Below are 115,343 nucleotides of genomic sequence, written 5' to 3'. Positions count from 1 at the left end.
AGTTTGTACGCCAAATGCTAGTAGAGTCGCAGCCAAGTTCTTTTGCTGATTTACTGCAAATATCCGGACTGTCTCACGGCACGGGCGTATGGCTGGGGAACGCACAGGAACTGATTAAGAATAATACCTGCAACATCAAGACTGTAATTGGTTGCCGTGATGATATCATGTTGTTTCTGATTTACAAGGCAGGGATGGACGCAGGTCTGGCCTTTAAAATTACGGAGAGCGTACGTAAAGGTAAGGGGCTTAGTGCCGAATGGATTGAGGAAATGAAAAAATGCAAGGTGCCACAGTGGTACATTGATTCCTGTCTGAAAATCCAGTACATGTTTCCGAAGGCGCATGCTGCAGCCTATGTTATTTCAGCAGTGCGCACAGCGTACTTTAAGCTGTATCATCCGATTGAATATTATGCGACTTACTTTTCAGTACGTGCAGCCGATTTTGATATTGAGCTGTGCTGTCAGGGATATGATGCAATCGCGCGGAAGATTGTCGAAATCGAGCAGCTCGGCTTTCAGGCACCGCCCAAAGAAAAAGGGATGCTTCCGATCCTAGAAATGGCTCTGGAAATGACGGCTCGCGGGTTTAGTTTTAAATCCATTGATTTGTACCGTTCCGAAGCTACACGCTTCAAGGTCGATGGAGATTCACTCATTCCGCCATTCGGAGCTCTTCAGGGAATTGGAGACAATGCAGCACGTAACATCGCAGCCTCCCGTGAACAGGGTGAATTTTTGTCTGTCGAGGATTTTCAACAAAAATCGAAGGCAAGTAAAACCATTGTCGAAATGCTATCCCAGTTGGGATGCTTTCGAGGTCTGCCAGAGAGTAATCAGCTGTCTCTGTTTTAATCCGAACTACAGTAGTCAAGCTCTGGCACTTGTCACATAACTATGGTTATGTTATAATTTTTTTGGTAATCATGGAGATAAAACCGTTGCTAAAAGAGTGGGGAAACCCACTCTTTACTGTTTGATATACAGTTACAACGTGAAAAGGTTATTTTTGGGCACGAAACCGGTACGCCGGTTTATTTGCAGTGAGCCCGAAATGAACATTACATCAAATGAAAATGAAAATGCCGGTGATGGAGAAGCATTGTCCATGGCAATAGGGCGTCTTTTTTTCACCACAGGAAAGTTCACTTTTGGAGGTTATAATCTTTGAGCACACCAAAGATCAAATCAGTAGTAGAAGAAATGGCCCAACCTTACCTCGATGAGCATGGTTTTGAACTGGTCGATGTCGAGTATGTCAAAGAGGGCAGCAATTGGTTTCTTCGCGTTTTTGTAGACAAAGACGGAGGAATTGATCTGGACGACTGCAGTATGATCAGTGAATATCTGGGTCAAAAGTTGGATGAAAATGACCCTGTTTCTACAGCATATTTTCTGGAAGTGTCTTCACCAGGCGCCGAAAGACCGCTGAAAAAAGCGGAGGACGTTACTAAAGCGGTAGGCAAAAACGTATTCGTTACTACATACGAGCCGATCAACGGTCTGAAGGAATTCGAAGGTCGTTTGCTTTCTTTTGAAGATGGGGAACTCACCGTTCAAAGCGGACAAAAGAAGCATGTTATACCTTATGACAAGGTAGCTGGTGCAAGGCTCGCGATCATATTTTAATTCAGATTTGACTGTTGCTGTTTGACATGTACTACATGTTTTTTGCCTCGTGTGCCGACCAGTACGCAGGTGCATCATTTGAAAGGGGGAGCAGTAATCCATGAGTATGGATTTTATTGAAGCAATGAACGAGTTGGAAAGAGAAAAGGGGATCAGCAAGGATGTGCTGTTTGAGGCCATTGAAGCAGCCTTGATTTCCAGTTACAAACGGAATTTCAACACCGCACAAAATGTGCGTGTTGATATGAACCGCAACTCGGGAGTCATTAAGGTATATGCCCGCAAGCTGATCGTTGAGGAGGTATTGGATCCTCGCACCGAGATTTCGTTGCCTGCGGCCCGTGAGATTAACCCGCATTTTCAGTTGGAAGATATCGCTGAAATTGAAGTCACACCACGTGATTTTGGACGGATTGCTGCACAAACTGCGAAGCAGGTCGTGACCCAGCGTATCCGCGAAGCGGAACGGGGACTGATCTACAACAAGTTTGTGGACAAGGAAGAGGATATTGTAACAGGAACTGTACAGCGCCAAGACCCACGTAATATTTATATTGATCTTGGTAAGGTGGAAGCGGTTCTCCCGTTAGGTGAATTGATGCCTAATGAGAAATTTAGCCATCTGGATCGAATTAAGGCTTATATCACCAAGGTAGAAAACACAACCAAAGGACCGCAAATTATGCTGTCCCGATCACATCCGGGTCTGCTTAAGCGTTTGTTCGAACTCGAAGTGCCTGAAATTTTTGATGGTGTTGTAGAGATTCGTTCCGTAGCGCGTGAAGCAGGCTTCCGTTCTAAAATCGCGGTTCATTCCCGTAACGCCGAGGTTGATCCGGTCGGCTCTTGTGTGGGTCCTAGAGGTACACGTGTACAGACCATTGTAAATGAGCTGCGTGGCGAAAAAATTGACATTGTACGTTATTCCGATAATGTTGATGAATACGTGGCTAATGCGCTGAGTCCATCCAAGGTGCTCGAAGTGCAAGTGTTTGAAGAAGAGAAAATGGCGCGTGTTATTGTGCCTGATTATCAGCTTTCTCTTGCTATTGGTATCAAAGGGCAAAATGCCCGTCTTGCTGCTAAGCTTACGGGCTGGAAAATTGATATTAAGAGTGAAACACAGGCGGAGGAAGAACTCGGCAGACCGAGAACATCCACCGATGAAATGCATCAGGATTCCGTTTCTGTAGATTAAGCGGAGTGTAGGGGGGTTAATGCATGAAACAGAGAAAGATACCTTTGCGCAAATGTGTGGCCTGTCATGAAATGATGCCAAAGAAGCAGTTGATCCGTGTCGTCAAAACCCCTGAAGACGAAGTGTTGATTGACTTGACTGGCAAAAAGTCGGGACGCGGCGCTTATTTGTGCGGCAAAGCCGCCTGCTTCAAGCTGGCTCAAAAGAGCAAGGCACTGGATCGAGCATTGAAGCACTCGGTTCATCCTGATATTTATGAGCAGCTAAGTCGTGATTTTGCTGCCGTCGAGGAAGAATTCCTGGCGGCACAAGGCAGCGTGCAGGATGAATAAGGCGCTGTCTGGATTGGGTCTTGCCATGAGAGCTGGCAAGCTGCTAACAGGTGATGAGATCGTTTATAAAGCGATCAGGTCTTCAGAAGCCAAGCTGGTCATTCTTGCGAAAGATGCTTCAATGAATACTCAAAAGAAATTCCGCGACAAATGCGGGACGTACAAAATCCCCTTATTGATAGGATTTGACCGGGAAAGCTTGGGAAGCAGTATCGGCAAACCTGAACGGGTTGTGCTGGCTGTGACGGATCAAGGATTCGCGAAATTGATCAAGAAACATGCGGGGATAATGTCGGAGGTGGAGTATATTGAGTAAACAAGAAAGCAAAGACAAAGTGCGGGTATACGAATACGCCAAATCGTTGAACATGAGCAGCAAAGAAATTATCACCATTCTTAAACGGCTGGATATTCCCGTGAACAACCATATGAGCGTCATGGAACATGATGCCGTAGGTAAAGTGGAAAGTTTTTTTAAGAATATTAAATCCAATGCTGCGGCCAAGCAAGGCGGGGCAGGTACGGCGCAAGTAAGCTCGAATCAGGCCGGTTCAAGCCAGAATAGTAATCATTCAACTGAGCAAACCAAAAATCAACAGGAAAAGCAGGTAAGTATGAATAGGACAAACAACAACCAAAACAGTAACCGAAGTAGCGCTCCAAAAGCGCAAAGCAGTCAGCAGGGCGGTCAAAACCGCAGTCAACAAAGTACTAGCAGACCCACTGGTCAGCAAAGTACACAGAACCGCAGTAATGGTCAACAACAGGGAGGACAACAGCGTCCCGGCGGTAACACAGGTTCGCGTCCTCAAGGTAACCAAAGCACTAACTCACGCCCTCAGGGAAGTAGTCAGGGTGGTACGGCTGTAAGAACATCATCCTCCACAGGTAGCAACAATGCGAACCGTAGTGGTGGCAACCGTACAGGTAGTAACTCCAGCAACGGTGGTAACCGTTCCGGTCAAGGACGTTTTGACGATAACCGTCAAGGCGGCGGACGCGGTGGTAACGGTGGTCGTGGAGGCAATAATCGCGGCGGCAGCAATCGTGGCGGGAAATTTAACAATCGTGGTAAAGGTCAACAACAGGAGCGTCGCGAGAAAATCGACAACACGCCTAAGAAAATTATTGTGCGTGGTGAGATGACTGTAGGCGAAACAGCCAAGCTTCTTCATAAGGATGCGTCAGAAGTCATCAAAAAGCTGATTGTGCTCGGAACAATGGCGACCATCAACCAGGAACTGGATATGGATACCATCCTCTTGCTTGCCGGAGACTTTGGTGTCGAGGTAGAAGTGAAAATTCCTGTCGAAGAAGATCGTTTTGAAACCGTGGAAGAAAATGATGATCCTGCGGATCTCAAAACACGTCCACCGGTTGTAACGATTATGGGTCACGTCGATCACGGTAAAACAACTTTGCTGGATGCCATTCGCTCAACTAATGTAACCGGTGGCGAAGCTGGCGGTATTACACAGCATATTGGTGCATACCAAGTTGAAATTAACAGCAAAAAAATCACTTTCCTGGATACACCGGGTCACGAAGCCTTTACTGCTATGCGTGCACGTGGTGCCCAAGTGACAGATATGACGATTATCGTGGTTGCAGCTGACGACGGTGTTATGCCACAGACGGTCGAAGCTATTAACCATGCGAAGGCGGCAGGTCTGCCCATTATCGTAGCTGTGAACAAGATCGACAAACCGGATGCCAACCCGGATAAAGTGAAGCAAGAACTCACTGAATATGAATTGGTACCTGAAGAGTGGGGCGGCGATACAATTTTCGTCAACGTTTCCGCGAAACAAAGAATGGGTCTGGAAGACCTGCTCGAGATGATTCTGCTCGTAGCTGAAGTGAATGAGTACAAAGCGAACCCGAACAAACGGGCACGTGGTACCATCATCGAGGCAGAACTTGATAAAGGTCGCGGTTCTGTAGCCCGTATCCTCGTTCAGAACGGTACACTGAAAGTCGGCGATGCTTTCGTAGCGGGTAACTGCTTCGGACGTGTGCGTGCCATGGTCAACGATAAAGGTCGTCGTCTTAAGGAAGCAGGTCCTTCCACTCCAGTTGAAATTACTGGTTTGACAGAAGTTCCACTTGCTGGCGATCCATTCATGGTGTTTGAGGATGAGCGCAAAGCTCGTGCTATTGCTGATAGACGTGCGATCACGCAACGCCAATCTGATCTGGGCAGTAATACCCGTGTAACACTGGATGACCTGTTCCAACACATCAAGGATGGCGAAATGAAGGATCTGAACGTCATTATTAAAGGTGACGTACAAGGTTCCGTCGAAGCGTTGAAAGGTTCCTTGAACAAGATTGAAGTCGAAGGTGTGCGTGTTAAAATTCTTCACAGTGGTGCAGGAGCAATCACCGAATCCGATATTATTTTGGCAGCAGCTTCCAATGCTATTGTCATTGGTTTTAATGTTCGTCCGGATAACCAGGCGAAATCTACAGCGGAAGCTGAAAAAGTGGATATTCGTCTACACCGTGTCATTTACAATGTCATTGAAGAAATAGAGCAAGCCATGAAGGGCATGCTGGATCCTGAATATAAAGAAAATGTGATTGGGCATGCTGAAGTACGTAACGTATTCAAAGTTACTAAAGTCGGTACGATCGCTGGTTGTATGGTGACATCCGGTAAAATTACCCGTTCAGCAGAAGCACGCCTGATTCGTGATGGCATCGTCATTTTTGAAGGTAAAATCGACTCACTGAAACGCTTTAAGGACGACGCAAAAGAAGTTGCCCAAGGTTACGAATGCGGTATTACCCTTGATGGCTATAATGATGTTAAGGAACTCGACATTATTGAAGCGTTCGTCATGGAAACAGTGGAGCGCTAACGGCAGAGAGGTGAGCATCCATGGCTAAAATACGTACAGGTCGGGTTGGCGAGCAGATCAAGAAGGAGCTAAGCCAACTCATACAAACTGAATTAAAAGACCCCCGCATCGGTTTTATCACGGTAACGGGTGTCGATCTTACAAATGATTTGTCCCAAGCGAAAATATACTTGAGCGTGCTCGGGGATGAAGAACAAAAAAATTCTTCCCTGAAGGCATTGGACAAAGCGAACGGTTATCTTCGTTCTGAACTCGGCAAACGGATACGGCTGCGCCATATTCCTGAGTTGATTTTCAAAATTGACGAATCTATTGCTTACGGTAGTCGAATTGAAAAACTGCTGAGTGATATCGACAAGGATGAAAAATAAAACTTTTAGTTTGTCTGAAGGAACCATGAACTGAATGTAAAGGAGAAGGCAATGCATACCTATGAACAGGCGCTTCAACAAGCGAAGGAATTTATTCTGGAGCATGATGATTACCTGATCGTATCGCATGTACAGCCGGACGGAGACGCAGTCAGCTCCACCGTAACGGTGGGCTGGCTTCTCTCATGTCTGGGGAAGAAATTTACCATGCTAAATGAGGGACCTATTCCCAAGCGTATGGATTTTTTATGGCATGCCGATGAGATTATGGATATGAGCCAGCAACCGCCAGAACGGAAATACAACCGGATCATTTGTGTAGATTGTGCGGATTACCGTCGTGTTGGTTTGACAGAGCAGTTTTTTACGGAAGATGCCATTATCCTGAATATTGATCATCATCCAACGAATGATGCGTATGGTACAGTTAATGTGATTAAATCGGATGCTGCGGCAACAGCAGAAATTCTTTTTGACCTACTGAAAGAATTCGCAGTAACTTGGGATGTCGAAATAGCTACGGCTTTATATACAGGGTTGCTAACGGATACAGGAGGTTTCCGTTACTCCAACACTTCACCGAAAGTGATGTCTACTGTGTCACAGCTACTTGCTTACGGTGTAGATGGTCCATCTTTATCCGAGAAATTGCTCGAGGAAATGACTTTTCCACAAATGAAGGTGCTGACAAAAGCATTGCAGACGCTCACGATGTCGGAGGATGGAAAAGTTGCTTGGGTCGTAGTATCACCTGACGACATGACGGAATGTGGCGCTGTAAATGAGGACTTGGAAGGCATTGTGAATTATCCAAGAAATATTCGTGGAGTTGAGGTAGGCATTTTCTTTAAGGTTATTAATGATCAAGCGGTCAAGGCCAGCTTGAGGTCGGCAGGAAATGTTGATGTAGCTGCGCTGGCTCAATCATTTGGGGGCGGTGGACATGTACGTGCAGCTGGCTGCCGTCTCGAGGGTAAGCTGGGAGATATCATCGAGACAGTTGTAGGGCGGGTGAAGTCTGAGCTATGAACCCGATAAAGAAGGAACAGGCAACTTGGGAAGGCGTTCTACCTGTCTATAAACCTGCTGGATTTACCTCTCATGATGTGGTGGCCAAGGCTCGCCGTTTATTAGGTATGAAGCGAATCGGACACACTGGAACGCTTGATCCGCAAGTAACTGGTGTTTTGCCTTTGTGTCTGGGACGTGCCACCCGTGTGGTGGAATACATGCAAGAGCGGCCCAAAGAATATCGGGCTACACTGCGATTAGGAATTGCCACGGATACCGAAGACCTAACTGGGAAAATCACGGAAGAGAGTGAACGTCCAGTAGAGGTGACGGAAGTGGAAGTCAAAGCGGTTTTGAAACGTTTTGTTGGTACGATTTCCCAAGTGCCTCCAATGTTCTCCGCGCTAAAAGTGGATGGCAAACGTCTATATGAACTGGCTCGAGAAGGCAAAACCGTGGAACGCAAAAGTCGTGAAGTGAGCATTTACGAGTTGGAAATGACGGGATTCGCGGAGACGGGGGCGTATGTGGATATTTCTTTTCGTGCCTTATGCTCCAAAGGTACTTATATCCGTACACTATGTGTTGATATTGGCCGTGAATTAGGATATCCTTCAACGATGGTTAAGCTGGAGCGAACCATGTCTGCGGGAATTCCTGCGGAACGTTGTCTGACTTTCGAAGAGATAGAGCGTTTCGTAGCGGATGGTAGTCTTGGAGAGCGACTTATTACAACGGATCAGGCGATTGACTATATGCCTGAGCATATAGTGGCTGAAGCCAAGGTAACTGCGGCTCTGCAAGGCCAACGTCTGTCGCTGAATATGATTTCACCACCTGTGACGGACAACCAGCCCTTCCGTTTGTATAAAGAGGATAAAACGTTTTTAGGCATATATGGTCGGGATGAATCAGACGCGATCGCTCCCATTAAAGTTTTTTTACCTTGAATTGTGCTATAATTTTGACGAAGTTAGTCAAATGATGTGAAATGCAGGTGAATTAATAATGATTACCGTATCGTTATCTTATCCATTGAGTGATGAGCTTTTGCAGCAATGGGGACGTCCACAGGTCACGGCGATCGGTCAGTTTGATGGTCTTCATCTGGGACACGCAAGCGTGATACGTAAGGCCGTTGCGCTGGCTCGTGAACAGCAAGTGCCGGTATCTGTCATGACATTTCATCCTCACCCAAAGGAAGTCATGAAAAAAGGCGATTATGAAGGTTATTTAACACCGCTTGCGGACAAGCAGACTATTCTAGCTGATATGGGTGTGGACGTACTTTATATTTTGAGTTTTAACGAAGAATTTTCTAAGGTCAGCCCTGAGGCGTTTATAAGCGATGTGCTGCTTCCATTGCAAATTCGAACAGCGGTAGTAGGCTTTGATTTTCGGTTTGGCCACCGGGGAGCCGGGCATGAGGATACCCTCCGTAAGCTGGGAGGAGAGCTGATGTCTGTACACACCGTATCACCGTTCGAGCTGGATGGGGACAAGGTGAGCAGTTCTGGCATTCGCCGTGCTTTACAGAACGGGGATCTAGCACATGCCTCTCGCTGGTTGGGACGTCCTTATCGTATCCAAGGTACTGTAATGGATGGAGAGAAGCGCGGACGTACGATCGGTTTTCCGACTGCTAATCTCAAACTGGATGATACCTACGTGATTCCGATCAAGGGTGTATACGCTGTACGGGCGCTTGTAGGCGATCGTTGGATAAATGGTGTAATGAATGTAGGGGTTAAGCCTACTTTTCATGAAGGTGTGCTGAATCCGTCGTTTGAGGTACACCTATTTGATTTTAATCAGCAAATTTATGGGAATTCTGTGCTTGTGGAGCTTCACCATTACATCCGCCCTGAACGCAAATTCTCTTCGGTGGATGAGCTGATCAGCCAAATTGGCAATGACGCACAAACGGCTAAAAAGCTGTTAGGCTAATTTATTTACATAAGACAGGCGCTGTGTTATACTGACTTATGTTGTGTAAACAACGATGAACCTTAGCTTGGTTGTCCGCTTTCACCGGCGGCTACGAGGCTAATGGCGATTATAATGAAGGAGGTGAACAGGATGGCATTGACTCAAGAGCGTAAACAGCAATTGATCGAGGAGTACAAAACTCATGAATCCGATACAGGATCACCAGAGGTACAAATCGCTATCCTTACTGAAAACATCGTCAACTTGCAAAGTCACTTTCGTTCGCACAAGAAAGACCATCACTCCCGCCGCGGGTTGTTGAAAATGGTCGGTCAGCGTCGTAAACTTTTGGCTTACCTGAAGAAGACTGATGTTAAACGTTACAGTGCGTTGATCGAGCGTCTCGGACTGCGTCGTTAATTTTCAGACATGTAATGAGAAAAGAAGCCTGGTTGTTCACCGCTTGTCCCTGCTAAGGCGACGGCGGACAGCAGCCGGGTTCTTTTTTGAAATGAGGAATCTTTTTTTGAATTACATATCCTGATTTGTCTGCTAGCTTCTTATGAATAAGCCCTGCGCAGGAAATACTGGATATGTATAGAACTTTTACAATGAAATGAAATGGAGGGATACCATGGAGCAACGCGTAGAAATGCAGCTCGGCGGAAGAAAGCTGGTGCTGGAAACAGGACGTCTTGCGAAACAAGCCAATGCGGCAGTTAAAGTGAGCTACGGAGAAACAGTTGTGCTTTGTACCGTGACCGCTTCCCGTGAACCGAAAGATTTGGACTTTTTTCCCCTGACCGTAAACTATGAGGAAAGATTGTATGCTGTAGGGAAAATTCCTGGCGGATTTATTAAACGTGAAGGACGTCCGAGTCAAAAAGCAATTTTGTCCAGCCGTTTGACAGACCGTCCAATTCGCCCATTGTTCCCGGAAGGTTTCCGGAATGATGTACAGGTGTTGAACCTGGTTATGAGTGTCGATCAGGATTGCGAACCTGAAATTGCAGCAATGATCGGAACCTCGGCAGCACTTAGCATTTCGGATGTACCTTTTAATGGGCCAATCGGTGGAGTCGCTGTAGGACGTGTAGACGGGCAATTTGTGATTAACCCGGATATTGCACAGCAGAATGCAAGCGATCTGTACCTGGTTGTAGCCGGAACGAAAGATGCCATCATGATGGTAGAAGCCGAGGGCAATGAGATTCCAGAGGAAGTTATGCTGGAAGCTATTATGTTCGGTCATGATGAGATTAAGAACATTGTGGCAGTCATTGAACAATTGGTGCAAGTAGCAGGTAAAGAAAAAATGCAGGTTAAACTGCATGCTGTTGATGAAAAAGTGAACAGTGAAGTACGTGCTTATGCAGCTGAACGTTTAATGGAAGCTGTTAAAATTGCAGAAAAACACGCCCGTCAAGAGGCGATTGATGCAGTCAACGAAGAGACAGTTGCCCATTTTGAATCACAATACATAGAGACACCTGAGCTTTTGAGCGACGTGAGCGAAGTTCTCTATGATATCGTCAAGGAAGAAGTACGTCGTCTGATCACGCATGATAAAGTGCGTCCTGATGGTCGTAAGCTTGACGAAATTCGTCCGATTGAAAGCGACACTAGCATTTTGCCGCGTACTCATGGTTCGGGCTTATTTACACGCGGTCAAACGCAAGCACTTAGCATTTGTACACTTGGTGCATTGGGTGATGTACAAATTTTGGACGGTATTGATCTGGAAGAAACAAAACGCTTCATGCATCATTACAATTTCCCGCCATTCAGCGTAGGTGAGGCTCGTCCTTTGCGTGCGCCAGGCCGTCGTGAAATCGGACATGGTGCTCTTGGTGAACGTGCACTTTCCAAAGTAATTCCTTCCGAAACTGAATTTCCATACACCATCCGTTTGGTTTCCGAGGTACTGGAATCAAATGGTTCGACTTCACAAGCTAGTATTTGTGCAAGTACACTGGCTATGATGGATGCAGGTGTACCGATTAAAGCTCCGGTTGCAGGTGTAGCGATGGGATTAATCAAGGATGGAGACCATGTTTCCGTATTGACTGATATCCAAGGGATGGAAGACCACCTGGGCGATATGGACTTTAAAGTTGCTGGTACCGCGGAAGGCGTAACTGCCATTCAAATGGATATTAAAATTAACGGTATTGACCGCCAGATTTTACAGGATGCGCTCAAGCAAGCTAAAGAAGGACGCTTATTCATTCTTAGCAAAATGATGGAAGCGATCCAGAAGCCACGTGAGCAGTTGTCTCAGTATGCTCCAAAAATTATGACGATGCACATTAACCCGGACAAAATCCGTGATGTTATTGGAGCTGGTGGTAAAATCATCAACAAAATCATCGAAGAAACCGGCGTGAAAATCGATATTGAACAAGATGGTCGTGTGTTCATCGCTTCCACAAATCAAGAGATGAATGAAAAAGCACGTTCCATTATTGAGGGTATCGTAAAGGAAGTCGTGGTCGGTGAGATTTACATCGGTACAGTAAAACGGATTGAGAAATTCGGTGCATTTGTTGAAATTTTACCGGGCAAAGATGGTCTGGTTCATATTTCTCAACTGTCTACTGAACGTGTAGCCAAGGTTGAAGATGTAATTGCTATTGGGGATACAATTACGGTGAAAGTAACCGAAATTGATCAACAAGGTCGTGTCAATCTGTCCCGTAAGGCTGTTCTGACTGCAGAAGCACCTGCAAAATCCTAGGTACCTGCATGTTGCAGACTAGAAAGGCAGGAGTAGCTTTTCGTATTAACAGTACAAGGGATTTGAATAGCATTGTTTAAGCTTTTGGAAAGAGGCAGAGCTACGTTTCTGGCTCTTTTTTCATACATATGCACAAGCTGCGCCAAAGTAGGCTTCTAGAGGCTACTGCGTCATAGTTCTTGTCCTCCCCGCATACAATGTGGACAAACGGGCGGGAGGATGAAGGAATCATGAGTAGGGCAAAAAGAGCAGTGTGGGTGGTAGCCAGTTTAGCCATCACACTGGTAATCGGACAGTTTAGCGGGGTTCGTGACTTCGCTAATCAATTACGCAATGGAGACGCTACAGGAGTTGGGGAGCCTAAAGCTGAAACAACGATGGCGATGGCGGCTTTACCCGATAATGCGCTTATGCAGCGACTAAGAACAGAAGCAGCCCGTCAGCGGCGGGAACCAGTTGATGCCAAGATCGACAGGGTATGGAAGGCTATTCCAGGCTATAACGGACTGGAGGTGGATTTGGATGCTACCTATCGCAAAGCGATTGCATCTCCGGATCGACCCATTCAATATGTATATCGGCAATTGGCACCTAAAATACATTTAAATCAGCTTGGTAATGTTCCAATTTACAAGGGGAATCCCGAAAAGCCAATGGTATCCTTCATGATCAATGTAGCATGGGGGAATGAATTTATCCTGCCAATACTGAACACGCTGGATCAGGAAAAGGTCAAGGCTACATTTTTTCTTGATGGAAGTTGGCTGAAAAAAAATCCTGAACTCGCCAAGGAGATTCAAAAAAGAGGACATGAGCTTTCGAATCATGCTTACTCTCATCCGAATATGAGCCGTCTGAGTCGGGCCAGAGCCACACAAGAAATTGAAAAGACACAAGAGCTTCTTCAAGAAACTTTGGGCGTCAAAAATAACTGGTTTGCCCCTCCATCGGGCGATTTTAATCAGCAAACGGTGGATATAGCAGCAGAACGTGGGCTCAAAACAGTGTTGTGGACATTGGACACTGTAGATTGGAAACATCCGTCACCGGAATCGGTGATTAACAAAATCAGTAGTAAGGTTGAATCAGGCACACTGATATTAATGCACCCAACAGATTCCTCAGCGGCTGCTCTCAAAGGCATGATCCATGCCATTCGTAGTAAGGGACTTGTGCTCGGAACTGTCAGTCAGACACTTTCCCCTGATCGACAGCTACCTGCTCTGGTTGAGTGAACGTCTTTTTTCTGTTAGGATTGAACATTATGGCTAAGTATGCAATTCAGTTTAGGAGGGCCAATCGTGGAAAGAATTCAACTCAAAAACGGCCTAAGAGTGGTCATTGAAAAAATTCCAACCGTGCGTTCTGTTTCTTTCGGTATCTGGGTTAAAACCGGCTCCCGAAATGAAACGCCGGACAATAGCGGTATTTCTCATTTTATCGAACACATGCTTTTCAAAGGAACAGAGCGTTTTAACGCTAAGGAAATCGCTGAGCAATTCGATGCCATCGGAGGAAATGTTAATGCTTTCACTTCGAAGGAATATACATGCTATTATGCCAAGGTGTTGGATGAGCATCTACCGATCGCAGTTGATGTGCTGTCTGATATGTTTTTTAATTCCAAACTAGATCAGGAAGAATTGGCAAAAGAGAAGAATGTGATTTTGGAGGAAATCTCCATGTACGAGGATACACCGGATGATATGGTGCATGATCTTGTATCTCGCGCGGCCTATGGTGAACATCCACTGGCTTATCCGATTCTCGGAACCGAAGATCACCTGCTTGCTATGGATAGCTCACATCTCAGCCATTATATGAGGGAGCATTATACAATCGACAATACAGTTATCAGTGTGGCTGGTAATGTTGATGATCGCTTGGTAGAATTGTTGGAGCGACATTTTGGACATTTTGATATTCATGGAACCGTTTCGCCGCTGACAGTACCTGCGTTTAACGGTGAGCTGTTGTATCATGAGAAAGCAACGGAGCAAAATCATATTTGTTTATCCCTGCCTGGATTTGCAACGGGTGACGAACTCCAGTATGCTATGGTTTTGCTGAATAACGCGATCGGCGGCGGCATGAGTTCACGTTTGTTTCAAGAAATTCGGGAAAAGCGTGGACTGGCTTATTCGGTCTATTCCTATCATAGCTCCCATGCGGACAGTGGTATGTTCACGATCTATGCAGGTACGGCTCCTAAGCAAACAAAGGACGTGCTGGATTTGACGCTGGAGCTTTTACGAGATGTGGCTGTCAACGGTTTGGACGCTAATGAGCTTCGTAAAGGTAAGGAGCAATTAAAAGGAAGTTTGATTTTAAGCCTTGAAAGTACAGGTAGCCGGATGAATCGGCTTGGAAAAAATGAATTGATGCTTGGTCAGCATTATACGCTGGATCAAATGATCGAGCATATCGAGCAAGTGACGGCAAATGATGTGAATAAAGTGCTGGATCGGATGTTCTCGGAGCCGTTTGCCCTGTCGATGGTGGGAGCGAGTGATTCAGCGGTAAAGGATATGAGGAGGGACTATTTTGTTAACTTACGTGGAAATTAACAGACTCGCGGGCAATGAAGATATTGAGCTGCCCCGCAAAATGTCAGAGCTTGCATCAGGGTTTGACTTGTATGCAGCAGTACAGGAAAATCTGGTACTGGAACCCGGCAAACGTTGCCTCGTTCCAACTGGATTTGCAATAGCTATGCCAGCGGGATTGGAGGCACAGATCCGTCCGCGAAGTGGACTGGCTCTTAAGCATGGTATTACTTGTCTCAATACACCGGGAACGATTGATGCGGATTATCGTGGGGAGATTAAGGTACTTCTTATTAATTTGGGCGAGGAATCGTTCACGATTACGCGCAATGAGCGAATTGCACAAATGGTATTTCAGGTTGTACCTGAGGTAGAGCTGAAACAAGTAGACCATTTATCTGAAACAGTGCGTGGTGCTGGAGGCTTTGGCCATACAGGACGCTGAGGTTATGGTTGGTTTGCGATATACGAATGTCTATTTTGTAAAATCTTCAAATTTCTTGCTTAAGAGTAAGCATGCAAATAAAGGTCGCCTCATAAAGGGGCGGCTTTTTTTTGTGTTTTTTCACCCCTCTCCGGGCACTCGCATAGACTAAAAGCATATCGTGTCTCGGAAAGGAGTGATCCGGATGCTAACAGGAATACGCGTCGTTGTTTTGGGTGGCGATGCGAGGCAGCTTGAGGTAATCCGCAAATGTGTGGACATGGATGCTACCGTCAGTGTGGTCGGTTTTGACAAGCTTGAAGTACCACTCAAAGGAGTGACACTAGAACCAATGTCTGTCAAGCTGCTGGAATCGTCAGACGCACTGATTTTGCCGGTGGTGGGATGCGATGAGGAAGGCAACGTAAATGCACTTTTTGGAGCACAGAAGCTCCAGTTTCTGAATGAGCATGCTGCTGCTCTTCCACCGCATTGTGTTGTATATACAGGGATGGCGCGGACGTACTTAAAAGAAATTTGTACCAGACATGAGTTAAAGCTGGTAGAGCTGCTGGAGAGAGATGATGTGGCCATATACAACTCTATACCTACGGCCGAAGGCGCACTGATGATGGCCATTCAGCATACCGATTTTACGATTCACGGTGCAGATTGTATGGTTCTAGGCATGGGACGGACTGGATTTACCATGGCAAGGGCACTACAGGGGTTGGGAGCCAGAGTGAAGGTTGGAGTACGGCGGGCAGAGGATGCAGCGAGAGCCGTGGAAATGGGTTGGAAGCCTTTTATGACAAGGGATTTAGCGCAAGAGACAAAGGGAGTTGACTTGATTTTTAATACGATACCCTCTATGATTATCACAGCGCAAATCCTGTCTAAATTGCCATTGAGCACCGTGATTATAGATCTTGCTTCCGCCCCGGGCGGATGTGATTTCCGTTATGCGGAAAAGCGTGGAATCAAGGCTATGCTTGCCCCTGGTCTTCCCGGTATTGTTGCTCCCAAAACTGCTGGTGCCATTATAGCGAATACGCTGGTGCAGTTGTTAATGGAAGATAATCCTGATCGGGGGGATGCACAATGAGTTGGCAAGGGAAAACAGTAGGTTATGCAATTACAGGCTCACATTGCACATTTGAAGAGGTAATGCCTGTTATACAGCGCTTTGTTGATGAGGGTGCGAAGGTCATTCCTATTATATCCAATACAGTACTAACAACGGATACTCGCTTTGGTACTTCGCAAAGTTGGCAAAAACAGTTGAAAGATATAACAGGGAATGATATCATTTCTACAATTGTGGAGGCTGAGCCACTGGGTCCCTCCCAAATACTCGATGTGCTGGTGATTGCACCTTTGACGGGGAATTCAATGAGTAAGTTAGCGAATGCGATGACAGACAGTCCGGTTTTGATGGCTGCCAAGGCGCAATTGCGCAACGGTCGTCCACTTCTTTTAGCCATATCTACTAATGATGGACTGGGTCTAAATGCTGCCAATATCGCCAAATTACTCGTAGCCAAAAATATCTTTTTTGTGCCGTTCGGACAGGACAATCCAGTTAAAAAGCCGAACTCGCTTGTAGCTAACATGGAGTTGATTCCCGAGGCTGCTTATGAAGCATTGCAAGGTAAACAGCTTCAGCCGATGATTGTGGAACGCAAGACCCCATGAAGTACTATAGTTAACTGCTGAGCATCCCTCGCCTAGAAGATGATTCGATATTGTATCGAGTCTAATTTCTTGTTGGCGGTGGATGCTTTCAGAATAAAAAATGGTTTTTTAGTCGAGAAGGGGAGATACACCAGATGAGCAATAGAAAGTTTAATGTAGCTGTCGTTGGAGCAACAGGCGCTGTAGGAGAACAGATCGTAAATCTGCTGGAAAAACGGGATTTTCCTGTGGACAAAATCAAATTTCTTTCTTCGCCTCGTTCTGCCGGCACGTTAATTAGCTTTAAAGGTCAGCAAATTCCAGTAGAGATTGCTACCCCCGACAGCTTTGAAGGAATCGACATTGCTTTGTTTAGTGCAGGTGGAGACGTAAGTAAGGAATTGGCGCCGCATGCTGTTCGTCATGGGGCGGTTTGCATTGACAACACCAATGCATTCCGAATGGATCCGACAGCTCCTCTTGTAGTGCCTGAGGTGAATAGCGACAAAATTGCCGAGCATCAAGGAATTATTGCGAACCCGAACTGCTCCACCATTCAGATGGTAGCTGCTTTGAAACCATTATATGATCAGTATGGCATTTCTCGTATCATAGTATCCACATACCAGGCCGTTTCCGGGGCTGGAAGCCGAGCTATTGATGAATTGAATCGTCAAAGCGCAGCGATTCTTAACGGTGATGAAGTTCAGCCTGATCTGTTACCAGTAGGCTCGTTGCCAGTAAAGCATCAGATTGCTTTCAATGCTATCCCGCAAATCGATAAATTCCAGGACAATGGTTATACACTGGAAGAAATGAAAATGGTACGTGAAACGAAAAAAATACTGGGTGACGAATCTGTGGACGTAACAGCAACGTGTGTACGTATTCCTGTTGTATACGGTCACTCGGAATCTGTATATGTAGAACTTAAAAAAGATTATGATTTAGAAGAAATCCGCAATCTGCTGGCTTCGGCACCGGGAGTAACGCTAGTGGACGATCCTGCTGCTCAGCTTTATCCACTGGCATCCGAAGCTGCTGGAAAACCTGACGTATTTGTGGGGCGTGTACGCCGTGATTTGGGCAATAGCCGTGGATTGAATTTGTGGGTTGTATCCGATAATCTGCTCAAAGGAGCGGCATGGAACGCGGTGCAAATCGCGGAAATTATTGCTGCAAACGCGGAGTAACGTTCCGATATGGGGGAAGAATAATGGGTATTTTGGTGCAAAAATTTGGGGGAACCTCGCTGTCCACACCTGAAGCACGTCAACTTGTGCTGGCACATGTGAAGCGGGAGCTGGAGCAAAATCTTCAATTGGTTGTTGTTGTGTCGGCAATGGGGAGAAAAGGAGAGCCTTATGCCACCGACACGCTGCTGGATTGGGCGGCGTCTAACGGCGACAGTCTTCCGAAGCGCGAGCGGGATTTACTGCTGTGCTGTGGTGAAATCATTTCTGCTGCTACATTATGCAGCCTGATGGAGAAGGAAGGTATTCCTGCTACGGTGCTAACTGGGGCACAGGCGGGCTTTATTACGGATGATCAATACGGCAATGCTCGTATTTTGGATATAAAGCCAGACCGTGTTGTTGAAGAGTTGAACCAAGGCAGAGTTGTCATTGTGACAGGTTTTCAGGGACAAACAGCAGACGGTGATATGACCACCTTGGGTCGGGGCGGCAGCGATACGTCAGCTACTGCTCTGGGTGCTGCTCTACATGCGGATATGGTCGATATTTATACGGATGTGAATGGTATATTAACCGCCGATCCGCGCATTGTGGAAAATGCAAAGCCACTTACACATGTTAGCTATACGGAGATTTGCAATATGGCTCATCAGGGAGCAAAGGTTATCCATCCTCGTGCTGTTGAAATCGCCATGCAGGCTAATATCCCGGTCCGTGTTCGCTCTACCTTCTCTGAAGGAGAAGGTACGTTAGTTACCCACCCGGAAGGCTTTAAAGACGTGCAGGCAGACATCGTAGACCGTTTCGTGACCGGTATTGCGTATGTCGGCAATGTCACTCAGATTAATGTTGAATTAAAGCCGGGTTTGGAGCACTTGCAATTACAAGTATTCAAATCTATGGCTGAACATGGAATCAGCGTTGACTTTATTAACGTAACTCCATCGGGGGCAGTTTATACTGTGTTCGATCATGATGGAAGCAAAGCGGTTGAAGTATTGAACGGTTTGGGTCTAGAACCTAAGATACTGGCCGGGTGTGCTAAAGTTTCTGTCATAGGCGGTGGTATCAACGGGGTACCGGGCATTATGGCGACGATTGTGGAGGCATTGGCAGAATCAGACGTACAGATCCTTCAATCCGCAGATTCCAACACGACGATCTGGGTACTTGTTAAAAAAGAAGATATGGTGCAGGCTGTACGCGCATTGCATAATAAATTTGAACTCCATCAATAGGTGCATTGTCCGTGCTCGGACTTGCAAAAAGGAGGCAGCATGGTGAACTTCGGCAGATTGATTACCGCAATGGTGACACCTTTTGATCAGCAAGGAGAGATTGACTGGACTGCATTGTCCTCGTTGATTGATTACTTAATAGAAGAACAGCACTCAGAGTCACTTGTTGTATCTGGAACAACAGGGGAGTCTCCTACCCTGAGCGATGATGAAAAAATCAAGTTGTTTGCATTTGTTGTAGAAAAAGCAGCTGGACGATGTAAAATTATTGCCGGGACTGGAAGCAACAATACGCGTCACTCTATTCATCTAACCCGTGCCGCGGAGCAGGCAGGAGCAGATGGTGTTCTACTGGTAGTACCATATTATAATAAACCGAATCAGGAAGGGATGTATCAGCATTTCGAAAGTATTGCAAACTCCACATCCCTTCCAGCTATACTGTATAATGTTCCAAGCCGTACTGGAGCGAGTCTAACAGCTGAAACAACGCTGCGTCTTGCACAAATTCCGAACATTGTGGGAACCAAAGAATGTGCATCACTTGCGCAGGTCACACAGATTGCAGCGGCAGCGCCAGAAGGTTTTCTGGTTTATTCCGGGGATGATGCTTCTGGGTTGCCTGCTATGGCTGTAGGTGCTTATGGTATTATCAGCGTAGCGAGTCATGTGGTAGGTGCTGAAATGAAGCAGATGATCGATTCACTTGTAGGAGGACACTCGCAGGAGGCAGCCAAGTTGCATCAGCAGTTGTTCCCGATTTTCAAGGGTTTGTTTGGCTGTCCTCATCCTCTGCCTAATCCGGTGGCAGTAAAATATGCATTGGAATTACGGGGGATTAAGGTAGGTTCGGTTCGGTTGCCACTCATTCCTCCAACTGAGGATGAAGCGGAATTTATTAAGAAATTATTTACCCGCTAAAGAGAAATAGGAATGTAAGCTGTTAATTAATACTAAGGAGTATCCTTGTTAAGGGCAGTCGGTAGGTACAAAACCGATAGGGTTTATTGTCTGACAAGGTTCTCCAGCGTGAAGGGCGTTCTTATAGGACGTCCTTTTTGCTGTGCTTTTAACTATGCATGTAGATAAAATGACAGATACTAATGGTTTCAGACGGCAATGGGAAACCTAGCGTAACGAACAGGATGACTTGTTTTTTCTTATTTTAATCATGTATAATGGGGTCAAGTGACTGGGTGCGGTATTTTTTTGAAAATTAAATAAACAAATCAAGGTACGACGTCCAACTACCATAGGAGGTTTAGATTCATTTGTCTAAAAAAACAAACAACGATAAATTGATGATTTTCGCTTTGGGCGGCGTCGGTGAAATCGGGAAAAATATGTATGTCGTTCAATACGGCAATGACATTGTCGTGGTGGATTCCGGTCTGAAATTCCCGGAAGAGGACATGCTGGGCATTGATATCGTTATTCCTGATATTTCCTACCTTACAGAGAACCGCGACAAAGTAAGAGGCATTGTGCTGACTCATGGTCACGAGGACCATATCGGCGGTTTGCCTTACGTGTTGAAACATTTGAATGTACCAGTATATGGTACCAAATTGACGCTGGGATTGGTGGAAAACAAGCTGAAGGAAGCGAATCTGCTTGGTGAAACCAAACGTATTTTGATCAATGCTGATTCCGAAATCAAGCTGGGTTCCACACTAAAAGCAACTTTCTTCAGAACCAACCATAGTATTCCGGATTCTGTAGGTGTATGTATTGATACTCCTGAAGGCGCTGTTGTTCATACAGGTGACTTCAAATTTGACCATACTCCGGTGAACGGACAATATGCAGATTTGCAGCGTATGGCTGAAATTGGCACACGTGGTGTACTGGCTCTTTTGTCAGACAGTACAAATGCCGAGAAACCGGGCTTTACACCTTCGGAAAAGAGCGTTGGTATTGTCCTGGAAGACATTTTCCGCAAGTCGAGACAGCGTGTGGTCGTAGCCACTTTTGCTTCTAACGTACATCGTATTCAGCAGGTAATTAATGCTGCTGAAGCAACGGGACGTAAAGTAACAGTTATTGGTCGAAGCATGGTTAATGTCGTAGGTATTGCTTCGGACTTGGGCTATTTGGAAATTCCAGATGGAATGCTGATTGAGCCTGAAGAAGTTGGCAAAATGTCAGCGGATCGTGTAGTTATTCTCTGCACAGGCAGTCAGGGTGAACCGATGTCCGCTTTGACAAGAATGGCTCGTTCCACACATCGAAAGGTTGACATTCTTCCAGGGGATTCAGTCATCATCGCAGCTACTCCGGTACCGGGTAATGAAAAATACGTTGGACGTACAATTGATGAACTGTTCCGTCTGGGTGCCAATGTATATTACAGCGCAGCTAATCCAGGTATCCACGTTTCTGGACACGGAAGCCAGGAAGAACTTAAGCTGATGCTGAATCTGATGAAACCAAAGTTCTTCTTGCCAATTCATGGTGAGTTCAGAATGCAACGTCGTCACGCTCTTCTTGCTGAAGGCGTAGGTATAGAGCCTGAAAATATCTTCATCACGGATATCGGTGAAGTCATTGAAATTCAGAATGGCGGAGCACGCAGAGCTGGTAAAGTTACAGCAGGCAACGTACTGATCGATGGACTAGGCGTAGGGGATGTAGGAAATATCGTATTGCGCGACCGCAAATTGCTGTCACAGGACGGTATTTTGGTGGTGGTTGTCACGCTGAGCAAGCAAGACGGAACGATTAAATCAGGCCCAGATATCATTTCCCGCGGTTTCGTATATGTCCGTGAATCGGAAGGTCTACTGGATGAAGCAAATCGTATTGTCTCAAGTACACTGCATAAGCTCATGAGTGAAAATGTAAATGAATGGGCTTCCCTCAAGACAAATGTCAAGGATGCACTAGGTCGCTTCTTGTATGAGCAAACTCGTCGCAGACCGATGATCCTGCCAATTATAATGGAAGTGTGATTCAATTGAAATTTGTTCAAAAACCTGAATTAAAAACTTAAGTCACAGGCACACAGTCGCCTCTCTTCCCGCAGGAAATATTGGACGGTTTCCGCGGGAGGAGAGGCTTTTTTGATTTTGCGGGACAAGGAAAAGCATGGGGTCGGGTATAAAATATTCCATTTCCATCCCATACTATAGGGTGAATACGGGTCATATAGATGCGTAAAGCGAAAGGAAGATCACCCATATGGAACAATACAGCAATCTAACATCTGGCAACGAGGAAACGGAAGCGCCAGATCAACCAGAAATTGGGCAAAGACCCGCTTTACCTGCTATGGAGGCTTTGCAGCAGCTGGGTCAAACTTCCATGCCTGGAGGCGAGTCCAATATTTTTTGCATGACGATTATCGGTCAGATTGAAGGGCATCTCATTTTACCGCCTCAAAACAAAACGACAAAATATGAGCACATTATTCCCCAGTTGGTAGCGGCAGAACAAAATCCTCGTATCGAAGGATTAATGATTTTGCTGAATACAGTTGGTGGTGATGTAGAGGCAGGACTGGCTATTGCTGAAATGATCGCATCGATGAGTAAACCAACGGTGACTATTGTCATAGGTGGGGGGCATAGCATCGGTGTACCCATTGCTGTGTCTTCCACTTATTCCTACATTGCGGAGAGTGCGACGATGACCATTCATCCCATTCGTATGAACGGTCTGGTCATTGGAGTACCACAAACTTTTGAATACATGGAAAAAATGCAGGAACGTGTTGTACGCTTCGTCGTTTCTCATTCTCGTATTACAGAAGAGCAGTTTAAGGAACTGATGTTTAAAACCGGTGAGTTAAACCGCGATATTGGTACAGCGGTTGGGGGAGCGGATGCAGTGAAGTATGGATTGATGGACGCGGTTGGAGGCATCGGAGAGGCTTTACAACAGCTGAACACCATTATTGAAACGCGGCGTCAGCAAAACGGGATCGCTGGGATTCAACAGCAGGCTCCGTATGCTCCTTTTTCTCCCAGTCCCACAGGAACTCCTACAGAGACACTGTCAGGGGAGCAAAGCAGGGAGCTACCTCAATGACACTATATACTGTGATGCCAATGGAAATGGTATGGCAAGGGATGTGGAAAGAGGCTGAGGAGCTTGCAGAGGTTCGGGTAGACGGTCTACTTATGCAGGTACAGCCGCTTGAAAGTCGTCGGGGGATCATTGTACGGTTGTTGGACTGTCCGCTGGAAGCCTACCTGAATCCGCGTTATGGACCAGGTCAAGTTATCGAGTGGTCGTAGAAGGTGTCGAATAGTATAGAAATAGGTCATTTACTGCTGAAAAAGAACATATGTGCGGATACCGGGTGACGTGGTATAATATTCTTCTGGGGGGTGACCTTGTATGTCCAGAAGAAGAAAAAGAAAAAAGAAAGCCGCATTTGGCGGAGTTCTAAAATTTGAAATTTACGGCATTGTGCTGATTACATTAGCGGTCATTGCGTTGTCGGGTGAAGCGGCAGTTGGTCGGTCGCTATCCAAGATGTTTGGGCTCGTACTGGGGAAATTCTATTTTGTTATCCCTCTCATTGGCATTTATTATGGTCTGATGGTGATGATTCACCGCAAGTGGCCGAACCAGTGGAACTCGCGTAAAACGGGTTTGCTCCTGTTGGTATTTGCCTTTACACTTATGAGTTCTATTTCATCTATGGAGCAGCGTTTGGGGCCGATCAACGCGCTTCAGCCGGGCGGAGTGATGACCCAGATACATATAGATATGCGTGAGCAGTTGCTGTCGCCTGACCAGCAGGGCCATACCTCAATGCTGAACAAGGATATCAGCGGGGGGTACGTAGGCGCATTGCAGCTTACTGTTCTGTTGTGGCTGTTTGGTCTCACAGGAGCTAAACTGATCATGATTGTTATGTTCGTCATTTGTTTCATGCTGATGACCCAACTGTCCTATGTGGATTTGGTACGGATTGTAAAGACCAAGCTGCTGACAGTCGGGGGAAGCGTGCGTAAAAAATGGACTGGTAAAGCTACTCCGCTTTCGGCATCTAGCAAAGGTAGTGGAAATAGAAAAATCAAGTCTGAGCCGATTCCTGCCTATGAGGAAGACATGGATGATGACTTTGACGAAATGCAGCCTCCTGCACGCAAACAACCGATTTTCTTTCAGTTGTTTGGTCTCAAAAATTCAGATAAAGCGGACAAGGAGAAGCATTCCGTCGATACGGATGAGGATGATCATGATCTTCCATATGAAGCTGAGGACGCGCAGGCCCAGTGGAGAAACGATAACCAGAGTGAAGAGCTGTCTGACGTAGTCGAACACGCTGAGGAGGAAGCTGCAACTCCGGTAAAAAGGTCGCCGATTATTAGGGATTTCTTCGAACAAGTAAAGCATGAGGAAAGAAGACCGGAAGCTGAATTTGGAGAGTCCCTGACAGGGGCAGAGCAGACAACTTCCATTATTGATGAATCCCTGGATGATGACTTTGTGGATGCCCATGCGAATACGGATATGGATGATTCGACAACGATCCAGGGGACATTAGAAGGTGCTCAGGGACAAGCTCAGACGATTGCAACTGGGGTTGCAGGCGAAGAGGCTGAAGGTACCCATACAGCTATTCCGGCTCCGCCGCCGCCTAAACCTTACAAGCTCCCATCGTTTCGTTTGCTTGCTAAACCACAAAACGTAGGCAAAGGTATGGGACAAAAGGATTACATGCAAACGGCACGCAAGCTGGAAGCAACGCTGGAAAGCTTTGGTGTGCGGGCGAAGGTGCTGGAGGTTGTCCGTGGCCCTGCCGTAACGCGTTATGAAATTCAGCCGGACATTGGAGTAAAGGTCAGCCGCATTGTGAGTCTGACGGATGATATTGCGCTTGCGCTTGCTGCCAAAGATATCCGTATGGAGGCTCCGATTCCTGGCAAATCTGCTATCGGAATTGAGGTTCCGAATAATGAAGTTTCCATTGTCACGATGCGTGAGGTAATGGAGACAACCGTTTTCCAGGAGTCAACTTCCAATTTATCCATTGCATTCGGACGTGATATTGCAGGACAGACGATTGTTGGTAATTTGGCCAAGATGCCCCATCTGCTTGTAGCTGGGGCAACAGGTTCGGGTAAATCAGTGTGTATCAATGGGATCATCACGAGTATTTTGTACAAAGCAAAGCCGGATGAGGTCAAATTTTTGATGGTCGATCCTAAAATGGTGGAGTTGAACGTGTACAACGGAATCCCGCATTTGTTGGCTCCGGTCGTGACTGATCCAAAGCGTGCCTCACTTGCATTGAAGAAAATTGTAGTTGAAATGGAAAAAAGATATGAGTTATTTTCCAAATCAGGAACCCGTAATATTGAGGGCTATAATAATCTGATGAAAGATAACCCGGATGCATTTCTGCCTTACATCGTCGTTATTGTGGACGAGTTGGCAGATTTAATGATGGTAGCTGCGGGAGATGTGGAGGATGCGATTGCACGACTTGCCCAAATGGCACGTGCAGCAGGCATCCACCTTATCATTGCAACCCAGAGACCTTCGGTTGACGTAATTACCGGGGTGATTAAAGCCAATATTCCTTCACGTATTGCCTTCGGCGTTTCCTCGCAGGTAGACTCCCGTACCATATTGGACATGGGCGGAGCCGAGAAGCTACTCGGACGTGGTGATATGCTGTTCATGCCAATGGGGGCTTCTAAACCTGTCCGCGTTCAGGGAGCGTTCATGAGCGATCAAGAAGTCGAAAATATTGTTAACTATGTACGTGAACAGGGTGAAGCGCAGTATGATGAAACGCTTGTGCCGGAGGTGGAAGAGGTATCGGCTGATGCAGATGAAATGCTGGATGAGCTGTACGATCAGGCTGTCAACATCATTTTAGAGGCTAAACAAGCTTCCGTTTCGCTTCTTCAGCGCCGTATGCGGATCGGTTATACACGTGCTGCTCGATTGATTGACTCCATGGAAGCTCGCGGAGTCATCGGCCCTTACGAGGGCAGCAAGCCCCGTGAGGTCCTTATCTCAATGGAGCAATATCAGCAAAATAAAGTTAGTTCCTAAGCATTATCTCTATCCAGCACTACATTAAAACGCTGTTTGTTCGCATGGTGGTTGTTCTAATATGACAACTCCAAGTGAACAAACAGCGTTTTTTGTGATGTTTTTTTGAGGTGTGGCGACTACCTGCTGAAAGAAGATTAAAAGGGTGAATAGCTTTAAGCGGAGCTTGTCATAATAAACGTAGCCATCCTGTTAATCCCACAAAAGAAAGGTAGAGCGCAGCATATGAAAAAGACAATGGTCTGGATTTGCACGGGTATCCTCGCAGCCTCGGCTATTACGTACACAGGACTTTTTAAAAATGACTCTGCACAGCAGCAAGCAGAGCCGCTGAGCACACAGCAGAAAGTACAAGCAGCGCAACCTTCCCAGCCGACATTCAGCTCGGGAGCGGTTGATTTTGGATCTTACGGTCAGGATGTATATGAGTTGCAATCACGTTTGAAGTTGCTGGGCTTTTTTGGCGGGAAAGTGGACAGCCATTTTGGCAGCAGTACACTAAAAGCTGTCAAGGGTTTTCAAAAGGAATTTGGCATCCGTCCCGATGGAGTGGTCGGAGCAAAGACGAAATTAAAGCTGGTGAATGCTACTCCTAACTGGAAGCCAACGGAAACTCCTATGCATCGTAACAATCAAGGTTCCGCTCAGGGACAGACAGCGGACAATAACGATAAAGCGGATCAAAATGATGAAACGATGGGATCGGCCAACACCATGGGACTATCTGAAAATGATCTTAAAATTATGGCCAACGCGGTCTACGGTGAATCCCGCGGCGAGCCATTTGAAGGACAAGTTGCCGTCGCGGCTGTTATTTTGAACAGGGTTAAGTCACCCAGCTTTCCCAACTCACCATCTGGAGTGATCTTTCAGCCAGGAGCTTTCACAGCTGTAGCAGACGGCCAAATCTGGCTCACACCGAATGAGACTGCACAAAAGGCGGTACGCCAAGCACTGAACGGCTGGGATCCAAGCGGAGGATGTCTTTATTATTTTAACCCAAAAACAGCCACCTCCAAATGGATTTGGTCCCGTCCGCAGGTGAAAACCATTGGGGAGCATATTTTCTGCATGTAAAACGCCGAAGCAGCCGGGAGCTTGTCTCCGGTTGCTTCTTGGCTTTTGCATGGTTAGAATAAAGATTGGTACACTTTACCTCTTTACAGGAGGATGATTTACAGCAGCTAATGCTAATCAAAGGCTAGACGCAAATTGACGTCACAAAGGAGTTTTGGACTTGAACAAAACAGGTTTCGAGCGTGGCACACGCAGACAACTGAGGATTCATGTACTGCCGACCAAGCGCTTTAAGACGTTTGCCATATCGTTGTATGTAGGTACTCCGCTACGTGAGGAAACCGTAACCCGAGTGGGGCTGGTACCTTTCGTTCTGCGACGGGGTACAGAATCGTATCCGCAGACTACACAATTCAGAGAACAGTTAGAACAATTGTATGGCGCGGGTTTCGGATTCGATGTATACAAACGTGGAGATTATCAGATCGTGCAATTTCGCATGGATACGATTAATGACAGCTTTGTAAACAGTCCGGATAGTTTGCTGGATCGTTCGTTTGCTTTTCTCGGAGAAGTGCTGACGAAGCCTGCATTGGAAAATGGTGCATTTCAAACGGGATACGTCCAGCAGGAACGAGAAAATGTGCGTAAAAAGCTGGAATCTATAGTTAACGATAAAATACGTTATGCTGGTGAGCGCTGTATGGAGGAAATGTGCAAAGATGAGCCTTATCGTCTGCACCCTCTTGGTCAACGATCCGATCTGGACAGCATAGATGCACAGAGCTTGTATCAGGCTTATGGAGAATGGCTGAATCATGCCAGCATGGATTTATACGTTGTGGGAGATACGACGCTGGAAGAAGTTGAGAAGTTTGTTGATCGCTATTTTCAATTGAATCGTTCAGCGGAAGCAGGGTATGTTCCAGAACAGCCCAAGTCAGTAGAGCGTGAGGTTCAAACCGTTGTAGAGCGTCTTGATGTGAACCAGGGCAAGCTCAACATGGGGTTGCGCACCCCTATTACGTATGGAGACGATCGCTATGCTTCCGCTCTGATGTATAATGGCATTTTGGGCGGGTATCCGCATTCAAAGCTGTTCGTTAATGTAAGGGAAAAGGAAAGTTTGGCGTATTACGCTTCATCGCGGTATGACGGGCATAAAGGGATTGGTACGATTCAATCTGGTATCGAAATTCCTAATTATGAAAAAGCGGTTACTATTATCCGCAAGCAACTGGAAGATACGCAAAATGGAGCGATTACCGAGCTGGAAATGACCCAAACGCAGGCGATGATTCGCAACTTGCTGAAGGAGATGCAGGATTCCGCTTTTGAAATGATCGCCTATGATTTTAACAGACAGCTTTCTGGTAAAGAGCGGACGGTAGATGAGCTGCTGAGTCAGGTGGAGGCAGTCAAGGTGCAGGATGTTCAGGATGCCGCCCGGACGTTCCGACTGGACACTATTTATTTCTTGAGAGACCAGAAGGGGGAATAGCGGTGGAGCATATACCATATGAGCATTTGCAGGAAACGTTGTACTATGAAGTAATGGATAACGGTTTACACGTTTATGTGTTGCCCAAACCGGGTTTTCAGAAAACGTACGCTACATTTGCGACTAAATACGGCTCGGTTGATAATCATTTCCGCGTAGAAGGTCAACAGCCCGTAAAGGTGCCGGATGGCATAGCCCATTTTTTGGAGCATAAAATGTTTGAAGAGCCTGAAGGCGATATTTTTGCTACCTTTTCCTCTAATGGGGCATCGGCGAACGCATTTACGAGCTTTGATCAAACAGTATATCTGTTTTCGGCAACCGAGCGTATTCAAGAAAATTTGACCACGCTGGTCAATTTTGTGCAGCATCCTTACTTTACAGATGAAAATGTAGAGAAGGAAAAAGGCATTATCGGCCAGGAAATCAATATGTATGAAGATAATCCCGATTGGCGGAGTTACTTTGGTCTGATCGAGGCGTTGTACAAGGTCCATCCGGTGCATATTGATATCGCAGGTACTGTTCAATCCATCAGTACGATTACAAAGGAAACGCTGTACAGTTGCTATGAAGCTTTCTACCATCCAAGCAATATGATTCTTTTTGTAGTGGGCGGAGTGGATCCAGCTGAAGTAATAGAGCTGGTACGTAACAATCAGGCTAAAAAGGACTATAAGCCGCAGGGAGAGATCGAGCGGATTTTCGACGATGAACCCACTACAGTTGCAGAACCACGTCATGAGGTAAAGCTGGCCGTTTCTCTGCCAAAGCTACTGTTTGGATTTAAGGAGGCTGAAGTAGGCCTAACGGGTGAAGAATTGCTCCGTCATGATCTGGAAACCAAGCTGATGCTAGATCTCCTGTTTGGCTCCAGTACACAACTGTATCAAAAGCTCTACGATGAGGATCTGATTTCGGACAGTTTTGGTCATGAGTACAATAGCACGCAGCAATATGCATTCTCTGCAATCGGTGGGGATACCAAAGACCCGGATCGGCTGTTGGCGAGAATACGTGAAGAGGTGGAGTTCATCCAGAAGCAGGGCTTTGCAGCAGAACATTTTGAACGGGCACGCAAAAAGAAAATCGGTGGTTATCTGCGTACACTCAATTCACCAGAAAATATTGCGCATGAATTTACAAGACATCGCTTCCGGGGCAGCGATTTTTTCCAACTGCTTCCGATTTATGAAAGTATCACGCTTGAGGATGTAAATCGCCGTCTGAAAGACCATATCCAGTGGGATCAACTCGCAATATCACTAGTGGTGAGTCCGTAATGTCCAGGGAGAGGGAAACGATGACCACCGAGGGCGGAGAACTAAAAGCGATTGGCGATACAACCGTGCTGATTACAGGAGCAAGTGGCGGAATTGGTGCGGCTATTGCTGAGCGTTTTGCAGCTGTAGGGATGAATGTGGTCATTCACTACATGAAGTCCCATGAAAAAGCAAATGAAGTTGCCCGTCGTTGCATGGCTTATTCAGGCAAGGTAATGACCGTGTCAGCGGATCTGCGGAGCAAGGAGCAGATCGAACGCATGCGTGAAAAGCTGGATAATCACGGGATGAAGCCGGATATTCTTGTGAACAATGCCGGACTATCTCATTATGGGCTGTTAACAGATGTTTCGGAAGAGGAATGGGACGAAGTGATGGCTGTCAATGTTAAGGGAACCTTTTTGTGCACGCAGGTTTTTATGCCACATATGATTTCCCAACGCTATGGCCGCATTGTGAATGTTTCATCCGTGTGGGGGATATGTGGTGCTTCGTGCGAGGTGTTGTATTCCACCACCAAGGGAGGCATTAACGCTTTCACTAAAGCGCTGGCTCAAGAGGTAGCACCTTCCGGGGTGACAGTGAATGCTGTAGCTCCAGGTGCAGTGGATACGTCGATGCTGGATCATTTGGATGAAGGCGAAATTACCAGTTTGGAAGAAGAAATTCCTGCTGGACGATTGGCTCGACCTGATGAAATATCGTCCCTAGTTTATTTTCTTGCGCTTCCTGAGTCAGGTTATATTAATGGCCAGGTCATAAGTCCTAACGGAGGATGGGTGACTTAAGGGAAATAGCGCTTGGAGGAATCCACCAGTATAGTAAGCGTCTGAGAAGAGCATATTACAACTGTTGATTTTAAATCTGAATCATCTAAGGAGGATTTAAGTATGTCAACAGTTGTTCAGAATTTTGATGTTTGGAAAAAGTTCCTCGGTCAGCGTGTAGAGCAAGCGGAGAAGCTGGGAATCAGCCAAGATACCATTTCTGAGCTTGCTTATGAAATTGGTGATTTTCTGGATGAGAAGGTCGATCCAGCCAACCATTCCAACCGCGCACTGAAAGAACTGTGGGGAGTTGCCGATGAGGACGAGCGTCACACCATCGCCCGGCTAATGGTTAAATTGGCCAAGAGCAACGCATAAGTAGGAACCAACATGAAAAGCTCCCTTTTGGGGGCTTTTCTGTAATGGTTACAGAGCTGTTCTTGTAATTCCATTGTAATTTATATATCATAAACGTGATTGAGGCTTACAACACAATGCAGCCTATCAAATTTCAATAATTGGTTTTGTCGAAAGATGTTATTTTATGATACAATAATGCTTTGATTTGGAGTTGTTGACGGTTTGAATGTGAATGAGGTGCTAACGTGACGGAAGAAACGAAACAGTGGTACATGGAGTACAAGATACATAAAAATCGACCCGGACTGCTGGGAGACATTGCTTCCATGCTTGGTATTCTGGGGGTTAATATACTGACGATCAACGGTGTTGAAGGCGAAAGACGGGGGATGTTGCTTGAAACGGACGATGACGAGAAGATACGCATTCTCGGAGACACGTTAAAAAAAGCGAGCAACATTACAGTCACGGCCTTACGTGCTCCGAGACTGGTTGATATATTGGCAGTAAGACACGGCCGTTACATCGATCGGGATTCGGATGATCGTAAAACATTTCGCTTTACACGCGATGAGCTTGGGTTGCTGGTCGATTTTTTGGGTGAAGTATTAAAGAGGGACGGCAATCAGGTGATCGGTCTTCGCGGGATGCCGCGTGTGGGCAAAACGGAATCCATTATTGCCAGTAGTGTATGCGCAATGAAGCGTTGGACTTTTGTGTCTTCAACGTTACTACGACAGACGGTGCGCAGTCAGCTCTCTGAAGAAGAAATGAACCCAAACAATGTGTTTATTATTGATGGTATTGTGAGTACAATTCGGTCAAATGAAAGACATTATCATCTGCTTCAGGAAATCATGAGTATGCCAAGTACTAAAGTGATTGAGCATCCTGATGTATTTGTACGTGAATCAGGATACAGCTTTGACGATTTCAATATCATTATTGAGCTTCGCAATAATCCGGCTGAGGAAATTATTTATGATACCTTTACAGCCAGTTATACAGAAGATCTTTAAATAAGCGTAATTACACAAGGAGATGATGACATGTCAGAACTGGGTCAGCAATTAAAGGAGGCCCGGCTGCAAAAAGGATTGAGCCTTGACGATGTTCAGGAAATGACGAAGATACGCAAACGTTATCTGGAAGCCATTGAGACGGGCGATTACAAAGTGCTGCCGGGAAGCTTTTATGTCAGAGCTTTTATTAAAACATACGCTGAAACGGTCGGGTTGAACCCCGATGAGATTCTGGAAGGGCATCAAAGCAATGTGCCTGAACCTGAGCCGGAAGCAGTCATGGAGCCTGTTACACAGAAACGCTCCAGCCGTCCCGCCACGATTGGTAATCTTAAATGGTTGCCTACAGCGTTAATGTGGCTTTTTCTAGTTCTCATTGTTGGGGTTATTTATGCTTATTGGGTGAGCAACAACCATTCAACTCCAAAAACAGCAGAAAACACAACGCCGATTACAACACCAAGTACAACACCAAGTACAACACCAAGTACAACACCAAGTACAACACCAAGTACAACACCAAGTACAACACCAAGTACAACACCAAGCACGTCTACTCCTGATACCACTACGACACAGCCGAACAATGGTCAAACGACGGCTCCAAATGGTGCTGGTGGGCAGACTCCTGATGCGGGGCAAACCGGCCAAACTCAGCCAGGTGGTACGGGGAGTACGGGTGCTACTACTCCAGATACTGGACAGCAGCCGGATACGACTACGCCACAACAAGGTGTAACTGTGGCACAGGACGGCAAGCAAGGCAAGACGACGATTTTTAAAGTTTCCAGTTCAACGGGAGCCGCGGTCAAGGTTGATATTAAAGCGACGGGCGAAAGCTGGCTTGAAGTGTACAAGGGAGAAAATTCCCGTGGAGAAAAGCTGAGTTATGGTATGACTAAAAGTGGAGATGCCATGTCATTCGATATTGGTCCAGAAGGTTTATATATCAAATCAGGACGGTCTTCTGCCACAGATATTTCCGTAGCAGGTCAACCGATAACAGATAATAAATCGACTACTCGTGTACTGATCCAGCAAGGAGAAGCTTCTTCGACCGGAACGAGTGCAGGGGTGACGGGTTCACCTGCAGATTCTACGACAGGTAGCAGTACGGATTCAGCACAAAGTAGTACAGATTCTACAACTACTGATGGTGAATAAACGCCTTGGTGCGAGGAAATACTAATGACTGTAATTCCTGGAAAGGCAGTCATTTCATTTTCCGCAAAGTGAGGTGTATACGTTATGACCGTCAGCTGGATTGTGACTGGGCTCGGTATAATTGTCAGTTTACTGGGCTATTATCTGACACCGAATGCATGGGGCTATGGCATACTGGGCTTTGGTCTTGCTCACATTGTGCTTGGACTTTTGGATATGTTCCGAACTCCAACACGAAGCCATAATTAGATATTTTGACCGTAAATGAAATAAAGGCGTTTTTGTCAGGAAAACTGGCAAGAACGCCTTTTTAGTCAACGGATTATTGGATTTTTGTAAATGACTAGCCTATAATTAGATATTGAACTTTGTTGTGGAAAGGAAAGTGAAACGATGGCTTCAGAAAATTCATTTGATATCGTCTCCAAAATGGATATGCAGGAGTTAACAAATGCGGTTCATCAGACGGAGCGTGAAATTGAAACTCGATTTGATTTCAAGGATAGCAAAAGTAGCCTTAAGCTTGAGAAAGAAGCTCTTACGATTGCATCGGAAGACGAATACAAGCTGAATGCGGTGATTGATATTTTGCAATCTAAAATGGCCAAACGAGGTCTGTCCCTTAAAAATGTGGAGTATGGCAAATTGGAACCCGCCTCTTTAGGTTCAGTGCGTCAGCGTCTTTCGCTTAAGCAGGGAATTGATCAGGATAATGCCAAGAAAATTAACATTCTTATTCGGGACTCCAAGCTAAAAGTTAAAAGTCAGATTCAAGGTGATCAAATCCGAGTGACCGGAAAAAACAGGGATGATTTACAGGCGATCATTCAATTGCTGCGTAAAGCTGATTTGCCATTGGAGCTTCAATTTACAAACATGAAATAAAGCCGTTTTCCCTCATACATTTTGTAGGAAAAAACGTTGCTTGATGTGCGGCAGGTTATTTTGACATGCGTTTTGTGCCATATTATACTTGTAACGAAAATGCAGACAATTCAGGTGTATAGCGCTCGTCGATAGCGATTTACATAGGATTGAATTTAATCCGAAAACTGCCATTTGTAATCAAGTACGATAATCAGGGGAGAGTGTGTTGTGAATTTACCCAACAGAATTACAATAACGCGGATTTGCCTTATTCCGGTGATGATGCTGGCTTTGCTGGTGGACTTTGATTTTTATCCGCCGCCGATTGAGATCGGAGCTTTCAAGCTGCCGTATAATCAGCTGATTGCGGCTATCATTTTCCTTGTAGCAGCCAGCACGGATGGTCTTGACGGATATTTGGCACGTAAAAATAATATGGTCACCAATTTGGGCAAGCTGTTGGACCCCCTTGCTGATAAGCTTTTGGTAACCGCCATTTTGGTTTCCTTGGTAGAAATGGGAAAAATCGATTCGTGGATTGTCGTTGTGATTGTTAGCCGTGAGTTTGCGGTTACGGGTCTGCGTCAGATTGCCTTACTGGATGGTTCTGTGGTTGCTGCAAGTAATTGGGGCAAATTGAAGACGATCATCCAGATCGTTGCTATTGTAGCGTTGCTCATTAATAATTTCCCGTTTGTTTTTCTTGGTATCCCGTTTGATTTAATAGCGATATGGGCAGCGGTGTTGATCACCATTTATTCGGGTATTGATTATTTTGTGAAAAATATCCACTTGCTGAGCTCCTCCAAAGTTTAACAGGATAAATTTTATGGAAACAGCAATAGGGACTAAACTTATTGCTGTTTCTTTACATAATTCCCATAATATTCGCAGTACAGGAGGAAGAATTGATGAAAGCTGAAATAATTGCAGTAGGTACAGAGTTATTGCTCGGACAAATAGTGAATACAAATGCTCAATATTTGTCACAAGAGTTGGCTACAATCGGAATCGATGTATATTTTCAGACTGTAGTTGGCGATAACATAGATCGGCTTCAGGAAGCGATAAGAATTGCTCAGAAGCGTGCGGATATTATTTTGTTTTCCGGTGGTCTGGGACCGACTCAGGATGATTTGACGAAAGATGCGATAGCGTCTGTATTGGGGCGAAAATTGCACATAGATCGTCTTGCAATGGACAAGCTAGATCAGTTTTTCCGTAACCGTGGGGTAGAAATGACCGAGAATAACCGCCGGCAGGCGCTTTCTATTGAAGGCGCTACTCCGCTTGAAAATGAGACAGGGCTAGCTGTGGGCGACGCAATTGCACAGGACGGTAAATTTTATGTAGTTTTGCCTGGACCGCCTAAGGAACTCAAACCCATGTTTGCAAACCAAGCGAAACCTTGGTTGCTTCAGCAGGCATTGAGCGGTGAGGAAATGCCAATTTATTCAAAAATGCTAAAATTTGCAGGGATCGGTGAGTCAGCTCTTGAAACCCATTTGTTAGATCTGATCCAATCCCAGACAGACCCCACGATTGCTCCTTATGCCAAGGAAGGGGAAGTCACGATCCGTATATCCACCAAGGCGGCCAGCGAAAGTGAAGCACTAATTAAGCTGACGGCTACGGAAGTAGAAATTCAGCAGCGTCTTTCGGAATATATGTATGCAAGTGAAGATGTTACGCTGGAGAAGGTTATCGTAGATCTAATGGCCAAACGCGGGCTCACTGTGAGTGCGGCAGAAAGCTGTACAGGTGGAATGCTGATGGAACACATCACTTCTATACCTGGCAGTGCTGTTATGTTTCAAGGTGGCATCGTGTGCTATTCCAATGAAATGAAGATGAAATTACTCAACGTGCCTTATGATTATTTGGAAGGGGATCAAGCGCCAGGTGCAGTGAGTAAGGAAGTAGCCCTTGTGCTTGCAGAGCAGGCGAGAATGATCATGGACAGCGATTTTGGACTTTCAGTTACTGGTGTTGCCGGGCCTGGGTATTCCGAACGGAAGCCAGTCGGTTTGGTGTATATTGGCATTGCTGAACGCGACAAGGAAACGGAAGTACATGAACTGAGACTGAGTGGTAACCGTGAAACAATCCGACTGCGATCAGTCAAAGCAATCCTGTACAGATTGTGGCGCAGGCTGGTAGAGAACGAGAAACTCTCTTAAACATCTATGTACAGTGTGGGTCGTAGAGTTGTTTTAGATAGATATTCATGATATAATCATCTTATCGGAAGAACCGTTGCAAAGCCTTTTGCCAGCGGTTCTTTTTTTGTTTTAAGAGACAGGTGTAATTGTAGAAGAGAGCTGTGTGAACAAAAAAAACGAATGTATGTTCGAAAAAATGCTTGGCAAGCGTGTCAAAACAAGGTATTATTAAAGTACAAACAATGAAGGATGTGAGTTTATTGTCAGATCGTCGTGCTGCGCTGGATATGGCGCTCCGTCAAATAGAAAAGCAATTTGGTAAAGGTTCCATTATGAAGTTGGGTGAGTCTACCCACATGCAAGTGGAAACGATCCCCAGTGGTTCGATTGCTTTGGATATTGCGTTAGGAACGGGCGGCTTTCCAAGAGGCCGGGTTATTGAAATATACGGACCGGAATCATCCGGTAAAACGACAGTAGCTCTTCACGCTATCGCAGAGGTGCAAAAAACAGGCGGACAAGCCGCCTTTATCGACGCCGAGCATGCGCTTGATCCGTCGTATGCAAGCAAGCTGGGTGTCAATATTGATGAGTTGTTACTATCGCAACCAGATACAGGAGAGCAGGCGCTTGAGATTGCCGAAGCTCTTGTACGTAGTGGAGCAGTAGACATTGTAGTTGTTGACTCCGTAGCGGCACTTGTGCCCAAGGCAGAGATTGAAGGCGAAATGGGAGATTCCCACGTTGGTCTTCAAGCACGTTTGATGTCTCAGGCATTGCGTAAGCTTTCTGGAGCCATTAATAAGTCGAAAACCATTGCTATTTTTATTAACCAGCTACGTGAAAAAGTAGGTGTTATGTTCGGTAACCCTGAAACAACACCAGGTGGACGTGCCTTGAAGTTTTACTCTACGGTACGTTTGGATGTTCGTCGTATTGAAAGTTTGAAAATGGGTAACGACATTGTGGGTAACCGCACACGTATTAAAGTCGTGAAGAACAAAGTTGCCCCTCCTTTCCGTCAGGCTGAGGTAGATATTATGTACGGTGAGGGCATTTCCAAAGAAGGTAGCCTGATCGATATCGGTACGGAGCATGACATTGTCGACAAGAGCGGAGCCTGGTATTCCTACGAAGGTGAGCGCCTTGGTCAGGGACGTGAGAATGCTAAGCAATTTTTGAAGGAAAATCCGAATATTGCTAGTACAATCGAACAAAAAATTCGGGTGGCCAGCAATCTGATTACGACGGTTGCTCCGCCTACAGAAGAAGAGTTGGCACAGCAAGCGAAGGAAGAACAGGAATTGTTGGAGCTTGAATAAAGCTCGGTGAATCCTGGTTTGTGAACTGGGGCCAGGGTTATGGCACCGTCCGTTTGAATAGCATGATTCTGATGCCCTGCACAGTTGTGCAGGGCATTTTTGCATCAACTAGAGTCTGCTTTGTCAGTGGAATCTAACTTTTGCGTAGCAGGTGTTCAAAGGCTGCTTTCGTGAATTTCAAAGTGAGGGAAATATATTGCAGTTGGACGATGAAGATGAATACACTTCGGAAGCAAATAAGCAACAAGGGATTTCTCTTTTTCCGGATCATGAGGAATTGATGATTACTAGGGTAGAGCAGGGACAGGGACGCAAACGTGGAAGGTATATCATACATTTTGGTCCTTATTCACTGTCTGTATTAGAAGATGTAATGATCAAGTACAATATGTTCAAAGGAACGTCATTTGATAAAAAAGAACTGGAAGATATCGTTCTGGCAGATGAAAAGCAACAGGCTTATGTACTTGCGCTTTGCTATTTGGGGCGAAAGCCTCGCACACGTCAGGAAATTGCCCAGCGTTTAGCGCAAAAAGAACTGGATCAGTCTGTTATTGACGAAGTAATGGTCCGACTCCATAGGGAACAACTCGTAGATGATGATTTATACGCCCGTCAATGGGCAAGGCAGCGCATAACAAGCCAACGTAAGGGGAAGATGTGGGTTAGGCAAGAACTTCGTCAGAAGGGCATCTCTAAAGCCTCTATTGGCGAAGCGTTAGGTGAGATCACCGATAATGAGGAGTGGGAGAGCGCTTTGACGGTCGGACGTAAGAAATGGAATCAGGTACGTGGTGATATAATGGAGAAAAAAAGGAAAACATACCCTTTTCTCATGAGACGCGGATATTCGGGGGATATGACACGCCGGGTAGTCAATCATCTCACTGCGACCGAGCATGACGCTGCTTCAGATGACGAGGAGTTGTTGCAGTGGGAGGAATAGTTGCCAAACGGCTGCTGAACCTTTGGCTAGTATGAACGGATAGGATGAGCTAGTTATTACATGGAAAGCTGCATGGTAGTCTACTAATGTTTGCATTCCCTTGACAATGCCATTTGTCAAATAATAAAATATATATGAAACGATACTTGTGGAACGCCCTTTTTCCTTCCAAAAAAGCGGAATCCACGGTGAGTTCTCATCGCCAAATAACAAGTGATGCCGCTATGCCAGGCGGAATTGTACATGTGAAAGCATGTGCATATGAAATGAAACGACCTTGTGTCGTTGTCTTAGTTTGACGATCAAAGTAAATGTGACAATTGCAAAAAGTCCCAAGGAATGCCTTGGAGGAACCAACGGGGAGGTGAACAGTATGATGACTGCGATCTGGTTCGTTCTCGTTGCTGTAGCCGCGTTATTCTTTGGGTTCGGGATTGGTTATTTTATTCGCAAATCTATTGCAGAAGCTAAGATCTCCAGTGCGGAAGAAGCTGCCGCGCAAATCGTGGAGAACGCGAAAAAAGAGGCAGAAGCGCTGAAGAAGGAAACGGTATTGGAAGCGAAAGATGAAATCCACCGCATCCGTGCCGAAGCTGAAAAAGAAACTCGTGAACGTCGCAATGAAATTCAACGACAGGAACGAAGATTGCTGCAAAAAGAAGAATCGCTGGATAAAAAATTGGAATCGCTGGAACGCAAAGAAGAACAAGTGGCCAACAAAGAGAAACGAATCGATGAAACCCAGCAGCAAATTGATTTGATTTACAAGAGTCAGGTAACTGAGTTGGAACGTATTTCCAATCTGACGATGGAGGATGCAAGAAGTATTATTCTGACCAACGTAGAGCAGGAAGTTCGTCATGAAACAGCTCAGATGATTAAAGAAATTGAACAGCAGGCCAAAGAAGAAGCGGACAAAAAGTCTCGTGAAATCATCACACTGGCCATCCAACGCTGTGCGGCAGATCATGTAGCAGAAACGACGGTTTCTGTTGTCACATTGCCGAACGAAGAAATGAAAGGCCGGATCATCGGGCGCGAAGGCCGTAATATCCGTGCACTTGAAACCCTTACAGGAATTGACCTCATTATTGATGATACGCCGGAAGCTGTTATTTTGTCTGGATTTGATCCGATTCGTAGAGAGATTGCGCGTACTGCGCTTGAAAAGCTCGTAGCGGACGGACGGATACATCCGGCTCGTATTGAAGAGATGGTGGAAAAATCCCGTAAAGAGGTGGACGAACGAATCCGTGAGTATGGTGAACAGGCCACCTTTGAGGTGGGCGTGCATAGCTTGCATCCAGATTTGATCAAGGTCTTGGGACGTCTCAAGTTCCGTACAAGTTACGGACAGAACGTATTGAAGCACTCGATGGAAGTTGCATACTTGACAGGTCTGATGGCCGGGGAACTGGGCGAAGACGTTGTACTGGCAAGACGGGCAGGATTGCTGCATGACATCGGGAAGGCGCTGGATCATGAAGTGGAAGGATCGCACGTTGAAATTGGCGTGGAGCTGGCGAAGAAGTACAAGGAACACCCGGTCGTCATCAACAGCATTGCCTCACATCACGGCGACTGCGAAGCGACTTCAGTGATCGCCATGCTGGTTGGGGCGGCAGATGCCCTGTCAGCAGCAAGACCGGGAGCGCGGCGTGAAACGCTAGAGACGTACATCCGTCGTCTTGAGAAGCTGGAACGCATCTCCGAATCTTTTGAAGGCGTTGAAAAATCATACGCGATTCAAGCCGGACGCGAAGTTCGTGTCATGGTACAGCCAGAGAAAATTGATGATGCGGAAGCATTCCGACTGGCCCGCGATATTACGAAAACGATTGAGAATGAACTGGACTATCCGGGACATATCAAGGTTACCGTCATACGCGAGACCCGTGCGGTAGAATACGCAAAATAAAAGCATTTCAATGAAAAGTGGCCGCTGCTTGTAGGGCCACTTTTCATTATGTAAGGCAGACTAGGGAGGGCTTTCTATCAACGTATTATTTATTGGAGACATCGTCGGCAGTGTAGGCAGAAAGGCACTGAGGGAGAATCTCCCTTCGCTAAAATCAAAATACAACCCGCATGTTATTATTGTGAACGGAGAAAATGCGGCTTCGGGAAGAGGAATTACCCCAGCCATCGCCAGAGAGTTTTTTGATTGGGGCGTTCATGGGATTACGATGGGAAATCATACTTGGGACAATAAGGAAATATTTGATTTTATAGATGATGAGCCGCGGATCATCCGCCCGGCTAACTTTCCACCAGGAACACCAGGCCGGGGTTATACCGTTGTAAAAGGTGGAGGTAAGGAGCTGGCTATTGTTAATCTGCAAGGTAGAACTTTTTTGCCAGCTATTGACGATCCATTCCGTGCAGCAGATGAAATTGTCGATGAGCTGCGCAAAAAACATAAACATATCCTAGTTGATTTCCACGCCGAAGCAACCTCGGAAAAAATCGCTATGGGTTGGCATTTGGATGGACGTGCTTCAATCGTGGTAGGTACGCACACACATGTACAGAGCAATGACGATACGATTTTGCCACAAGGAACTGCGTATCAGACAGATGCGGGAATGGTAGGTCCTTATGAGGGAGTGCTTGGGATGCAGAAAGAGGCTGTGTTACAGAAATTCCAGACCCAGCTTCCAGTACGTTTTCAAGTGGACATGGGCAAATGGCATTTTCATGCCATCAGCGTAGAGCTGAATGATAACGATGGAAAAGCCCGCAAAATTCAGAAAATCAGACTCAAAGAAGATGAATGGCGGATGGATTAACCTTTTTGTGAGCTACTTAAGGAAAGAATAAGGAAAACTGTCACCAAAAAGCAGGAATTTTTTGCTGACCCTCGAATAACATCTAATAGTGGAATCAAACCATCATCATTCCCAGGGGAGGTACTTACTATGGATGTATTAAAAGTATCAGCAAAATCCAATCCCAATTCAGTTGCAGGCGCACTCGCAGGAGTACTGCGTGAACGCGGAAATGCAGAATTACAGGCGATTGGAGCGGGTGCACTAAACCAAGCCATTAAAGCGGTAGCCATTGCCCGGGGATTTGTCGCACCAAGCGGAGTGGATTTGATTTGTATTCCTGCTTTTACAGACATTGTTATTGATGGAGAAGATCGGACTGCGATCAAATTGATTGTAGAGCCAAGATAATAAATGTAAGTTGCCTGAGCCTGTTTACGATTTGTAAACGGGCTTTTTTGCTTTGTGAGTCTGTTACTATGATTTTTAAAATAAATTTGTGATGCTTCAATCTCTAAATGGAGGTAAGATGCATGAATGATAAGCTAAAAGTGAATTGGCCAGTTGTTGACTTTCATTGTGATGTGTTATGTAAAATGCAGCTCGATGCGCAGATCGATTTCAGTCATCCATCGCTTGATGTCACAAAAGAACGTTTGCTAGAAGGTAACGTGCGGTTGCAAACATTTGCTATATATATTTCTCAGGTATTGGGCACGCCAAGATTTGAGCATGTGATTCGTCAAATTGAGCTGTTCAGGCAGCATGTTACCTCTATCTCAGGTGGGTTGAGACCATTGCTGTGGAAGGAAGACTTGGTAATGTGTAAAAATACGTCCGCAGTGCATCAGGAGGAGCAAGTAAAGCAGGCAGGAAAAGAGAAGCGCATGGAAAAGATAACGTATGTGGATGGTAATGGGACGGATCATACATGGGCACCTTGGGCTTTGCTCTCACTGGAGGGGGTAGATGCGCTGGAAGGGAACCCGTTTTATGCAGAATTGTGCTATGCCATGGGAATACGATTGATTGGACTGACATGGAATTATGCGAACTGGGCAGCTGACGGCATTATGGAACATAGAGGTGGCGGGCTGAGTAGCAAGGGGCGCGATTTGGTCAATCGCTGTAATGACCTGGGACTGCTGCTAGATGTATCGCATTTGTCCGTACAGGGCTTCTGGGAGGTGCTAGAGGAGGCCACTCTACCGCCCATTGCTTCGCATTCGAATGCCTTTGCGAAGTGTGCTCACCCCCGTAATCTACGGGATGAACAGATTCGTGCACTGATCGCTCGTAACGGACGGATTGGTTTGACCTTCGTCACAATGTTTCTCAAAGAGCAGGGTACGATATCCGCTGAGGATCTGCTACCGCACATTGAGCATATTTGTTCATTAGGCGGCGAAAGGCATTTGATGTTTGGTTCTGATTTTGACGGTATTGAGCACCATGTGCAAGGGCTGGAGCACTCGGGGAAATATCCGGTTTTTGCAGAGCTGCTGCTGAAGCATTACCCTGAGGAGCTAGTCAAGGGATGGCTGGGAGGACATGCGCTGGAATACTTGCAAACGAATCTGCCTTCCAAAATTTCTTCTTAAATAGCTATTTATAGAGGGAATTTTTAGCTGCGAACACTCTTGACAAAGCGAGAAGGATTACGAAATAATTGGAGCATCTTAGAATTGCATGGTGCTAAAATAACATTTGCAGAAATACGGCAGACGTTGGAGCGAGACTGACGGGTCACCATGCTGCACCGCCATATCAGAGGGGGCTCCATTACATAATGTTGATAAAAAAGGTTACCTGGCTTGAGCTCTTTTATGACTTGTTGTTCGTAGCTGCTGTCTCCAAGGCCACTCATGTTTTGCTACATGTTGAGCATGGTAGTATCTCATGGGAACATATGGAAAAGTTTATTATGATTTTTATCCCAATATGGTGGGCTTGGGTGGGGCAAACGGTCTACAACAATCGTTTTGGGCAAGACAGTATAACACATCGAATTTTTATGATCCTGCAATTGTTTTTCGTGTTGATCATGACCGCCAGCCTGAATATAGATTTTGATGCGTATTATGTATCTTTTTTTGTTGGCTATATTGGGTTAAGAGGTTTGACTGTCGTTCAATATTTACTTTCGGCACCCAAAGAAACGGCTCATAAACAGGAAACAGCTCGTTTTTTCGGAATTTATTTTTGGATTGGAATAGTCATCTCTAGTTTCTCCCTCTTCTTTGATTCTTGGGTTCGATATTTGATTTTATATACAGGTATAGCTATTGATATCCTCGTTCCTTTGATTGGCCGTAAAAAGTTGGTGATCACACCTATCCATACGGAGCATCTTTTAGAACGCTTTGCACAGTTCACCTTAATTTTGCTTGGCGAATCTGTGATAAGTATGCTTTCTGTTTTACAATCCGATCATTTTACGGTTTCTTCTATTGTATTTGCTGCTTTGGCTTTTGTATTAGTCATCGCAATCTGGTGGCAATATTTTGAGAATATGGAGAAGCGCGTAGATAAATCAAAACAATCAGCAGGACAGACTATTATTTATGGTCATTTGTTTATTTATATTTCCCTTAGCATGCTAGCTGCTTCGATTCAGCTCTTGTTTTTGGGACAAGTAGACTATATCTTTGTGCTTTGCTTTACCTTTGCTTCTGTTTTTATTTACTTTTTGTCGGTTTTGCTGGTATTTCATCAGTACAGATTAAGTCATCTGAAACCTCGTCTCAGAGTCATTTTTTTCTTAACTGGAATACTCTGTGTCCTGTTTATTCTTAATATATTTGTTGTCGTTCCCCCTCATCTCATCGTAGCTGAAATCATGCTTTTCTTTCTCTTGTTCGCTAAAACGACGGTTTGATCCGATTTCTATGGACGATATTTAACGCCGATTAGGGCGAAAAAGGGAACTTTATACGCTCTCCTTTTCTTTCTTGGCAAAATAGGAGTATAATAGCATAGATGTGTAAAGTATTGTATAGAGAAAAAGGAGTGACCACACGATGAGTAAAATCGTACCTGTCGGCGTTTCAGCCCGTCATATTCACCTGACTCAAGAGCATATTGAAATTTTGTTCGGAGCAGGCTATCAATTAACTGAATTTAAACCTTTGTCCCAAACAGGACAATTTGCCGCAAATGAAACGGTAGCTGTAATTGGTTCTAAGGGTCAATTTGATAAGGTTCGCATTTTGGGACCTGCTCGTCCCGCATCCCAATTGGAAATCTCTCGCACTGATTCCTTTGCTATTGGTGTAAAAGCACCTGTACGCGAATCTGGTAGCATTGATGGTACACCAGGAATCACGGTAAAAGGACCCGCTGGTGAAGTGGAACTGCAAGAAGGCGTGATTGTAGCAGCCCGCCATATTCATTTCCATACATCTGATGCAGCTAAATGGGACATTAAGGACAAGCAGTTGCTGAAAGTACGTGTCGGCGGCGAACGTGGCCTTGTATTTGAAAATGTTCTTGCACGTGTGTCCGATTCTTTTGCTTTGGATATGCACATTGATACAGATGAAGCGAACGGAGCCGGTGTGAAAAACGGTGACAACGCTGAAATCGTAGACTAATATACACGTATTTAAATGCCGGAAGGCTTAAAGAGTCCGATTCTTGCAAAAGAATCGGGCTTTTTACATACTATATAATTCACAAATACTTCACTAATGTACAAAAAGAACATGAGTTCACATTGCACTCAATGGTATCTGCGGCTGATCTATGGCGATGGCCTATAAATCATGCTATAATTTAGTGTAATGCCTTTTTTAAAGGTTTTTTAGAACTAAAATAAATTTACCAAGCCTAAAGATACAGTAAAATCACAAATTAGCTCGTGAAATAGATGGTGTAAGGAGTGACTAAGGAATGGAAAAGAAAACAAAAGATTACTCCAAATATTTTGATTTCTCGGATGCGAAGATTATTTCTGAAGATGAGCATAGCAAAAAGATCCGTATTCGCGGACGTGAAATCAACATTATGGCGGAGCCGAACCATAGAAAAGAAAAGCAACGCGGTAAAGAGGATGTACAGGTATTATATGATAACGCAGTCCCGGATGAGCTAAAGCATATCGGTGAGGGAAAGCATTATATCGTATACACATTCGGTTGCCAAATGAACGAGCATGATTCCGAAACCATAAAAGGCTTGCTGGAGCAAATGGGCTACCAGGCAACCGAGGATCGGAAGGAAGCAGACATCATTTTACTGAACACTTGTGCTATCCGTGAAAATGCGGAGGATAAAGTGTTTGGCGAGCTGGGTCACCTCAAGCATCTCAAAACAGAAAAGCCAGGACTGCTGCTCGGCGTGTGTGGCTGCATGTCACAAGAAGAGAATGTCGTTAACCGGATTATGCAAAAACACGGTTTTGTCGATATGATTTTTGGTACCCACAATATTCATCGTCTGCCTCAGCTCGTCAAGGAAGCACTCTTTAGCAAAGAAATGGTGGTCGAAGTGTGGTCTAAGGAAGGCGACATTATCGAAAACCTGCCGAAGAAGCGCGAGGGTATGCGGGCTTGGGTGAACATTATGTACGGTTGTGATAAATTTTGCACCTATTGCATTGTTCCCTTTACACGTGGTAAGGAAAGAAGCCGCCGTCCAGAGGATGTTATCGCTGAAGTACGGGATTTGGCACGTCAAGGCTTTAAAGAAATCACCTTACTGGGGCAAAATGTTAACGCTTATGGCAAGGATTTGAAAGATTTGAATTACAGATTCGGGGATCTGATGGATGATATGCGCAAAATTAATATCCCGCGTGTACGTTTTACGACATCACATCCACGTGATTTTGATGACCATTTGGTTGAAGTGCTTGGTAAGGGTGGCAATTTGGTGGAGCATATCCATCTGCCTGTTCAATCCGGTAATACGGATATATTGAAGAAAATGAACCGAAAATATACCCGTGAGCGTGTTCTGGAACTGGCTGCGAAGATTAAAACAGCTGTTCCGCATGTTTCTCTGACAACAGATATCATCGTAGGTTTCCCGGGCGAAACAGACGAGCAGTTTGAAGATACTCTATCTTTGGTGCGCGAGGTCGGCTATGACTTTGCCTACACATTTATTTATTCACCACGTGAAGGTACGCCAGCTGCTTCGATGGAAGATAATGTGCCTATGTCGGTTAAAAAAGAGCGTCTCCGGCGTCTGAACATTGCTGTGAACCAAAACAGCCTTCGCTTTAATAGTCGATTGCGTGGCGAAGTGGTTGAAGTGCTGGTGGAAGGCGAGAGCAAAAATGACAGCAAAGTGCTTGCCGGTCGGACCCGTTCCAATAAGCTTGTACATTTTGAGGGTTCTAAGGACCTGATTGGTTCCTTTGTTCAAGTGAAAATTACGGAACCTATGACCTTTTACATCAAAGGTGATCTGGTTGAAACGGCTGTAGCAGTTAACGGATAAAAGAATATTCTAGCGGGTTGCATGCGGTCTGAGTAAAGGGCTGTGTGCAAGCCGTCTAAGTGAGAAAAGGAGCGATGGACAATGACAGAGGAGCGGTTGCAACAAACAGAACTTCAATCGGCGGCGCGCCAGCATGATCATTTGGTCAATCGCGAAATGATATTGGCAAAAGCCAAAGAATTGGCAGGTATTTTGGGTAGCAGTGAGGAAGTACAGGTATTCCGAAAAGCAGAAGAAAAGATTCAGGATCATGGGCGCATCCAGCAACTGATTGCAACGATGAAAAAGAAGCAAAAGGAAATTGTAGCATTTGAATCCTTGAAGAATCAAAAAATGATTGCCAAAATAGAGGCCGAACTTCAGGAGCTACAGGAAGAGCTTGACGGTATTCCAATTGTAACGGAGTTTCAGCAGAGTCAGGTGGAAATTAATGAGCTACTGCAAATGGTGATTATGGCGATCCGTGATACCGTTGCTGAGAAGGTAAACGTAGAAGAGGGAAAAAGCACTTCCTCGTCGAATTGCAGTGATTAGAATGAAATCTATGGTGTGGAGGCGTAGCTTCCACGCCTTTTTTTCGAAAGCATTTTGCCAACGTATATGGTTATAGGACTTCAAGAGAAATGGGACAACATAGAAGGGATGGAAGCAAGGGAATGGATAAGTTGGGTAAGATGCTAGAGGGAGAGAATAATACTTTTTGGGAGTATTTAGGGTGTGAACTGATTGCAGCTGATGCAAACGAGGTACAGATCGCTTTGGAGGCCAAACAAGAGCATACCAATGTGATGGGTATTGTCCATGGGGGTGTACTTACTTCATTGATGGATCAGGCGATGGGGATGGTCAGTATGGCTTCACGAAATATGGATCCATGTGTAACGACGAACCTGAATGTTCATTTCTTGTCACCCATGAGGCAAGGACGACTGGAGGTTAGGGCGCGAATTCTTCATCAAGGAGGTCGCACGATAACCACTGAGGCGGAAGTAAGAGATAGTGAAGGCACACTCGGTTCTACATCTACAGCAACCTTCCGAGTATTACGTACACAAGCAAGTGATTCAGGCAAGGCCTGACACTTGACAAAAAAAATTAGTATGTCATAATGAATTTATCAAAACGATATAATATGGTGATGCCAATGGATAGCAATCGTATAAACGAAGAGGCGCAAAAGGCGTCGTACAACATTAAGAAATACCGTACCCCGGATGGAGCTCCGGCGGATATCGTTATGTTTACCTTAACGAAGCGGGAGCGCAAGACGGTAACAAAGACATTGCCGATTCGTGAGCTGAAAGTGATGCTCATCAAGCGCCGCAGTTGGCCTTTTGCAGGACGCTGGGCGTTGCCTGGAGGGTTTTGTCAGGAAGATGAATCCATGTATGGAGCTGCCAAGCGGGAGCTGTTAGAGGAAACGGGTGTGGACGGCGGGCATCTGGAGTATTTGGGTGTATATAGTGGACCGGGACGTGATCCGCGCGGGTGGATCATATCGCATGCGTTTTTTGCGCTAGTAGAAGAATGGATGTTGGAACAGCGTCAGGCGGCCGATGATGCTTCCGAGGTTGGGCTATTCACGATCCGCGAAGCGTTGGAGGAATTGGAGCTTGCATTCGATCACCGGGATATCATTGTAGATGCTTATCGCAAAATTCAGTTGCAGATGCTTCAGACGACGATAGCCAAGCAGTTTTTACCGCTACATTTTACACTGGGTGAATTATATCAGGTGATTCAGAGTGTCGTACCGGATTTCGAAGAGCCAAACTTTATTCGCAAAATAACATCGACTCGTAGCAGGCAGGGAATACTGGAAGAGGTGCGTGATGAGAATGGCAAACCGCTCAGTTCCAACCAGTATTCACAAAGACCGGCACAGTTGTACCGTTTTAGTGACAGAGTACCGCGTTTATCTATCTACACGTAACGCCTAATGTAATAGGTTACGCATAGAACGTACAATATCACTTTGAGGATAAGGAGCTGACCGTACGATGCAGGCACTAATTGTTATTGATTACACGAAAGATTTTGTGGACGGTAGTTTGCCTGTAGGACAACCTGCGATTGAGTTGGATGAACGGATCGCAGCAATTACGCAGGCATATGTGGATCAAGGGGACTTTGTTGTCATGGCTGTGGATTTGCATGAGGAGAACGACCTTTATCATCCGGAGAGCAAGCTGTTTCCTCCACATAATATACGTGGAACCAACGGACGACATTTGTATGGCAAGCTTCGTAGCCTTTATGAGCAACAAAGTGATCTTATCTACTGGTTGGATAAAACACGGTACAGTGCTTTTGCGGGCACAGATCTGGAGCTCAGGCTGCGTGAACGTGGTGTTCTGGAAGTTCATCTAATTGGTGTGTGTACAGATATATGTGTGCTGCATACGGCTGTAGATGCTTATAACAAAGGTTTTGCTATTACTGTATACAAGGACGCTGTGGCGAGCTTTAATCAAGCTGGACATGATTGGGCTTTGGGTCATTTTGAGGGAAGTCTTGGAGCCGCGGTACGGTCGGCTGAGGATACGGTTTTACGTCAGAAGAAGTAAAATAACTTAACGATTGTGCACCAATGTCCGATAACAAAATGGAGCCGGATATTGCTGAATCTGGGCAGATGAGGCGGTACGCTGCCACAAACCTGGGGACAGTCAGAGAGGATGATTACGATGCAGTCAACGAGCCTCGCATTACATACAGATAAATATCAGATTAATATGATGTACGCCCATTGGGTGAACGGAAGTCATCAGCGTAAAGCTGTGTTCGAGGCGTATTTCCGTAAACTCCCTTTTGGTAATGGATACGCCGTGTTCGCTGGTCTGGAACGCATTGTGAATTATATTGCAAATTTGCGGTTTACAGAAGAGGACATTCGCTACCTGTCTGAACAGGAGGAGAATTACGATCCCATGTTCATGGAGGCGCTGCGCCAGTTTAAGTTTGGTGGAACAGTCCATTCGATGAAAGAAGGGGCACTTGTTTTTCCAAACGAGCCTCTGGTACGTGTCGAAGGAACGATTATGGAAACGCAGCTTGTCGAGACGGCATTATTGAATTTTATGAACTATCAGACACTCATTGCGACAAAGGCATCGCGCATCAAGCAGGTGGCAAGTGACGATACACTGCTCGAATTTGGAACACGGCGTGCGCAGGAAGCAGATGCGGCGATTTGGGGAGCACGAGCAGCTTATGTGGCAGGTTTTGACGCGACTTCTAATATGCTGGCAGGCGAGCACTTTGGAATCCCGACGAAGGGAACACATGCCCATTCATGGGTGCAGACCTTTATGACGGAGCAGGAGGCGTTTGACGTTTATGCGAAGGTTTTACCAGACCAGGTTACACTGTTGGTAGACACCTTTGACACGCTGGAAAGTGGTGTTCCTCATGCGATTCGGACAGCAAAAATGCTGGAGAGTCAGGGCAAGCGTATGAATGCAATCCGTCTGGATAGCGGTGACTTGGCTTATCTATCCATTCAGGCGCGGGAAATGCTCGATGCTGAAGGCTTAGATTACGTACAAATCGTAGCTTCCAATGATTTGGACGAAAATACGATTTTTAACCTGAAAGCCCAAGGGGCACGTATTGATGTATGGGGTGTAGGAACACAGCTTATTACGGCTTCAGATCAACCTTCGCTTGGCGGGGTGTACAAGCTGGTTGAGCGTGAAGTGGATGGGGAAATGTTGCCGACGATTAAGATCTCGGGTAACCCAGAAAAAGTATCCACACCAGGCAAGAAGGATGTATATCGCATTGTGGATAAGAAGAAAGGGAGAGCTGTAGCCGATTATATTTCTTTCCCGGATGAAGAGCGTCCGCGTAATGGTAAGCGCCTGAAGCTGTTTAACCCTTTGCATCCGTATATGAAGAAGTATGTAGAAAATTATGAAGCTGTACCAATGCTTGAGCCTATTTTTATAAATGGACAGAAGGTATATGAGCTTCCTGAGCTGGATGAAATTCGTGCCTACCATACTTCACAGTTGAAACTGTTTTGGCCAGAATATTTGCGGAAGCTGAACCCTGAAATTTATCGTGTAAATCTGAGCGAGAAGGTATGGGAGCTGAAGCAAAAGCTGATCGACAGCTATATGCAGCCCGAAGTTGAAGAAAAAGAATAGTTGGAAGAGGCACCTCATGAATATATGGGGTGCCTTTTTGTGTCGCGGCATGTAGGAAATAGGAGCTTATTTATAAATTTCTCTCATCACATGTCGTAGCTCAGGGACAATAATGCGTTCCATTGCCAAACGAACAGCTCCGCGTGAGCCAGGCATAGAAAATACAGCTGTCTGGCCCACAGTGCCAGCTACAGCCCGGCTTAATATAGCTGCTGAACCAATGTCCTCAGCAAAGCTTAAATAGCGGAAGATTTCTCCAAAGCCAGGCAGTTCCTTATCCAGTAGAGAGGAGACGGCTTCATATGTAGTATCACGTGGAGAAATACCGGTACCGCCTGTCAAAAGTACAGCCTCGATTTCATTCTGTGTCACTGCTTCGGATACTAACTGCTGAATACCTTCGTAGTCGTCCTTGACAATGACATATCGAACAACCTTATATCCATTGGTTTCTAGTAGATCCATGAGCAGTCGTCCCCCAGTATCTGTTTCCACGGTGCGGGTGTCCGAGACAGTCACGACCATGCAATTAACCTGTTGCGGGGATTCCTGTCGATGCTCCTCTACAGAAGACATATTCATTGAAATGCTCACTCCTTGATCGGTGGTTAGACATACACTTTTTACAATAGAGCAATGACTGAGTGTATGCAAGTCAGAAACAGGGGCTAAAATCCATGTGATTAATATCCTTGCACTTGCACACTGGAATATAGTACACTTCCTTACATAAGTCGGGATTACTTTGTTTTTATTTTATTGAAAGCGCGCACATCAAATGATTAATCTCAAGGGTCAGCGGGTAATAGTACAGCAGGGTCAACAACTGGGAGGTAATGTAATATGAATCATTCATACCAACAATGCGTGGATGCTTGCCTGGAATGTATGAACGCTTGCAATGTATGTTACGTAGCGAGTTTGAAGGAATATGATTTAGCTATGCTGCGTGAATGTATTCGAGTGAGTAGGGAATGTGCAGAAATATGCGGATTTGCTGCTCAAATGCTGCAGCGTGGAACGGATTTTGCCGAGCAAATCTGTGAGCTGTGCGCCAAGGCCTGTGAGGTATGTGCTGCTGAATGCAGCAAGCATTCCCATGATCATTGCAAACATTGTGCAGAAGCCTGCCGTCGTTGCGTTCAGGCGTGCCGCCAGTTGGTGGCAGTGTAATTACATATATGGAACTAGTGCCTGAAGAGGAAATAATAGGTTGCTTTCTACTGAATAGGTTTGTATAATGATTGGAATTAACGTCATGGAACGGGAGAGTAGCAGCGGAGCCGTATCATTACAGCGAGCCGGAAGAGGTGTAAGCCGGTATGAGGTCCGATGTGAAGCGCACCCGGGAGACGGTTGATCCAACGAGCAGAACTTCTAGTAGATCAGCCCGGCAGACACCGTTATTAGTCATTGGAGTGAAATCGCGATTTGTGTAAGTTAGCTGTAACTACACAACCGATTTACGAAGAGTGGTACCGCGGGGATATTAAAGTTCTCGTCTCTTGAATTATTTCAAGAGGCGGGGGCTTTTTTTGTTAGATTCTATAAAAAGAGGAGAGAGATCATGTTGATGAGGATTGCTGCTCAAGCGATATTGGCCCATACGGGCTTGGAGGAGAAAGAAATTTTATCTTTATTTGAGGTGCCTCCGCAGCCTGAATGGGGAGATGTGGCGTTTCCCTGTTTTGTGCTGGCCAAAAAGTTTCGAAAGTCTCCACAGCACATTGCACTGGAATTGGCGGAGCTAGTGAATCATGAAGAAGGTTTAACTGCTTCAGCATCGGGTGCCTATGTAAATATAACATTGGATCGATCTGTTCATATTCCACTTATGCTTGCTGAATTGAGCAAGGCCGATTTCCTCAGGCCCAATATCGGGCACGGACAGCGGGTAGTTATTGATATGTCCTCGCCCAATATTGCCAAACCGTTTGGTATCGGTCATCTTCGCTCTACTGTTATCGGTGCTGCCTTGTATCGTATTCTTGGTGAAACCGGATATGTTCCAGTTAGTGTGAATCATCTTGGGGATTGGGGAACACAGTTTGGCAAGCAAATTGCGGCCTATAAAAGATGGGGAAATGAGGAGCAGCTACAACATGATCCGATTGGTGAATCGCTGAAGCTATATGTTCGTTTTCATCAGGAGGCCGAGCATAATCCGACTTTGGAGGATGAAGGCCGCGAGTGGTTCCGACGTTTGGAGCATGGGGATGCTGAGGCTCAACAACTATGGGAGTTTTTTGTTGAAGTTAGTCTGGGTGAATTTGATCGTATGTACCAGCGTCTGAACATTACATTTGACCATGTGCTGGGAGAAAGTTTTTACAATGATAAGATGCAGGCAGTTGTTGCTCAATTAAGAGCAAAAGGATTGCTGGAGGAAAGTGATGGCGCGCTCGTGGTTCGTCTGGAAGATGAAGAACTGCCTCCGTGTCTTATTCTAAAAAAGGATGGGACCACCATTTATCCGACACGTGATCTGGCAACAGCGATTTATCGTCATGAAGTGATGAAGGCTGATCGGTTGCTGTACGTCGTTGGTGGAGAACAGAAGTTGCATTTCCAGCAGGTGTTTGCGGTGCTGAAGCATGCAGGGGAGGCTTGGGCGGAGCAATGTGAGCATGTGCCGTTTGGATTAATGCGGTTTGCGGGTAAGAAAATGTCCACAAGACGCGGAAAAGTTGTCAAACTGGAGGAGGTGCTGGATGAAGCTATAGCGCGTGCTCAAGCCATCATTACTCAGAAGAACCCCGATTTGCAGGAACAACAGGCAGTAGCTGAGGACGTTGGTATCGGGGCGATTATTTTTGGTGATTTAAAAAACAACCGGCTGAATGAAGTGGATTTTTCGTTGGAGGAGGCGCTGACCTTTGAAGGCGAGACCGGGCCTTATGTGCAGTATACTCATGCGCGCATACGCAGCCTTCTGGAGAAAGCTCACGCTCGCGCCGATGTTGATAATACCAATTCTAGCGACAACGCCCTTGTCCAAGATAGCCATTCTCGTGATTTGAATGACGTATCGGATGGAATGTTGGGTGACACAGGTTGGGCGCTGCTTAAGCAGTTGGATCGCTATCACGGACAACTGATACGTGCGGTTCGCCAACTGGAGCCTTCGGTAATTGCGAGATTTGCATTGGATACGGCCCAGGCGTTTAACCGTTTTTACGCCAAGGAAAGGATTGTCGATGGTGGACAGTGGCGTATTCAGTTGGCGGAACAAACTGCCGATATTCTGGCATGCGCGCTGCAACTTCTTGGTCTGAAAGCACCGAATCGGATGTAAGCAAAGCGAACAAAGGGGAGCGAGTTTTTGCTGGCGGGATGACTGCTACCCAGACCTGGCTCTTCCAAAGGAATACTGTAAAAGATTAATCGGTTACAGGCACTTTTGGGTATGTATAAAGATTGTGAGCAGAAAAGAGTTAGACGGGTACACTAAACGCAGGTATTCCACTGTTTTGCAACCAATTTGTGCATATTTGAAACATTTGATGCTTTTATTGCGTCGGTAAGTGTAGAAGCAAAGTAAACATGGAGGTGTATTTCATGAAAAAGAACAAAAGCGTGACAGCTGCCCTGCTTGTCATCTGCTCATTGGCAGTAGCTACGTCGGCTTCTGCTTTTCGTGATATAAAGGGAGCTGAACAGGAGAAGATCGTAAACTCACTTCAGGACAAAGGAATTATTCAAGGAATAACCAAGGATAAATTTGCACCGGATCAAACGCTCACGTATGCACAAGGAGTACACTTGGTTGTTCGTGCGATGGATCTTCAGGTAATGCCTGATTTCACAACGGGTTCCTTTGCAAACATTCCGGCTTCCGCATGGTATGCCCAGTCCTATCGGATTGCAGCCCAACACCAAATCCCTTTGTCACCAGATATTGATCCAAGCACCCGTATGACAAGAGAACAATTTGCGAATATTCTGTATAAAGCAGTGAGTGCAACGGGTGAATATCCAACTGTCCGTATGTTAATTAATGTAGCGGATGGCAAAAAACTAGACCAGGAATCAAACGCAGCCGTTCAATTCCTGCTATTGACCAAAATTGCAAAATTGGACGAACAGAGCAACTTTAACCCGGATCGTAAAGTAACGCGGATGGAGGCAGCAGAAATGGTCTATAACGCATCCGAATTTGTACAAAGTCATAAAACGGTTGAAGCTACTCCTGAAAATCCGGCTGAGCCTGTAGATCCGGTTCAACAAAATAACATTAGTATGAGTATAGAGAAGGCAAATGACCAGCAAAAAAAAGTGACAATCACCCGTCTGCAGGCACCTAATCCAGGTTACGGCATTGAAGTGGATCACATCGACTACGTAGATGATACGAATGCAGTAATTTACTACAAGCTGACTAGTCCAAAGCCAGGGGAAATGAATATTCAGGTCATTACGGATACCCACACAAGTACATTGGTAGACAGCAAGTATAAGGTTACGCTTAAAGCAGTAGATGGAACAGTGCTTCCGCCCACAGGAACAGGCACGTCTGTAGCTAAATAAAATTACGAGCCCTATGTTATAGATATAAATAAAACCAGCGAGCCTCCAATTTGTAGGGGAGACTTGCTGGTTTTTTTTATACCAAATGTTAATCGTTAGCCCTAAGCAATAGGGCTATTCAAGCTTTAAATGCTGACTTTGCTTGCAAGTAGGTCATCTTGCGCAGCATGTGCAGAGGATGAAGCCGAATCTGTTGCAACTGTTCCCGACTGGAGCTGATACATTTGGAAGTAACGACCGCCTTGAGCCATAAGTTCGTCATGGCTACCCCGTTCAACAATTTCACCCCGATGAAGCACCAAAATTTGGTCCGCACTGCGAATGGTGGACAAACGGTGAGCAATGATAAAGGTCGTACGTCCCTTCTTGAGTACCTCAAGAGCGGATTGGATGAGCGCTTCCGTTTCGGTGTCAATATTGGCAGTAGCTTCATCCAGAATTAAAATTGCGGGATCAAAGGCTAGTGCACGAGCGAAGGAAATAAGCTGGCGTTGCCCGGCTGATAAAGTGCTACCTTTTTCAATAACAGGCTCATCGAATCCTTGCGGCAAATGGGCCAGCAATTTGTCGGCTCCAACGTCATGCAGCGCTTTATTCACCTGTTCTCTCGTGATTCGGCTGTCTTCGAGACTGACATTAGAGGCTACCGTACCTGTAAACAAATATGGATCTTGAAGAACAATACCCATATGATGGCGAAGCCATTGCTTAGGGATGTCTTTGACAGATGTTCCGTCAATGGTGATCGTTCCTTTTTGCGGATCATAGAACCGGAATAGCAGGTTAATAATCGAACTTTTGCCTGATCCGGTATGTCCGACAAGGGCAACTGTTTGCCCGGGCTGTGCAGTAAAGGAAATATGTTTAAGTACATCATCCTTTTTGTAGGCAAAGGAAACGTCGTTAAACTCTACCTGGCCTTTGTAGCGCGGCATCGTGCCGTCCGTCACCGGCTCTCCAGTTTCGTCCATCAACTCAAATACGCGTCCTGAGGATACGATGGAAGTATCCAGTACGGCGAGTTGGTTGACCATACCCGTCATAGGTTGGAACAGTCGACCCAGCACATCGACGAAGGCATACAATACGCCTAGTGAAACAGCACTACCTGTAGTTCCGAGCGCCTCAGATCCGAAATACCACAACACGACGGCAAAGGCGAGATTTCTTAACACGTTGACTAAATTGTGCGAAGTGAAGGCGTTCAAATTCAGCATTTTATTCTGATGCTTCATATAGTCATCATTCAGTTCTTCAAACTCTTGCTGCGTTTGTTTCTGGTGCCGGAACACGCGAATAATGGACATCCCTTGAATCGATTCATTGATAATCGCATTAATTTCACTGAGTCTGGACCGAATGATTGTATTATAGCGGGTGGCGACCTTGCGATACAATATAATCCACAAGATCAATAACGGTACAATAAACAGAGAGATAAGACCCAGTCTGAAGTCTAGCAAAAAGAGTGCAACATATACTCCTGCCATCGTTACAATCCCTGAAGTGAAATTTGAGAGCACAGCCACAAACAAATCTTTGACTGCCTCAGTGTCATTCGTAACACGGGATACGACTTTGCCTGCGGGCAAGTTATCAAAAAAGTAAACTGGCAACCGCTGGATGTGCGCGTAGAGATCAAGCCGAAGCTTTTGAATGACCTTGTTCGCCGAGGATTGCAGCCAGTATGTTTTGCCGAATTCAGCAAAAATGGAAATAATCAGGAAGAAGCAATACCAGCCAATCAGCTGAAAGATACCGGGCATTTCCGGTTTGTAAAAGCTATACAGTTCATCAGCTGTCAGAGCCTTAGCTTCATAGCGAAAGGTGTCGGAGCCGCGTGTCACAGTCAGCGTTCCGTTCGTAAAGGAGCGGTTACCGTCAGCCACTTTAACCGAGCCATCGATAAATACGAAAGATTTCCCAACTTGTAAAATCCTCGCTTCGCGACCTTTGGTCTCCCCGGACTCAAAGCGATCTTCACGCTTAAAGTGGGTTCCAGCATAGCTTACAGTTCCGTCCACACTAGTTGTTTCATAAAATGGTTTTTCAATAGCGAGCATATGGTCGTCAATCATCGTTTTGGCGATGAAGGGACCAGCGAGCTCGGCGGCTACTCCGATAGCCAAAGCGATGAGAGCGGCAATAAAGCCTGCTTTGCTCGTCAGCGCGTACTGGAATAGCCTTTTGCCGATATTGGGTTTCATTAGGATACCTCCCCTGAGGTCAGATCAGATTCCACTTGTTGCCGTTCATACTGTTGTCGGTACCATCCGTCAGCCTGAAGCAGCTCGCTGTGGGTTCCTTCCTCAATAATGCGTCCTTGCTCCAGCACGACGATCCGGTCTGCATGTTCTACAGCAGAGAGGCGGTGGGTGGAGATCAAGGTTGTTTTACCCGAGCGCTTACGTCGGATATTGTCAATAATCCTTGCTTCCGTCCGGGCATCTACTGCAGATAGTGCATCGTCGAGCAATAGAATATCCGGATCACCGATAAAGGCGCGTGCCAGCGAAACACGCTGCTTCTGGCCGCCGGACAGGGCGATACCTTTTTCTCCGACCAGTGTATCCAGCCCATCAGACAAGGTACCTAAATCCTGGTCGAAGGCAGCTGTACGGATAGCTTCCATAATGTCGTCATCATCTGCACGAGGTTTCCCGAACTGAATGTTCTCGCGCACCGATTTAGAAAACAAAATTTGCTCTTGCGGCACGTAGCCGATCCAGCTGTGTAGTTGTTCCACTGCAATGTCCTCCAAACGTATGCCGGAGATTAAAATATCACCACTACCCGTCGGATATTCATGCAGTAGCTGTTTGAGCAGAGTGGATTTCCCGCTGCCGGTTCTACCGACGACGCCTAGCGTTTCTCCGCGTTTGAGCTCCAGACTCACATGTGACAGATTGTCAATAGTAGAAGTAGGGTAACGGAAGGTAACGTCTTTCATCCTGATGGATTCGAGGCGGTCCACTGGAACAGGTTGAGCTGCATCCTGAACGTCTGGCTGGACATCGAGAGTTTCATTGACCCGGTCCAGGGAAGCGCTACCGCGCTGCATAATGTTAATCAGCTCTCCAATGGCAAACATCGGCCAAATCATCATTCCTAGATACATATTAAAGGAGACCAATTCGCCTAGCGTGATATCGTTATGAAATACCAGATAAATACCATAACCGAGTCCAATGACATAGCTAAGTCCTACACATAAACGAATCGTTGGTTCAAAGAGAGCATCCATCCGAGCGACAGCCAGATTTTTACGAAATACATCGTCGGTAATATCAGCGAAACGCTTTTCGTCCATTCGCTCTTGCACATAGGCGCGAATGACTCGGATGCCTGCTACGGATTCCAACACCTGATCGTTCATATCACCAAATGCATCTTGTGCCAGTGTGTAACGCTCGTGAACGGCTTTACCGTAAATGCTCATAGCCAGTGCAATAAAAGGTAGGGGCAGGATAGCTGCCAGTGTCAACTTCCAACTGATTAGGGTACCCATGGCAACTAATACAACGCTCAGATAGACCGTAGAGTCTGTCAGTGTCAGCATGCCGAAGCCCGCTGTACTTGCTACGGAGCGAAGGTCGTTCGTAGCACGAGCCATCAGATCACCAGTACGATTACGTTCAAAAAATGGAGGGGTCATCCGCAGTAGATGATTCATAAAGCGTGTGCGCAGTAAGCGCTCCACCAGATTGGCACCACCAAACAGCTTGTGCATCCATATGTACGTAATGTAGTAGATGACGGCTAGAATGCCTATGATGTACAAAATATAACGCCAAAGTGAGGACCAGGAAATCGAACCGCGCACAATCTCATCAATGGCACTACCTAGTAGCCGAGGTGGAGCAAGCTCCAGCACACCAACGGCTATCAGCAAAAACAATCCAATGGAGTATCGGCTTCGTTCTCTTTTAAAAAACCAGCTTAAATTTTTAAGTACCGAAAACAAGAGGAATCCCATCCTTTCATGACAAGTTCTTTCGAGAGTTGTGTACCATTTTGAAGAAACAACAGCGACTTGCTACCACAAATATGATCCGGCAACAGGCGCAAAAAAGGCATACCGTCCGCAGACGATATGCCCTAAATCTCAATATCATATGGCGCGCAGGTATTTTCAGCACACTCACCACTGAAAAACTGCTCAAACGCAGGCAGCCACTCGTATTAAACCATACAACGTGAATGGCCCAATTCTGAAGGATGCGACAGGGGAGATGCTCCGGTATGAAGTTGTTGTGTTTGTAGATGTGGGTAAAATGCAATAGGAAATTTTAGCACCGGTAACACTCCTTTCTTCCTCAAAATGGGTTCATTCTAACATGAGTAATCGTTCAAATTGGTAATAAATTTCAAAATGGATCTCGTATGGTTGAATCTTAACACCCTTTTTTGCGAATTGTCAAACCTTTTTCAAAAAAATGTATATGACTTGTCCAAGAATCTCGCTAGGTTGGGACGGTTGGTGGTCATTCTAAAAGATGCTATGATATAGTTGGCAGACGTCATTGTACAAGGAGATGAGCATAACGTATGAGCATACAGGTAACTGAACCTGCGGCACAGTGGTACATTAAGGAGCTTAGTTTGAATCGTGGAGATTCGATCCGTTTTTTTGTTCGCTATAGCTCTGGCGGCGGGTTGCATCCAGGCTTTTCTCTGGGAATTGCCGTAGAGCCTCCGCAGCACCCCGTATTACAGCATGAAGCGGCTGGCATTACGTTTTATATGGAGGACCAGGATTACTGGTATCTGAAGGGCCATCATCTGGAAGTTAAGTATTTGGAGGAACATGATGACATTATTTACACCTATGTTGAGGATGGACAAGCTTAGCGCTCTACTGTCAATCATAGCGTGCAAATAGTTGTTCTTGGACAAGAAAAGCGGTGGAGTATCGTGTTACAGGAGATGAACCTGTACATGATGCTCCGCCGCTTTTTTGTGGTTAAGGCGGGTATGTCGTATGTTAAGGGTTGTTAAGTATCGGGCCATCGAGTGCAAAATCAAAATCATCAATGTCGTACACATGTACAGGTACGGAAGCTTCGATAATGCGGTGGATCCAGTCCAATTGATCCGTCAGAATAGGTAATGATTCACGTTGAGCTGTCAACACTAGTTCAGTCTCAATTGGATCAAAATATTCTCCGTAATGCGCAGTATCAACAGCATTAATGATAATGAGTGATGTATTGGCATCGAATAGAATAGGCAAGCTCTTGGCCCAAGGCATCTGAAGGGCACGCCGAATTTTTTTCTGATTCAACGGTTCCTCAAAATAACTGATCAACTCGCTTACCTTCCGCTTCACATGTTGATCGTCCATAGGATTATCCATGAGCGGCTCTGTGCTATCCTGGAATTCGTATAGCTCTAGCAGTGATGTGTAAGGCACTATATATTCCACAGGGGCGGGAGATGTAAGTAGTTGGCCGTATATAGCCACCATTACAGCTTCCGTTACAAATTGTCGAGACATCGGTCAAGCCTCCTGCATTTACCAAATTATGCGATATGAGTATACCACAAAGCGGGACTGAATTCAGCCCGACATGCAGATTGCTATCATTTATTCCTATATTTGTTGTACGAATTTAGCTGCGGCCGATTAACAAGGAAAGCAATCCGGCAGCAATTAGAGGTCCAACAGGAACTCCTTTAAAGAAGGCAACGCCAATGACGGTCCCGATCAGTAGACCTGTCACAATAATGGGCTGTCCAGACATCAAAGTTACTCCGCGGCCGCCAAGATAGGCTACCAGAATTCCGATACCAATCGCGAGCAGTGATTTCCAGTGCAGGAAAGACTCCATCACCTGATTGATACTGATTTTACCGCTGGCTAGCGGGGTCATGACACCAATCGTCAAAATAATAATTCCGATTGTCAGGCCATACCTTTCAAGCCAGGGGAAAGCAGAATGAAAGCTGGTTACCCGCAGCAGCAGTAATACAACCATGGCAATAGTCACGGTAGAGTTACCACTAACAATTCCAAGACCAGCCAATACCAGTAAGATAAGTGAGCTGTAATCCATACAGATGTTCTCCTTCGTTTATTTAGCTTTGGATATGTTCGGCGATTTGTCGCCCGTGCCAGCGGCCTGTTTCAATAAACACCTCATTGGCATTGCTGCCTGAAGCGATGACCCCGGCGACATATATACCTGGGATGTTCGTTTCCATCGTGGCAGGATTAAATTCTGGTTTGTCCAGATCCTCAGCCATGTGGACGCCAACAGACTCCAGTAGTTTTCGTTCCGGGTGAAATCCAGTCAGTGCCAGTACAAAATCATTTTCGAGCCGGAATGCTTCAGTGTCCAGCGGAGTGACTACGACATGGTCTGGATGAATTTCGGTAATACGTGCGCCTAAGTGCAGCGTGATCTTCCCTTTTTGTACCATACTGTCAAACAGTGGACGAACCCACGGCTTGATGTATTGGGACAACTCGCTTCGACGATATACCATATCAATCGTAGCTCCGACCCGCACCAATTCCATTGCAGCATCTACCGCAGAGTTACTGCCACCGATGACTGCGACCCGGGTTCCTGTATAGGGATGGGCTTCGCTGAAATAGTGCGTGACTTTATCCAATTGTTCCCCAGGAATGCCCAAATAGTTCGGATGATCAAAATATCCTGTAGCCACAACGACATAGCGTGACGAATACGTTTTGGTTATTTCCCCTTTGCTCAGGGTATGTACGGTAAATGTACCGTCATCCTGGCGATGAATGGACTGGGCCTCCTCATAATGCTGAATGTTCAAGTTATAATGAGTGGCTACCTTACGATAGTACGCCAGTGCTTCATGACGAAAAGGTTTATCATTAGGGGTGCTGAATGGAACATCACCGATTTCCAGTAGTTCGGCGGTGCTAAAAAACTGCATGTTGGTCGGATACAGAAAAATGGAGTGAACGATGTTGCTTTTTTCAATAATGACAGTTTGCAAACCTCTGCGGCTGCATTCGATTGCAGCGGATAGTCCGCAGGGTCCGCCACCGATAATGATTACGTCGTACATTTGGATGAACCTCCAGTTGTATTGGTTTATTACGCCAGTTTTGTAGGGTTAACATTATTTTGACGATTAAAAACGGATCTCAGGATTGAAGCAAATAGCTCAGTATGTGAGAAGTTTTCAAATAATAATCCTACCGCAATGCGAACACAATATCCAGCCGTTTTCAGAAAGTGATGATGGAAGGTGAAGATTGACAGCTACTTTTAGTAAACATATAATTATATATATATCTATTTTGTGTGATTGAATTCGCTTGCATAGCAAGTATGTACTAGTGAAAAGAGGTGCAATAACGATGCAACTGGATAAAATGGTCAATTATCATAAAGCACTTGCTGATCCAACGCGTATGCGAATATTACTTCTTTTGTCCCGTGGGGAGATGCATGGCCAAGCTTTGGCGAAAAAGCTGAATTTGTCTCAGCCGACTGTTACACATCATGCTTCCAAACTCCGTGAGGCTGGGCTGATTAAGGAACGACGTGATAAAAACACGGTGTATTTTACACTGAATCCAGAGCTGATCCGGCAGCATGCCGAGGCGACGGTGCGATTTATTTTCGAAAAAGGAGAGGGGGAGGAAGAGATGTCAGAGTTGAATGAAACGCTGGAGGCGTCGGTCTTACGCAATTTTTTTTCCAAGGACGGCAAGTTGCGCCAAATCCCTGCGCAGTATAAGAAAAAATTAATCGTACTTCAGATGCTGGCAGAAAAGCTGGAGCCAGGCCGCATGTATCCTGAACGTGAATTAAACGAGTGGATCAAGCAATACCATGAGGATTTTGCAACGATTCGGCGTGAGCTGATTATGCATCAGTTTATGTACAGGGAACGGGAAATGTACGAATTGAACCCGCGTGAGATGTGGACGCGCTGGGATCAAGTACACTAAACGAAACTTGACAAAGATTTCAAAAAAGTTTCGTGGGCAGCCTTGACAGACAATTGATGGACTTGTATGATAAAGGAAATTTTAGGAGGAGGCGATGTTATATGCGTACGAACATGAATGGATGGGTTCAGCAGCAGAATGACTTGTCTCCCGCACGGACGATGCACGGTTAAAGACTGTATAGATCTATAGTCTTGGCTTAGCAGTTGGTTGGCAGTAGAACCAACGAAATCCGCAGGGAGTGATTCCCTGCGGATTTTTTATGGTTAGGCATCTTGTTATCCAGTTGCTGGTTCTGGGGAGTGGTCTGTGAAGACTGCTTGCTTAAGTGAACGAACGGATCACATCGGCCTGAATCGTATACCCTCCGCAGGGAAACCCCTGCGGATTTTTTGCGTTGTTTGCATGCGGGGAGAAAAATGTATACCGATCGATCGAATAACACTACGATCAAAAAAATAATAATGATTTCAGGAGGAAAACAATGAGTATACATGAATACGGTTGGTCTGATTACTGGAACGGTTTTTGGGACCAATGGAAGCAAAGTTTTGAGGAACGCGTAGGAAATACACAGGTACGTCCTGCCCGCTTGATTGCCGATTATGGACAAAAGGTGAAGCTTATCACAATGGATGGAGAACGCTGGGGAGCGGCTTCAGGTAAGCTACGACATGCTATTGTCGATCCGGCGGAAATGCCTGCCGTAGGGGACTGGCTAGCAATCACTACGCCAGATGAAGTGTCGGATGCAGTCATCCATGCCGTCTTGCCACGGAAAAGTCGAATATCTAGACAGGCCGCGGGCTTTGAGACGAAGGAGCAGCTAATCGCTACCAATGTGGATACGTTGTTCCTTGTTAATGCGCTGAATCATGATTTTAATATGCGCAGACTGGAACGGTATTTAATTATGGCTTGGAACAGCGGGGTAAACCCGGTTGTCGTTTTGAGTAAGAGTGATCTTTGTGAAGATGTCGAACAACGGGTTGCTGAAGCGGAGGGAGTTGCCCCTGGTGTACCTGTTATCGTTATTTCTGCTTTGCAGAACGAAGGCAGAGAGCAACTGGAGGCGTTTCTTCAACCTGGCTGTACAGTTGCTTTGACAGGCTCTTCCGGTAGTGGAAAATCCACGATAGTAAACTGGCTCTCCGGGTCTGAAGTTCAACTGACACAGGATGTGAGGGAGGAAGACAGCCGGGGCAGGCACACAACCACTCACCGACAGCTTTTTCCCATCGCAAAGCAAGCCGTTTTGCTGGATACACCTGGTATGCGCGAGTTAAATCTGTGGGATGATTCCATGGGGGTCGCTCATACCTTTTCGGATATTATGGAAACGGCGCAGCAATGCCGTTTTGCAGATTGCAAGCATAAGGGCGAAGCTGGATGTGCAGTGGAGGAAGCTATAGAGAGAGGGGAATTGTCGGAATCCAGAGTGAACAATTATCGCAAAATGCAGCGGGAACTGGAATATCAGGCGCGTAAGGAGGCAGACCGGCGCAGGAAAGATAGCCGTTCAAGCACAACCCCGGGTCGTAGGGATCAGCGAAGCGGCTGGCGACGTGATGTGGAGTGGTAAGCCGAACTGCAGTGAAGCATCAAATGTAAAAATATAAGAAAATCTATGTTGTAGTCGGCATAGGGTATAAAGGGGTGAATATATGCCGAACTACAGCATTGTGGTGGATTTATCGGATCGTCGTTTATATTTGAAAGATGGAGATCAGATTGTTCTTAGTTATCCAGTCGGTATTGGCAAGCTGGCTACACAGACACCGCATGGGCAATTTACGATTATTAACAAACAGCCCAATCCCGGCGGCCCTTTCGGAGCGTTCTGGATGGGGCTGTCCAAGCCGCATTATGGCATTCACGGCACCAATGAGCCATGGTCCATTGGCAAGATGGTGTCACATGGCTGCATTCGAATGCAGAATAAGGATGTGCTTGAGCTTCAGGAAAAGGTAAGTATAGGCACGCCAGTCACGATACAGCCGTAGCGGCTAGACGACACTAGATTCTGTATCTACTCAGACGTGGATACCGCGTCATAGGCTGTATCTGTGAAGCGTATTTCATGGCGAACGGCCGTAACTTTAAGTTAGATGCTGTGTTTAGTTACGATTTGGGTTGGATAGGGATACGGGCTTCAATTTGTTTGGAGCCCTCTTTGTCGTCTGCGGATTTGACTAACGGTCCCGAAAGACGTTCTCCTTGTGTACCATACGCCTGTTTGGCGTTGGTCCACATATCTTCGTTTGGTTCGAAACTTATGACTATGGTGTAACGGTTGGCAAGGCTCGGCTTTTTGACCCTCATGCTGAAGGAGCCGTCAGGCATAACTTTGGTTTGATCATCGTAGCCAAACTGCCATCGTCCCGGAAAATCAATCGTGAGTTTGACGTCCGACCCTTCCAGCAAATTGCTGCGCGCATATACATGATAATAGTTACCTTCTTGCTTCACATCAGGCTTAATCCACACTTGAGGACTACCGTAGTCCTTAGGTTTGTTCCAGACGGGCTTAACTAAAGGGGTATTGCGTTCTTGTTCAGGATCAAATTCAGCCCCAATCCGAACTTCATGCAGAAGCTGTTTGTTTTCTTCGTATTGATATACATAAGGACCTTCCAACTTGTTGCCACCGCTGCCATACAGATTTCGTATTTCATTTTCTTGGTCATCCGGACGGAACAGAACAGTCAGATCCATACTGCCCTGTATTCCAGGGCGTTGCACTCGGAGTACAAAACTTCCGTCCTTTTGAATAGTGGTCTCATCCGTGTACCCAGTTAACAGGGAGTTTTTGACCGCAAGATTCCCTTTGATCCGTGCTCCGGCTGGGAGGTTGGAATGTCCTGTAACTTTCACGGTATTTTTATCAATGCTAACGCCACCTGATATTTCGACATAGCTGCTGCCTTGCTGATGAACAGGTGTATGATTGGCAGCTCTTTCATCAAGGGATGATGCGCCTTGGTTGGGATTACCCGTTACGGTGTAGGCACGTGCTTCAGCTTCATGTTGGGCCATACTCCGGGTTGAAGCTTTTTCCCTGCTGCATGCAGCCAGCATCGTTAGGATTAAGAATGCACATAAAAGGTTCCAGCCTATTTTAGTAATCATGTGTTTACTCATGGTTTCTGCTCGCTCCTTGTCCATAGCTTCCAGGCTTAACGTGATAAAATTTTCGAAACTTTATGTATTTACCCTAATTAAAGGGTATGTAATCCCGCCTGCTTTATCCTATAAGGAACGTACCTGTTTAAACAACGTACAGAATGGTTAAAAATGGATAGCCTGATCATCCCCTTGAAAAGCAGGGGCAGCTTGCTGTAAAGGAGCCTGAGTCATATGTCCATTGACCGTTTTATCTTAAAAAAGCTGGACAACTGCCGGGAAGAGCATACACGCGCTAATTTACTAGAACTGTTTAGAATACGGATTGAGAAGGCGCAGAATAAGGAACGAGGCGGTAAAAAAGGTTATCGCAGAATACTTTAAATAGAGTCTGATCAAATGCATAAGCTGCGGTAAGTCACATGTATCATGTTTCAAAGCTGCTGATATGGAGAGGGTGCTGAAATGCCCCTCTCTTTTTTGTGTCTAATGTGGACAAAAAAAAGTCCCTCTTAATAGAGGGACAATGCCAATGAATCATTTTCACTAACGCTATGCAGGATGGCTTCACAACCGACAATCTCTATACTGATCAAAGAGTTAAGACATTTTTGAAGGGCACGCTTGCCGCTGGAGATTTTATTCTCCAAAGTGTTACTTAGAAGTTTTAAAGTTTTTTGTACCGGTTGCTTATTTTCTTGATTGAAGTATACGGGAATACGTTTGTTTTGAAATGTAATTAATGTTCTCACAAAAATCACCTCGCCTGAGTTATTTCATGGCTTTATTGTAGTGCCCGTTTCTTAAAATTACCTTAAAAACACCTTATAAAAACATAAAGGTCTGAAAAATTTACAAAGTGTTCACAACAATCTAGGGAACAATCGAATTTAGTTCTAACTAATCGACAAAATGACGTATATAGCCGTATTAGAAACGATTAAATACATATTATTGATACCAATGACTCTACTAATGTGAGAGAATATGACTAAAGTCGCTGTTTAATTTTTAGAGTGGGTATTTTGTAACAAATTGACAGTCTAATAGTCGGATGCTACAGTTACGATAGCCATATTTCCGTTGAAATAGGCTTTTTGCGTGAACTTTGCTATATATTAAGGATCGGGAGGGATGACAGATGATCCTGACCGTGCTTTCAGGACGACAGGAAACAGAGTGGTTTGACATCGAGGTAGCTGATGAATACTCGGTGGAACATTTAAAGCTGATGCTGGGTGTGCGCATTTTCGGCGAACCTCCGGTGGAAGGCATGCAATATATTATGGAAGCAAAGTTCCCGGAAGGGCTTTGGTTCAGGGTGGGGGATAACCAGCTACTCACAGGATCAGGCTTGCGGGAAGGCTGTACTGTACGTATTCAGCGCGCTTTTTCGACAACTCAGGACGAAGCGCCTGTGTATGGAAGGCGTTCTCTGTTTCAAAGTGAAAAAAATGGGTAAATACACACATGAAATTATATGAAACCTTGGTAAAATGAAATAGTAAGCGAAAAGGGGGACTTTTGTCTTGAATGCATTATACCAGCGATCCCCGAGATTAAGGCCGGCGCTCCGAGAGGAGAAGCTGGAGATTTTACGGCCTCCGGCTGAGCCGAGCAAGCCGTCTTTTTCTATTATATCTATACTTATTCCGTTAATGATGACGTTGGTGACTATAGGCTTTTACGTATATATGAGCAAAACAGGCAAGATGGGTAACAGTAACTATTTGATGTTCCAGATGGTCACTGTGGTCATGATGCTTACATCTTATACGATTCCTTTTTTCGTCTATTTAAATAATAAGAAGGAATACAAGCGCAATCTGGAGGAACGGGACCGGATGTACCGGGAACAGCTTCAAAAGCATCGTGAAGAACTTGAAATGAAACGCGAGGAGCAAATTCGCACACTATATGAAATTCACGGTGACCCGCAAATATGCACTCAAATCGTCAAAAACCGCAATAGTTCACTCTGGGAACGATCACCGGAGGATGAGGACTTTTTGCAGGTGCGTATTGGGACTGGACAAGTTCCCTTTCATATTAAATTGCAAATTCCACGTCCAGATGGTTATGACCGAGATCCTTTGTTGGGAGCTGCGGATGAGCTGGAAGAGGAATTTCGTCTGGTAGACGCTGCTTCCATTGCATTACCGCTGTTTCAATCCAAAGTGGTTGGATTGGTCGGCGACCGGGAGCATACCCTTGCTGCGTTAAGAGTCATTTTGGCACAGGTGACGGTTCGTCACTCGCCAGATGAAGTGAAAATTGCTTCCTTCTATGACGAGCGAGAGGAAAGTGAATGGACTTGGATGCGCTGGCTCCCACATGTGTGGGATGATGACCGCATCCAGAGAATGATGTCAGACCGCAGTAGCAGTGCACATCAATTAGCTGATTTTCTGTTTGCCAGACTGAACCGCCGTAAAAATAATCGCAATGATCGCCAGGGCAAAGGGATGGAAGTCCCGTGTTATATCGTTGTTTTATCTGACACCCAGCTGATTGAGGAGGAACCGTTGCTGCCGTTGTTACTGGAGGACGGTCGAGCCATTGATGCGTGTACGATTGTGCTGGCTTCTCGTAAAGAGGCTTTGCCGATGCAGTGTCAGCTGATTGTGGAGGCTTCCAAAGAGCAGGGCGTATATGCCCGCAAATCAGAATCGGCGGAGGTTGAACAGCAAAGTTTTAAACCGGATCGTTTGTCAAAAGAGGAAGCCGATGCATTGGCGAGGTACATGGCTCCTATTCGCTTGAAGCGTTCCTCTGCTTCTGACATTCCCGCTGTGCTACCTCTGTTTGATATGATGAGCGTAGCGAGTGTGGAAGAACTGGACGTGGCAGATCGGTGGCGACGTAACCGCCATCCCGATACCTTACCTGTGCCGATGGGCGTGCGAGCAGGCGGTAAGAGGATTATGATTAACCTGCATGATAAGATAGAGCGTCAAGGACATGGTCCCCATGGCTTGATCGCCGGTACAACGGGTTCAGGGAAGAGTGAGGTTATCCAGTCCATCGTAGCCTCGCTTGCTGCCGAGTTTCATCCACATGATCTTGCTTTTATGCTGATCGATTACAAGGGTGGAGGCATGTCCAACACGTTCGTTAACTTGCCGCATGTTGTGGGTACGATCACGAACTTGGACAATAATTTGATTGAACGTGCCAAAATATCTCTTAAAGCAGAACTGGTTCGTCGACAGAAGATATTGAACGATGCAGGCAATTTACAGCATATTGATGAATATTACAGACTACTCCGGCAGCGGCAGGAACAACCGCTGCCTCATCTGGTTATTATTATTGATGAATTTGCACAATTAAAGCGAGATCAGCCAGAGTTTATGGACGAGTTAATCAGTATTGCCGCGATTGGGCGGACACTAGGTGTCCATTTGATTTTGGCGACGCAAAAGCCCGCAGGTGTCGTAGATGATAAGATCTGGAGTAACTCCAGGTTCCGCATCTGCTTACGGGTGCAAAGCGAAGGTGATAGCCGTGACATGTTGAAAATACCGAATGCCGCGTGGATTACGAAGCCGGGACGAGGATATTTCCAGGTCGGTAGCGACGAGGTGTTTGAAGAGATGCAGTTTGCTTGGAGCGGTGCGCCGTATATAGGCAACAGCGATATTTCTTCTGCACTACCTGTACATGAAGTGAGACTGAACGGGAAACGTGAAGCGCTACTGACGGGCGGCGAACGGGCAAGCTCAGGCTTAAAAGGAGAAGAAGCCCCTAAACAGCTTCAAGTATTTATTGATTATATTGCGAATGAGGCTGCTAAGGCAGGGATCGAACGACTTCAGGGACCGTGGCTTCCACCGCTGCCTGAATTGCTGGATTTAACAAATCTGCCGGTATGCACCGAAATAGATAGTACATCATCACCTTTGGAGCTGAAGGCTCTTATTGGTCTGGTGGATGATTTGCCGAATCAGCGGCAGGAGCCAATTTATGCATCGCTGGATCATGGTCATTGGGCTGTGTATGGCATGCCGGGCATGGGAAAAACGACCTTTTTGCATACATTGCTGATGTCCACGGCTCAGCGTTTTGCAGCGAATCATTGGAACGGGTATATCATTGATATGGGTCGAACGATGCGCGACTTTGGGGAACTTCCCCAAATCGGGGCTGTTATGATGGCTGAGGAGGATGACCGGATCAAGCGACTGTTCCGTTATCTGTTCAAGATGGTGGCCGTACGCAAGGAAATGCTTTCCGAGGCTGGTGTCAAAACAATAAGCTCTTATCGACGTTCTGCTGTTGAGGATATTCCGCAAATTGTCGTAGTTATTGATGGATATCTTAATTTCCGTAATGCTTATCCAGATGAAAATGAACTGCTGGAATCTCTTTTGCGAGAAGGAGGCAGTCTAGGTATTACGTTTATCATTACAGCGAATCGGATTACCGATGTGTTTGAGAAATTCCGCAGTAACATACCGAATGCTGTTTCTTTTGAAATGTCCGACCCGAGTGACTATTACTATGCGGTAGGACGACCAGCCAAAACGCCAGGACCGTTAATTCCAGGCCGCGCTCTGGTTAAAGGGCATGTTCCTCCGCTGGAGTTCCAGACGGCATTGCCTTCACCAGGAGAAGATGAGGCGGAGCGATCTGCACGGTTACGCCGCAATATTGCTGGCATTGTGCAGGAATGGAAAGGCAAGCACGCACCAGCCATCCTCCCATTACCTGAGCGGATTCCACTGTCGGAACTGCTTCAGCAGTGGGATCGAACAAGTGGACCATCGGGTGCACTTCCTTATGAAGTACCTGTAGGTCTACAGAGTGACGATCTTGAGCCTTTTCTCCTGAATCTGAAAGAAGGGCCCAATTTTATAGTGGGTAGTCCAATGGAGGGTGGAAAAACCTCTTTTCTAATGAGCTGGATTATATCGCTTGCTTATTACACATCACCCGATCAATTGGAAGTCTATACGATCGATACACGCTATGGAGGCGGAGGACTATCTAGATTACGGCATCTTCCTCATGTTAAGGCTGCTGCCGAAAGCGAGGAAGAAATGGGACCTCTGGTACAGAAAGTGTATGATATCGTTCAACAGCGGAACAAGGAGGGGAATGATCCCGAATTGCTCCTGGTCATTGATGATGCGGATATGTTAAGTAAGCAACTGAACGATTTTATGATAAAGGATCAGCTCTCCGCCATTGTACGGTTGGGACGTGATCGCAATGTGCATGTCGTGCTCTCGGGTGTGCCATCTGATTTCCCTACCTTTGGTGTGGACTGGTTTAATGATGTCAAGGCAAGCCAAAGCGGTATGCTATTTGGAACACTAGATTCGAATGATCTATCGTTCTTTCGTATCCCTTATTCGGAGGCGAACGCCGCTGCTGGTGGCCTAAAAGTCCTGCCACCTGGGCAGGGATACTACGTACGGCGCAAATTTACCAGGATAAAAGCGGCAATTCCCTTCTCAGAGCAAGTGAGCTGTGAGGATTGGATAACGAAAATTCGTGACCGATGGCATGTTGTAGTTTGAAGGGAGGTGGCTCATAATGTTAACGTTTCAAGCTTCCAAGCAGAAGTTAATAACCCTCAAGGCGAAGGAACTGTTTTTTCTGGCAGGCGTACTGGGTTCTGACAGACTGCTTGGGGTGGAAGATCCGTTTAAGGGCTATCTAGCAGAGGAGTTGGCGGAAGAGTGGGAGCAGGTAAAAGCTACTCTTTTGGAAAAGGGGTATCTAAAGCAGGTAGATAAGGGCAAAGAGCTAGCAATGCCTCCTACCGTTTTTTCAAGAGTCGCTATCGCGGGATTATCCAACAGGGCTTGCCGTATACGCTATGTGCGGGGAGGTAAGCGGTTTGAAGGCTATCTCCATTGCACGAACGAGCGTGTAGTGGAACTCGTGAAATCCGCTGATGAACCCGATGAGTATCGACTGTACGATCTGGGAAATGTGGAAAAGGCTTGCGAGACATTGATTGATAAAATGGGTTGGGTAGATCGACTTGTGCCTGAATCCCCCGCACTTATGTTCTCCAAGCAGGCATTTAATAAAATTTACGAGCAATCGGCAGGAGAAAGTGTGTCTCTGATCAGCAGTAAACTGACCGAGGCTAGCGGAGATGCAGAGGGGGCTGCAAGACTGGCTCAGTCTTTGAGTTCTCGTGTAGCCGAAGGAGAACTGCAATTGCTGGTATGGAACGGCAGAGAGTGGGAATCACAACGGGCAGCCTTTGTCCTGTGTCCTGCAATGAACTGGATATTTCGGATGAGCTCAAGTGGTAACGGAGACTGGCTGATTGCAGCTATGGCTTCAAGGGATCAGTTTGTGGATTTATTATTAAATTGGTTGAAACAGTCGGCAGTGAATGAAGAAGTGACAGAAGAAGGGTGATGGATATGCGCATTCGAGTTGAACCGGATGTGCTTCGGGGGCTTAGCGGGCAGCTACAGCATGCGGCGGAGCAAATTCAACAGTTAACAGCAGGTTTGGAGCAGGCGTTACAATCGCTGGATTGGGATGTATCTGCACGCGAGGCGATCTTGAATCATTGGATGCAGGCCAAGCGGATGTCAGAACAGATTCATGCTTACCTCCATACATCAGGTACACAACTGAACCGAAAGGCAGAGCAGTTTCAGTCTGTTGATCACAACTATCAAACGATTCTGTCATTTGCCAGCCAACCATTGGGACGACCCGTCACAATGCTCGATTGGTCGAATCAGCAATCACCGTCTATTCTGCCTGGGCAAGCTTCGGAAACAGGCAGTCTGATTTCAAACCCGCAGTCTGTCGTACATGCCATTGCTGGTGTACAGTCTTCGGATGTAGAAACGTTGCATCAGGATATTCTGATGCAGGCGTCTTCTAGCAGTCCGCAGGATTGGTATTTTACTGATCCGTCTACAACAAGAGATCAGCCTGTCGCTTAGTTGGGATCGCGTTCCGGGACAATCTGGATCGACTGCAAAATTTACTTGATTCGTTTCGCAGTTCCCGACTTTATGGGACTTATTAGGTGGTTGTTTTGTTAATATTATACTGTTAGGTGCTGTTTTATAGTTAAAAAGTGGGATTGTTACAATTAGGTCCTTTGCCTTTTGTAGGGAATTAAATAGCCATAGTACAATTTGAACTAGATAAAACAAAAACATTTTTATCATCAAGGAGGACGCAAAAAATGGCAGGACGCATTTTAATTACCCCAGAACAGGTTGATCAGGTGGCTAACCAATTTAAACAAAGTGGTGAGCAAAGCCAACAGATCGTTTCCAGTTTGACACAGTCCATCTCAGGTATGGAAGGTCAATGGGAAGGTATGACTAAACAACGCTTCTTCCAAGAGTTTCAGGAAGCTAGCAAACAAATGCAAGCTTTCGTAACGACTTTGAACAGCATCAGCCAAGAATTGACAGCTATCGCTAACAAATTCCGTACGGTTGACCAAACGAAATAAGTTGCCTTGCCTGATAGGCATTAACTTGTCATATACCACTCTATAAGAAGCAATATGTGAGCCATTCCTCACGGTTTGGCACAGGATGTTCAGGAAAAACCGGGCGATCTTCGGATACCCGGTTTTCTTGCCATCCATAGATGTATATAATAAGGTGAGGAAAACTAGCATACTGAATGATGTAAGGAGAGGGATGTTTCATGTCTTTTCAACCGAATCCGGGAGACGAATTGATCATAAACGGCACAGCTTATGTGGTTGGACGACATCCCGCTGCACCCGGTTTAGCCTATGCCCAAGCAGGGCGGCAGGGAATTGTATACCAACTGAATGCCAAAAACGGAGCACCGCATGAGGCAAAAGCCCTTAAAGTGTTTTTTCCGAAGTTCCGCATCCCGGCTATGGTTTATCAATCTGAGCATATGGAAGCATACGGGGATATTCCCGGTTTGCAGGTATGCAAGCGTGATGTGCTCACTCCAGAAAGAAACGGAAGTCTGATCGCCGAGCAGCCTGATTTGCTGTATGCGGTGCTGATGCCATGGGTTCACGGTATGACATGGTTCGATTGTCTCACAGATCAGCGTCAGCTTGAGGCTTCCGATAGTCTGGCTTTAGCCAGAGCATTGGCAGGGATCGGTTCAGCTATGGAGCAAAAAGGATTGGCGCACTGTGATTTATCGGCGCCAAATGTGATGCTTCCGTTTTTTTCTGAAGTGGAACTGCCTCAAGGCACGTCAGCTGTGGAATTGGTGGACGTGGAACAAATGTATAGTACTAAAATGGATCGTCCAGACGCTCTATTGGCAGGTTCGCCAGGGTATGCCGCACATCGTACCGTCCACAGCGGGTTATGGAGTGCGTATGCAGACCGTTTTGCAGGGGCAATTATTATAGGAGAAATGCTGGGCTGGTCTGACCGTGTTGTAGTCGACAAAGCGTGGGGCGAGAGTTATTTTGATCAGCATGAAATGCAGACGCCTTGCGAACGTTATTTTATTTTACGAAAATCACTTGAATCCCGTTGGGGCAGCAAGGTGGTAGAATTGTTCAGCCGCGCCTGGGATAGTCAGGATTTAAGCAGTTGCCCTACTTTTGGCGAATGGCTGGTTGTACTTAATGCGGTTACTGAGCAGGAAATTCCAGTTGAGGCTATAGAACCGGAGCCTGTTGCGACAGAAACAATAGAATCGGCAGCGGTGGGCGGTCTTGCCAGTGAAGCTGCACCCTCTTTGTCAGCGCCTGCACCGCTCAAGGCTGAACAGGCTGCATTGCTAAATCAGGCTGCCCTGGAGCAGGGAGAGCGTGGGGTAACGGACAAGCTGTTCCGACAGGCACGTGATTTGGAGCAGCAAAACAAACCTGCTGCAGCGCTGGAAGTATACCGGTCGTTGTATCATTTTGTAGAAGATGGCAGTCCTCTGCATGTGGAGGTGTCGGCTGCGATCACAGGGCTAGAGGAGCAGTTGAATCCCAAGACGCCGGAGCAACCTGAAAAATCAAAAGCCTGGTATCGCTCCAAAGCGTTTATCGTGACAACTGCGGCCGCAGTCGTTCTGTTGGCAGCTGGAATCCCAGCCGTGAATATTCTTGCAGATCAGTCCAATCAGCGTCAAATCGAGGCGGCCAAGCAGGAAGAGGCAGCGAAGGCTGCAAAGGCGGCCGAGGAAAAGCTGGCAGCCGAGCAGGAAGCCGCTCAAAAATTGCTGACGGAGAAACAACGCCAGGAAGCGGAACAGCAGGCCAAACAGCAGGTACTTGCCGCTCAAAAGCAACAGGAAGAGCAGAAGAGACAGCAAGCCCTTATCGATCAACAGGTTAAATATGAAGCTTATCTCGCCCAAAAGGAACAAAATAAGCAGGCGGCTGCCAAGTTGGCGAAGCAAAAAGCGTATGATCAACAGGCAAAGTATGAAAAATACTTGGCTTTGAAAAAGGAGCAGGAAACCCGTGCCGCCCAGGAAGAGGCAGCTCGTAAGGCAGCAGCCGAGGCGGAACAAAAGCAAAAAGAGTCTATGCATGCACGAAACAAGGAGAACGTTCTTCAGCTTATTTCCCTGTACAACAAGGCATATGCCTCTCAGGAAGGTGGAAGCGCTGCGAAGGCAAAGAGCTTTGCGAAGCGTTTTAGAACACTATATGATAGTAATCCTTCTTATTATCGTTCGGTAGGCGAAGTGGGATATCGGGCTTCCTCGATCTATAATTTTTTAGGCGATACGAATTTTAGACTGCCTAAAATTTAATATTTCATATGTTTATATATGGGCGGAATGATAGCTACAAAACAGATGAAGATAGAAGGTAACTGAGGGGAGCATGTACAAACCATGAATTATACAATACAGGCTTCACAACGCACTCCCGCCCTGATCATTTACCTGATTGACATCAGCGCGTCGATGAACATGCTGATGGAGGGGCGGCGGCGTATTGACGTTGTATATGAAGCTATATCGTTGGCGATCCGGCAGATGGTTTTCCGATCAACCAAAGGAAATCGGCTGACAGCACGCTATCGGATTGCGATTTTAGCTTATAGTGACGACGTGTATGACCTGCTGAATGGTGTCAAGGGAATTGATGAAATCGCGGCCATTGGTTCGTTGCCCGATTTGACACCCAAACGATTTTCAGATTCAGCAAAAGCCTTCCTGCAAGCTGAGCGTATTTTGCAGGCAGAATTACCAGGGATGCAGGACTGTCCTGCACCTTTGGTCTGTCATATGACAGATGGGGTTTCCACTGGCGATGATCCGGAACCGATTGCGAAGCGCATTATGAGCATGAGTGTACCGGACGGTAATGTACTGGTGGAAAATATATTTTTATCCGACAGGTTGCTGGAAACGCCTATTCAGGACCCCCGTCGATGGAAAGGTCTGACACATAATACGCCGTTGCAGGATGAACATGCTGTGAAATTGCGTGATATGTCTTCTGTGCTGCCTGAAAGCTATCGGGAAATGCTATTTGAGGCGGATTATCAGTTAGGTGAAGGAGCCATTATGATGCTGCCCGGAACCTGTGCGGAACTGGTGTCCATTGGGTTCCAAATGTCGGCTGCAACGCCTGTACGGTAAGGAGGTAAAAGCATGAATCCACTGCTGTCCCTGCTCCCCGCGAGCAAAAAAAAGGGAATGAATGCAAGGCTGACTCAGCAATTTGCTTACATAAGCTCTCAGACAGGCGATCAGCCTTTATCATCTCATCACAGTCGTTTTATGTGTCGTTATGGCTATGGAAGATCTGCCGAATCTGCCAGTATGGGGGAAAGCGGACAGGATTTCGCCGCAGTACGTATTCATAAATCCGTCTGTTGTTTTGTCTTGTGTGATGGTGTCGGGCTCAGTTACCGAGGAGATTTTGCAGCCCGCTATCTGGGTTCCTCTTTACTGGATTGGATGGAACGGGGACAAGATCTGTCTGTTGATCAGTTAAGAGTGTACCTTGAACGTTTGGCAGGTACAGCGGCAGAGGAACTGGATCGGCAGCCTTTGGATCATGAATCAGGCTTAATGCGGTCGGTATTGGAAGATAAACGTCGTCAGGGAAGCCAGTCCATGTATATTTGCGGTAAAATCGAACTGCCGAAGCGTGGTAGCCGTGGCCGTCTCCGACTTGCCTGGCAAGGGGATTCACGTTTGCGACTATGGAACGGTGCCGAGGAAATTAGCGAGCTGTTCGATCATACCTTTTCTACATCGGAGCGCTGGTCTACAAGTCGTGGGCCGATTGGTGGGAAGCCTCATTGGTACGAAAGAAGCATACCCGCAGATATGCCTATGAGATTACAGGTGTATACGGACGGTTTATCCGATTTGGACCCCATTCGCGAGCCTGTCCCTGATGAGCAGATACAGGTATTATTGGACGCATCCCATACCGGGGGACTTGATGATGATGCTGCATTTATTGAGCTTCAGTGGTAAATGAATAAGCAAAAGGACGTATGCATCCATATCCATGGTTGTATAACGTCCTTTTTTTGATGAATACATAGAAAAATACGATTCGTTAAGATATTTATAGAATGTAACGAGGAGGAGAAGGAAAGACGCGCTAATGCGCGTAATATTCGTCCTTTTCTTAAATACCGCAAAGGAATAGCAAAAAATGCGCAAAAATGGTGATTATAAAGTATATCCTTTTGGGTAATCTTGTGATTATACAGATTACTGAAAGGGAGCGATACATATGAGCTACACATATGCAGGAGGCGCGCGCTTTGAAGGCAAAACCGCTCTAATCACGGGGGCTGGTTCTGGGATTGGAAAGGCAACGGCCATTCAAATGGCCAGAGAAGGAGCGAATGTCGCTCTTTTTGACGTAAGTAATGAGCGCATTTTGGAGACGGAAAGAGAAATTAATGCCATACGTGAAGGATCAGCTCGGGCATTTGACGTGGACATTGCTGATCCGGTGCGTGTGGAAAAAGCAGTTCTGGAAGCGGTTGAATTATTTGGCGGTCTGCATATCATTTTTGCTAATGCCGGGATTAACGGGGTCGTCGGACCGATCGAGGATCTGAGCATTGAGGATTGGCGGCAAACATTGTCCACGAATCTGGATGGTACCTTCCTGACGGTGAAGTATACAATACCACATTTGAAAAAGAACGGTGGCGGCAGCATTATTATTACCAGCTCCATTAATGGAAATCAGCGCTTTACCAGCTTTGGGATGTCAGCCTACAGTACATCGAAGGCGGGTCAAACCGGTTTTGCTAAAATGGCTGCGCTGGAGCTGGCTAAGTTCCGTATTCGTGTCAATGTCATCTATCCTGGGGCCATTTCGACCAATATTGATGAAACCACGGAGAAATCGGAAGGGTTAAAGCAAATTACCATCCCCGTCAAGTTTCCCGAAGGAGGGCAACCGTTGGCAGATGGACCGGGTCAACCCGAGCAGGTAGCTGATTTGGTGACATTTTTGGCCTCAGATCATTCGCGTCACATTACTGGTGCACAAATTGTAATTGATGGGGCAGAGTCGTTATTGTTTTAGAAAATAGAGCATGCTCTGGGACGGAGAAATGTTTTGTGGTATCCTGAGTGTATTGTCTTGGTTACGGTGCGAATGTGAAGCTCACATAAAAACCCCGGGTCCTTCGCACCTCGAAATTTGTCGAAATGGATTCGGATTAGCTTTCTTCGTTAGAAGTCAATAGTCGATTCAAGCTTTTTTGGCATCGTTTTTTTCGAAAATGCATGGAATTGATATCATTAGGGTATGAATTCCTTCATTTTCGCTGTCGCACTCTATATGAGTGCGTGGATTGAAATGTCTTCGAACCATTGATGGCTTGTCTGCGTGACGGCGTCGCACTCTATATGAGTGCGTGGATTGAAATGATTTGACGACGGGCAAGGACATCGTAGTTGACCGTCGCACTCTATATGAGTGCGTGGATTGAAATACTTCGAGACCGACGCGTAAGACTTCGCCCTCCTCGGAGGTCGCACTCTATATGAGTGCGTGGATTGAAATCCATTTAAAACGGAGCTTATCAAACGGAGCTATAAAGTCGCACTCTATATGAGTGCGTGGATTGAAATCAGTAAACTGTTCATATGCATACCGGAGTGTTGTTGTCGCACTCTATATGAGTGCGTGGATTGAAATAAAATGCAGTTATCTGCTTTTACCTAGCGAACGAACTGGTCGCACTCTATATGAGTGCGTGGATTGAAATAACGGCGCAGTCGCAAGCGTGCGGAGATACGAAGAGTCGCACTCTATATGAGTGCGTGGATTGAAATGACAGGCTGGCTTGTGTATCCGTCTCACGGTGAGCAGGTCGCACTCTATATGAGTGCGTGGATTGAAATTAGTATTACTCCCCATAAAGTTTCCTCCCTGCCTTAAGTCGCACTCTATATGAGTGCGTGGATTGAAATTAAGTGTGCCGGTTTGATCTCTTCTATAGCATCTGTCGCACTCTATATGAGTGCGTGGATTGAAATTGTTAATCTCGGTTCCTAGCAACGGGACGGTTACGGTCGCACTCTATATGAGTGCGTGGATTGAAATTTGATGGACAAAGGCATCATCACAGGTGAAGCGAGCAGTCGCACTCTATATGAGTGCGTGGATTGAAATTGCACAAAGTTGGTGTTGAGGCGGTTGCTTATGCGTCGCACTCTATATGAGTGCGTGGATTGAAATCTCGATCACGTAAAGAAACACGCTCACACCGAGCGTGTCGCACTCTATATGAGTGCGTGGATTGAAATTTATCCCCTATGGGGCTTAATCCGTTATGCCTGGCAGTCGCACTCTATATGAGTGCGTGGATTGAAATATTTAGAATATCTTTAAAGTTCTGTTCTTCAGCCGTCGCACTCTATATGAGTGCGTGGATTGAAATCGCAGCGCGTAATATAGAAACATTCCTGCAGCAAGTGTCGCACTCTATATGAGTGCGTGGATTGAAATCCTCGTGCGGCCTGTAAAAACCGATATAACGAGGGTCAAGTCGCACTCTATATGAGTGCGTGGATTGAAATGTAATGGTCCCTTAGCGCTTTGTCGTTGAAGTCAGTGTCGCACTCTATATGAGTGAGTGGATTGAAATGCATTACCCTCCCAGTAATCCATCGTAAACACAGTCGCACTTTATATGAGTGCGTGGATTGAAATTCTGACAAATGTTAATTAAGCAATGCCTCACATGTCGTACTCTATACGAGTATGTGGATTGAAGTATCTATAGTGTTCGTAACCTTGCATAACAACTCTCAGCAGACTTTACATGATTGGAGCCAATATAATTTGTGTTATGAACTTTAAGATTATTAGTTTAGTTCTCTCTAAAAATACTATTTCCACATGATTTAAAATAATATTTGTTTACATAACGAGAATAGATCTAATATGATTAGTAAGTAGAAGAGAATCTAGTATTTTAAGCGGAATATAAGTCTCCTTCAATAACCACCTAAAAGTCATAAAATGAATATAGAGCTGTGGATGTGAAACCGTAATCCTTGAATTAAGTAGATAAGAGAGGAAAGGAAGAGAAATTACAACACTAGGACAATTATATTAGCACTATCTATGAATTCACTTAACAACGGGAAATGTCCAAGTGTGGATTCTAGATGCTGTCGCTATTTACCTTAAGGCACGATTATACAGTTTAAGTATTTGCTCATAGGAGGAAAATAGATGAATTTATTATTCATTCCTGGTTTATATTTTTATATCTATCTAGGTATAGGCCTTATCGTGGGATATTGGTTTGTATCTAAGGAATTAACTGAACGTGCACAGGAAATGCAGCAAGAGAACCCAGAGGAAAACGATGAGGAACTGTCAACAGCTAGAGAGGGTCTTTATCAAGCTCTACATGATCTTTATCATTTAATAGGTCAGAAAGGTGTTATTGCTGCGATCTATATTTTATTTATGCTTTTTTGGCTTCCGATGTGGTTAGTCATTACTTGGAAGAGGTTATTCACGAAGAAAACTAAAGGAGATTAAAAAATGCAATATATCGCCCACATACGGGAAAGCGACCAAGAGATTCAAACGGTTGCTGAACATCTATTGGAAACCCGACAAGTAGCTGAAGCCTATGGAGACAAAATAGGTATTCGACATATCACCGGACTCGCTGGCATGCTTCATGACTTGGGGAAGTACACGGAAAAGTTTCAAAATTACATACGTTTGGCGGTACAAAATCCTGACAATCCACCGAAACGAGGAAGTGTAGATCATTCTAGTGCGGGTGGAAAGTTATTATTTAATCTTTTTCACATTCAACCTAAAGGCACATTCGATAAGCAGGATTTATTTATCAAATATGTATTGACCGAAGTTGTAGCAAACGCTATTATTTCACACCATTCTTATTTGCAGGATTTTTTAACCCCACAGCTGGAATCAAGATTTTTGTATCGGGTGCGTGACCTAGAGATAGAAGGGTTTGAAGATGCAGTAGCGTTTTTCTATAAGCAGGTCATGGAGAAATCTACATTTTTTGATTATGTGAATCAAGCAAAGGCTGAGTTGGATCAATATATGAACCGAGATGATGAGGCAGATTTTGAACTCAAATTGATGTATTTATCCAAGTTTGTGTTTAGCGCTTTGATCGATGCAGATCGAACCAATACTCGCTGCTTTGAAGAAAATAAGAACACAGGCGATAAGATCGCAGTTGAAGCAATGAATCACCAAATGTTATTTCATGAGTATTACGAAAAATTAATGATGCACATCAAATCCCTACAAGCAGCCAAGGATGCCAATACACCTATTAATCTACTTCGAAAAGAAATGTCCGAACAATGCGAACAGTTTGCAGAAAGGCCCTCTGGAATACATACGCTCTCGATCCCCACAGGCGGTGGAAAGACGCTCGCCAGCTTTCGTTATGCCTTAAAACATGCTGTAACATTTAAGAAGAAACATATTATTTATGTCGTTCCATTTACGACCATTATTGAACAAAATGCCCGAGAAGTTCGCGAAATAATAGTGGACGATGCGAATATTCTGGAACATCATTCTAATGTGGTCATGGACGATGTAGAAGAGGGAGAGAGTAATGAGCTTGAAGATGTAGTTGTGAGTACGCGCCAAAAATTAAAGCTGGCTAAGGACAATTGGGATTCGCCGATCATTTTCACCACAATGGTGCAATTTTTAAATGTTTTTTATGCTGGCGGCAGTAGAAATATTCGTAGACTTCACAATTTAAGCGAGTCTGTCATTATTTTTGATGAAGTACAAAAAGTTCCTACTCACTGTATTTCATTATTTAATCAAGCAGTGAATTTTTTGAAAACATATGCTCATTCAGGTATTGTTCTCTGCACGGCTACACAACCCGAATTGGATTTTGTACATAACAAGCTAGAGATCGAACCAGATGCAGAAATGGTGCATGACCTGAACCATGTTATAGAAGCGTTTAAGCGGGTTGAAATTGTGGATAAAGCAACGGATATGAAATTTAATACGGAGAAACTTGCCGACTTTGTTGAGGAAAGACTTGCTGATGAACAAAGCGTGCTCGTTATTTTAAATACAAAAACAGTGGTGAAAAACCTATATCACAGATTAAAAGAAGAAAGCGGTACAGTCCCGATCTACCATTTAAGTACATCCATGTGTCCAGCTCATCGCAATTCCATATTGGAGAAAGTTAAAAATCACCTGCAACATAAAGAGCCTGTCGTTTGCATCAGTACACAATTAATTGAAGCGGGAGTGGATATCAGTTTTAAGTGTGTCATTCGGTCCTTGGCTGGTTTGGATTCCATTGCTCAGGCGGCGGGCAGATGTAATCGCCACGGAGAAGATAGAATGAAGCAAGTATATGTCATTGACCATGAAGAAGAAGATCTCAAGCGATTAAAAGAAATCAGAATAGGTAAAGAGATTTCCAGAAAAATGTTCATTGACTTAAAACGTAACAAAACTTGCTTAGGCGGAAACGTATTATCAGCTCAGTCCATGGAAATATATTTTCAAAAATATTATTCCGAGTTAAAGACCGACTTAAATTATTTTATTCCTAAATTGAGAAAAAACATGACTGAACTATTATATGCCAATCGTATAGAAAATACTTATTTTCAATCTTATTGCAAAGAAAATGAGACGATTCTTCCCTTATTCTTAGCGAATAGCTATAGGACTGCAGCGGACCATTTTCAAGTCATTGAGGATCATACTACGGCGGTAATTGTTCCTTATGGGGATGGAGAAAAAGAAGGAAAGGAGATCATCGCGGACCTAAATGGACAGCAAAGCATAGAAGACCTTACCGATTTGTTACGCAGGGCACAACAATTCACTATTAATATATTTAACTATGAGAAAGACCGATTAGATCAAAATAAGGGGTTAGTTTCTTTTTTGGATGGAAAAATATATGCACTAACCGATGGAGCTTATGATGACAGTTATGGACTTAATCTTGAAAATGACAGTCTGCATAGTAGATTTATCCTTTAAAAACACTTTAATTGGGTCTAGGGACTTATATTCTACATTGACTGACCCTGCCAAAAGTAATATTCTGGTACTGGGTTTAGAAAAAATAGTCATAGAAAGGAGGTAAATGCTAGTTGAGAAATGCGATCGAATTTAAAGTTTATGGAGATTATGCACTGTTCACAGATCCACTAACCAAACTTGGTGGTGAGAAATTAACTTATAGTGTCCCAACATATCAGGCGTTAAAAGGTATTGTCGAAAGTATTTATTGGAAGCCTACGATTATGATGGTAATAGACAAAGTTCGTGTTCTTCATGCTATTCGGATGGAATCCAAAGGCGTTCGCCCCATCGAATATGGCGGTGGTAATACCCTTGCTAATTATACTTACTTGAAAGATCCCTGTTATGAGGTTCAGGCTCATTTTGTATTTAATCCGCATCGTCCCGAGATGGAATATGACCGTAATGAGAATAAGCATCATAACATTCTCAAGCGATCATTACTTGCTGGTGGACGTAGAGATATTTTTCTAGGTACACGAGAATGTCAAGCTTATGTAGAGCCTTGTGAATTTGGTATAGAAGCAGGTTTCTACGATAATTATGGTGACATTCATTTAGGCAATATGGTACATGGGATTAACTATCCAGATGAGACAGGCAGGGATCAAATGGAAGTCCGTTTGTGGAATCCAGTAATGAAGGACGGAGTCATTGATTTTATTCGGCCGGAAGAATGCACACAAGTTCGCACAATAGCGAATATGCAACCTAAACGGTTTAATGAAAATAACGTTCAATCCGCTGATGAGCTGCTTGCGCAATGGGAAGGGTGGGAAATTAAATGAGCTGGTTGTTAAATTTATATGAAACGTATGAATCTAATCTTGACCATGTTGGTGTGATTGAGAAGAAACATAATGATCGTGAATATACATTGTTGCCTATTTCCCACACGACCCAAAATGCGCAGATCGAAGTCGAAGTTACAGAACAAGGTGATTTTCATTCAGCCAGGATATTGGATAAAAATGAGTTTAGTACATTGATTCCTTCTACTGAAAAATCCGCCAGTAGAGCCGGCTCTGTCATATCGCCTTATCCGCTGCATGATAAATTAAGCTATGTTGCCGGAGATTTTGTAGCATATGGTGGAAAAATAAAAAAAGAAGAGCCATTTTCTGCTTATATTCAGCAGTTAGAAGGCTGGGCTACTTCAGATTATGCAACTTCTAAGGTGAAAAGCATATATCGTTACTTAAGCAAGCGCCGCCTGATTAAAGACTTAGTAGACGAGTCGATTTTATATCTTGATGCGAATCAGAAATTAATAAGTACATGGGACAAGAAGTACGAACCTATACATGGGGAAAAACCACCTATATTTACAGCGGTTCCTGGTGAACAAGAGAGCGTATTCATTCGTTTTAATGTGTACTCTCCAGATAAAGTTTTAGCTAAAGTTTGGGAAGATAAAGAAATGTATGATTCATTTGTTGGTTACTATAGCCAGTTGCTGGGAGAAGAAGACATTTGCTATGTTACTGGAAAGCAGCTCCCTAGCACAGATAAGCATGCCAATAAAATCAGAAATTCCGGGGATAAGGCGAAGTTGATTTCCGCCAATGATACGAGTGGATTCACGTTCAGAGGACGATTTGCCCACAGTCATGAAGCTGCAAGTATCAGTTATGAAGTATCTCAAAAGGCTCATAATGCCTTAAAATGGCTCATTAACCGTCAAGGTAAAGTCATGGAGCAACGTGTTTTTCTAGTGTGGGGAAATGATGAACCGAGTATTCTGAATTTTACCGAAAATGATAATATCTTTGCAATGGGCTTGCCATCCAAGGCTAAAGAAATAAAAAGTCATACAAACGAAGAGTTTGCTTTTGAATTAGCCAAAGCGTTAACGGGTTATGCCAATACACTAGCTGTCAAATCTAGTTCCAAAGCAAAAGTCAATATTCTTGTACTTGACTCAGCAACAACAGGACGGATGGCTGTGATCTATTATCGGAATTTGGATAAAAAATTGTATTTTGAAAAGCTTATTCACTGGCATTCCACCTGTGTATGGCTTCATCGCTATCAGAAGGATGAGCAAGGTGAATATTTACAATTTTGGGGTGCTCCAGCAACGAAAGATATTGCTTTCGCAGCATACGGTTCAAAGGCTAATGATAAACTCGTTAAGGGTTTGATGGAACGAATGCTCCCCTGTATAGTAGATGGTCAAAACATTCCTCAGGATATTGTGAGGAGTGCTATTAACCGCGCCTCTAGCCCGGTATCCATGGACAAGTGGGAATGGGAGAAAACACTGAGCGTGACATGTGCTTTGGTTAACCAACGGGAGGGATACAATGTGGCATTAGATAAAGATAATATGGATCGTAGTTATTTATTTGGCAGATTGTTGGCGATAGCAGATGTGATGGAACGAAGCGCATTAGACAAGGATGAGAAGCGATCTACGAATGCAATCCGATATATGAATGCATTCTCACAACATCCAGAAAGAACCTGGAGGACCATTCAGAATGCCTTGCAGCCACATCAGGCCAGACTTGGTAAACGCTTAAGCTATTATTCCAATATGATTGATGAAGTGCTTCACAAAATCCCCTTCAACGAATTCAACAATAAACCATTGACCGGGAAATACTTGTTAGGACTCAGTAGCCAACGCTATGAAATCTACCATAATAATCTTAAAAAAGATCTTGAGGGTAATAACGACAACAAAGAGAACAACACCTTAGACATGAATGAACAGCAATAATCCTAAGTAACTTTAAAAATATGTGGGTACATTAAAGGAGAGTAATCATATGTCCGTGTTGGATCACAAAATTGATTTCGCAGTTGTATTGTCGGTTACTAGAGCAAATCCCAATGGCGATCCCCTGAATGGTAATCGTCCGCGGCAAAATTATGATGGTTATGGTGAGATTTCAGATGTGGCTCTGAAACGGAAATTGAGAAATCGTCTGCAAGACATGGGAGAGTCTATTTTTGTTCAATCGAATGATCGTAATTCGGATGCTTTTAATAGTTTAAGAGAACGTGCAGATGCCAATCCTGAATTGGAAAAATTCTTCAAGGGCAAGGAAGGCTCAAGTGATGAATTTGCTAAAATTGCCTGTCAGGAATGGATAGATGTTCGTAGCTTCGGTCAAGTATTTGCGTTCAAGGCGGCGAGTAAGGGAGCAGGAGTGTCCGTTGGGGTAAGAGGGCCTGTATCTATACATACGGCAACCAGTATAGATCCTATTGATATTACAAGTATGCAAATTACAAAAAGTGTAAACTCCGAACCAGGGAAAGAAAGAGGTTCCGATACGATGGGGATGAAGCATCGGGTGGATTTCGGCGTGTACCTTTTCAAAGGAAGCATCAATACACAACTAGCTGAAAAAACAGGGTTTACCAACGAAGATGCTGGAAAGATCAAGGATGCGCTGATTTCGTTATTTGAGAATGATGTCTCATCCGCTCGTCCTGACGGTAGTATGGAGGTTCATAAAGTCTATTGGTGGGAGCACAATTCCAAACTCGGAAAATACTCATCTGCTAAAGTACACCGATCTTTGGAAGTGAAACCGAAAGAAAATGTAAGTGTAATCGACAAATCGTTTGATACACATTATGAATGTATATTAACACCGCTCGAAGGCTTAGAGGTCCAAGAGTATGCAGGTCTATAACGAAGAAGATTATTTGCTGCTGTCCGGTTTACAGCATTTTAATTTTTGTAGAAGACAGTGGGCGCTTATTCACATTGAGCAGCAATGGGAAGAAAACGTGCGGACGATTGAGGGCAATCATTTGCACAGGAAAGCCGATCAGCCCATGATTCGTGAAAAAAGAGGGGATAAGCTCATCGTACGCGCGTTACCTATACATTCCAGAGAGCTTGGAATTACGGGAATCTGCGACGTGGTAGAGTTCATATGTGATCCCCTTGGTGTTCCGCTTGCAGGAGAGGAAGGTACCTACCTTCCTTTTCCTGTTGAATACAAGCGTGGCAAACCAAAACGAAATGACTCGGATCATGCACAATTGGTCGCACAAGTGATGTGTCTTGAAGAAATGCTCGTGTGTGAGATTTCAAAAGGCTACTTTTATTACGATGAGATCAAACACCGTGTAGAGGTCATCATCACGGCGGCTGACCGAGAGCGTGTGCGTAGAAGCTTGCAGGAAATGCGGCATTATTTTGAGCGAAATCATACACCTAAAGCCAAAGCGGGACCACACTGCCTGAGCTGCTCACTACATAACATATGTGTTCCCGAAATATTGAATAAAAAATCAGTTTCAAGCTTTATTGAAAGCAGGATAGCTGAATGAAAAAACTACTAAACACATTATTTGTGACCATGCCAGATACGTACTTGTCACTAGATGGGGAAAATATCGTGATCAAACAAGAAGAGTCCATTCTTGCACGGTATCCTTTGCACAATTTGGAGGCGGTTTGCACTTTTGGCTATTCAGGGGCCAGTCCAGGCCTCATGGGAGCTTGTGCAACACGCAATATAGACCTAACCTTTATGACACGAAGCGGACGCTTCTTGGCGAGAGTTACCGGGGAAAGCCGGGGAAATGTGGTACTGAGAAAAGAACAGTACCGGATTTCCGATGATGATAGAAGAAGTGCTCTTGTAGCCAGAAATATGATTATAGGCAAAATATATAACCATAAATGGATTTTGGAACGGGCAACGAGGGATTATCCACTTCGTATTGATACGGAACGCATGAAGAAGGTGACCGCTTCTTTGACAAAGATCATGAAGCAAGTCCGAGAAGTGGAGGAACTGGACATTTTACGCGGTTTGGAGGGGACGGCGGCAGTTCAGTACAATTCCGTGTGGGATGATTTGATCCTGCAGCAAAAAAATGATTTTTATTTCCATGGACGCCATAAGCGCCCGCCGCTAGATAATGTGAATGCCCTATTATCTTTTTCCTATACACTGTTATCCAACGATATGAAATCCGCACTGGAAGCTGTCGGTCTGGATGCTTATGTAGGTTTTCTGCATAGAGATCGTCCAGGGCGAGCCTCATTGGCACTGGAGGTGATGGAAGAGCTTCGAGGAGTATATGCCGACCGTTTTGTCCTTACATTGATTAACAAAAAATTGATTCATGGGAAAGGATTTTACAAAAAAGAAAACGGGGCTGTGATGATGGACGATGATACGAGGAAAATCGTATTGAAGGCATGGCAAGAACGAAAACAGGAAAAAATGATTCATCCTTATTTGAATGAGAAAATGTCTTGGGGACTGGTGCCCTATTCACAGGCTTTGCTCTTGGCTAGATATATTCGGGGAGATCTGGACGAGTACCCTCCATTTTTGTGGAAGTAGGTGTGAACACTTGCTCATTTTGATCACGTATGATGTAAGTACAGTAGACAGAGAAGGTAGAAAAAGACTGGCAAAGGTTGCGAAAAAGTGCGTAGATCACGGACAAAGGGTGCAAAATTCTGTGTTTGAATGTATTTTGGACTCGACCCAGTTCCGCAGCTTAAAGTATGAACTCGAAGAATTAATAGACCCAAAAGAAGACAGCTTGCGCTTCTACAACTTAGGAGATAACTACAAGAAGAAAGTAGAGCATATAGGGGCAAAGGAAGCTTACGATATGGAAAGCCCACTAATTTTATAAGGTGCGAATGTGAAGCTCACATAAAAACCCCGGGTCCTTCGCACCTCGAAATTTGTCGAAAAGCATTAGAATGCTGTCTATGAGAAAAAGTCAATAGTTGATACAAGCCTTTTTGACATCAGTTTTTGCGATAATGTGTGGAATTGATATCATTAGGGTATGAATTACTGCATTTTCGCTGTCGCACTCTATATGAGTGCGTGGATTGAAATATTTGTCTCCTTAATCAAAATACGTTGGATTACGTCGCACTCTATATGAGTGCGTGGATTGAAATATCCACTTTCATGCACAGATTCATATCCTCTTGCGTCGCACTCTATATGAGTGCGTGGATTGAAATTGCTTGAAGCCGGAATTATTAGCAATATTGGATTGAGGTCGCACTCTATATGAGTGCGTGGATTGAAATAATTTACTTGTATTTACGACATTAAAAGCATTGTAGTCGCACTCTATATGAGTGCGTGGATTGAAATCCTGGTTACAAAAATCCAGCCGAATTTGTTTTAACGGTCGCACTCTATATGAGTGCGTGGATTGAAATATTGTCCGGCTGGACTGGCGGGCGTAGGCGATATGTTGTCGCACTCTATATGAGTGCGTGGATTGAAATCGCAGATAAAACAGCATATGAGTTAAATACTTAGCGTCGCACTCTATATGAGTGCGTGGATTGAAATGGTTGCCTATGGTATTAAGCGCTTGGTGATTGAGTCGCACTCTATATGAGTGCGTGGATTGAAATTAAGTATGGATGGCGAAATCTAAACGGGACGAGTAGGGGTCGCACTCTGTATGGAGTGCGTGGATTGAAATGACACAAGAATTCGACAGACAGGAAGGAATTTCCGTCGCACTCTGTGTGGAGTGCGTGGATTGAAATGTCCAAAACCCACGTAGAATCAATAGGCAAATGGGTCGCACTCTGTATGGAGTGCGTGGATTGAAATCAGGCGTTAAGCAAAGTGTTCAGGCCGGTTATTATAGTCGCACTCTATATGAGTGCGTGGATTGAAATTCGAACATGAACACGCGTGGTATCTCCCCGTCGACGTCGCACTCTGTATAGAGTGAGTGGATTGAAATATGATGAATGGAGGACGTCCTCAAGAAAGAAATAGGCGCACTCCATGTGACAATTGACGATGCGGCAGGATTCACGGTCAGTCGTTACGGCATATGGTTTTGTTTGACTGGTATGCTTTGCATAGTTCTCAGGGCTTCAGCCGCAGAAGGAAGAAAATAAAATCGAAGTGAAACGATCTTTGTGATATGTACAATGCTCGCAATGGGCGCGATGAGAGGCAATGATGCGGGGGAATGAGGCAAGAATATGAGGGCGTACAGGGGATAAAATGCGGAAGAACCACCGAAGGATGAAAAATCCAGTGCGGTGGTTCTTTTTTTTTACTCGTCTTGTATGCCATCATTATAGGGGGAGGGGATGAAGGATGTTCCAGGATTTCAAGCTCGTAAGTGACCGGCCGGTCTCGATACAAGTAAAAGAATACGTCAATCGTTTAATTATAAAAGGGGCGCTTCAGGCGGATCAGAAGCTACCTTCCACACGAGAAATGAGCGTTCTGCTTAAGGTGAGCCGCAATACAGTCATTGCAGCCTATGAAGGCTTGGAGGATGACGGGTTTACGTATGCGATTCCCGGAAAGGGTAGTTATGTGGCCGCCATGGTGGGCCAGTCGGCCGTAGATAACGGAGGATCTGACGGTTCTGCCACCTGGGAGATCGATTGGAAGGCAAGAATGAACGAGTATGCTGTATCGGCTGTTGATCTGGATATGATGAAGCAGGGCATTCGTGCCCAAAAGGGAACTATCTCGTTCACAAGCATCGCTCCGGATGAGCAGCTGTTTGATCTGGGGGATGTAAGGCGAGCTTTTATGGATCGGATGGCAATCGAAGGGCAGGTGCTGCTCAACTACGGCTATGCCAAGGGCTACAAGCCGCTGATTGATTATCTGATGCATTATATGGAGAACAAAGGCGTTGATTTAATTGGCAAGGATATGCTGATTACAGGCGGGTTTACAGAAGGCTTTGACATTGTGCTGTCGGCTTTACGCCCTTCTGCACGCCGTGGAGCGGCAATTTGTGAAAATCCGACCCATCACACAGCGATCAAAAATTTGAAGTTGCAAGGATTTGAGATTACTGGCATTCCGATGGAGTGTGACGGTATTGATGTAGAGCGGCTAGAGGAGGTACTGCAGAACAATAGCTTCGATTTGGCCTATTTGACTCCTTCCTATCATAATCCGACAGGCATCGTCATGTCGCCGGCAAAGCGCAGCGCTGTTATGAAATTAATGGCGCGCCATCAGATTCCGGTGATCGAGGATGGATTCAATGAGGAGCTGCGTTACTCGGGAGCGCACATTGCGCCCTTAATAGCGACAGCAGGGCAAGGGAACGGAGTAATCTATATTGGCAGCTTCTCCAAGGTGCTGTTCCCTGGCTTGCGAGTAGGCTGGGTGCTTGGAGACCGAGCACTGATTGACACTCTGGAAAGCATTAAGCGTGCGCGCACCATTCATACCTCAACAATCGATCAATCGATTTTATACCAATATATGCTTAACGGAAATTTCGATAAACATGTAAAAAAAGCACGTACAGAGTATAAGCGCAAATATGAGCTGACAAAGGCATGCTGTGAAGCACATCTTCCTGAGGCGCAGGTGTCTGGTGACGGGGGCTTGCATTTGTTCCTTACCTTCCCGACAGGCGTAAATACACGCCAGCTGCTAGAAGCTTGCACAGAACAGGGCGTCATTTTCACACCGGGAGACAAGTTTTTTATTCAAGAAGGTGAAGGGACGAATACATTGCGGCTTGGGTTTTCACGAGTAACAGATGAAAATATCGAACGGGGTATTCAAATAATCGGTAAACAGACGCGTAACTTTCTTAAGGCATAAGGATTAAGAAAAGAGCTATAGAGACGGAATATTGTTCTGAAGAAGCACTAGCGATCGGATGAACATCCGTAGCCACATAAAGATTTTGAAAAAAAATGAGGTGTCATGATGAAAATTGGCGTTATTATGGGCGGTATTTCCTCTGAGCGTGAGATTTCACTGCAGACAGGTCAAGAGATGATCAATCATTTGGATCGCAGCCGTTATGAAGTGGTTCCAATGGTGATCGAGCGGCGAGCGGATTTAATCGCGCAGGTCCAGCAGGCAGGAATTGATATCGCGCTGTTGGCACTGCATGGTCAGTATGGCGAGGACGGCACGGTGCAGGGAGCACTGGAGACGCTGGGCATTCCCTACACAGGCAGCGGTGTCCTGGCAAGCAGCTTATGCATGAATAAGCAATTGTCCAAGATGCTGTTGAAGGCAGCGGGTGTGCATACGCCTTCAGGCCTTTACTGGCAGGGGATGGACGATTATGATCCGCAGGTGGTGGAGCGTTTGGGCTACCCGGTTATTGTGAAGCCGAATACAGGGGGATCCAGCATTGGCATCCAGCTTGTACAAAATGAGAAGGAGCTGCTACCAGCTGTTCAGGAGGCTTGCAGCTTGGATCAAGCGATCTTGATTGAGCCCTATCATAAAGGGAAGGAGATTACCTGCTCCATCGTAGATGGCGAGGTATTACCGATTATTAGCATTAGCTCCGCTCGTTCGAAGTGGTTCGACTACAAAGCAAAATACGAGGTCGGCGGTGCTGAGGAGAAGGTGATCGAGCTTCCCACCGTTATTGAACAGCGTGTGCGCGAGGCGGCACTGGCCAGCTACCGGCTGCTGCAATGCAAGGTCTATGCAAGGGTCGATATGATTTTGTGTCAGGATAGACCTTACGTGCTGGAAGTGAACACATTACCGGGAATGACCGCCAACAGCCTGCTTCCGAAGAGTGCGGCAGCTGCGGGTATAACCTTTACACAGCTACTGGACCATATTATTGCCAGCTCGCTCCATGAGCGGAAACAGGAATGGGGGATGGCGTAATATGTTTAGTGAAAAGGGGACAGGGCGGTTTGTATCCTCGCGTGTACGGGATATTCGGCCATCGGGAATTCGCGCTTTTTTTGATCTGAATGCAGCAGGCGGAGGTACAATCGCCCTTGGGGTCGGAGAGCCTGATTTCGTTACACCGGAAAAGGTACGTGAAGCTTGCATTCAGGCATTGCGTGAAGGACAGACGAAATATACTTCGAATGCCGGCTTGATGGAGCTGCGGGAGGAGATCTCGGCTTATTTTTCCAGCAGCTTCGCGCTTTCCTATGACCCTGAGCAGGAAATGATTGTGACGGTGGGGAGCAGTGAAGCCGTCGACCTGGCGCTGCGAGCAGTGATCGATCCGGGTGACGAGGTGCTGATTCCAGCACCAAGCTATATTGCCTATGAACCCATTACCCATCTGCATGGCGGTAAAATTGTAGAGGTGGCGGCTACGGCAGAGGAGCAATTCAAGCTGACCCCGCAAGCGCTGCAAGCGGCAATTACACCTCATTCAAAGGTTTTAATGATCAATTATCCCTGTAATCCGACTGGAACAGTTATGACGGAGCAGGATTGGCTGCCGATGACAGAGCTCATTATCAAACATAATCTGGTCGTCATTTCGGATGAAGTGTATGCCGAACTGACTTACGGGAGAAAGCATGTCAGTATCGCCTCTTTGCCGGGCATGAAGGAGCGTACGATTGTCATCAGTGGTTTTTCCAAAGCATTTGCGATGACAGGCTGGCGGGTAGGCTATGCGTGCGGTCCGCATGAGCTGATTGCCGGCATGCTGAAAATCCACCAGTACACAGCCATGTGTGCGCCCACCATTGCACAGATTGCCGCGCTGGAATCATTGCGCCATGGCTTGGCTGCCAAGGATGAGATGATGGCGAGCTACAATGAACGTCGCAAGCTATTTGTGGCCGGCTTGAATGCAATCGGGCTTGCTTGTCATGAGCCTGAGGGGGCTTTCTATGCCTTCCCTTCAATTACTTCTACTGGCATGTCATCTGAGCAGTTTGCACTTCGTATGCTGAAGGAAGCAAAGGTGGCGGTCGTACCAGGACATGTATTCGGATCAGGCGGAGAGGGCTTTATTCGCTGCTCATATGCAGCCTCGCTCGTCGATTTGGAGAAGGCGCTGGAACGGATGGGAAGGTTTATGCAGGTAATGCAGCCGGTATGATGAACAGGATTAATAACTCAACTTTTGCCGAACGTTTTCATAAAATATTTTACAAATACCTTTATGATTTTCGAAAATATAAAGGTATTTTTCTGACCAATGTAGTGGATATTTCCGGATGTATTTACCCAAAGCCAGAACGTTCAGCTTTGGTGTTAACTGGTGGAACCCTGCTTTTAAATGCGCTATCGATGAATTAAATATATTCGAATGTGCGCTTCCTCCTTCACAGTGGCAGAACTGGCAGAGGTGAAATAAGTCCAGACAGGTATTTGTTGCTAAGCCAAAAAGCGAGTCTGTCCAGGTGCGAATGTGAAGCTCACATGAATTCTCCGAGAGATTCGCACCTCAGATTTTGTCGAATTATATCGAATGTGAACAAGTTTTAAACGATCGCAAGAGGATGAGGTAATATTAGATGCGTTTTTGCCAAAATAACGCTAGAATGTTACTTAAATAGGGGGCATTTGACCCATTTTCGCTGTCGCACTCTATATGAGTGCGTGGATTGAAATAGCGGCAGAACAGATCATCAAGAATGGGCTTTCGCTGTCGCACTCTATATGAGTGCGTGGATTGAAATTGGCCAAGTTGATTTGGTATGAATTTTGGTTTGAAGTCGCACTCTATATGAGTGCGTGGATTGAAATCTTAACGCTATCCTGCTGCGTTTGCTGGAGCCAGCGTCGCACTCTATATGAGTGCGTGGATTGAAATAACCCTGACCAGCTCAAGGCTCTGGAGAATGGCAGTCGCACTCTATATGAGTGCGTGGATTGAAATTTCATAACCATTTTCAATGAGCTTTTTTTTGGAAAGTCGCACTCTATATGAGTGCGTGGATTGAAATAATTTCTTGTGAACAACTGGGATCTGGTGAAAAGTCGCACTCTATATGAGTGCGTGGATTGAAATACTATCGCAGTCGCAGGCAATGAACATAATGTCGCGTCGCACTCTATATGAGTGCGTGGATTGAAATCACCTCCTTATGTTGATTAAAAACAGGCATTGTGCGTCGCACTCTATATGAGTGCGTGGATTGAAATTCGTATACGTCCCGTTCGGTGATATCCATAGCCATCGTCGCACTCTATATGAGTGCGTGGATTGAAATATTGATATTGGTGTTCCTGAGGTAATACATGAAATGTCGCACTCTATATGAGTGCGTGGATTGAAATTATGAATGGTTGAAAGAGGATGATGGAAAGCAGCCGTCGCACTCTACATGAGTGCGTGGATTGCGAATTTGTTGGCTGCTAAAAGGTTTGGTTTAGAACAAGTCGTGGTTCAGTACAGTCAGCATTTTCATTTTACAAACGAAGATTTGCACGAGGAGGATTATATGAATAAAAATGATGATCGTCATGATAACACCCCAGAATAAAGAAGGCAGTCGAAAATATAGACGTACTCTTGATAAACTTTCTAATACATAAATAATCAGTCAAATAAAACGCCGTTTGGAACGGAGAAAGCAATCACTATTTATCAAGTTTGTCCCTAATTGACAATGAAGTAGGTTGGGTTATTTTTATGAACGTAAGGAATTTGAAATTCACAAATCTAATATTTAACAGTAAAGCTGATCCTAGAAAGGATCAGCTTTACTGTTTACCCATTCCACTATACAAGTAAAAGTACTTTTTTACTTGTGAGTCTTTAGCGTTCTGCCCTTAAAGAGAATATACGACAGTTCATGTTTGATAATTTTTTTATTCTCTATTGTTTTCACATAATCTATGTCATATTTGCGAGTTACAATTTCATCCTTATCTATACTGGGTCTTTTGCGATTTCTATTTTCCCCGGCCGTGCTATCGTCAGAAAAAATAAAAGTGGTATTTAAATCTTCAATGCCCTCACTAATCTTTTTCCCTGTCATATTCTTAGCTGTAATGGCCAGATGAATTTTTTCTCCCATGGCCAATTTGTACGATAATAACTGAAATGCATTTTCATTATCAACATGTTCTCTAAAATGATCCAAATCTTCTACATTCTCCATCATAGGTGTCTTCATTAATTCTTTCCCTGATAGGGAATACAGTTTATTTTGCTGATCCCATTCCTGGTGTATGTCTAAGTGCTTAGTAAGTACCCCTAAAGGGACAAACATCGCATTTTTATAAAGCACAGGGACGGTATCCATCACGGACGTGCTCGAGTCGGTAACAATCTCAGTGGAGTTCATTTTAAACTCAACCTTGTGTGTTCCAAACTTAATTGTGGCCGTATTAGAAGTTGGGTTAAACGTAGTCTGTCCCCCCAACAAATCATTAATGGATCTCAAAGGCACCATATAGCGATTATTCTGATCAATATAAGGTGCTTTAGGAGCTGTGAACAAGACATAGTAATTGTTAATCTTCAAAAATGGAGAGCTTGGAGCTATACTCTGAGCTGACATTTTTCCTGTATAGGGTAGAGAAAAACAAAGAAACAATGCACCTATAAGCATAATTCTGAACAACATCTTTCCCATAAAAATATCCTCCTTAAAAGAGAGGGGCTAGCAGCCCCTCACGGAATTCAATCTAAAAATATATTATCTGTTTCTTCTCCTCCATGTACGTAATCCACTACAACTTTACTCCGTGGCATAGAACAATAATCATAGGTTTGACTGTTTCGCCAAGGGATATTATCTTCTGAATTTGTACCAATATAGGATGTAGCCCAACGAACTTTCCGGATATAAGAGCCATCGTTATAGTCTTGTTGGCCTTGTATCTGCCCGATACTTGTCGTTCTTTTAATAAGGTTACCATTACCAGTAGCCGTCCAACCTGGGGCCGGCTCAACATAGGTTCTACTTATCTTTTCACCGTCTGCGTAGCCTGATACAGTCAAGGCAATGTTACCGTCAGAAGGAACATAAAATTTCATTTGCACTTCCTGATCAGGCTCAAAGCGTGGCTTAAAACTATAAGGCTCTTTTACACCTTCAATGAGCATGAAAGGAGCCCAGTCATTATATTTTGTACTATGTTGCAAACCAACATCAACCGCCATATTGGTGTTACTCCAACCACCCATATAGATAAATCCTGTGCTTCCATTATAACCACTATTATTATCACGTATCTCTCTAGCACTTGGTAAATGAACTCGTGTACTAGCCCATGCAAACCCTATATGTGACCATACCGAACGATACGGCCCGTTTCTCAGGTCTCGACATTCAGGGAAGCTCGCGGAGTTAGTGCTAAAATCCATTGGTGTTAATGAATGATTTCCCATACACGCTGGTTTAGGCTGTAACACGGGTAAAGTATATAGCTGCCCCGTCGAATCTTTATACCTATTATTTTTATACGTAGTATCAGTTACGGATGTGAGGGATGAATTCGAATTCTTATACGTAACCTGACTCACTGGTTCCAGGGGGATAACTTCCTGCCTTAAACTTTCCTTGTTTACCAGCACTTTGCCCGTTTCATCTATGTATGTAACGTTTTCTCTGTCTTCGGGGTCCAACGAGTTGATGATATCGCTCAAAAAAGCATTGTCTGATTTGGTCATCGATGGATTGATTAACTGTTCATTTTGGAGTGATTCTGCACCCACTGAACAAGTTAGCGATAACGAAAGCATGCCTACAACCACACACGTACACAAACTCTTAACCTTCAAAATCCATTCATCTCCCTCAAATTTTTGTTGTTACAATTACATAAAAAATCACTATCCTCCTTTTTTTGGTATTTTCAGCACGAATCTATTATGTACAAAACGATACATTAAATCAAGATCATATAATTTACCATATTTCCAATAAACATGGTTAAATATTTAAAATGGAAACCAATCAAAAGCAAGCATGAGGTAGATTCTGACCGTTGCTGACTTATAACTCTCAAAACTCTATTTCTTAACTTCAACCTCTAATTAAGTAGAAGTAATGGACCTAGACGCGGACGTATGATGTACATTCAATCTCGTATGATGATGATATAAACAGGGAGTATTGAGGTATTTATATGAAAACTGGATTATATTATCATCCAGGCAGAATTAAATCTGACCAATGTCCTGTCATCATGAACGCATCGCATCACAGAGAAGTGGAGGAGCTGGAGATTTTACGCTGTTTGGAGGGGAGGGAGGCCGTTCAGTACAATTCCGTTTGGGATGAACTGATTTTGCAGCAAAAAAATGATTTTTACTTCCATGGACGCCATAAGCGCCCGCCGTTAGATCATGTGAATGCTTTGTTATTTTTTGCCAATACACTGCTGCCCAACGATATGAAATCAGCACTGGAAAGCCGTCGGCTTGGATGCTAATGTAGGTTTTCTGCATAGAGACCATCCGGGATGAGCCTCCTTGTCACTGAATATGATGAAAGAGTTTCGAGGCGTATGCCGACTGTTTTGTCCTGTTTTTGATTAACAAGAAAATGGGCTGTCATGATGAAACGATGATACAAGGAAAATCGTAATGAAGGCATGGTACAATGAAACAGGATAGAATTATGTATCCCTATTTGAAAGTATTTTGGATTTGACCCAATTTCGACGTTTAAAGTATGAACTAGAAGAATTAATAGATAAAAGATAAGATAGCCTACATTTCTATAATTTGGGTGATAGCTATAAAAAGAAGAAGAGCATATAGGGGCTAAAGAAGCTTCCGATATGGAAAGCTCACTGATTTTATAAGGTGCGAATGTGAAGCTCACATGAAAACCCCGGGTCTTTCGCACCTCGAAATTTGTCGAAAAGCATTAAGGATGCTATCTATGAGAAAAAGTCAATAGTCGATACAAGCCTTTTTGGCATCATTTTTTGCGACAATGTGTGGAATTGATATCATTAGGGTATGAATTACTACATTTTCGCTGTCGCACTCTGTATGGAGTGCGTGGATTGAAATAGCTTAAAATAGCCTGTGCCCTCAAATTTAATCCGTCGCACTCTGTATGGAGTGCGTGGATTGAAATACCAAATAATATGTTTTGTACATATGCCAGCCAAGTCGCACTCTGTATGGAGTGCGCGGATTGAAATTGCTGCGCCTTTTTAAGAGCACTTGTAGCAATCGTAGTCGCACTCTGTATAGAGTGCGTGGATTGAAATAGAAATCATCGAATCTAACCCAGTTCCACCTTTTGGTCGCACTCTGTATGGAGTGTGTGGATTGAAATTAAAACGCTATGCAGCGATTTTGTTGAGCTACGCAATAGGTATAGGGTTATTTTACGCTTTGGGATATCAGATGAGCGCTATGGGAATCTATGCAATTTTGACAGGAATTGTGATTGGAGAAATAATCAACTTCGCATTATCAAAGCGAGAGAAATGATCTATGTATCCCTTGATTGCATCAACATCAGGGGATTTTTCATGTAATTAAAAGGTCCAACAGAGTTTTTGCATGGGACCTCTATATCATTTACTGGTGAGAATGCACATGGGGAAATGAATCCGTCATGTCAACATTGTGAAACCTTTTACTTGGGACCATTCAATGATTTCAGGATGTCGCTTGTCCAATATGTCTCAATATGTGTGAGTTATGCTGAATTTTCGTTATAAACATTAGTTGCATAATATATTGACAGATGGTTAATTATGGAGAAGAATAGAGGGTGATTTTTAAAATAATGGAATTTTTATGTGAAGGGTGGTTATGACTTGAAGCATACACCTACGATTTCAGCGGAGTTTGAGGATTATCTAAAACAAAATGATATGACGTTGAGTCAATTTGCCGAATATTCAGGGGTTCATCAAAGAACGCTTAGTAATTGGATTACTCAGCATCGTCCTGTTTCCGTACAGCAGCTAGACCGAATCACTGTGGCTATGGATTTGCCAGAAGGCTATTTTTACGATCTATACATAGAAAATTACATCATTGACCTTTCCCCGAATTTTAGGCGAATCGAGCCATTATTGTATCGTTGTGCGGAGCTGGACAAGCTGGATGCAATCCGTCGAATGGTTGGACATATCATGGATAATCCGCTGTATGCGACTAGGCTATTTGATGTTGCAGAAGCATTATTTGAACAGGGACGACATGCTGCTGCGCTGCCTCTCTATGAGAATGTCGCAGAAGTGGAGAAATATCAGTATTCTGAACGCTTGGCCACCTGCCAATATCGTATATTCTCGATTCAAGTTGGAGACGACCAAAGCCGTAATCTCAAGGCAGCAACGCTATTTGAATCCTTCGTGGAACGTCTAGATGAAATAGACCAACTTGATGCGCTAAAAGATTTGGCGAATGTGTTTCGTTCTTTGCGCTTATGGGACAGGCTTGATGTGACCGCTCGAAAAATGAGAGTTAGAGCGGAAATTCAATATACATTAGAGCATCAGCAGAAAAAACGAAAGCCTGCGGAACTTGAAAAGAGGCTGAGCCGTCCATTGTTTGTGTACATCACCTATTCTGATTTACTGTGTGCCAGTGTATATGAGGCCAAAGGCGATTATGAGCAGGCATTACAATATACATACGCCTACACTAATTTAGATTGGGTCAAAGAGACTGACGAGGATACTCTGCATTGGATTAAACAGTTTCAAGATTGGGCAGAAGGTAATATCTACACCTATAAGCTATTATCTGGAGATATAAGTGTACTAAACAATTATGTTGAATATATTGCTGCTTCGCCAGATGCTTCTGAAAAAGAAATGGTTACAAAGCTGTTGAATATTATGATGGCGGCTAACCGATTTCAAGTTGATGTGGATGAAATACTTAAGCAGTTCGAAACGGAGATAGATTCGATCACCCAACAGCAACCATCTGCTGATATGTACACTCATCAAGTGGTTCCAGAACAATCAATCCGTTTTAAATATGAACTGGCTAAATACTACTTAAATAAAGGTAATTACTCATATGGATTTAAATACTTACTAGACGTTTTATCTAAATCATTAGTCATTAACAAAGAAGCCTTCTTCATTAGCTGTATAAGATTATTTGAGCAGTTCAAACAATTTGCAGACTTTAGGATGTGTACGAAGTATGAAAGTTTAGTTAGAGAAGGGCGAAAAGAAAGATTATTTTATTATTAATAGTTATTAATCATTTCTCAGTGTTGATTCCAAGTTGAATAAAATAAAATATATATGGAAAACGAAGAAGGTAGAATGTTGCTGTGCAAGTAAAGCGGTCGCTTTTGCCACGAATTTTAACCCTCCTCTGACTTTTTTAAGGAAATACGGGGGCGGTGACGATGGGAAGCAACATCCGACTGCGTAGTGAAACAATAGTTGAATTTTAAGTTCAGCTTGTAGGAGTCTGTTGCATTTTTTTAAATAAACATAAAACTCCAAAAAGTGCCTCTGGAATGCTGCAGAAGCACTTTTTTTGTCGAGCAAATTTTCAAAAAATCCAAAAGTTTACGTTTTGTATTAGGATACGACACAGAAGGGGGAATCATGCTGATGAATCCAGGTGTGACTTTACTTCGTGTCGAACGGGCCAGAAAAAGACTGTACCAAGTCCAGAAGAAATACGGATTTTTAACGCATCCCAAAGTGATTGAACAATCCATGAAACTGGATGAACTATTGAATCAATACCAAATATACAAAATGAAATCTTAACAAATGAGTTCATGACATGTTGCTAAAGGAAGAGCGTGAAATCCAATCTCCAAACCCCAATCATAATCCTAAATCCTAAATCCCATACTATGAAGAGGTGGTAACGTTGTTGAAAAAACGCAATGCAGTAACCCCTTTTGGCTGGAAAATCAAAGAAAAGCTAGTCGAGAGGCAAATGGATCAGAGAACATTTTGTGATACCTATCATATTCCTGCTAGCCGCTTGTCTAATCTCATTCATGGAACACGTAAGGCCAAAAAATATAGAGTACAAGTATGTCAACTGCTTGGGATCGAAGAATAACCCCCTCTCTCCTTTATGGAAACAGGGCATCCTAATGATATGTAAGCTACAGTGGCAAAGGACTCCAGGTTTCTTTAATATAGATTGTACATAGGAAGCTTAAAACAAGGAGTGATGGGGATGTTCTCCAGAATGGCAGAGCAGAAGATTGCTGAGGCGATGGCCAAAGGTGAGTTTGATCATTTACCGGGAGAGGGCAAGCCACTGGTGATCGAGGATTTGTCACATGTTCCAGAGGAGCTGCGGATGTCGTACAAGCTGTTGAAGAATGCAGGCATTTTACCGGAAGAGCTTCAGTTACAAAAGGAATGTGTCCAGCTACGTGATTTGCTTCACGCTTGTCATGAGGCAGGAGAGCAACAACGGATCAGTCGCAGGCTGACTGAAAAATCACTACGTCTCCGTATGCTGCTGGAGGAAAGAGGGCTAAATACGTCGTCTGTATTTTATGAATATGAGTCCGCTATGCGTAAGCGACTGAAGGAATAGAAGCGAGCGGAGCAAAGGGCGGAATGCCCTTGCCCGTACACTTTGATTTCCGCGCTTTACCTCATTACCGTTGCAGTGCAGATAATCTCATGAGGCATTGTTTCGTCAGGATGACGGGTTCTTTGGGCAGTTTGTCCAAATGAAAGTCATCGATTAAATCCATAGCCTTCACAGGCTCAGGTGAATCCAGCAGCCCGGAAAAATAGGCGAGCCAGCCAATGACTGCTTCCGGTGTGATACCTTGTCGGCGCATAGCTCGGAGTGCTACGCCACCATGTCGTTTGGCCAGCCTTCGCCCATCAGGGCCCAGGACAAGGGGAACGTGTGCGAAACGTGGCGACTGCAACCCCAAAGCTTGGTACAGCAATAGCTGACGGGGAGTCGAATCGAGAAGATCATACCCACGTAGTACGTCGGTCATATACATATCTGCATCATCGACAACGACAGCCAGCTGATAGGAAAACATGCCGTCCGCCCGTTTGACGATAAAATCGCCGCCCTCTGCCGCACCGAAGGTCACATGGCCTGCTACCTGATCATGAAACGAAATAACGGCATCTGGATTTTGCGGTACTTTAAAGCGAAGTGAAGGGAGTTTATGTTGTGCTTTGGCTACGACATCTTGAGAGCTAAGGTTACGACATGCACCTGAATATGCGGGTCCTTCACCAGACAGTCCATGTGGAGCATGGGCGGCAGCCACAATGTCGGCCCGACTACAAAAACAAGGATACAGCAAATCTTGCTCCTGTAGTATCTCCAATGCAGATTGGAAGCGTTCCAGCCGCTGGCTTTGAGTGTAGGGACCGTAGGGACCGCCTACGTCGGGTCCTTCGTCCCATTCCAGCCCGATCCAGCGCAAATCTTCCATAATCCCTTGCGCCAACTGGCTGCGAGCTCGCGTCATATCGATATCTTCCATGCGCAAAATATAGGTTCCACCCAGGGAACGAACGTGCAGCCAGGATAATAAGGCGGTACGAGCGTTTCCTAAGTGTATCCATCCCGATGGTGTTGGGGCAAATCGCCCTCTGATGGGTTGGGCCTGTAATTCCATACGAAAGTGACCTCGATTCTATATTCCGTCCTTCAGCAATCCATATCAACCATATTATAAAACGAACTTGCCGCGAGTGCATCTCGACAGGGTATAGGAGCTAACACAGAAAACTTACATAGCTGCGATGGCCAGACGGGAAATTTAAATATCTGTATAATAGATTTAGAAGAATTATGCACGACAGATCAAAGAGAAGTCCCAGAGTGCAGCTTAACATTTTTTATTCAATATTCAATAATTACAGGTAATGAAAAATTCACAATAATAAAGGAATTAAAACTTAGATTCTACGCATCAAGCGTATCATTGGAGAGATTTCATTGACAGATAAACAACTGCCTATTATGCAAGTGATCCCCGAGCTTAAACATACACTGCAATCCCATTCGGCGGCGGTACTGATTGCACAGCCGGGAGCGGGGAAAACGACGGTAACACCGCTGGAGCTGCTGCATGAGCCGTGGCTGGCAGGGCAAAAGATGATTATGCTGGAGCCGAGGCGTTTGGCAGCACGTGCAGCAGCAGCGCAAATGGCGAAAGCGCTGGGAGAGCCCACCGGGAAGACCGTGGGTTATCGAGTTCGTATGGATACAAAAGTAGGACCAAACACGCGGATTGAAGTGGTTACGGAGGGCGTACTGACCCGGATGCTGCAACATGATCAGGCATTGGAGGGAGTCGGGCTGATTATGTTTGATGAGTTTCATGAACGCAGCCTGCATGCAGACTTGGGATTGGCACTTGCCCTGCAAAGCCAGGCGCTGTTGCGACCGGATTTGAAGATATTGATCATGTCTGCCACCCTGGAGGCAGAGCCTGTATGCAGACTATTAGGGGATGCGCCATTGCTGGAATGTCCAGGCACCGTATTTCCAGTAGAAACCTTTCATATGTCCAAACCTTCATCAATCTCATTAGAGTCTTTTACGGCTGAGACGGTAGATAAGGCGCTTGATGTTCATGAAGGCGATCTGTTGGTGTTTTTACCAGGGGCTAGAGAAATTCATAGAACGGAACGAGAATTGGCTTCAAAGCATTTACCAGCACACGTCAAGGTAATTCCGCTGTACGGCAGCATGAAGCTGGAGCAGCAGGATGAGGCAATACGTTCATCGGCTTTGGGCAGTCGAAAAGTGGTATTGGCCACATCGATTGCCGAGTCCAGTTTGACCATCGCCGGGATTACGGTGGTGATCGATAGCGGACTGTCGCGGGAATCGGTGTTTTCCGCGCGAACCGGTATGAGCCGTTTGACCACCGTCAAGGTGTCCAAGGCCTCCGCCGACCAGCGGCGCGGACGGGCGGGCCGTCTCCAGCCGGGCGTATGCTACCGGCTGTGGAGCGCACAGGAGCATGCCGCGCTCCCCGATGCCAGTCGCCCGGAAATCGCCGCGGCGGATCTGGCCCCGCTCGCGCTGGAGCTGGCGGCCTGGGGCGTGCGCGAGCCCGCCGAGCTGGCCTGGCTGGATGCCCCGCCTGAGGCCGCGTACCGCCAGGCCACAGGTCTGCTGCACCAGCTCGGCTGCCTGGATGAAGCAGCCGACGGCACTACAGGCGGCATCACCGCGCATGGGCGCGAGGTGTCCGCCCAAGGCACGCACCCGCGCCTTGGGCACATGCTGTTGCGCGCAGCCGCCCTTGGCCTGGCCCCGACTGCCAGCCGTCTGGCTGCGCTGCTGCAAGAGCGGGACCCGTTCCGCGCACATGGCGGAACGGATTTGCGCCCGCGGCTGGATGCCCTGCGCGAGGCGGCCCATGCCCGCAGTACGCACAGCCTGCTGCGGGCAGCAGACGATACGGTGATTCGCCGTATCGTGCAGGAGAGCCGGCAGCTGCTAGCCACGCTGCCGACAGCAGCCGCAGCGCAGGACGAGCCTGATGGCTCCGCGGCTTGCGGGCTGCTGTTGGCCTTTGCGTATCCGGATCGGATCGCGCAGGGCCGGGGGGATGGCCGCTTTTTGCTTAGCGGCGGTCGGGGGGCGCGACTCCGACAAGTGGAGTGGATGTCGCGTTCGTCCTATCTCGTCGCCGCCGAAGTGGACGACGAGGGAGCAGATGGCGCCATTCAGTTGGCGGCACCGGTTGAACTGCAAGAGCTGATTCAGCATTGCAGCGAATTGCTGCTAGAACAAGCCAACGTATACTGGGATAGCTCCGCCTCAGCAGCGAGAGCCCGCAAGGTACTGCGGCTGGGCTCACTCGTCTTAAAGGAAACGTCCTATGAGCGACCTCCGGCAGAGGAAGTAGCTGCCGCCTTGATGCAGGCTGTCCGTGAACGAGGTCTGAAGCTACTGTCATGGAATCGGCAAACCCTCCAGTTGCAGGCTCGTTTGATTTTTATGCACTTCTCGGCGCCTGAGGACTGGCCGGACTGCACGGAATCGGCATTGCTGGATTCATTGGAATCGTGGCTGTTGCCTTTTGCTCTAGGAGCCAAAAATGTATCCGATTTGCAACGGCTGGACAGTGCTGCATTGCTGCTTGGCAGGCTGGATTGGGAACAGCGGCAGCAGCTTGATCAGGAAGCGCCGACGCATATCCGCGTACCCAGCGGTTCCCGCATTCCTGTCGATTATTCGAATCCTGAGGCACCAGCGCTGGCCGTACGACTACAAGAGTTGTTCGGTATGAGGGATACGCCTCTTATTGGACGCGGACGCGTACCCATTGTATTGCATTTACTGTCACCTGCCCAGCGACCTGTCCAAGTGACTTCCGACTTGTCCAGCTTCTGGAGCGAGGCTTACTTTGAAGTCAAAAAGGACCTGAAGGGCAGATATCCCAAGCATTATTGGCCGGATGATCCACTGGAAGCTGTGGCGACCAACAGAGCAAAGCCAAAGCGTTAAATAGAAGCTGTTTTATGCTAATCGACTTTTTGAATTTTCGTAAAATCGTTTAAACGTCATAATGGCGGGGTAATGAAAGACGAACCACTCAACACCAAAATATTGGGAGGTAACTATTATGGCTAATAACTTAAACGATTATAATGAAAAGAAAATTGTTGGTGTTTTTGATACAGAGCAGGAAGCATCTCGTGCGATAGGACAATTGCAGAGCAAAGGAATCCCAAGCAGTGAAATTTCTGTGATCACCCGTGACCGTGACGAGCTAAGGACGATTAGTGAAGAGACAGGCACCAAAGCACCGGAGGGTGTAGCGACAGGGGCGGCTACCGGCGGTATTGTAGGCGGCGTTGCTGGCTTGCTGGCAGGCATCGGGGCCTTGGCTATTCCGGGTATCGGACCGATCCTTGCTGCTGGACCTATCGCGGCTACTCTTACCGGAGCAGCTGTCGGAGCGGGAGCAGGTGGCTTGGTCGGTGGACTGGTCGGGCTAGGCATTCCAGAAGATGATGCACGTCAATACGAGACATACGTCGATCAGGGCAAGATTTTAGTGCTGGTGGATTCTGCTGACCATCACAGGGATGTTTATGATATTTTCCGCACCAACCGTTCGCTGAATGCGGATCGTTACAGAACGTATGATGATACGGTGGCGGATACGCGGACAGATGCGTACACAGATACTAGAAGGAACCTGTAAACAACTAACGGCTAGTTGAGAACGTGATTTAACAGGCTTTCCTATCTCCTTTGTATATAGGTTGTTTCTACAGCAGCAGTCTCCCCGAGAGGGAAGACTGCTGCTTTTACATGTTAGTGAAACATAGAATAAACCTGAGATAAATGATGCTTTGCTTGTTGTTGGCTCGTTTATCCTTCTATATATTTTTACAGAATTGTCGTTATAATAGATTTGAGGATTTTGAAAAATCATGGATTTATAAATTGCTAGATGTAACAGGAGAGTGACATGAGTCAAAAAGAGAGAATTTCCGAAGTCGCTTTGCTAAGAGGGTTGGCTTTTGCCGCCGTTGTTCTTCAGCATTCCGTCGCACATTATGCGGTTGCGCAGGGGGCGCGCATCCAGGACGGGGTTTTGATGACACTTTTACTGCTGTGTTCCAAATTTGCAGTTCCGGTGTTTGTGTTTATCACGGGCATGGTGCTATTTTACAATTATGATGGGGTCTTAAAGTACGGAACGTTTTTACGTAAAAGATTCATGGACATCATTGTTCCGTATATCATATGGTCTCTTTTATACGAATTGGGAAATCAGCTTGCCCAAAGTGGTGGATATATTCACCCGCTGGATTTTTTCCAGAAGCTATTGAACGGGAAAAGCAGCTATCATCTATGGTACATCGTTATGATTATCCAATGTTATGTGTTATTTCCCGTGTTTCGTTATGCGGTCCGTCATTTGTCTGCGCTACTGCCGTCAAAATGGCGACCAGCTGCATTGGCTGGATTCGGCGTGCTATATATTTTGCTCATGTTCGCCGTTGGACCCGTATACCAAGCGATGGATAAGCTCCAGCTTCCGGTCATTACCTCTTGGTTTACCCTGTACGCTGACCGGAATGTGATCTACTTTTTCTTTTATTTTGTGTTAGGAGCGGCAGCCGGGATGAACGTCAAGCGTTGGAATGCTTGGGTAACCAAAGCACAGATGATATACTGGCCGTTGTTTATCGTGATTACAGGCTACTTACTGTACGAGATGATCGGTCAGTTCCAGACGCCGCGAGGTACAGTTCTTTCCTTTAACTATTTGTCTTTGCTGCGTCCGGTCATGGCTGTATATTGCGTCGCGTCTATTTTTGTAGCTTATCGGGTAGCGACGTGGATTGCTCATAAGGGGGGACGTGCGGCGAGTATGCTGACGGCCATCGGAACGTTGTCCTATGGAGCGTATCTCATGCATGCCTTTATGCTGCGTGTGACCTATTATTTTGACGAGACGTTTTTTGCAGACTGGAGCCACGTTCTTCGTACGCTGGCTTCGTTCGTTCTCTGTATGATCTTTTCCGTTGCCGGAACATGGCTACTGGCACGCTTGCCTCTGGGCAAATGGATCGTGGGGCTTCGGGTTCGTCCTCGCCCGACTGGAGGTCCGCCAGCCTTACAAAAGCAAGCCTGATTTGATAACCCAATCATATATGTTCACAAGAGTATCCCAAAGCCAAGAAATAAGGCAATGGGATACTTTTCTATCTACATTTGTTTAATAGTATGCATACTGATAGACTGGATGTTCCTTTACCAGTAAGGTGAAGGAACATCCATATGGGAGGGTCGCAAAATGAGTGGTCCAGATACAAGAAGCGTTTTTCCGATGAAAAATATTAGAAGTCTGTGTTTTTTGAACAATGTAGTGGTTAATCCATATATCGAAATCGGGGATTATACCTATTATGACGATAATGATAACCCTTTGGATTTTGAGAAAAATGTCCTTTATCATTTTGATTTTATAGGGGACAAATTAAAGATTGGTAAGTTTTGTGCGATTGCAGCCAAAGCCAAATTTATTATGAATGGTGCTAATCATAATACAAATGCATTTACGACTTTTCCTTTTGGAGCGTTTGGCGGAGATTGGGAAGTTGGTTTACCCAATTTAAGTGGGGGCTACAAAGGGGACACTGTGGTTGGAAATGATGTTTGGATTGGTTACAACGCTACCATTATGCCCGGAGTTCAAATTGGTGATGGCGCGATCATTGCGTCAAACGCCGTGGTGACTAAAGATGTTCGGCCATATTCCATTGTAGGAGGAAATCCTGCGAAGTTAATTCGTTATCGGTTTGATGAGGAAACTATAGCTATGCTACAAACCCTGAAATGGTGGGACTGGGACATCCAAAAAATAACAGAATATATTCCTGTTTTGACAAGTAACGATACGGAGGCCTTAAAACAATTAATCCAGTCTTCGTAATCTGTAACTCTATTTTTTTAGCTTTAGTTATATTATTTCAACATATGAAAAATTCATAATAGCAAAAACAATAAAATCATTTCTCAGCGCTTCGCACACTACTCTATATCGCCTCATTCTATATCTCTCGCCATCTTAAAACAGGTCACAAGAGATGAAGGGTTCTCATACGCTCTCATATCATCAAAGGAAATAGTGTATGGACGCAGAGTGGTTTATAATGGAAGATAAGGTGCACGAATAAGGTGTGGAGGAGGCTGTGAAATGGCGTTTATGATATCCCAGCGGGCTTTTATCAAAATTTATCTGATCACAATGGTGGAGAGGCATCGCGGTTATGGATATCAGATGCTCGAATCGATGAAAGATGAGTTTAGTGGCTTTGGGTATGTTCCGCCTCAGAGCGAGGTTTACCGGGCGCTGCATGAGCTGGTACAGGAAGGTGTTTTTTACCGTACCAAGCGATTGAAAGGAACAGACCCGCGCGTGGATTTTCAGGAGATTGTACTCTATCACTTTACAGATGATGGGGAGGAGAAAGCACGATTGTACAAGAAGCAGGTCAAAGCTGATTTGGACCGTTGCTTAGGTATGCTGCATAAAGCGGAACAAGACAACTATTCCTAACCACGAAAGGATGAGAATGATGGGTAGAAAGCTGAAATGGGGAATTTTAGGCACTGCGGAGATCGCCCAAATCGCTGTAATTCCGGCAATTCAGCAATCCGAACGCGGAGAAGTGCTTGGGATTGCTAGTCGTAATGCGGATAAAGCCGCTGAGACCGCCCGGGAGTTCGATATTCCGAAAAGTTATGGAAGCTATGATGAACTGTTGGCTGATCCCGAAATCGGAGCGGTGTACATTCCGTTGCCGAACCATCTGCATGAAGAGTGGACCATTCGGGCAGCGGAGGCTGGGAAGCACGTTTTGTGTGAAAAACCATCTTCTCTTAGCTCGGCCGGGACAAGTCGCATGATCGAAGAATGTCAACATGCAGGAGTGATCTTTGCAGAGGCTTTTATGTATCGCTATCATCCCAAACATCGAAGAATTAAGGAAATTATCAATAGTGGGGAAATTGGTGACATTCGCGGCATTCATTGCACGTTTACGTTTAACAATACCGATCAGGCAGATAATGTGCGCTTTAATAAAAACATGGGCGGCGGCTCGCTATATGATGTGGGCGTCTATCCGATATCAGCCGCTCGTATGTATTTGGATCGGGAACCGGAGGCAGTGACGGTACATGCCTTATTTTCCCCGGAGCATGACAACGTCGATATGATGGCTTCCGGTTTGCTGGAATTTCCGGGTGGAGTCAACCTTACTTTCGATTGTGGCATGTGGGCAGCTAATCGTTCCAACATGGAAATTCTCGGTAGCAAGGGTACGATTGCGATGCCCAAAATGTTCGGTTGGGAAAGAACGTCTGTTGTACCGCAAATTTTCGTCCACGTCGGTTCGGTCACGCGTGAGGAACGTCTGAAAGGTTTTAATTCCTTTGAACTGCAAGCGGATGCTTTTGCTAAAGCGGTGCTTGACGGTGTCCCGTTGCCGTATGAGCCAGAAGATGCGGTGAGCAATATGAAGGTGATCGACGCTTGTATTGAGTCAGCTCGCAGTCGGAAACGGATAGAAATTGGATAACGGGATCACTGTATTCCCGTAAAGACATAAAAAGCAGCCTGTCCAAAGGACAAGCTGCTTTTTTAGATGAACGAATACATAAGCATATAGCATTACATATTTTCATCATAATCAGTGACATCACGCTTGGCGGCAGTTGCAGGCGAGTTCGATGTACCGTATTTCTCCACGGCGTCCCATGCGCCCGCATCGTCAAATCGTCCTGCATTCCGTTGGCGAACCTCACCTGCACCCTTGGGCGGCGGAGTCATGACCTGTTCCTCTACAGGACGGTCATTCGATAATTCTCGAGTTGGCGTGTGCTCGATTGTATAGGCTGTATATGGAATGGCTTGCAACCGTTCAAAGGGAATTTCTTTCCCGCTCTCCACACATATTCCGTATGTCCCATCCTTCATCCGTTGAAGGGCTGCATTGACCTGCTCCAGCTCGTCTTGCAGCGAATCATTAATCGCCAGATCACGGGACCGTTCAAAGGTTTCTGTCCCTATATCAGCGGGGTGGTTATCATAGGACGAGAGCTCACCTGTGGAATCTGTCAGTGTTTCTCCCAATTGAGCGTTTTCCTGACCGTTTTGTTCAAAATGCTTTTCTAAATCCTTTTTCTGCTCCAGCAACATATGTTTCAGCTCTGCAAGCTGCGAATCGTTCAAATGGTTCATGATCATCTCTCCCCTTCGTGGTCTGTATAAGTGACACGTATGCTCTTTTATACCCGTTCATAGGGCCGGGCAATCAGCAGAGACTTTTATTCCCAGCCTAGAATGTGATATAAAAAGAATAGTGCGTTAAGGAGGGAATAACCGATGGATGAACATATGAAGCGTCGTCTGGATAAACAAAAGCAGTTGTTTAAACAACTGGGCATTCAGCTGGACGCGCTCTCCATTCATGAGAAACAGTTTAAGAATAAAATGCGCGGCTATGATCCGGACGAGGTGGATGCCTTTCTGGATGAAGTGATCAAGGATTATGAACGCTTTTATGCGAATATAGCCGACCTGATGGACAAGTGGCAGGAGCAGCAGGCAACCATACGTGATTTGAAAAATGCACCCAAGCCTGCGGCCGACCTTAATGGACTTGACCGTCGTCAACTGGAGGATATCGTTAAGCAGTTGGAATATAGTGTACGCCAATTAAAAGTGCGAGTACGTCCTGAAAATGACTATTTTCCGGAGTAAGGTGCAGTAAGCACTGTGTTGGTTCCTCTATTGTGGTATGATGGAAACAAGCATTTTACCAAACATTTAATGAGGCACACACATAAAGGTGGTTAACATGAGTACCCATTTTTCCGTTAGTATCCATTGTCTGCTTCTTCTGGCTGAAGGGGCACCGGATCGAATGACATCGTCACTTATTGCTTCCAGCATCAATACAAACCCGGTAGTTGTGAGGAGGATTATGAGCCGACTCAAGCAAGCGGGTTTGGTGGATTCGTCGCCTGGAGCACGCGGCTTTCGTCTAAGCATGTCCAGTTCAAACATCAATCTGAAAATGATCTATGAGGCGACCAAGGATGAAGGTCCGTTGTTCGCCATCCATACCGACAGCAATCATAATTGTGAGGTAGGCAGGAACATAGACGCATTATTGGATGGTTTATATACCGTGGCAGAGCAGAAAATACAGGCGTTTTTCGAGACCGTTACGCTGCGAGATCTGGAGCAGGCACTTCAGCAGCGCGTGGGGCAACAAAGTTCATCCGTGTAAAGACGCTGGTAAGGAGAATTTATATGAAAATCATCGTACTTTCAGACACTCATATGCCGCATAGAAGCAAAGCGTTGCCTAGTCGGCTTGTACAGGAGTTAAAAGGCAGTGACCTCATTCTCCATGCCGGAGACTGGACGGATTGGTTCGTATATGAACGTCTAGCTGAATTTGCGCCTGTGCAAGGCATTGCCGGAAACAATGATGGAATGGACATCGTGGAGCGTTTAGGCTATCAGCGAATCATCGAAGTCGAAGGCAAGCGGATCGGTATGGTTCACGGTCACGGCTGGCGAGGAACGACAGAAAATATCGCATTGAATACGTTTAAGGGAGAAACGCTAGATTGCCTGATTTATGGACATTCGCATATTCCGGTGGTCAAAACGATTGACGGTCAGCTTGTCCTTAATCCGGGGTCTCCGACGGACAAACGCGGCGAAGACGAATATTCATTTATCGTGCTGACGATTGAAGCTGGTCAGATGGAAGCACAGCTTGTTCTTTATCCAGATAAACATTGATTTAAAACCAACAACTGTTGATTAAAGGGGAAGCTATGGCCATTTTTGAATTAGAACCAATGAAGCATCATGTGTTGATCTGCAATGGAGGCACATGTATGCGACATGAGGGTGAAGAAGTTACACAGGCAATTCGGGATGAAATTCGTAAACAAAATGCAGAAGCATATATTCACACGACCAGAACTCGCTGTAATGGGCGTTGTCATGATGCTGCGGTTGTGATCGTATATCCTCAAGGGGACTGGTATGGTCAAATGACCCCCGACTCGGGGACTCAACTGGTGCAGAAGCTCGTAACGGGAGAGAAGCTGGAACCTCATCTTTTTCATGAGTGTACAGGTAAATCCAGCTCGGAATAATCCAATCAACCATTTATAAGAACATGAGTAGAGAAAATCTTTGCGGAGATTTTCTCTTTTTTGCGTTTAATCCTCGATGTGAAAGGTAAAAGTATACTGTGAACACCAATCCGATAGGGAGGGAAGTAAAATGGCCCCATTTGAAGATAACCTGCACGATCAGAATGAGCAGAAAGGACAGACGGGGAAAGGAACAACGGAGTCTAAACATCAGGAACAGTCGATCAATCGAGATCATGCAGAGCAGTATCCGACAGAGCAGGAAAGCTTGTTTGACCGTTTTGAGATTGAGCAGACGGTAGACTCCATTCCCGTAGAGGATTTGAAGATGGAAAGGCAGGAGGAGAGAGACAAGGATGCAACCAAGCACACCTCTTCCAGTGAGAAAAAATATAATGGTGGCGTATAATCATCAACTAACTGGTAATATTTAAAAAGAAATCTCTTGACTTTAAGATATATGTAATGTATATTAAGTTACGAAAAGTAATTAATTTTTCTCAGGAGGTAACAAAATGGCTAAAGACTTCTTCACAGCTCTGAAAGACAGACGCTCCTATTATGGTATTAGCAAAGAACAGGTCATTTCTGACCAACGGATTCAAGAGATTGTAGAGGAAGCTGTTAAGTATACACCTACCTCTTTCAACTCCCAAACTTCACGTGCTGTAGTGTTGCTCGGAGAGCATCATGATAAACTGTGGAATATTACAGAAGATATTTTGCGTGAGGTTGTAGGCAATGAGGAGCAATTCAAGTCTACTGCCGAGAAAATGAACGGTTTCCGCAGCGGATACGGAACAGTCTTGTTCTTTGAAGACAATAACGTGGTAGCTGGTCTGCAGCAACAATTTGAAGCCTATGCGGACAATTTCCCAATCTGGTCCAACCAATCTAATGGTATGTTGCAATTGGTAGTATGGACGGCTCTGGAGCAAGAAGGACTGGGGGCATCCCTTCAGCATTACAACCCATTGATTGATGAAAAAGTGAAAAACGAATGGAACATTCCTGAGCATTGGAAACTGATTGCTGAAATGCCATTTGGTAAACCGACATTCCAACCAGGTG

General features: G+C 45.4%; 106 protein-coding genes, 1 pseudogene, 4 CRISPR repeat arrays and 1 other annotated feature (2 of these 112 only partly in view). Of the genes and pseudogenes, 95 read left to right on the top strand and 12 right to left on the bottom strand.

Features of this window, described 5'->3' with window-relative positions:
- The 49 genes from NSS66_RS01300 to NSS66_RS01060 all read left to right on the top strand — a co-directional run.
- On the top strand, window positions 1-857 hold the final stretch of the coding sequence (locus NSS66_RS01300) for a PolC-type DNA polymerase III (protein ID WP_068940658.1). The gene continues 3,460 nt to the left of window position 1, outside the view; only the last 857 of its 4,317 coding nucleotides appear in the window; its start codon lies off the left edge, out of view; the stop codon is at window positions 855-857.
- A 312-nt stretch (window positions 858-1,169) separates the two neighbouring features.
- Window positions 1,170-1,631, top strand: a complete 462-nt coding sequence (rimP, locus tag NSS66_RS01295) for a ribosome maturation factor RimP (protein ID WP_013309926.1) — start codon at window positions 1,170-1,172, stop codon at window positions 1,629-1,631.
- A gap of 100 nt (window positions 1,632-1,731) precedes the next feature.
- The gene (gene nusA / locus NSS66_RS01290; protein WP_013309927.1) at window positions 1,732-2,829 is read left to right on the top strand and encodes a transcription termination factor NusA; all 1,098 of its coding nucleotides are present in this window, start codon (window positions 1,732-1,734) and stop codon (window positions 2,827-2,829) included.
- Window positions 2,830-2,852: 23 nt separating this feature from the next.
- A complete protein-coding gene (gene rnpM / locus NSS66_RS01285) occupies window positions 2,853-3,161 on the top strand; it encodes an RNase P modulator RnpM (protein WP_007430067.1) in 309 nt (102 codons plus the stop codon).
- Window positions 3,154-3,477: a L7Ae/L30e/S12e/Gadd45 family ribosomal protein gene (locus NSS66_RS01280; RefSeq protein ID WP_013309928.1), complete on the top strand. Its 324-nt coding sequence runs from the start codon at window positions 3,154-3,156 to the stop codon at window positions 3,475-3,477. The genes rnpM and NSS66_RS01280 overlap by 8 nt, the downstream gene beginning before the upstream one ends.
- Window positions 3,470-6,025, top strand: coding sequence for a translation initiation factor IF-2 (gene infB / locus NSS66_RS01275; RefSeq protein WP_028542714.1), 2,556 nt, complete (start codon window positions 3,470-3,472; stop codon window positions 6,023-6,025). Before NSS66_RS01280 ends, infB begins: the two co-directional genes overlap by 8 nt.
- A gap of 20 nt (window positions 6,026-6,045) precedes the next feature.
- Complete coding sequence (gene rbfA, locus NSS66_RS01270) at window positions 6,046-6,396, top strand: 30S ribosome-binding factor RbfA (protein ID WP_010346342.1); 351 nt, start codon at window positions 6,046-6,048, stop codon at window positions 6,394-6,396.
- 51 nt (window positions 6,397-6,447) lie between these two features.
- Complete coding sequence (locus NSS66_RS01265; protein ID WP_023988218.1) at window positions 6,448-7,425, top strand: DHH family phosphoesterase; 978 nt, start codon at window positions 6,448-6,450, stop codon at window positions 7,423-7,425.
- Window positions 7,422-8,357, top strand: coding sequence for a tRNA pseudouridine(55) synthase TruB (truB, locus tag NSS66_RS01260; RefSeq protein ID WP_053325268.1), 936 nt, complete (start codon window positions 7,422-7,424; stop codon window positions 8,355-8,357). The genes NSS66_RS01265 and truB overlap by 4 nt, the downstream gene beginning before the upstream one ends.
- Before the next feature lie 58 nt (window positions 8,358-8,415).
- Window positions 8,416-9,354 (top strand): bifunctional riboflavin kinase/FAD synthetase, encoded by a 939-nt coding sequence (locus tag NSS66_RS01255; protein ID WP_028542712.1) that lies wholly within the window; start codon window positions 8,416-8,418, stop codon window positions 9,352-9,354.
- 132 nt (window positions 9,355-9,486) lie between these two features.
- Window positions 9,487-9,756 carry a 30S ribosomal protein S15 gene (gene rpsO / locus NSS66_RS01250; RefSeq protein WP_007430074.1) on the top strand — a complete coding sequence of 90 codons (270 nt, stop codon included), beginning with the start codon at window positions 9,487-9,489 and terminating at the stop codon, window positions 9,754-9,756.
- 214 nt (window positions 9,757-9,970) lie between these two features.
- Window positions 9,971-12,073 (top strand): polyribonucleotide nucleotidyltransferase, encoded by a 2,103-nt coding sequence (gene pnp, locus NSS66_RS01245; RefSeq protein WP_023988221.1) that lies wholly within the window; start codon window positions 9,971-9,973, stop codon window positions 12,071-12,073.
- 230 nt (window positions 12,074-12,303) lie between these two features.
- Complete coding sequence (locus NSS66_RS01240; RefSeq protein WP_179085422.1) at window positions 12,304-13,308, top strand: polysaccharide deacetylase family protein; 1,005 nt, start codon at window positions 12,304-12,306, stop codon at window positions 13,306-13,308.
- Window positions 13,309-13,374: 66 nt separating this feature from the next.
- Window positions 13,375-14,640: a M16 family metallopeptidase gene (locus tag NSS66_RS01235; protein ID WP_028542710.1), complete on the top strand. Its 1,266-nt coding sequence runs from the start codon at window positions 13,375-13,377 to the stop codon at window positions 14,638-14,640.
- Window positions 14,618-15,064 (top strand): dUTP diphosphatase, encoded by a 447-nt coding sequence (gene dut, locus NSS66_RS01230; RefSeq protein WP_023988224.1) that lies wholly within the window; start codon window positions 14,618-14,620, stop codon window positions 15,062-15,064. Before NSS66_RS01235 ends, dut begins: the two co-directional genes overlap by 23 nt.
- Window positions 15,065-15,248: 184 nt before the next feature.
- Window positions 15,249-16,148, top strand: coding sequence for a dipicolinate synthase subunit DpsA (dpsA, locus tag NSS66_RS01225; RefSeq protein ID WP_028542709.1), 900 nt, complete (start codon window positions 15,249-15,251; stop codon window positions 16,146-16,148).
- Window positions 16,145-16,738, top strand: coding sequence for a dipicolinate synthase subunit B (locus NSS66_RS01220; protein ID WP_023988226.1), 594 nt, complete (start codon window positions 16,145-16,147; stop codon window positions 16,736-16,738). The genes dpsA and NSS66_RS01220 overlap by 4 nt, the downstream gene beginning before the upstream one ends.
- A gap of 134 nt (window positions 16,739-16,872) precedes the next feature.
- Complete coding sequence (locus NSS66_RS01215) at window positions 16,873-17,910, top strand: aspartate-semialdehyde dehydrogenase (RefSeq protein ID WP_013309939.1); 1,038 nt, start codon at window positions 16,873-16,875, stop codon at window positions 17,908-17,910.
- A gap of 23 nt (window positions 17,911-17,933) precedes the next feature.
- Window positions 17,934-19,151, top strand: coding sequence for an aspartate kinase (gene dapG, locus NSS66_RS01210; protein WP_013309940.1), 1,218 nt, complete (start codon window positions 17,934-17,936; stop codon window positions 19,149-19,151).
- A gap of 39 nt (window positions 19,152-19,190) precedes the next feature.
- A complete protein-coding gene (dapA, locus tag NSS66_RS01205; protein ID WP_069080939.1) occupies window positions 19,191-20,072 on the top strand; it encodes a 4-hydroxy-tetrahydrodipicolinate synthase in 882 nt (293 codons plus the stop codon).
- A gap of 350 nt (window positions 20,073-20,422) precedes the next feature.
- Window positions 20,423-22,102 carry a ribonuclease J gene (locus NSS66_RS01200; RefSeq protein ID WP_013309942.1) on the top strand — a complete coding sequence of 560 codons (1,680 nt, stop codon included), beginning with the start codon at window positions 20,423-20,425 and terminating at the stop codon, window positions 22,100-22,102.
- 229 nt (window positions 22,103-22,331) lie between these two features.
- Window positions 22,332-23,180: a ClpP family protease gene (locus NSS66_RS01195; protein WP_075154077.1), complete on the top strand. Its 849-nt coding sequence runs from the start codon at window positions 22,332-22,334 to the stop codon at window positions 23,178-23,180.
- Window positions 23,177-23,389 carry a YlzJ-like family protein gene (locus NSS66_RS01190; RefSeq protein WP_023988229.1) on the top strand — a complete coding sequence of 71 codons (213 nt, stop codon included), beginning with the start codon at window positions 23,177-23,179 and terminating at the stop codon, window positions 23,387-23,389. Before NSS66_RS01195 ends, NSS66_RS01190 begins: the two co-directional genes overlap by 4 nt.
- 103 nt (window positions 23,390-23,492) lie before the next feature.
- Complete coding sequence (locus tag NSS66_RS01185; protein ID WP_023988230.1) at window positions 23,493-26,171, top strand: FtsK/SpoIIIE family DNA translocase; 2,679 nt, start codon at window positions 23,493-23,495, stop codon at window positions 26,169-26,171.
- A gap of 225 nt (window positions 26,172-26,396) precedes the next feature.
- Window positions 26,397-27,248, top strand: coding sequence for a spore cortex-lytic enzyme (gene sleB / locus NSS66_RS01180; protein WP_023988231.1), 852 nt, complete (start codon window positions 26,397-26,399; stop codon window positions 27,246-27,248).
- A gap of 160 nt (window positions 27,249-27,408) precedes the next feature.
- Window positions 27,409-28,689, top strand: coding sequence for an EF-P 5-aminopentanol modification-associated protein YfmF (yfmF, locus tag NSS66_RS01175; protein WP_023988232.1), 1,281 nt, complete (start codon window positions 27,409-27,411; stop codon window positions 28,687-28,689).
- Window positions 28,690-28,691: 2 nt separating this feature from the next.
- Window positions 28,692-29,972 carry an EF-P 5-aminopentanol modification-associated protein YfmH gene (gene yfmH / locus NSS66_RS01170; RefSeq protein WP_075154079.1) on the top strand — a complete coding sequence of 427 codons (1,281 nt, stop codon included), beginning with the start codon at window positions 28,692-28,694 and terminating at the stop codon, window positions 29,970-29,972.
- Window positions 29,973-29,992: 20 nt separating this feature from the next.
- The gene (gene ymfI / locus NSS66_RS01165; protein WP_023988234.1) at window positions 29,993-30,760 is read left to right on the top strand and encodes an elongation factor P 5-aminopentanone reductase; all 768 of its coding nucleotides are present in this window, start codon (window positions 29,993-29,995) and stop codon (window positions 30,758-30,760) included.
- Window positions 30,761-30,862: 102 nt separating this feature from the next.
- Window positions 30,863-31,117 carry a DUF3243 domain-containing protein gene (locus NSS66_RS01160; protein ID WP_013309950.1) on the top strand — a complete coding sequence of 85 codons (255 nt, stop codon included), beginning with the start codon at window positions 30,863-30,865 and terminating at the stop codon, window positions 31,115-31,117.
- Window positions 31,118-31,344: 227 nt separating this feature from the next.
- Complete coding sequence (locus NSS66_RS01155; protein WP_013370747.1) at window positions 31,345-32,118, top strand: DUF3388 domain-containing protein; 774 nt, start codon at window positions 31,345-31,347, stop codon at window positions 32,116-32,118.
- Between the two features lie 30 nt (window positions 32,119-32,148).
- Entirely contained in the window at window positions 32,149-33,285 is a 1,137-nt protein-coding gene (locus tag NSS66_RS01150; protein WP_340958279.1) for a helix-turn-helix domain-containing protein, read from the top strand.
- An 84-nt stretch (window positions 33,286-33,369) separates the two neighbouring features.
- Window positions 33,370-33,534, top strand: a complete 165-nt coding sequence (locus NSS66_RS01145; protein WP_023988236.1) for a hypothetical protein — start codon at window positions 33,370-33,372, stop codon at window positions 33,532-33,534.
- A gap of 144 nt (window positions 33,535-33,678) precedes the next feature.
- On the top strand, window positions 33,679-34,170 hold the full coding sequence (locus NSS66_RS01140) for a YajQ family cyclic di-GMP-binding protein (protein ID WP_013309953.1): 492 nt from the start codon (window positions 33,679-33,681) through the stop codon (window positions 34,168-34,170).
- A gap of 210 nt (window positions 34,171-34,380) precedes the next feature.
- Window positions 34,381-34,968: a CDP-diacylglycerol--glycerol-3-phosphate 3-phosphatidyltransferase gene (gene pgsA / locus NSS66_RS01135; RefSeq protein ID WP_013309954.1), complete on the top strand. Its 588-nt coding sequence runs from the start codon at window positions 34,381-34,383 to the stop codon at window positions 34,966-34,968.
- Between the two features lie 95 nt (window positions 34,969-35,063).
- Window positions 35,064-36,332 carry a competence/damage-inducible protein A gene (locus NSS66_RS01130; protein ID WP_028542703.1) on the top strand — a complete coding sequence of 423 codons (1,269 nt, stop codon included), beginning with the start codon at window positions 35,064-35,066 and terminating at the stop codon, window positions 36,330-36,332.
- Window positions 36,333-36,574: 242 nt separating this feature from the next.
- Complete coding sequence (gene recA, locus NSS66_RS01125; RefSeq protein WP_023988239.1) at window positions 36,575-37,636, top strand: recombinase RecA; 1,062 nt, start codon at window positions 36,575-36,577, stop codon at window positions 37,634-37,636.
- Window positions 37,637-37,832: 196 nt separating this feature from the next.
- A complete protein-coding gene (locus NSS66_RS01120; RefSeq protein ID WP_340958277.1) occupies window positions 37,833-38,582 on the top strand; it encodes a regulatory protein RecX in 750 nt (249 codons plus the stop codon).
- Window positions 38,583-38,955: 373 nt separating this feature from the next.
- Complete coding sequence (gene rny, locus NSS66_RS01115; protein ID WP_340958273.1) at window positions 38,956-40,500, top strand: ribonuclease Y; 1,545 nt, start codon at window positions 38,956-38,958, stop codon at window positions 40,498-40,500.
- A 76-nt stretch (window positions 40,501-40,576) separates the two neighbouring features.
- Window positions 40,577-41,371: a TIGR00282 family metallophosphoesterase gene (locus NSS66_RS01110; RefSeq protein ID WP_013309959.1), complete on the top strand. Its 795-nt coding sequence runs from the start codon at window positions 40,577-40,579 to the stop codon at window positions 41,369-41,371.
- A 129-nt stretch (window positions 41,372-41,500) separates the two neighbouring features.
- Window positions 41,501-41,761 (top strand): stage V sporulation protein S, encoded by a 261-nt coding sequence (locus NSS66_RS01105; protein WP_007430104.1) that lies wholly within the window; start codon window positions 41,501-41,503, stop codon window positions 41,759-41,761.
- A 122-nt stretch (window positions 41,762-41,883) separates the two neighbouring features.
- Window positions 41,884-42,951, top strand: a complete 1,068-nt coding sequence (locus NSS66_RS01100; RefSeq protein ID WP_075154081.1) for a dipeptidase — start codon at window positions 41,884-41,886, stop codon at window positions 42,949-42,951.
- A gap of 188 nt (window positions 42,952-43,139) precedes the next feature.
- Entirely contained in the window at window positions 43,140-44,228 is a 1,089-nt protein-coding gene (locus NSS66_RS01095; RefSeq protein WP_075154082.1) for a low temperature requirement protein A, read from the top strand.
- 142 nt (window positions 44,229-44,370) lie between these two features.
- Complete coding sequence (pduL, locus tag NSS66_RS01090) at window positions 44,371-44,943, top strand: phosphate propanoyltransferase (protein ID WP_023988243.1); 573 nt, start codon at window positions 44,371-44,373, stop codon at window positions 44,941-44,943.
- A 298-nt stretch (window positions 44,944-45,241) separates the two neighbouring features.
- Complete coding sequence (gene miaB, locus NSS66_RS01085) at window positions 45,242-46,795, top strand: tRNA (N6-isopentenyl adenosine(37)-C2)-methylthiotransferase MiaB (protein ID WP_023988244.1); 1,554 nt, start codon at window positions 45,242-45,244, stop codon at window positions 46,793-46,795.
- Between the two features lie 81 nt (window positions 46,796-46,876).
- Window positions 46,877-47,329: a RicAFT regulatory complex protein RicA family protein gene (locus NSS66_RS01080; RefSeq protein ID WP_023988245.1), complete on the top strand. Its 453-nt coding sequence runs from the start codon at window positions 46,877-46,879 to the stop codon at window positions 47,327-47,329.
- Between the two features lie 122 nt (window positions 47,330-47,451).
- A complete protein-coding gene (locus NSS66_RS01075; RefSeq protein WP_023988246.1) occupies window positions 47,452-47,874 on the top strand; it encodes a PaaI family thioesterase in 423 nt (140 codons plus the stop codon).
- A 65-nt stretch (window positions 47,875-47,939) separates the two neighbouring features.
- Window positions 47,940-48,728, top strand: a complete 789-nt coding sequence (locus NSS66_RS01070) for an NUDIX domain-containing protein (RefSeq protein ID WP_023988247.1) — start codon at window positions 47,940-47,942, stop codon at window positions 48,726-48,728.
- Between the two features lie 67 nt (window positions 48,729-48,795).
- Entirely contained in the window at window positions 48,796-49,362 is a 567-nt protein-coding gene (locus tag NSS66_RS01065) for a cysteine hydrolase family protein (protein ID WP_023988248.1), read from the top strand.
- Window positions 49,363-49,482: 120 nt separating this feature from the next.
- The gene (locus tag NSS66_RS01060; protein ID WP_028542698.1) at window positions 49,483-50,946 is read left to right on the top strand and encodes a nicotinate phosphoribosyltransferase; all 1,464 of its coding nucleotides are present in this window, start codon (window positions 49,483-49,485) and stop codon (window positions 50,944-50,946) included.
- Window positions 50,947-51,012: 66 nt separating this feature from the next.
- Here NSS66_RS01060 and NSS66_RS01055 read toward each other — a convergent pair whose 3' ends face one another.
- Window positions 51,013-51,528 (bottom strand): MogA/MoaB family molybdenum cofactor biosynthesis protein, encoded by a 516-nt coding sequence (locus NSS66_RS01055; RefSeq protein WP_075154084.1) that lies wholly within the window; start codon window positions 51,526-51,528, stop codon window positions 51,013-51,015.
- Between the two features lie 261 nt (window positions 51,529-51,789).
- Between NSS66_RS01055 and NSS66_RS01050 the strand changes: the two genes are divergently transcribed.
- The 3 genes from NSS66_RS01050 (at window position 51,790) to NSS66_RS01040 (ending at window position 55,473) form a co-directional block, all read left to right on the top strand.
- On the top strand, window positions 51,790-52,119 hold the full coding sequence (locus tag NSS66_RS01050; protein WP_023988251.1) for a four-helix bundle copper-binding protein: 330 nt from the start codon (window positions 51,790-51,792) through the stop codon (window positions 52,117-52,119).
- A gap of 77 nt (window positions 52,120-52,196) precedes the next feature.
- Window positions 52,197-52,455, top strand: a binding site (T-box leader).
- Window positions 52,456-52,513: 58 nt separating this feature from the next.
- Complete coding sequence (gene argS, locus NSS66_RS01045) at window positions 52,514-54,241, top strand: arginine--tRNA ligase (RefSeq protein ID WP_340958268.1); 1,728 nt, start codon at window positions 52,514-52,516, stop codon at window positions 54,239-54,241.
- A 263-nt stretch (window positions 54,242-54,504) separates the two neighbouring features.
- Complete coding sequence (locus NSS66_RS01040) at window positions 54,505-55,473, top strand: S-layer homology domain-containing protein (protein ID WP_071558848.1); 969 nt, start codon at window positions 54,505-54,507, stop codon at window positions 55,471-55,473.
- 125 nt (window positions 55,474-55,598) lie between these two features.
- Here NSS66_RS01040 and NSS66_RS01035 read toward each other — a convergent pair whose 3' ends face one another.
- A complete protein-coding gene (locus NSS66_RS01035; RefSeq protein WP_028542695.1) occupies window positions 55,599-57,680 on the bottom strand; it encodes an ABC transporter ATP-binding protein in 2,082 nt (693 codons plus the stop codon).
- The gene (locus tag NSS66_RS01030; RefSeq protein WP_023988255.1) at window positions 57,680-59,437 is read right to left on the bottom strand and encodes an ABC transporter ATP-binding protein; all 1,758 of its coding nucleotides are present in this window, start codon (window positions 59,435-59,437) and stop codon (window positions 57,680-57,682) included. Before NSS66_RS01030 ends, NSS66_RS01035 begins: the two co-directional genes overlap by 1 nt.
- Before the next feature lie 50 nt (window positions 59,438-59,487).
- Between NSS66_RS01030 and NSS66_RS01025 the strand changes: the two genes are divergently transcribed.
- A complete protein-coding gene (locus NSS66_RS01025) occupies window positions 59,488-59,673 on the top strand; it encodes a hypothetical protein (protein ID WP_226887697.1) in 186 nt (61 codons plus the stop codon).
- Between the two features lie 348 nt (window positions 59,674-60,021).
- Window positions 60,022-60,324, top strand: coding sequence for a HesB/YadR/YfhF family protein (locus NSS66_RS01020; RefSeq protein ID WP_013309976.1), 303 nt, complete (start codon window positions 60,022-60,024; stop codon window positions 60,322-60,324).
- Window positions 60,325-60,457: 133 nt separating this feature from the next.
- On the opposite strand, the gene NSS66_RS01015 is transcribed toward NSS66_RS01020, so the two are convergent.
- From NSS66_RS01015 to NSS66_RS01005, 3 genes are all read right to left on the bottom strand, one after another.
- Window positions 60,458-60,970 carry a hypothetical protein gene (locus NSS66_RS01015; protein WP_023988256.1) on the bottom strand — a complete coding sequence of 171 codons (513 nt, stop codon included), beginning with the start codon at window positions 60,968-60,970 and terminating at the stop codon, window positions 60,458-60,460.
- A 115-nt stretch (window positions 60,971-61,085) separates the two neighbouring features.
- Window positions 61,086-61,529, bottom strand: a complete 444-nt coding sequence (locus NSS66_RS01010; RefSeq protein WP_013309978.1) for a DUF441 domain-containing protein — start codon at window positions 61,527-61,529, stop codon at window positions 61,086-61,088.
- A 22-nt stretch (window positions 61,530-61,551) separates the two neighbouring features.
- Complete coding sequence (locus NSS66_RS01005) at window positions 61,552-62,523, bottom strand: YpdA family putative bacillithiol disulfide reductase (protein WP_023988257.1); 972 nt, start codon at window positions 62,521-62,523, stop codon at window positions 61,552-61,554.
- A 295-nt stretch (window positions 62,524-62,818) separates the two neighbouring features.
- Between NSS66_RS01005 and NSS66_RS01000 the strand changes: the two genes are divergently transcribed.
- From NSS66_RS01000 to NSS66_RS00990, 3 genes are all read left to right on the top strand, one after another.
- Window positions 62,819-63,415, top strand: coding sequence for a DUF2087 domain-containing protein (locus tag NSS66_RS01000; protein ID WP_068940675.1), 597 nt, complete (start codon window positions 62,819-62,821; stop codon window positions 63,413-63,415).
- A 484-nt stretch (window positions 63,416-63,899) separates the two neighbouring features.
- Window positions 63,900-64,997 (top strand): ribosome small subunit-dependent GTPase A, encoded by a 1,098-nt coding sequence (rsgA, locus tag NSS66_RS00995; RefSeq protein WP_028542693.1) that lies wholly within the window; start codon window positions 63,900-63,902, stop codon window positions 64,995-64,997.
- A gap of 82 nt (window positions 64,998-65,079) precedes the next feature.
- Window positions 65,080-65,418 carry a L,D-transpeptidase gene (locus NSS66_RS00990; RefSeq protein WP_023988260.1) on the top strand — a complete coding sequence of 113 codons (339 nt, stop codon included), beginning with the start codon at window positions 65,080-65,082 and terminating at the stop codon, window positions 65,416-65,418.
- A 118-nt stretch (window positions 65,419-65,536) separates the two neighbouring features.
- Here the strand turns inward: NSS66_RS00990 and NSS66_RS00985 are convergent, their stop codons facing one another.
- A complete protein-coding gene (locus NSS66_RS00985) occupies window positions 65,537-66,556 on the bottom strand; it encodes a flagellar motor protein MotB (RefSeq protein ID WP_340958266.1) in 1,020 nt (339 codons plus the stop codon).
- Between the two features lie 216 nt (window positions 66,557-66,772).
- On the opposite strand from NSS66_RS00985, the gene NSS66_RS00980 reads away from it, so the two are divergent.
- Window positions 66,773-66,922, top strand: coding sequence for a hypothetical protein (locus NSS66_RS00980; protein WP_023988262.1), 150 nt, complete (start codon window positions 66,773-66,775; stop codon window positions 66,920-66,922).
- Between the two features lie 128 nt (window positions 66,923-67,050).
- Here NSS66_RS00980 and NSS66_RS00975 read toward each other — a convergent pair whose 3' ends face one another.
- Window positions 67,051-67,290 (bottom strand): hypothetical protein, encoded by a 240-nt coding sequence (locus NSS66_RS00975; RefSeq protein ID WP_013370782.1) that lies wholly within the window; start codon window positions 67,288-67,290, stop codon window positions 67,051-67,053.
- Window positions 67,291-67,679: 389 nt separating this feature from the next.
- Here NSS66_RS00975 and NSS66_RS00970 point away from each other — a divergent pair, with 389 nt between their 5' ends.
- The 20 genes from NSS66_RS00970 (at window position 67,680) to NSS66_RS00875 (ending at window position 94,793) form a co-directional block, all read left to right on the top strand.
- Window positions 67,680-68,000, top strand: coding sequence for a hypothetical protein (locus tag NSS66_RS00970; RefSeq protein WP_068940679.1), 321 nt, complete (start codon window positions 67,680-67,682; stop codon window positions 67,998-68,000).
- Window positions 68,001-68,067: 67 nt separating this feature from the next.
- Window positions 68,068-72,063, top strand: coding sequence for a type VII secretion protein EssC (gene essC / locus NSS66_RS00965; RefSeq protein WP_071558844.1), 3,996 nt, complete (start codon window positions 68,068-68,070; stop codon window positions 72,061-72,063).
- 16 nt (window positions 72,064-72,079) lie between these two features.
- Window positions 72,080-72,922: a hypothetical protein gene (locus tag NSS66_RS00960; protein ID WP_071558843.1), complete on the top strand. Its 843-nt coding sequence runs from the start codon at window positions 72,080-72,082 to the stop codon at window positions 72,920-72,922.
- A 5-nt stretch (window positions 72,923-72,927) separates the two neighbouring features.
- The gene (locus NSS66_RS00955) at window positions 72,928-73,464 is read left to right on the top strand and encodes a WXG100 family type VII secretion target (protein WP_023988266.1); all 537 of its coding nucleotides are present in this window, start codon (window positions 72,928-72,930) and stop codon (window positions 73,462-73,464) included.
- A 248-nt stretch (window positions 73,465-73,712) separates the two neighbouring features.
- Window positions 73,713-73,988: a WXG100 family type VII secretion target gene (locus NSS66_RS00950; RefSeq protein ID WP_013309990.1), complete on the top strand. Its 276-nt coding sequence runs from the start codon at window positions 73,713-73,715 to the stop codon at window positions 73,986-73,988.
- A 200-nt stretch (window positions 73,989-74,188) separates the two neighbouring features.
- On the top strand, window positions 74,189-76,234 hold the full coding sequence (locus tag NSS66_RS00945) for a hypothetical protein (protein ID WP_071558842.1): 2,046 nt from the start codon (window positions 74,189-74,191) through the stop codon (window positions 76,232-76,234).
- 84 nt (window positions 76,235-76,318) lie between these two features.
- Window positions 76,319-77,071 (top strand): vWA domain-containing protein, encoded by a 753-nt coding sequence (locus tag NSS66_RS00940; protein ID WP_013309992.1) that lies wholly within the window; start codon window positions 76,319-76,321, stop codon window positions 77,069-77,071.
- A gap of 12 nt (window positions 77,072-77,083) precedes the next feature.
- Window positions 77,084-77,920 (top strand): hypothetical protein, encoded by an 837-nt coding sequence (locus NSS66_RS00935; RefSeq protein WP_028542687.1) that lies wholly within the window; start codon window positions 77,084-77,086, stop codon window positions 77,918-77,920.
- A 265-nt stretch (window positions 77,921-78,185) separates the two neighbouring features.
- Window positions 78,186-78,995, top strand: a complete 810-nt coding sequence (locus NSS66_RS00930; protein ID WP_023988269.1) for an SDR family oxidoreductase — start codon at window positions 78,186-78,188, stop codon at window positions 78,993-78,995.
- Between the two features lie 246 nt (window positions 78,996-79,241).
- A CRISPR array of direct repeats spans window positions 79,242-80,695; the repeat unit is 32 nt; unit sequence GTCGCACTCTATATGAGTGCGTGGATTGAAAT.
- A 463-nt stretch (window positions 80,696-81,158) separates the two neighbouring features.
- Window positions 81,159-81,473, top strand: a complete 315-nt coding sequence (locus tag NSS66_RS00925; protein ID WP_071558841.1) for a hypothetical protein — start codon at window positions 81,159-81,161, stop codon at window positions 81,471-81,473.
- A 3-nt stretch (window positions 81,474-81,476) separates the two neighbouring features.
- Window positions 81,477-83,960: a CRISPR-associated helicase/endonuclease Cas3 gene (locus NSS66_RS00920; protein ID WP_071558840.1), complete on the top strand. Its 2,484-nt coding sequence runs from the start codon at window positions 81,477-81,479 to the stop codon at window positions 83,958-83,960.
- A 113-nt stretch (window positions 83,961-84,073) separates the two neighbouring features.
- Window positions 84,074-84,793, top strand: a complete 720-nt coding sequence (gene cas5c / locus NSS66_RS00915; RefSeq protein WP_023988272.1) for a type I-C CRISPR-associated protein Cas5c — start codon at window positions 84,074-84,076, stop codon at window positions 84,791-84,793.
- A complete protein-coding gene (gene cas8c, locus NSS66_RS00910) occupies window positions 84,790-86,730 on the top strand; it encodes a type I-C CRISPR-associated protein Cas8c/Csd1 (RefSeq protein WP_340958264.1) in 1,941 nt (646 codons plus the stop codon). The genes cas5c and cas8c overlap by 4 nt, the downstream gene beginning before the upstream one ends.
- A 49-nt stretch (window positions 86,731-86,779) precedes the next feature.
- Window positions 86,780-87,655, top strand: coding sequence for a type I-C CRISPR-associated protein Cas7/Csd2 (gene cas7c, locus NSS66_RS00905; protein ID WP_340958262.1), 876 nt, complete (start codon window positions 86,780-86,782; stop codon window positions 87,653-87,655).
- On the top strand, window positions 87,642-88,301 hold the full coding sequence (cas4, locus tag NSS66_RS00900) for a CRISPR-associated protein Cas4 (protein WP_023988275.1): 660 nt from the start codon (window positions 87,642-87,644) through the stop codon (window positions 88,299-88,301). Before cas7c ends, cas4 begins: the two co-directional genes overlap by 14 nt.
- A complete protein-coding gene (cas1c, locus tag NSS66_RS00895) occupies window positions 88,298-89,329 on the top strand; it encodes a type I-C CRISPR-associated endonuclease Cas1c (protein ID WP_340958261.1) in 1,032 nt (343 codons plus the stop codon). Before cas4 ends, cas1c begins: the two co-directional genes overlap by 4 nt.
- A gap of 10 nt (window positions 89,330-89,339) precedes the next feature.
- Window positions 89,340-89,630 (top strand): CRISPR-associated endonuclease Cas2, encoded by a 291-nt coding sequence (gene cas2 / locus NSS66_RS00890; protein ID WP_023988276.1) that lies wholly within the window; start codon window positions 89,340-89,342, stop codon window positions 89,628-89,630.
- Between the two features lie 180 nt (window positions 89,631-89,810).
- Window positions 89,811-90,378: a CRISPR direct-repeat array (repeat unit 32 nt; unit sequence GTCGCACTCTATATGAGTGCGTGGATTGAAAT).
- Window positions 90,379-91,084: 706 nt separating this feature from the next.
- Window positions 91,085-92,569 (top strand): aminotransferase-like domain-containing protein, encoded by a 1,485-nt coding sequence (locus tag NSS66_RS00885; protein WP_340958260.1) that lies wholly within the window; start codon window positions 91,085-91,087, stop codon window positions 92,567-92,569.
- A 108-nt stretch (window positions 92,570-92,677) separates the two neighbouring features.
- Window positions 92,678-93,607 (top strand): D-alanine--D-alanine ligase, encoded by a 930-nt coding sequence (locus NSS66_RS00880; RefSeq protein ID WP_340958589.1) that lies wholly within the window; start codon window positions 92,678-92,680, stop codon window positions 93,605-93,607.
- Between the two features lies 1 nt (window position 93,608).
- Complete coding sequence (locus tag NSS66_RS00875; RefSeq protein WP_068940708.1) at window positions 93,609-94,793, top strand: aminotransferase class I/II-fold pyridoxal phosphate-dependent enzyme; 1,185 nt, start codon at window positions 93,609-93,611, stop codon at window positions 94,791-94,793.
- Window positions 94,794-95,276: 483 nt separating this feature from the next.
- A CRISPR array of direct repeats spans window positions 95,277-96,044; the repeat unit is 32 nt; unit sequence GTCGCACTCTATATGAGTGCGTGGATTGAAAT.
- A 400-nt stretch (window positions 96,045-96,444) separates the two neighbouring features.
- Here the strand turns inward: NSS66_RS00875 and NSS66_RS00870 are convergent.
- Together NSS66_RS00870 and NSS66_RS00865 are read right to left on the bottom strand one after the other, a co-directional pair.
- On the bottom strand, window positions 96,445-97,281 hold the full coding sequence (locus tag NSS66_RS00870) for a copper amine oxidase N-terminal domain-containing protein (protein ID WP_279830781.1): 837 nt from the start codon (window positions 97,279-97,281) through the stop codon (window positions 96,445-96,447).
- Window positions 97,282-97,328: 47 nt separating this feature from the next.
- Window positions 97,329-98,432 carry a YrpD family protein gene (locus NSS66_RS00865; protein WP_068940711.1) on the bottom strand — a complete coding sequence of 368 codons (1,104 nt, stop codon included), beginning with the start codon at window positions 98,430-98,432 and terminating at the stop codon, window positions 97,329-97,331.
- A gap of 425 nt (window positions 98,433-98,857) precedes the next feature.
- Between NSS66_RS00865 and cas1 the strand changes: the two are divergent.
- The 5 genes and pseudogenes from cas1 to NSS66_RS00840 all read left to right on the top strand — a co-directional run.
- Window positions 98,858-99,300, top strand: a pseudogene (cas1, locus tag NSS66_RS26780) (CRISPR-associated endonuclease Cas1); the annotation flags it as partial.
- Window positions 99,301-99,641: 341 nt separating this feature from the next.
- A CRISPR array of direct repeats spans window positions 99,642-99,946; the repeat unit is 34 nt; unit sequence GTCGCACTCTGTATGGAGTGCGTGGATTGAAATA.
- Window positions 99,947-100,435: 489 nt separating this feature from the next.
- On the top strand, window positions 100,436-101,833 hold the full coding sequence (locus NSS66_RS00855; protein WP_075154088.1) for a helix-turn-helix domain-containing protein: 1,398 nt from the start codon (window positions 100,436-100,438) through the stop codon (window positions 101,831-101,833).
- 366 nt (window positions 101,834-102,199) lie between these two features.
- Entirely contained in the window at window positions 102,200-102,367 is a 168-nt protein-coding gene (locus NSS66_RS00850; protein WP_071558834.1) for an aspartyl-phosphate phosphatase Spo0E family protein, read from the top strand.
- A gap of 109 nt (window positions 102,368-102,476) precedes the next feature.
- Entirely contained in the window at window positions 102,477-102,671 is a 195-nt protein-coding gene (locus NSS66_RS00845; protein ID WP_075155049.1) for a Rha family transcriptional regulator, read from the top strand.
- A gap of 114 nt (window positions 102,672-102,785) precedes the next feature.
- Window positions 102,786-103,160, top strand: coding sequence for a DnaJ family domain-containing protein (locus NSS66_RS00840; protein WP_075154089.1), 375 nt, complete (start codon window positions 102,786-102,788; stop codon window positions 103,158-103,160).
- A 64-nt stretch (window positions 103,161-103,224) separates the two neighbouring features.
- On the opposite strand, the gene gluQRS is transcribed toward NSS66_RS00840, so the two are convergent.
- Window positions 103,225-104,220 (bottom strand): tRNA glutamyl-Q(34) synthetase GluQRS, encoded by a 996-nt coding sequence (gene gluQRS / locus NSS66_RS00835; protein WP_075154090.1) that lies wholly within the window; start codon window positions 104,218-104,220, stop codon window positions 103,225-103,227.
- A 323-nt stretch (window positions 104,221-104,543) separates the two neighbouring features.
- Here gluQRS and hrpB point away from each other — a divergent pair, with 323 nt between their 5' ends.
- The 6 genes from hrpB (at window position 104,544) to NSS66_RS00805 (ending at window position 111,670) form a co-directional block, all read left to right on the top strand.
- The gene (gene hrpB, locus NSS66_RS00830) at window positions 104,544-107,072 is read left to right on the top strand and encodes an ATP-dependent helicase HrpB (RefSeq protein ID WP_340958255.1); all 2,529 of its coding nucleotides are present in this window, start codon (window positions 104,544-104,546) and stop codon (window positions 107,070-107,072) included.
- 118 nt (window positions 107,073-107,190) lie between these two features.
- Entirely contained in the window at window positions 107,191-107,775 is a 585-nt protein-coding gene (locus NSS66_RS00825; protein ID WP_028542417.1) for a general stress protein, read from the top strand.
- A 270-nt stretch (window positions 107,776-108,045) separates the two neighbouring features.
- Window positions 108,046-109,218 carry an acyltransferase gene (locus NSS66_RS00820; protein WP_023988293.1) on the top strand — a complete coding sequence of 391 codons (1,173 nt, stop codon included), beginning with the start codon at window positions 108,046-108,048 and terminating at the stop codon, window positions 109,216-109,218.
- 162 nt (window positions 109,219-109,380) lie between these two features.
- The gene (locus tag NSS66_RS00815) at window positions 109,381-110,019 is read left to right on the top strand and encodes a CatB-related O-acetyltransferase (RefSeq protein WP_053325291.1); all 639 of its coding nucleotides are present in this window, start codon (window positions 109,381-109,383) and stop codon (window positions 110,017-110,019) included.
- 264 nt (window positions 110,020-110,283) lie between these two features.
- The gene (locus NSS66_RS00810; protein WP_013310011.1) at window positions 110,284-110,646 is read left to right on the top strand and encodes a helix-turn-helix transcriptional regulator; all 363 of its coding nucleotides are present in this window, start codon (window positions 110,284-110,286) and stop codon (window positions 110,644-110,646) included.
- Between the two features lie 19 nt (window positions 110,647-110,665).
- Complete coding sequence (locus NSS66_RS00805) at window positions 110,666-111,670, top strand: Gfo/Idh/MocA family protein (RefSeq protein ID WP_340958253.1); 1,005 nt, start codon at window positions 110,666-110,668, stop codon at window positions 111,668-111,670.
- Window positions 111,671-111,762: 92 nt separating this feature from the next.
- Here NSS66_RS00805 and NSS66_RS00800 read toward each other — a convergent pair whose 3' ends face one another.
- Window positions 111,763-112,332 carry a TraR/DksA C4-type zinc finger protein gene (locus NSS66_RS00800; protein WP_028542414.1) on the bottom strand — a complete coding sequence of 190 codons (570 nt, stop codon included), beginning with the start codon at window positions 112,330-112,332 and terminating at the stop codon, window positions 111,763-111,765.
- Between the two features lie 144 nt (window positions 112,333-112,476).
- Here NSS66_RS00800 and NSS66_RS00795 point away from each other — a divergent pair, with 144 nt between their 5' ends.
- The 6 genes from NSS66_RS00795 to NSS66_RS00770 all read left to right on the top strand — a co-directional run.
- The gene (locus NSS66_RS00795; protein ID WP_023988297.1) at window positions 112,477-112,854 is read left to right on the top strand and encodes a DivIVA domain-containing protein; all 378 of its coding nucleotides are present in this window, start codon (window positions 112,477-112,479) and stop codon (window positions 112,852-112,854) included.
- A gap of 97 nt (window positions 112,855-112,951) precedes the next feature.
- Window positions 112,952-113,386, top strand: coding sequence for an Rrf2 family transcriptional regulator (locus NSS66_RS00790; RefSeq protein ID WP_076294861.1), 435 nt, complete (start codon window positions 112,952-112,954; stop codon window positions 113,384-113,386).
- Between the two features lie 23 nt (window positions 113,387-113,409).
- On the top strand, window positions 113,410-113,910 hold the full coding sequence (locus NSS66_RS00785; RefSeq protein WP_340958252.1) for a metallophosphoesterase family protein: 501 nt from the start codon (window positions 113,410-113,412) through the stop codon (window positions 113,908-113,910).
- 35 nt (window positions 113,911-113,945) lie between these two features.
- Window positions 113,946-114,272 (top strand): (2Fe-2S) ferredoxin domain-containing protein, encoded by a 327-nt coding sequence (locus NSS66_RS00780; protein ID WP_023988299.1) that lies wholly within the window; start codon window positions 113,946-113,948, stop codon window positions 114,270-114,272.
- A gap of 130 nt (window positions 114,273-114,402) precedes the next feature.
- Entirely contained in the window at window positions 114,403-114,681 is a 279-nt protein-coding gene (locus NSS66_RS00775) for a hypothetical protein (protein ID WP_340958249.1), read from the top strand.
- Between the two features lie 106 nt (window positions 114,682-114,787).
- On the top strand, window positions 114,788-115,343 hold the 5' portion of the coding sequence (locus NSS66_RS00770) for a nitroreductase family protein (RefSeq protein WP_025722870.1). It continues 47 nt past the right edge of the window; the window shows 556 of its 603 coding nt (coding positions 1-556); it begins with the start codon at window positions 114,788-114,790; the stop codon falls past the right edge of the window.

Source organism: Paenibacillus sp. FSL R10-2748, assembly GCF_038005565.1.
GTDB lineage: Bacteria > Bacillota > Bacilli > Paenibacillales > Paenibacillaceae > Paenibacillus > Paenibacillus polymyxa_B.
The sequence above is the reverse complement of the archived record's forward strand: the minus strand, read 5'-3'. Positions and strand labels throughout refer to the sequence as shown.

What these genes read in the sequence shown, in the direction of transcription:
- NSS66_RS01100 (WP_075154081.1), top strand. Translation starts at nt 41,884, where the DNA reads ATGAATGATAAGCTAAAAGTGAATTGGCCAGTTGTTGACTTTCATTGT.
- rny (WP_340958273.1), top strand. Translation starts at nt 38,956, where the DNA reads ATGATGACTGCGATCTGGTTCGTTCTCGTTGCTGTAGCCGCGTTATTC.
- NSS66_RS01080 (WP_023988245.1), top strand. Translation starts at nt 46,877, where the DNA reads ATGACAGAGGAGCGGTTGCAACAAACAGAACTTCAATCGGCGGCGCGC.
- NSS66_RS01020 (WP_013309976.1), top strand. Translation starts at nt 60,022, where the DNA reads ATGAGCATACAGGTAACTGAACCTGCGGCACAGTGGTACATTAAGGAG.
- pnp (WP_023988221.1), top strand. Translation starts at nt 9,971, where the DNA reads ATGGAGCAACGCGTAGAAATGCAGCTCGGCGGAAGAAAGCTGGTGCTG.
- NSS66_RS01195 (WP_075154077.1), top strand. Translation starts at nt 22,332, where the DNA reads ATGGAACAATACAGCAATCTAACATCTGGCAACGAGGAAACGGAAGCG.
- NSS66_RS00880 (WP_340958589.1), top strand. Translation starts at nt 92,678, where the DNA reads ATGAAAATTGGCGTTATTATGGGCGGTATTTCCTCTGAGCGTGAGATT.
- NSS66_RS01150 (WP_340958279.1), top strand. Translation starts at nt 32,149, where the DNA reads ATGTCAGAACTGGGTCAGCAATTAAAGGAGGCCCGGCTGCAAAAAGGA.
- NSS66_RS01160 (WP_013309950.1), top strand. Translation starts at nt 30,863, where the DNA reads ATGTCAACAGTTGTTCAGAATTTTGATGTTTGGAAAAAGTTCCTCGGT.
- NSS66_RS01105 (WP_007430104.1), top strand. Translation starts at nt 41,501, where the DNA reads ATGGATGTATTAAAAGTATCAGCAAAATCCAATCCCAATTCAGTTGCA.
- NSS66_RS01190 (WP_023988229.1), top strand. Translation starts at nt 23,177, where the DNA reads ATGACACTATATACTGTGATGCCAATGGAAATGGTATGGCAAGGGATG.
- argS (WP_340958268.1), top strand. Translation starts at nt 52,514, where the DNA reads ATGTTGATGAGGATTGCTGCTCAAGCGATATTGGCCCATACGGGCTTG.
- NSS66_RS00945 (WP_071558842.1), top strand. Translation starts at nt 74,189, where the DNA reads ATGTCTTTTCAACCGAATCCGGGAGACGAATTGATCATAAACGGCACA.
- dpsA (WP_028542709.1), top strand. Translation starts at nt 15,249, where the DNA reads ATGCTAACAGGAATACGCGTCGTTGTTTTGGGTGGCGATGCGAGGCAG.
- dapA (WP_069080939.1), top strand. Translation starts at nt 19,191, where the DNA reads ATGGTGAACTTCGGCAGATTGATTACCGCAATGGTGACACCTTTTGAT.
- NSS66_RS00985 (WP_340958266.1), bottom strand. Translation starts at nt 66,556, where the DNA reads ATGAGTAAACACATGATTACTAAAATAGGCTGGAACCTTTTATGTGCA.
- NSS66_RS01220 (WP_023988226.1), top strand. Translation starts at nt 16,145, where the DNA reads ATGAGTTGGCAAGGGAAAACAGTAGGTTATGCAATTACAGGCTCACAT.
- rnpM (WP_007430067.1), top strand. Translation starts at nt 2,853, where the DNA reads ATGAAACAGAGAAAGATACCTTTGCGCAAATGTGTGGCCTGTCATGAA.
- NSS66_RS01050 (WP_023988251.1), top strand. Translation starts at nt 51,790, where the DNA reads ATGAATCATTCATACCAACAATGCGTGGATGCTTGCCTGGAATGTATG.
- NSS66_RS00775 (WP_340958249.1), top strand. Translation starts at nt 114,403, where the DNA reads ATGGCCCCATTTGAAGATAACCTGCACGATCAGAATGAGCAGAAAGGA.
- NSS66_RS01005 (WP_023988257.1), bottom strand. Translation starts at nt 62,523, where the DNA reads ATGTACGACGTAATCATTATCGGTGGCGGACCCTGCGGACTATCCGCT.
- NSS66_RS00850 (WP_071558834.1), top strand. Translation starts at nt 102,200, where the DNA reads ATGCTGATGAATCCAGGTGTGACTTTACTTCGTGTCGAACGGGCCAGA.
- NSS66_RS00815 (WP_053325291.1), top strand. Translation starts at nt 109,381, where the DNA reads ATGAGTGGTCCAGATACAAGAAGCGTTTTTCCGATGAAAAATATTAGA.
- NSS66_RS00785 (WP_340958252.1), top strand. Translation starts at nt 113,410, where the DNA reads ATGAAAATCATCGTACTTTCAGACACTCATATGCCGCATAGAAGCAAA.
- NSS66_RS01095 (WP_075154082.1), top strand. Translation starts at nt 43,140, where the DNA reads ATGTTGATAAAAAAGGTTACCTGGCTTGAGCTCTTTTATGACTTGTTG.
- rsgA (WP_028542693.1), top strand. Translation starts at nt 63,900, where the DNA reads ATGAGTATACATGAATACGGTTGGTCTGATTACTGGAACGGTTTTTGG.
- rpsO (WP_007430074.1), top strand. Translation starts at nt 9,487, where the DNA reads ATGGCATTGACTCAAGAGCGTAAACAGCAATTGATCGAGGAGTACAAA.
- NSS66_RS00840 (WP_075154089.1), top strand. Translation starts at nt 102,786, where the DNA reads ATGGGGATGTTCTCCAGAATGGCAGAGCAGAAGATTGCTGAGGCGATG.
- cas7c (WP_340958262.1), top strand. Translation starts at nt 86,780, where the DNA reads ATGTCCGTGTTGGATCACAAAATTGATTTCGCAGTTGTATTGTCGGTT.
- NSS66_RS00875 (WP_068940708.1), top strand. Translation starts at nt 93,609, where the DNA reads ATGTTTAGTGAAAAGGGGACAGGGCGGTTTGTATCCTCGCGTGTACGG.
- NSS66_RS00810 (WP_013310011.1), top strand. Translation starts at nt 110,284, where the DNA reads ATGGCGTTTATGATATCCCAGCGGGCTTTTATCAAAATTTATCTGATC.
- pduL (WP_023988243.1), top strand. Translation starts at nt 44,371, where the DNA reads ATGAGTAAAATCGTACCTGTCGGCGTTTCAGCCCGTCATATTCACCTG.
- nusA (WP_013309927.1), top strand. Translation starts at nt 1,732, where the DNA reads ATGAGTATGGATTTTATTGAAGCAATGAACGAGTTGGAAAGAGAAAAG.
- NSS66_RS01240 (WP_179085422.1), top strand. Translation starts at nt 12,304, where the DNA reads ATGAGTAGGGCAAAAAGAGCAGTGTGGGTGGTAGCCAGTTTAGCCATC.
- NSS66_RS01075 (WP_023988246.1), top strand. Translation starts at nt 47,452, where the DNA reads ATGGATAAGTTGGGTAAGATGCTAGAGGGAGAGAATAATACTTTTTGG.
- NSS66_RS01065 (WP_023988248.1), top strand. Translation starts at nt 48,796, where the DNA reads ATGCAGGCACTAATTGTTATTGATTACACGAAAGATTTTGTGGACGGT.
- NSS66_RS00805 (WP_340958253.1), top strand. Translation starts at nt 110,666, where the DNA reads ATGGGTAGAAAGCTGAAATGGGGAATTTTAGGCACTGCGGAGATCGCC.
- ymfI (WP_023988234.1), top strand. Translation starts at nt 29,993, where the DNA reads ATGACCACCGAGGGCGGAGAACTAAAAGCGATTGGCGATACAACCGTG.
- NSS66_RS00790 (WP_076294861.1), top strand. Translation starts at nt 112,952, where the DNA reads ATGAGTACCCATTTTTCCGTTAGTATCCATTGTCTGCTTCTTCTGGCT.
- NSS66_RS01145 (WP_023988236.1), top strand. Translation starts at nt 33,370, where the DNA reads ATGACCGTCAGCTGGATTGTGACTGGGCTCGGTATAATTGTCAGTTTA.
- cas8c (WP_340958264.1), top strand. Translation starts at nt 84,790, where the DNA reads ATGAGCTGGTTGTTAAATTTATATGAAACGTATGAATCTAATCTTGAC.
- NSS66_RS00940 (WP_013309992.1), top strand. Translation starts at nt 76,319, where the DNA reads ATGAATTATACAATACAGGCTTCACAACGCACTCCCGCCCTGATCATT.
- NSS66_RS01035 (WP_028542695.1), bottom strand. Translation starts at nt 57,680, where the DNA reads ATGAAACCCAATATCGGCAAAAGGCTATTCCAGTACGCGCTGACGAGC.
- NSS66_RS01060 (WP_028542698.1), top strand. Translation starts at nt 49,483, where the DNA reads ATGCAGTCAACGAGCCTCGCATTACATACAGATAAATATCAGATTAAT.
- NSS66_RS00800 (WP_028542414.1), bottom strand. Translation starts at nt 112,332, where the DNA reads ATGAACCATTTGAACGATTCGCAGCTTGCAGAGCTGAAACATATGTTG.
- NSS66_RS01215 (WP_013309939.1), top strand. Translation starts at nt 16,873, where the DNA reads ATGAGCAATAGAAAGTTTAATGTAGCTGTCGTTGGAGCAACAGGCGCT.
- NSS66_RS00980 (WP_023988262.1), top strand. Translation starts at nt 66,773, where the DNA reads ATGTCCATTGACCGTTTTATCTTAAAAAAGCTGGACAACTGCCGGGAA.
- NSS66_RS00960 (WP_071558843.1), top strand. Translation starts at nt 72,080, where the DNA reads ATGTTAACGTTTCAAGCTTCCAAGCAGAAGTTAATAACCCTCAAGGCG.
- NSS66_RS00780 (WP_023988299.1), top strand. Translation starts at nt 113,946, where the DNA reads ATGGCCATTTTTGAATTAGAACCAATGAAGCATCATGTGTTGATCTGC.
- NSS66_RS01070 (WP_023988247.1), top strand. Translation starts at nt 47,940, where the DNA reads ATGGATAGCAATCGTATAAACGAAGAGGCGCAAAAGGCGTCGTACAAC.
- NSS66_RS00885 (WP_340958260.1), top strand. Translation starts at nt 91,085, where the DNA reads ATGTTCCAGGATTTCAAGCTCGTAAGTGACCGGCCGGTCTCGATACAA.
- NSS66_RS01055 (WP_075154084.1), bottom strand. Translation starts at nt 51,528, where the DNA reads ATGAATATGTCTTCTGTAGAGGAGCATCGACAGGAATCCCCGCAACAG.
- gluQRS (WP_075154090.1), bottom strand. Translation starts at nt 104,220, where the DNA reads ATGGAATTACAGGCCCAACCCATCAGAGGGCGATTTGCCCCAACACCA.
- NSS66_RS01185 (WP_023988230.1), top strand. Translation starts at nt 23,493, where the DNA reads ATGTCCAGAAGAAGAAAAAGAAAAAAGAAAGCCGCATTTGGCGGAGTT.
- rbfA (WP_010346342.1), top strand. Translation starts at nt 6,046, where the DNA reads ATGGCTAAAATACGTACAGGTCGGGTTGGCGAGCAGATCAAGAAGGAG.
- NSS66_RS01265 (WP_023988218.1), top strand. Translation starts at nt 6,448, where the DNA reads ATGCATACCTATGAACAGGCGCTTCAACAAGCGAAGGAATTTATTCTG.
- NSS66_RS00935 (WP_028542687.1), top strand. Translation starts at nt 77,084, where the DNA reads ATGAATCCACTGCTGTCCCTGCTCCCCGCGAGCAAAAAAAAGGGAATG.
- NSS66_RS00970 (WP_068940679.1), top strand. Translation starts at nt 67,680, where the DNA reads ATGATCCTGACCGTGCTTTCAGGACGACAGGAAACAGAGTGGTTTGAC.
- NSS66_RS01280 (WP_013309928.1), top strand. Translation starts at nt 3,154, where the DNA reads ATGAATAAGGCGCTGTCTGGATTGGGTCTTGCCATGAGAGCTGGCAAG.
- NSS66_RS00950 (WP_013309990.1), top strand. Translation starts at nt 73,713, where the DNA reads ATGGCAGGACGCATTTTAATTACCCCAGAACAGGTTGATCAGGTGGCT.
- NSS66_RS00955 (WP_023988266.1), top strand. Translation starts at nt 72,928, where the DNA reads ATGCGCATTCGAGTTGAACCGGATGTGCTTCGGGGGCTTAGCGGGCAG.
- NSS66_RS00825 (WP_028542417.1), top strand. Translation starts at nt 107,191, where the DNA reads ATGGCTAATAACTTAAACGATTATAATGAAAAGAAAATTGTTGGTGTT.
- cas4 (WP_023988275.1), top strand. Translation starts at nt 87,642, where the DNA reads ATGCAGGTCTATAACGAAGAAGATTATTTGCTGCTGTCCGGTTTACAG.
- NSS66_RS00930 (WP_023988269.1), top strand. Translation starts at nt 78,186, where the DNA reads ATGAGCTACACATATGCAGGAGGCGCGCGCTTTGAAGGCAAAACCGCT.
- NSS66_RS01255 (WP_028542712.1), top strand. Translation starts at nt 8,416, where the DNA reads ATGATTACCGTATCGTTATCTTATCCATTGAGTGATGAGCTTTTGCAG.
- NSS66_RS00990 (WP_023988260.1), top strand. Translation starts at nt 65,080, where the DNA reads ATGCCGAACTACAGCATTGTGGTGGATTTATCGGATCGTCGTTTATAT.
- NSS66_RS01130 (WP_028542703.1), top strand. Translation starts at nt 35,064, where the DNA reads ATGAAAGCTGAAATAATTGCAGTAGGTACAGAGTTATTGCTCGGACAA.
- NSS66_RS00925 (WP_071558841.1), top strand. Translation starts at nt 81,159, where the DNA reads ATGAATTTATTATTCATTCCTGGTTTATATTTTTATATCTATCTAGGT.
- truB (WP_053325268.1), top strand. Translation starts at nt 7,422, where the DNA reads ATGAACCCGATAAAGAAGGAACAGGCAACTTGGGAAGGCGTTCTACCT.
- NSS66_RS01000 (WP_068940675.1), top strand. Translation starts at nt 62,819, where the DNA reads ATGCAACTGGATAAAATGGTCAATTATCATAAAGCACTTGCTGATCCA.
- cas1c (WP_340958261.1), top strand. Translation starts at nt 88,298, where the DNA reads ATGAAAAAACTACTAAACACATTATTTGTGACCATGCCAGATACGTAC.
- NSS66_RS01140 (WP_013309953.1), top strand. Translation starts at nt 33,679, where the DNA reads ATGGCTTCAGAAAATTCATTTGATATCGTCTCCAAAATGGATATGCAG.
- NSS66_RS00795 (WP_023988297.1), top strand. Translation starts at nt 112,477, where the DNA reads ATGGATGAACATATGAAGCGTCGTCTGGATAAACAAAAGCAGTTGTTT.
- NSS66_RS01040 (WP_071558848.1), top strand. Translation starts at nt 54,505, where the DNA reads ATGAAAAAGAACAAAAGCGTGACAGCTGCCCTGCTTGTCATCTGCTCA.
- sleB (WP_023988231.1), top strand. Translation starts at nt 26,397, where the DNA reads ATGAAAAAGACAATGGTCTGGATTTGCACGGGTATCCTCGCAGCCTCG.
- NSS66_RS01010 (WP_013309978.1), bottom strand. Translation starts at nt 61,529, where the DNA reads ATGGATTACAGCTCACTTATCTTACTGGTATTGGCTGGTCTTGGAATT.
- miaB (WP_023988244.1), top strand. Translation starts at nt 45,242, where the DNA reads ATGGAAAAGAAAACAAAAGATTACTCCAAATATTTTGATTTCTCGGAT.
- dapG (WP_013309940.1), top strand. Translation starts at nt 17,934, where the DNA reads ATGGGTATTTTGGTGCAAAAATTTGGGGGAACCTCGCTGTCCACACCT.
- NSS66_RS00870 (WP_279830781.1), bottom strand. Translation starts at nt 97,281, where the DNA reads ATGGGAAAGATGTTGTTCAGAATTATGCTTATAGGTGCATTGTTTCTT.
- NSS66_RS00920 (WP_071558840.1), top strand. Translation starts at nt 81,477, where the DNA reads ATGCAATATATCGCCCACATACGGGAAAGCGACCAAGAGATTCAAACG.
- NSS66_RS00820 (WP_023988293.1), top strand. Translation starts at nt 108,046, where the DNA reads ATGAGTCAAAAAGAGAGAATTTCCGAAGTCGCTTTGCTAAGAGGGTTG.
- NSS66_RS01015 (WP_023988256.1), bottom strand. Translation starts at nt 60,970, where the DNA reads ATGTCTCGACAATTTGTAACGGAAGCTGTAATGGTGGCTATATACGGC.